This window comes from Streptomyces sp. NPDC015661, from assembly GCF_043077765.1.
In the GTDB taxonomy this organism is placed as follows: domain Bacteria; phylum Actinomycetota; class Actinomycetes; order Streptomycetales; family Streptomycetaceae; genus Streptomyces.
In genome coordinates this window covers 616,097-712,974 of the sequence record NZ_JBIBST010000001.1, presented here as the reverse complement: position 1 = coordinate 712,974, position 96,878 = coordinate 616,097, and the positions used below count along the sequence as shown (strand labels likewise).

Genomic DNA, 96,878 nt, shown 5'->3' with positions numbered 1-96,878 from the left:
ACGGCGCCGGCGACCCACCGGGGGCGGTTCAGCATGTGTGGGGTCCTGCCTTCCGGTGGGTGATGGGGTGGGGTCAGGAGACGTGGTTGTAGGCCGCGCCGCCGTTCAGGAGGACGTCGGTGGCGGTGCGCGTCGCGAACGGTGCGCTCCAGTTGCCCGTGCCGGCGTAGACGTACGAGGTGTTGTTCGGGCCGTAGACGTACAGGTCGTTGCGGCCGTCGCCGGTCGCGTCGCCGACGGCGACGATCTGGCTGTACTGGTTCCAGCCGGAGCCGACCTTCACGCGGGACGCGAAGGTGCCGTCGCCCTTGCCGAGGTAGAGCCAGAGGACGCCGGAGGAGTCGCGGGCGACGAGGTCTCCGGCGGCTCCGCCGGCGATGTTGCCGGTGGCGGTGAGCTGGTTGTAGATGCCCCAGCCGTAGCCGATCTTCTTGCGCGCGGCGAAGGGGGCGGTCAGGTATCCCGTGCCCTTGTAGAAGTACAGGTCGCCCGCCTTGTCGGTGGCGACCAGGTCCGCGCGGCCGTCGCCGTCGAGGTCGGAGCCGCCGGCCAGCTTGTTGTAGACCTGCCAGCCGCCGCCGACCTTGACCCGGGTGCTGAACGGCTTCGTCTCGTCGCCCGTGCCCGGGTGCACCCACAGCACGCCGGCCGAGTCGACGCCGATCACGTCGGGCGCGGTCGCGCCTCCGACGTTCCCGACGGACTCGATCTGCGGGTAGTTCCAGCCGGTGCCGACCTTGACGGGCGTGCCCGAGGCGCGGCCCTTCAGGGTGTCGGCGCGGAACAGCTCGCCCGCCGCGTTCCGCGCGAGCACGTCCGGGGTGCCGTTGTCGCTGTAGTCGTGGAGCTTGGGGGAGCGGGCGATCTTGAAGGTGCCCGTCTGCTCGACGACCGGCCCGATCCCGTTCTGCGGGGTGGCGCGGATCGACCAGGTGTAGTCGCCGTTGGGGGCGGCCTTGCCCGGCTGCGTACCGTCGAAGTCCCCCAGGACGCCGTTCCAGGAGAGCCCGAAGGTGTGGTCGTCGTAGGTGTACGCGCCGGCCGACTCGCGGCTCAGCTTCATCATGCGGGTGAAGCTCTGGCCGGACTTCTGGTTCGTCACCTTCAGGAAGACGTCGGCGTTGACCCGGCTCATCCGCCACTTCAGGTCGACCGACGGCGACTTCGCGAAGTCGATGACGTCCGGCACGTCGTCGCCGAGGTAGGTGAGCGCGGTCGGCTCGCCGGTCGTGGCGACCAGCTCGGCCGTGGGGGTGCCGTCGGCTCCGGGGGCGATCCGGTAGAGGCCCTCGCCGTGCTCGATCGTGCCGCCGCGCGCGAGCAGCGTGCCGTCGGCGGCGGGCTGCACGGACGTGGCGTACGCGAGGAGTTCGACCGGCTCGCCGACGGTCGTGCGGGACACCGCACGCAGCGGGCGCAGGGGCGCGTTCCAGCCGTCGGTGAGCGCGGTCGGCTGCCCGTAGACCAGCCAGTCGCCGGCCAGGCCGGTGAGGGTCTCCTCGGGCTTGCCCAGCGTGAAGGTCTTCCTGGCGCCGGTCGTGCGGTCGACGGTGACGACGACGCGCTCGCCGGCGTTCTCGGACCACTCCTCCCAGCCGACGTGGGTCGCGGAGAGGAAGAGCGGGTAGGTGAGGTAGCCGGACGTGGCGGAGGCGTACGTCTCCTTGACCTCGCCCGACAGCAGGTCGATGACGGCGCGGCCGCCGGTGGCCACGCCGGCCTGGGTCGTGGAGAGGGTCGATCCGTAGCCGACGAGGACCTTGCCGTCGATGACGGGCGCGGAGGTGAAGAAGTCGGCCGAGTAGGCGGGCAGTCCGGTGATCGGGCGCTCCGAGACGCGGCCGGCCTCGGAGACGACGAGGTGCAGCTCCTTGGTGTCCGCGTTCTTGGTGACCTCGACGAGGGCGGAGTTGGGGCTGACGGCCTTCACGTACGTGGCGACCTGCTGCGGGAAGACGGAGCCGAGGTCGAAGTGGACGGACTGGGCCTCCGGGTGGCCCATGTCCCGGAGCGTGAACGTGCGGAACTGGCTCGGGTAGCGCGAGTCCCCGATGGCGAGGATGTCGGTGCCGGTGACGTCGAGGCCGCCGCCCTGGGCGTAGGTCACCTCGGTCGACGTGCCGTCCGCGTAGCGGGTCCAGAACAGCTTCTGCTCGCTGTCCGTGGAGCGGGTCAGGAAGCCGGTGGTGCCGGCGCCCGCGATCTTCGCGTCGTCCGGGTACGGGACCGGCGCCGCCGCCGTGTTCGACGCGACGGCCGCGGTGTGCGCGGTGGCCGGAGCGGTGGCGAAGGCGGCGGGGCCTGCGGCCAGCGTGCCGGCGGTGACCGCGAGGACGGCGGTGACGGCTGCGGCGAGACGACGGGCCGAAGGGTGGTGCTTCACGTTGGGTTCTCCCCCCAGAGACCTGATGCGGCGCCTTCGCGGCGCCGCATCAGGTTCGACTCAAGATCGGCGCCGATGGTTGTACGCGATCTTGGAGCGGTCTCAGGAGAGGAGGTCGTACGTGAGGTCGGGGGAGGAGATGTACCAGGTGACCGCGCTCCGCGGGCCGAACGGCGCCTTCCAGGAGCCCGTGCCCTTGTAGAGCATGGCCTCGGTGCGGTTGTTCACCTTGGCGTACAGGTCGGGGCGGCCGTCCCGGTTCGCGTCGCCGATGCCGAGCAGCTGGTCGTACCCGCCCCAGCCGGCCCCGATCTTCGTGCGGGCGGCGAAGGTGCCGTCGCCGTTGCCGAGGTAGAGCCAGAGGACGCCGGCCTTGTCGCGGGCGACGAGGTCTCCGGCCGGGCCTCCGGCGATGTTGCCGGTGGCGGTGAGCTGGTTGTAGATGCCCCAGCCGTAGCCGATCTTCCTGCGGGCCGCGTACGGCGCGGTGGTCGAGCCCGTGGCCTTGTAGAGCCACAGGTCGCCGGCCTTGTCGGTGGCGACCAGGTCGGGGCGGCCGTCGCCGGTCAGGTCGCTGCCGCCGGTGAGCTGGGTGTACGTGTTCCAGCCGGCGCCGATCCGGACCCGGGTGGCCAGCGGGGTCCTGGCGAGTCCGGTGCCCTGGTAGAGCCAGAGGACGCCGGACTTGTCGCGGGCGACGACGTCGCTCACGGCCGAGCCGGCGATGTTCCCGGCCGCCTCGATCCGGTCGTAGATCCCCCAGCCCGAACCCACGAGCAGCCCGGGGTTCTGGTCCAGCCGGTCCGAGTAGGGCTTCTGCGTCAGCGGGTCGAGGGAGGGGGAGACGAGGGTGTCGTGGATCCACAGTCGGCCCGCGGTGTCCCGCATGAGCACGTCCGGCGAGCCGTCGGCGTCGTAGTCGTGCGCGCCGGGCTTGCGGGTGACCGTGAACGAGCCGGAGCTCTTCAGCTCGGGGCCGATGCCGTTCAGCGGCTTGGCCGTGATCTCCCAGGTGTACGGGCCGCTCTGCGCGCCGGTCCACAGGTCGCCGGTGTTGTTCCAGGTGAGCTGGCCGTTCCAGGTGTACGGCGCCCTGTGCGGGTCGTACTCGTAGACGTTGAGCGGGCGGACCTCGTCCGAAAAGGTCTCGCCCGTCCGGGTGTTGCGGATCCTCAGGGTCATCTCCACCTCGGTCCGGCTGAGCTGCCAGACGAGGGTGAACCTGCCGCCGCTCTTGTCGAGGTCGACGACCGGCGGGATGTCGTGCCCGAGCAGCGTGACCTTGGTCGAGACGCCGGAGGAGGCGACCTGGGTGGCGGCCGGGGCGCCGTCGGCGCCGGGGGCGATCCGGTACAGGCCCTCGCCGCCCGCGACCGTGCCGCCCTGGACGTACAGGGTCCCGTCGGGGGCCACGGCCGAGCCGGCCATGTCGTCCATGAGCTTCTTGGTCGTGCCGTTGCCCAGGTAGCGGGCGGTCACGGAGTACGCCGGGGACGGGTTCCGCTCCTCGTACCCGCCGGACTGCGCGTACGTCAGCCAGCTGCCGACCAGGCCGATGGAGGTGGTCGCGCCGGGCACGGTGATCCGCTGGGTGCCGGTGGCGGGGCCCCGCTCGGTGACGACCACGGTCGACCCGGCCGAGGTGCCGCGCTCCAGCCAGGCGACGTGCTTGCCGGTGAGCGCGACGGCGGGCGACTGCTCCGGGGTGCCCGCGATGGTCGCGGTCTCCGTGACGGCGGCGGTGGCGAGGTCCACGGTGGCCCAGTGCGTGCCCGTGGCGGAGGTGTAGGTGAGCAGGGCGGTGTCGGCCGTGGCGGCCCGGACCCACGGGTCCTTCGCGTCGCCCGGCAGCTTGGTCACGAGCCGGTCGGCGATGCGGCCGTCGTCGCCCTTGGAGAGCAGGTGCACGTCGTGCCCGCCCTGGGCGTTGGACACCTTGGCGACCACGGTCCGGCCGACGGCTCCGACGTACCTTCCTCCGGGTCCCGCGATGTCCGGTGAGAAGGAGAGGACGTCCTGGCTCGTCGTCATGTCCCGGAGCGTGACCCAGCCGGACGGCGAGACGCGCACGAGCACGTCGGAGGCGTGGGACACGCCGATGTAGTCCTGGCTCAGGGACCACGGCTCGGCCGTCGAACCGTCGGCGTACCGGGTCCAGACGGCGTGCTGCTCGTCGTTCGGGCCCGTGCTCCAGGTCAGGAACCCGGTCGTGCCGGCTCCGGCGATGTCCGTGCGGCCGGTGGTCGGGTAGGGCAGGACCGCCGAGGCGGCCGCCTCGGCGGTGACGGCGGCCGGGGCGGTGGCCGCCGTGGCGGGCACGGCGGTCGTCAGACCGCCCGCGGTGACGGCGAGCACGGCCGCCACGGCGGCGCCGAGCCGCAGGCGGGCGGTACGAGTGGGCATCAAGGTGTGTTTCTCCCCCGGGGATGCGGGCGTGGCGGTCTCGCCACGCCCGCAGGACTCCCCAAGGGGCCGAATGGTTGTACGAGCGGTCAGAGGACCGCGTTGAACTTGGTTCCCTCGCCCGCGTACAGGTTCGTCGTCTGGCGGACGAACGGGGCGGTGGAGGAGCCGGTGGAGCTGTAGACGTACGTGCCGCCCGACCCGTACGCGATCAGGTCCGGCCGTCCGTCGCCGGTGACGTCACCTCCGCCGACGAGCTGGGAGAAGGCGCCCCAGCCCGCGCCGATCCTGATCCGGCTCTCGAAGCCGGCGCCGCCCGTGCCCCGGAAGAGCCACAGGACGCCGGCGGTGTCGCGGGCGACCATGTCGCCGGCGCCGAGGTCGGTGACCGGCGAGTTCGCGATGTTGCCGACCATGGTGATCTGGTTGTAGGAGTTCCAGCCCGAGCTGACCCGGAGCCGGGGCGCGAACGGCTTCGCGTAGTTGCCGGTGCCCTTGTAGAAGAACAGGTAGCCGGCGCTGTCCGTGGCGACCAGGTCGGCGCGGCCGTCGCCGTCGAGGTCCGAACCGCCGGTGATTTTGTTGTAGATCTGCCAGCCGGTGCCGACCTTCACGCGGGGGGCGAAGGTGCCGTCGCCCTTGCCGAGGTAGAGCCACTGGTCGCCCGCGGCGTCGACCGCGACGAGGTCGCCGTGGGCGGCGCCGCCGACGCTGCCGACGGCCTCGACCTGCTTGTAGATGCCCCAGCCGTTGCCGATCTTCGTCCGCTTCGCGGTCTTCGGCTGGCCACTCACGGGCCAGTCGAAGAAGTCGTCCCGCCACAGCTCGCCGGCGGCGTTCCGCGCGAGGACGTCGGTGGAGCCGTTGTCGTTGTAGTCGTGCGGGTTGTTCAGGCGCTTGACCTGGAAGGAGCCCGACGCGGTCGCCGGGCTGCCGACGCCGTCGGTGGGGGTGGCGGTGAGCTGCCAGGAGTAGGCGCCGTTCGGGGCGCTGATGCCCTCGATGATGCCGTTCCACGTGTAGCCGAAGACGCTGCCGGTGAGCGGCTGCGAGGGCTTGTACGTGAACTTCTTGCCGGTGGCCGTGTGCGTGAGGGTCAGCTGCACGGAGGCGCTGTCACGGGACAGGGACCACTGCATCGGGACCGTCGAGCCCGGCTTCTCCAGGTCCGCGGTGGCGGGGACCTTCGACTCGACCACCTGGAGGCCGAGGGACCGGCCCGTGTCCGCCTTGAGCTCGGCGGTCGGGCGGGCGCCGCCGACGCCGCCGGAGATCCGGAACAGGCCGTCGGAGGCGGTCGTGGCGCCGCGCACGAGCAGGGAGCCGTCCTGGGCGTGGGCCACGCTGGAGAAGTGCTCCAGGACCTTGTACGGGGCGGCGGCCGGGTCCTTGATGTTCCGCGCGTACAGCGGGCTCAGCGCATCGCTCCCGGCCGTGCCCGGGACGCCGTACAGGACCACGTCACCGACGATGCCGGCGACGATCCCGCCGCTCAGCGCGCCGGTCAGCGGGATGCGCAGGGCGCCGCTGTCCACGGAGATCTCGGGGGTGCCCTCGAACTGCGACTTGATGACCACGGCCCGGTGGGTGGCCGTGAGGGCGCCGGTGGACGTCGGGTACCACTCGCGGGTGCCCGACGAGCCGCCCCAGTCGATGACCTGGTTCGCGGTGGGGGTCGTGGTCGCGGTCCACCAGGAGGGCACCATGCCCGACGTGGACTGCACCATCTCGGTGCCGAGGACGACCATGTTCGTACCGTCGGAGGCGACGACCTTGTAGTCCACGTTGCGCGTGCGGGACGACAGCTTCGCCTTCTGGCTGACGCCGTTGACCTTGGCGAGCTTCCACAGCTCGCGGTAGTTCTCGGTGCCGCTCGGAACGCTCACGAAGAGGTTGTCGCCGACGACGCCGACGAGCTGGGCGCCGGGCTTGAACTCGGAGTAGAGGTCGAAGAACGTCGTGGACCAGTTCGTACCGGCCTTCATGTCCCGGATCTGGACCGAGGCACCGCCGTTGCTCATCACGGCGAAGTCGGAGTAGCTGTCGTGGCCCTGGAGGCCGGAGCCGACCTGCACCACCGAGCCGTCGGCGTACGCGTGCCATTCCAGGACCGGGTCGCCGGCCTCGTTCTTGCGGGACGTGAGGTAGCCGGTGGTGCCGGTGCTGACGACCTCGGCGTCCAGCGGCAGGTTCGCCTCGGCGGCCGCCTGCGCCCCGGCGACGGCGGCGGGGACGGCCGCGACGGCCGGGACCGTGACGAGGGTGCCGGTCACGGCGGTGACCGTGGACAGGGTGAGCAGCGCGGCGGCCAGGCGGCCGCCGGAGATGCGGGTGTGCTTCACGTTCGCTTTCCTTAGAAGGTCGAGTTGTAGTGGGCCGCGTCCGAGTTCACCGAGGTGTAGACACCCGGCTTGAACGGGGCGGTCGTGCTGCCGCTGCCGGGGTAGAGGCGGGAGCCGGAGGCGCTGACGGCGTAGAGGTCGTTCAGGCCGTCGCGGTCGGCGTCGCCGACGCCGACGAGGTGGGTGAAGGAGCCCCAGCCGCCGCCGATCTTGACCCGGGTGGCGAAGGTGCCGTTTCCGGCGCCCTGGTAGAGCCAGAGGACGCCGGAGGTGTCGCGGGCGACGAGGTCGCCGTGGGCCGTGCCGGCGATGTTCCCGACGGCGGTGATCTGGTTGTAGGCGCCCCAGCCGCCGCCGACGCGGACGCGGCCGGCGAACGGCGCCCGGTAGTCGCCCGTGCCCTTGTAGAACCACAGGACGCCGGAGGTGTCGGTGGCGAGGAGGTCGGAGCGGCCGTCGCCGTTGACGTCGCTGCCGCCGGTGATCTTGTTGTACGCGTTCCAGCCGGAGCCGATCTTGACCCGGGTGGCGAAGGTGCCGTCGCCCTTGCCGAGGTATTCCCACAGCACGCCGGAGGAGTCCCGGGCGACGAGGTCGCCGGCCGGGGCGCCCGCGATGTTGCCGACGGCCTCCAGCTGGTTGTAGATCTGCCAGCCGGTGCCGATCTGGACCCGCTCCGGCGAGTAGACCTCGGCGGAGGACGGGACCTTGACGGTGTCGTCGCGGAAGAGGCGGCCGGAGGAGTCGCGGGAGAGCAGGTCGGGGCTGCCGTTGTTCGTGTAGTCGTGCAGGCCCGCCTTGCGGGCGACCTTGAAGGTGCCCGACTTCACCAGGTCGGGCCCGATGCCGTTGAGCGGCTTCGCCGTGAACTCCCAGACGTAGTCGCCGCTCGGCGCAAGGGAGGCGTAGCCGCCGACGGCCGGGGCGACCAGGCCGCCCCAGTTGAAGGTGACGACGCCCGTCTCGCGGACCACGCCGTCGTAGCCGCTGAAGGACACCTGGGCCCGCTTGCCGGTGGCGACGTGCCGAAGGGTCACGGTGCCCTGGGCGTTGGACCGGTTCAGGGACCAGGAGAGGGAGGCGGTGCCGCCGCTCGCGTCGAGGTCCACGGTGGCCGGGACGTTCGGGGCCTGCGCGAAGGTGAGCTCCGTCTTCTTGCCGGTGGTCGAGACGAGGGTGGCGACCGGAGTGCCGTTCTCGCCGTTCGCGATCCGGTACACGCCCTCGCCGCCGCCGGTCAGCGAGCCGCCGCGCACGATCAGCGAGCCGTCGGGGGCCGAGGCCATGGAGTCGACGTGGTCGAGGAGCCTGAAGGCGACGGACGGGTCGCTCAGGGAGCGGGCCGTCAGCGGGAACTGCCCGGAGGCATGGGTGGCGGTGCCGCCGCCCCTCTCGGCGGTCACGGCCCAGCCGTCCAGGATGCCGAGTTCGAGCGGGGAGTTGGCGTAGGTGGCGCCGAGACTCATGGAGGTCCGCTCGCCCTCGCCGCGCGGCTCGGTGACGAGCTGCGCGGCGGTGCCGGTCGGGTTGGCGATCCACGCGAACCGGGTGGCCGTCAGGTAGACGCCGCTCTTCGGCGCGGTGGTGCCGACGGAGACGGTCTTGGTGAGGGTGCCGGTGGCGAGCTCGACGGAGGCGAGGAAGTGCTCGGCCTCGCTGCCGGTGCCCCTCTGGTACTGGAGCAGCGCCGTGTCGGGGGTGGTGGCCGAGACGCGCACGTTCCGCGCGTCGACGGGCAGTGCCAGATCGCGGGTGACCGGAGAGCTCGACCAGCCGTCCGGGCGGCTCATGAGCAACGCGTCGAGTACGTTCGCGCCGTAGTCGTAGTGGGTCATGACCAGGGACTCACCGGCCACCCCGGCGAGGTAGTAGCTCTGGTCGCCGTACGACAGCGCGATCGGCCTGGCCTCCGGGTGGGCCATGTCCATCAGCTGGTAGGTGGACTCGGTCGGCTTGCGCGCCACGACGAAGTCCGAGCGGCCGCCGGTGTACACGTAGGCGGGGTCCAGGGCCCTGGTCGTGCCGTCCGCGAACCTCGTCCAGTAGTACGTGTTCGTGGAGTTGGAGCCGGTCCGGCGGGTGAGGTAGCCGGTGGTGCCCGCGCTGACGACGTGGGCGTCGTCCGCGATGGTGCCCACGGTGTCGGTGGCCTGGACCGGGGCCGCGACGGCCGCGGGGGCCGCCGTGGCCGGGGTGGCGACGGTGAGGGCCGGGCCCGCCGTGACGGCGAGGACGGCGGTCACGGCGGCGGCGAGCCGGGGCCGCGAGGTACGGGTGTGCACGTGGTCGATCCTTCGTGAGGAGGGAGAAGGACGGGGGCGCGCCGGAGGGGCGCGCCCCGGTGGCGGTGCGTCAGAAGACCCGCTGGTACGGGGTGTTGGCGCCGCTCGGGGCCGCTGGGGCTCCGGCTGCTCGCACCTGCCGCCGGCCATGGGGAGGCCGGTCTTCCGGGCAGCGTCGATCGGCCCGCGCGGGCCATCCGAGGCGGCGCGAGGTGCGTGGTGCGTTCAAGTTTTCCCCCGTGAGAACCGAACGTCGTCGCACGCGCGCATGCGTGCGACGCTCGGTCAGACATGCGAAGTGATCATGAGGTTGTACGCCGATAGGCGGAAAATTCGCCTCGGCCGCGGACGGGTGTGCGGCGGCTACCCCCTCCGCTCCACCACACCCCGTACGTACGCCGCCTGCCCCGCGTGCTGGAGGTCGTCCGCGATCACCGACACCAGGCGGACGCCGAGGGTGACCGGCGGGTCCCAGCGGGTGTCGACGATCCGGTTCAGGTCGGCGTTCGTGACCGTACGGATCAGGTCCTCGGTGCGGGCGTGCACGGCGTCGTGGTAGCCGAGCAGCAGCTCCGCGGAGGCGCGGACCGCGCCGACCTGCGCGCTCGTCATCCCGTAGCCCGTGGCGCGCTTCGGGAAGGGCAGCCCGAAGCGGTCCGCCCAGCCGTCCGAGGTCCACAGCTGGTCCGTGTCGAAGGCGTCCGCGAGGTGGTCGTCCTGGACCCGGGTGAGGTGCCAGACGAGCCAGGCGACCGTGTTGGCGTCGGGGTCGACGCGGGCGGCGAGCTCCTCGTCGGTGAGGCCCTCCACGGTTTCGTGGACGACCTCGCGGATCCGGCCGAACGAGTCGACCAGCAGACCGGCGCTGTTCATGGGGGCTCCTCAAGGTCGGGGACCCGGGGGTCTAGGAACGTTCCGCCCTCCACCGCTCCACCGCGGCCTCCACGTCGAAGGGCCTCAGGTTCAGCGGGGGACCGGCCGGCGGGCGGGCGAGGGCTTCGGCGATCCGGGTGTTGATCTCCCCGAGGATGCGGCGGACCTGGCTCTCCGAGACGGCCGCGGCGACCTCGGCCTCCGCGTCCTCGGCCGCCTTGCGCAGGGCGAGCGAGGGCGGCAGGACCGAAGCGCCCTCGCGGTGCATCTTCCCCTTGATCCACCACAGTTCGTCGTACGGGGCCGAGTCGTCGGGGAGGGGCTTGCCGAAGCCGGACAGGCTCCGGAAATCACCGCGCTCCGCGGCCTCGCGGATCTGTTTGTCGACGAACGACTCGAAGCTGACTCCGGGCGGCTTGCGTTCGGTCATGTGTCCAGACTACGTAACCGCCGCGGTACGGGTGTGGTTCTCGCGGGCTACTGCGACCCGTGATCTTCCGGCACCCTGAGGTCCGTTCAACGCGCGTCGACCCATGCCCCAGCCATGTTCCAGCCATGTCCCGGAGGACGTATGCGTGCACGGATCACCCCCCTCGGCACCCTCCTCGCGCTCGTCGCGGGCCTGCTCACCGCGCTCGTCACCGCCGGCCCCGCCCAGGCGGCGCCGCTCTTCAAGGCGCCCTTCCCCTGCGGGCAGACCTGGACCTACAGCCACCACTCGGCCGAGGTCCGCCAGGCGCTCGACTTCATCCGCTCCGACGGCGGCACCACCGCAGGCACCCCGGTCCTCGCCTCGGCGTCCGGCACCGCCTACCGCTACTCCCAGCCGACCGGCGCCGGGAACTACATCGTGATCGACCACGGAGGCGGCTGGAAGACGTACTACTTCCACCTCAACGCCTACTCCGTCGCCGACGGCGCCGCGGTCTCCCAGGGACAGCAGATCGGCACCACCGGCACCACGGGCAACAGCTCCGGCGCCCACATCCATTACGAGCAGCTCTACAACGGCGTCGGCCAGACCATCGTGATCAACGGCGTCTCCCTCGCCCCCTACCCGTCGTCCTACGGCTCCAAGTCCCTGACCAGCGACAACGGCTGCTCGGGCGGGGGAGGCGGCACGTACTGGGTGGACACCTTCGCCAACGCCACCGGCTACGCCCAGGCGAACACGAACGACCCGCAGGGCGTCCTGAACGCGGGCACGAACTACGTGTACTGCAAGGTCTGGGGCGCCGAGGTCCGCGACGGCTCCGGGAACTACAACCACTGGTGGCTGCGGACCGACCTCGACACCGTCTACGCCGGCAAGAACGGCTACGGAGCGTACGTCTCCGCGTACTACCTGTCGCGCTGGGGCAACGACGAGGCCCGCGACAACAACGGGACCGTGATCCCCAGCTGCTGAAAGGGCAGGAGCCCCGCTCGTGCCGTGCGGCACGGAGCGGGGCTCCTTGGGTACTGCTCTAGTCGTGCGCGTTCGCCGACCCGGGCAACTTAGGCCGGGGTGACGTTCTCCGCCTGCGGGCCCTTCGGGCCCTGCGTGACGTCGAAGGTCACGAGCTGGTTCTCCTCGAGCGAGCGGAAGCCGTTCGCGTTGATCGCGGAGTAGTGGACGAAGACATCCGGGCCGCCGCCGTCCTGGGCGATGAAGCCGAAGCCCTTTTCAGCGTTGAACCACTTCACGGTTCCGGTAGCCATGAGCCCTCCTATGGGCCAAAGGGTCGCCCTGCTCCAGAACCTGCAAACAAGTCTGAAAACTACAAAAGCCTGCGGGTCACATGCTCCGCAGGCTCTGTACTGCAAGGGAAACCAAACTGCAACTTGCGTTGAGCGTAGCACGCAGGACGCTCGGGGCGGTAGAGGGAAAGATCACGTCACCCGCATGTTTGATTCCGTTCCGTGCGCTGACGCGCGTGCCCCGCCGATGCCCACACTGCGAGACGGGTCTAGCCTCACGATGTGGACAAAGCAACCGACGACCAGCAGCGCAGCCGGCCCCGCGTCGGGCACATCCAGTTCCTGAACTGCCTTCCCCTCTACTGGGGCCTGGCCAGGACCGGGACGCTCCTCGATCTCGAGCTCACGAAGGACACCCCGGAGAAGCTCAGCGAGCGCCTCGTCCGGGGCGATCTCGACATCGGGCCCATCACCCTCGTCGAATACCTCCGCAACGCCGACGACCTGGTCGCGCTCCCCGACATCGCCGTCGGCTGCGACGGGCCCGTCATGTCCTGCGTGATCGTCTCCCAGCGGCCCCTGGCGGAGCTCGACCGCGCGCGCGTGGCCCTCGGCTCCACCTCCCGCACCTCGGTACGCCTCGCCCAGCTGCTCCTGGCCGAGCAGTACGGGGTCCGGCCCGACTACTACACCTGCCCGCCGGACCTGGGCCTGATGATGCAGGAGGCGGACGCCGCCGTCCTGATCGGCGACGCCGCGCTCCGGGCCTCCCTGCACGACGCGCCCCGGCTCGGCCTCCAGGTCCACGACCTGGGGCTGATGTGGAAGGAGTGGACGGGCCTGCCGTTCGTCTTCGCGGTGTGGGCGGCCCGCAAGGACTTCCTGGCCCGCGAGCCCGAGACGGTCCACGACGTCCACCGGGCGTTCCTCGCCTCGCGCGACCTCTCCCTCGAAGAGGTCGCCAAGGTCGCCGAGCAGGCCGCCCGTTGGGAGACCTTCGACGCCGAACTCCTGGAGCGGTACTTCCGTACGCTCGACTTCCGATTCGGCCCCGAGCAGCTCGCCGGCGTACGGGAGTTCGCCCGCCGCACCGGCCCCACGACCGGCTTCCCGGCGGACGTCGCGGTGGAACTCCTGCCGCCCCCCGTGCGATAGCGGCGAAGCCGCGGGGAATGAGGCGGGAAAGAAATACCGGTGGGCCCTCCCGTGCGCCGGGCGGGCCTTTCCCGGCGCCACCGGGAATGCGGGGTCGCTCTCCCGGCGGATCCGGTAAATCCGGTGGGCCCGCGGCGCCCCCGTAATTCACCGAATATTCGCCGGATTCCCGCGCGTGCCTCACCGGCCGGACCCCCTCCCCGGACTCCGGCCGCCGCCGACCCACACCCTGCGGAAGACGCGAGGACCCCTGGCGTAGGCTGGTTCGGTCGATCAGAACCCCTCCGAAAGGGACGCACCCGGTGACCGAGAAGGCCGAACTCCAGTCTGTTCTCGACCGCGCCGCCGCGGGTGGCCGGATCACCCCCGAGGAGGCGCTCGACCTCTACCGCTCGGCGCCCCTGCACGCGCTGGGCGCCGCCGCCGACGCGGTCCGCCGCCGCCGGTACGCGGGGACCGAGCACATCGCGACGTACATCATCGAGCGGAACATCAACTACACGAACGTCTGCGTGACGGCGTGCAAGTTCTGCGCGTTCTACGCCGCCCCGAAGGACACCAAGAAGGGCTGGACCCGGGACCTCGACGACATCCTGCGCCGCTGCGCGGAGACCGTGGAGCTCGGCGGCACCCAGATCATGTTCCAGGGCGGCCACCACCCGGACTTCGGCGTCGAGTACTACGAGAAGCACTTCGCCGCCATCAAGAAGGACTTCCCGCAGCTGGTCATCCACTCCCTCGGCGCCTCCGAGGTCGAGCACATGGCCCGCATCTCCGGCGTCTCCGTCGAGGAGGCGATCACCCGCATCCACGCCGCGGGGCTCGACTCCTTCGCGGGCGCCGGCGCCGAGCTGCTGCCCGAGCGGCCGCGCAAGGCGATCGCCCCGCTCAAGGAGAGCGGCGAGCGCTGGCTGGAGATCATGGAGATCGCCCACAAGCTGGGCGTCGAGTCCACCTCCACCATGCTGATGGGCACCGGCGAGACCAACGCCGAGCGGATCGAGCACCTGCGGATGATCCGTGACGTGCAGGACCGGACGGGCGGCTTCCGGGCCTTCATCCCGTACACGTACCAGCCCGAGAACAACCACCTCAAGGGCCAGACGCAGGCCACGCTCTTCGAGTACCTGCGCATGATCTCCATCGCCCGGCTCTTCCTCGACAACGTCGCCCACATCCAGGGCTCGTGGCTGACCACCGGCAAGGAGATCGGCCAGCTGACCCTGCACTACGGCGCGGACGACCTCGGCTCGATCATGCTGGAGGAGAACGTCGTCTCCTCCGCCGGAGCCAAGCACCGCTCCAACCTGCGCGAGATGATCGACATGATCCGCACGGCGGACCGCGTCCCGGCCCAGCGCAGCACCACGTACGAGCACCTCGTCGTCCACGACGACCCGGCGAACGACCCGGTCGACGAGCGCGTCGCCTCGCACATCTCGTCCGTGGCGATCGAGGGCGGCACGGCGCACCCCGAGCTGAAGCTCCTCGACGCCAACTGACGCCGGTGCTGACCCTCCACGTCGCCGAGGCGACACCCGAGAGCGCCGTCCTGGTCGACGGCGCCCTCGTCGCCGCCGTCGGCCCGTACGAGGACCTGGCCGAGCAGCTCCCCCAGGCTCTCGGCTCCGCTCGAGCAGGGGGGACCCCCCTGAACGCCCGGCTGCGGCGGTGGCCCGGCATCCTCACGCCCGGACTCCTCAACCCGTACGGGCCGGAGCTCCTGGAGGAGACGTACCACCCGGACCCCCGGGAGGCCGCCGAGTTCGGCACCGAGCCGATCACGGGGGAGCGGGCGCGGGAGATCTTCCGGGCCGACCCCGCCCGCCGTGGCGCCTCCGCGCGCCGCGGTGTGCAGCGGCTCCTCGCGCACGGCACGGTCGCCGTCGCCGGTGAACTCCGCGGCCGGGCCGCCGTGGACGCCGTGCGCCGGGCCGGTCTGGCCGTCGGCCGCCGCCCGGAGCGGCTCCCCGGCCCGCCGGCCTTCTCCCCGGCGCCGCTGGTGCTGCTGCCCGGCCTGGTGCCGGGCGGCCCCGCCCGCTTCGCCGTCTTCGACGTCCCGGACCGGGCGGCGCTCGTCCGCCTCGGCGCGTCGACCTGTGTCGCGACCGTCGTCGAAGGCCGGCTGGTCTTCCGGCGGCGCTAGGGCCCCCGGTTCAGCCGCCGCGGACCGGGGTGCTCTTCTTCTGCACCGGGTACTCGTCCGCGTACTTCAGCAGATCCGTGAAGCGCGCGTCGCGTACGACGGTCAGCAGCTGGTCCGGTGTCACGGGCGCCGAGGCGGCGTCCGAGGGGCTGACGGACAGCAGCACGCTGCTCCTGCCGTACCGCGTGACGACCATGGACGCCAGGGTCTCGGGCTTGTTCACGGCCATCGCGTACACCTGCGCGGTCCGGCCCCCGCCCAGATCGGCCTTCTCGCACGTCGTCCTCTTCGACGGGATGTCCCGGCAGTCCTGGAGGCGCGCGCCCTCCGCGGGCCGGATGGACAGCGTCACGTGGAAGGCCTGGCCGCCCGATGTGATCCGGTAGGCGGAGACCTCGTCCGCGACCGGCCGGATGTCCGTGACGGACGTCGGAAGGAGTTCGTCGAGGAGGGCCGACACCTGCTGCTGGAACTGGGCGTGCCGGGCGCTCTCGGCGTCGGAGAGCTTCTCGGGCGGAGTCTGTCCCGGAGTCGGCTGCGCCGCCACGGGCGTGTGGTACGCCGAGGGGAAGGCGGCCGGCGGCGCGGCGGGCACGGCCACGCCGGTGTCGGCGCCCGAGAACAGGGAGAGTCCAAGGGCGGCCGCGGTCACGGTCCCGAAGACGCCGCCGGCGACGGTCAGCCGGGCGCGTGCGCGGCGCCTGCGGCCCAGGCGCATCGCGGAGGGAGCGAGGTCGGGAAGGGGGGGAAGGTCCTGTGCCGTCCGGTCCATGGCACGTCGGAGCATCGTTTCGTCGTCCACTCGGGGCCTCAGCTTCCGATGGTGTGGTGAAGGTGGTGGGGATCGGCGGTGTAGAGGTGTGCCTCGCCGAGGTGGTCCCTGAGCCTGGCCAGTGAGCGTGAGCACTGGCTTTTGACCGTCGCCTCGCTGCAGCGCATCAGCGAGGCGACGGTCTCCACACTCAGGTCCTCCCAGTAGCGAAGGACGACCATGGCGCGGGCCCTGGGTGGCAGCTCGGCGAGCGCGGCGAGCAGCGTGACCCGGAGGTCCGGCTGTTCGGTGGCCCGCGCCGGGCCGAGCCCGCCGGTCTTGGTGAAGGCGAGCAGATCACGCAGTCGGCGTCGCCGTTCGGAGAGGAACGTGCGGGTGAGCACCGTCTTGGCGTAGGCATGGGGATGCTCCGCCGATCCGGCCCTCCGCCAGTGCTGGAAGAGCTTGGCGAGGGTGGTCTGTGTGAGGTCGCGGGCGGTCTCCGCGTCCCCGCACAGGAGGTACGCGGTGCGGTACAGCCGCGTCTGCGCGGATCGGGCGAACTCCTCGAACCCGGCGTCCGAGCCAAGCGGTGACGGCATCTCGCTCCCTTCGTCAGCACTGTCACCCTTCCTTGAGCGCGCTCGCCGGAAAAAGGTTGAAGGCGGATCCCGGGTTTTTTCCGGGGGGGCCGGGGCCGGTCCCCGCCCGCCCGGGGGGTGGCTGCCACAATGGCCGGGTGAGCCGAGCATCCCTGGACAAGCAGCCGCACGAAGTCGCCTCGATGTTCGACGACGTGGCGGCGAACTACGACCTGACCAACGACGTGCTCTCCCTCGGGCAGGACCGCCGCTGGCGCAAGGAGGTCGCGAAGGCGGTCGACGCCCGTCCCGCGCAGAAGGTCCTGGACCTGGCCGCCGGCACCGCCACCTCCTCGCAGCCGTTCGTGCGGGCGGGGGCGTACGTCGTGCCGTGCGACTTCTCCCTCGGAATGCTCCAGGTGGGCAAGAAGAAGCACCCGTGGATGCCGTTCACGGCGGGCGACGGCACGAAGCTGCCCTTCCGCGACGACGTGTTCGACGCGGTCACGATCTCCTTCGGGCTGCGGAACATCCAGGACACCGACCAGGCGCTGCGCGAGCTGTACCGGGTGACGAAGCCCGGCGGCCGGGTCGTCATCTGCGAGTTCTCGCACGCCACCTGGGCGCCGTTCCGCACGGTGTACGAGGAGTACCTGATGCGCGCGCTGCCGCCGGTGGCCCGTGCCGTGTCCTCCAACCCCGACGCGTACGTGTACCTGGCGGAGTCCATCCAGTCCTGGCCGGACCAGCCGACGCTGGCGGGCATGCTGCAGAAGGCCGGATGGTCGAAGGTGGCGTACCGCAACCTGACGGGCGGCATCGTCGCCCTGCACCGCGGCTTCAAGGCCTGACGCCCGGCCCCGCCGCCATAAAATTTCCCCATCCTTCCCTCGACCCCTTCGGGAGATCCGCCGTGACCGAGCAGCCCCTCTCCGAGCACACCGCAGATGTGATCGTCGTCGGGGCAGGCCCGGCCGGCTCCACCACCGCGTACTACCTGGCCAAGGCCGGTCTCGACGTCCTGCTCCTGGAGAAGACGGCGTTCCCGCGCGAGAAGGTCTGCGGCGACGGCCTCACCCCGCGCGCCACGAAGCAGCTCGTCTCCATGGGCATCGACATCTCCGAAGAGGCCGGCTGGCTGCGGAACAAGGGCCTGCGGATCATCGGGGGTGGCGTCCGGCTCGAACTGGACTGGCCGGAGCTCGCCTCGTACCCGGACTACGGGCTCGTCCGCAAGCGCGACGACTTCGACGAGCAGCTCGCCCGCCAGGCGCAGAAGTCCGGCGCCCGGCTGTACGAGCGCTGCAACGTCGGCGCGCCGATCATCGACGACCGTACGGGCCGGATCACCGGTGTCCACGCGAAGCTGGGCGAGGAGAAGCGCGAGGTCACCTTCCACGCGCCGCTCGTCGTCGCCGCCGACGGCAACTCCACCCGGCTCTCCCTCGCCATGGGCCTGCACCGGCGCGAGGACCGGCCGATGGGCGTCGCCGTCCGGACGTACTTCAAGACCCCCCGGCACGAGGACGACTACCTGGAGTCCTGGCTGGAGCTGTGGGACCGGCGCGGTCCGCAGGACCGGCTGCTCCCCGGCTACGGCTGGATCTTCGGCATGGGCGACGGCACGTCCAACGTCGGCCTGGGCATCCTCGACTCCTCCTCGGCGTTCCGGGAGCTGGACTGGCGCGAGGTCCTCAAGGCCTGGTGCGCCTCGATGCCGGAGGACTGGGGCTTCACCCCGGACAACATGACGACGACGATCCGCGGCGCGGCCCTGCCGATGGCCTTCAACCGCCAGCCGCACTACACCAAGGGCCTGCTGCTCGTCGGTGACGCGGGCGGCCTGGTCAACCCGTTCAACGGCGAGGGCATCGCGTACGCCATGGAGTCGGGCCAGATCGCGGCCGACGTCATCGTCCAGGCGCACGCGCGCGCGACCCCCGCCCAGCGTGAGCTGGCGCTGCGGAACTACCCGCAGATCCTCAAGGACACCTACGGCGGGTACTACACGCTGGGCCGTGCCTTCGTGAAGCTCATCGGAAACCCGAAGATCATGAAGATCGCGACCCAGCGTGGTCTGACGCACCCGCTGCTGATGAAGTTCACGCTGAAGATGCTGGCCAACCTCACCGACCCGACGGGCGGCGACGCGATGGACCGCATCATCAACGGTCTGTCGAAGGTGGCGCCGAAGGCGTGAGCGCCGTCAGGCGCAGTGCCTGACGACTCCGGCGAACTGCCGGGTCTTCAGGGGCCGGGGCACGCGGGCGCGCAGCTCGGTGCTCCGGCCGGGCACGTCGTGGTGACAGTGACGGTGTGGCAGGACCGCCTCGGCGAGCAGGGCGAGCAGATGGAGCTGGGCGCGCGAGAGGCCGCCCAGCTTCTCGCGCATGTTGGTGACGTGGAACTTGACGGTGCGCTCGGTGATGCCGAGGTACTCGGCCAGATCCGTGTTGGACTCCCCGCCGGGCATCGCCCAGAGGACCTCGACCTCGCGGTCGGTCAGGGCGTCCAGGTGGCGTAACGCGGTGGTGACCGGGTTGATCCTGGCGGCTCGGGTGGCGTCGCCCCCGACCTGTTCGGGTCGGCAGTACGGGCACTGACGATGCATGAGTCTCCCCCCAGAGAATGCATTCGTTGGGCACGGTGCGACGGAAGCGCAGCACTCGTTCCCGAGGGGAACGGTAACCGGATCGCGTCAAGAAACCATGCCCGCGCGGCCGGAACGGGACGTCCCTGGGACGTCCCGTCGGCCGGAAAACGACCAAGCGGCCGGCCTGTGCTTCCCGGCCCGCGGCTCAGCCGACCAGCGTGGCCGCCAGCTTCAAACGGTCGTTGAGCTCGCTCTTCGCCTGGTTCAGGGTCTCGGCGTTCTGCTCGATGTTCCGCTTCTGGTAGGCGGTTTCGACGGTGTACCAGATGCCGACGAGGTTGGCCTTTTCCTTGCAGGCGACGTCCTGCCGGGCGGCGGCGATCGCCTTCGGACCCCCGTAGGTGTTCGGGTTGAGCCCCAGGTCGCTCTGCGGGCTGACGGGCTCGTCCGTCTTGTAGCCCTTCTCGGCCATGCAGGCGGACCAGGCCTTCACGGCGGCCATGACCCGGGAGTCCTCGCGGGAGCGGGCGTTGGCGTCCATGCCCAGGTTGGTGACGAACAGGGCGTCCACCGCGCCCTTCTTCGGCGCGTAGACCGTCAGGAAGCTCTCCCGGATGCAGCCGCCGATGGGCACCTTCTGCCCGTTGAGGGTCTTGCCGCTGTCCTTGGCCCTGGCCTCTTCCAGACTGGCCGGCTGGGGGCCCTTGTAGTCGGTGGGGCCGTTGAGCGCGAGCTTGCCGCTCGCGCTGAGGGTCTGGGCGGCGGGCTTCGTCGGCGGCTCGGCGCCCCGGTTCGGGATGTAGCCGTAGCGGGCCGCGACAGCAGGGTCGGTGAGACCGTAGCGACGGGACTCCCCGGAGCGGCTGCTCGGGGCGGGAGACACGGGCAGTTCGTACGTGAAGCCGAAGCGCGTCATGCAGTCGCCGACCACCCGTGACTGGGCCCGCTCCAGCTTGCGGCGCTGGTCCTCGGTGGTCGCGTAACCGTCCAGGGGGAAGGCGAGGCCCGTCGTCGACAGCATCCGGGGAACCGTGCCGATCTCCGGTTCCTTCGCGGAACCTCCGTCACCGCCTCCGGACTCGGAGGAACAGGCGGTGAGGAGCGCGGCGCTCAGGAGGAGAACGGTCGCGCGGGCGGCGAGTGGACGCATGGGGCTGCTCCAGAGACGTGTGCGTGTCTACCATGGGAGCAGCCGTTGCTCTGCCCGCCTCATTCGGGCGGAGCAACGGCTGCCACGGTCGTGCGTGTGCCGGGGTCTGGAAGCTACTCCGGCGGTTCAGCTGGTGGTGCGGACCTCAGGATCAACGGGCCTTGTAGTAGTAGGCCGAGGAGATCTGGTTCTTGAAGGTCGTGGACGCGTTGCCGGAGTAACCGACCGGCAGGCTGCCCTCGACGCCACCGGCGTACGCGTCGGTGTAGACCCACCAGGTGTTCGAGTCCGCGTTGCGGTACGAGGCGGTGTTGTCGTTCACCTTCTGGCCGGCGCCGTTGCCCGGACCCGGGAACCAGTCGTCGTCGAAGTTGTCGTCGGAGACGTAGAGGTCGAAGACCGCGCCGCCCTGGTACGAGTTGTAGTACAGGCCGAACTCGCCGCTCTCCAGGTAGCCGTTCTTGCCGGTGGCCGCGGAGGCCGAGCCGGCCGTGGCGAGCGCGCCGGCGCCGAGGGCGGCGAGCGCGATGGCCGTGGCGGCGACGCGACGGAGTGCAGTGCGCTGCATGTCGTTGCCTTTCACGTAGCTGTGGTTGATGGCCCGGACTGGGCCGGGGTCCATACGAACATCACCAACTCGCCTGAGTCCACTGTCCCTTGAGACAGTTACCGGTCGGGCCGGCCCCGGTTATGCTCGTCGTGTCGAGGTGCCCGCCGGGCGCCGGCGACCTACCGCGCAGGGGCCTTGTACGTGGCGGAGCGCACCGCCGCGTCGGCCCCCTCCTGCGCGTTCCCGTGACGCCCCGTAGACGGGGAGATCCCCGTCGGAAGGACCGTTTCTGATGAGACGCCTCATGGCTCTGCCCGTACTCATCCTCGCCCTCGGGCTCGGGGGGTGTTCGAGTGACGGGGACGGCGCGACCCGGTCGGAACCGAGCACCGGAGCCTCGTCCGCCCCCGCCTCCTCCCCGTCCGCCACCCCCTCCGCGGGAGCCTCGCGGGGCACCGCCGACTGGGCCGCCTACTACGACTGCCTCGGCGCCCAGGGGCTCAAGCTCCAGGACACCGCGGGCGGGGAGAAGCGCGTCGACAAGGACGCCAACAAGCCCGACGCGATCGTCGCGGCGGAGAAGGCGTGTGTCGCGAAGCTGCCCGCGAGGGGCCCGGTCGACCCGGCCCGCCTCGAGGCCGCCAAGAAGCTGTCCGCCTGCATGCGCGAGGAAGGCATCGCCGACTACCCGGACCCCGACCCGGCGACCGGCGAGGTGGCGCTCGACGGCGACCTCGGCGCGCGGATGAAGGGGGACCCCAAGGTGATCGAGGCACTGAAGGCCTGCGGCCCCAAGGCCGCCGGCGGAGACGGCGGGACGGTCGTCGGTGGCTGACGACACCCCGCCCGGCACGACACCCCCGGACGAGATCGCGCAGGACTCCAGGACCCCCGGCGGCGACGCCGGGGGCGCCCGGATGAACCGGCGCCGGTTCTGGGTCGCCGCCCTCGTCGCGGGGGCGGTGGCCCTGACCGGCGCCGGCGTCGCGGCCACCTCCCTGATCCGCTCGCCCGCACAGGTCGCGGCCGACGCCGAGCCGCCGCCGCAGGACGTGCTGATCGCCCGGGTCGAGAACCGGGTCCTCGCGGAGACGGTCGTCCTGCGCGGCACCGTCGCGGCCGGCCAGAGCATCCAGGTCGCGCCCGTCTCGGCGGGCGGCGAGGGCGGCGCCGCCCCGGTGATCACCAAGGTGTCCGTGAAGAGCGGGGACGCGGTGCGCTCGGGGAAGGTGCTCCTGGAGATATCCGGCCGGCCCGTCTTCGTGCTGCGCGGCAGCCTGCCCGTCTACCGGGACCTCAAGCCCGGCGCCACCGGCGACGACGTGAAGCAGCTCCAGGACGCGCTCGCCGCGCTCGGCCACGGCCGCGGCGGCGACGAGAGGGGCACCTTCGGGCCCGGCACGAAGGACGCGGTCGAGGAGTTCTACTCCTCCATCGGCTACGACCCCAAGCCCGCCGTCGACGACGACGGCGCGGCCGTGGACGGCGCCGAGGCCGCCGTCACCGGTGCCGAGCGCGCCCTCGTGGACGCCCGCGACGCGCTCGCGGCCAACAAGGACGACGCCCAGACGAAGACGCTGAAGAAGGCGCGCGACCGGGCCGCCGAGGACCTGGACACCGCGCGCGAGACCCTCGCGAAGGCGGAGGCGGCGGCCGGCCCGATGGTCCCGGCGGCCGAGGTCGTGTTCGTACGGGCCTTCCCCGCCCGGGTCGCCACCGTCACGGCCCGGCCGGGGGCGCAGGTCTCCGGCACCGCGCTGACCCTCTCCTCCGGCAAGCTGATGGCCCAGGGCTATCTCCAGGAGCACCAGAAGGGGATGGTCCGCGCCGGGCAGAAGGTACGGATCCTCGCCGAGACGACGGGGCAGGAGACGGCCGGCAAGGTGGTCTCGGTGGCGGACGCCCCGTCCCAGATCCAGGACCAGCAGTCCGGCTCGCAGGACTCGGGCTCCGGCGGGAACAGCGGCAACGGCGGGGGAGGGGACGGCACCCAGGGCAACGGAGCCGTCGGCTACCTCTTCACCGTCGACCCCGGCCGCGAACTCCCCTCCGGCCTCGCCGGTCAGGAGGTGCGCCTCACCATCGAGGCCGCCTCCACCGACGGCAAGGCCCTCGTCGTCCCGGTCACCGCCGTCTCCGCGGGCGTGGACGGCAAGACCGTCGTCACCACCGTCGACGGCACCGGCCGGCAGGAGCGGATCGAGGTGCGGACCGGCACGACCGGCGACGGCTTCGTGGAGGTCGTCCCGATCACCGCCGGCGCGCTCAAGGAAGGCGACGAGGTGGTCACCGGGGTCAACCCGGGCGCCGCGTCGGGCAGCACCGAGGGGTCGCCGTGAGCGAGGAGGACGTCCCGGTCATCGAGTTCCGCGGGGTGGCCCTGACCTACCCCGGACCGCCGCCCGTCGCTGCCCTGAGGCCCTGCGAACTCACCGTACGCAAAGGTGAGTTCATCACCGTCGTCGGCCCGTCCGGATCCGGCAAGTCGACCTTCCTGAACGTCGCGGGACTGCTCGACGCGCCCACCGGCGGCACGTACCTCCTGGACGGCATCGACACGGCGGCGCTGCGCGACGGAGAGCGCACGGCCCTGCGCGGGCGGCGGATCGGCTTCGTCTTCCAGTCCTTCCACCTCCTGCCGCACCGCAGCGCCACGGAGAACGTCATGCTCTCGATGGTGTACTCGGCGGTGCCCCGTGCCGAGCGCCGCACCCGGGCCCGTACCGCCCTCGAACGGGTGGGACTCGCCCACCGGGCCGAGGCGCTGCCCGGCCGGCTCTCCGGCGGCGAACGCCAGCGGGTGGCCATCGCCCGGGCCCTGGCCGGCCGCCCGTCGCTGCTCCTCTGCGACGAACCGACCGGCAACCTCGACTCGGACAACGCCGCGTCCGTCCTCGACCTCCTGGGCGAACTGCACGCGTCCGGGATGACGATCGTCGTCATCACCCACGACGCGGAGGTGGCGGAGCGCGGCGAACGCACGGTGACGATCCGCGACGGGGTGCTCAGCGAGCCGACGAGGGGAAGGCGGGCGGCGTGAGTCGATCCCCGGAAGACTCCCTGAAGGACTCCCCGAACCACTCCCCGGAGGATTCTCCGGAGGAACCCCGGCACGACTCACCGGAGGATTCGCCGAAGGCCTCCCCGAAAAAACCGCGCAAGAGGCGGGTGGTCGAACCCTCCCGGCTCGCCGCCCGTGACGTCCTCGCCGAGGCCGTCGCCGGAATGCTCCAGCGCCCCGGACGCTCGGTCCTCACCGCGCTCGGCACCGTCCTCGGCGTCGGGACGTTCGTGGCGATCCTCGGGCTGACCGCGACCACGTCCTCGCAGATCGACTCGCGGTTCAACATCCTCACGGCCACCGAGGTGACCGTCGAGGACGTCGCCCGCGACCAGAACGAGTTCGCCGACCCCGCCTTCCCGGCCGACGCGGACGCCCGGATCGAACGCCTCGGCGGGGTCGAGGAAGCCGGTGTCTACTGGTCCGTCCGGCTGGCGCCCGGCACCGCCGTCCGCTCCGCGCCGGTCGGCGACGCCACGGGCAGCGAGCGGATCGACGTCGTCGCCGCGTCCCCCGGGGCGCTCCGGGCGGCGGCGCCGACCCTCCGGCAGGGCCGCCTGTACGACGAGTTCACCTCCAGGTCCGGGCAGTCGGTCGCGGTGCTCGGCAAGTCGGTCGCGGACCGGCTCGGCATCACGACCCTGGAGACCCGGCCGGCGGTGTTCATCGGCGACGAGCCGTTCACCGTCGCCGGGATCATCGACGACGTGAAGCGCAGGGCCGACGTCCTGATGTCGGTCACCGTGCCCCGGACGACCGCCGAGAAGCTCTGGGGGCCGCCGCAGCAGGGCGACGCGAAGATGCTCATCACGACCGCGACGGGCGCGGCCCGGCAGATCGCGCGGGAGGCGCCGGTCGCGCTGCGCCCGGACCACCCGGAGTACCTGAGGGCGATCCCGCCGCCGGACCCCAGGACCCTGCGCGCGGGCGTGACCGACGACCTGGACCAGCTCTTCCTGCTCCTGGCCGGGGTCTCCCTGGTGATCGGCGCGGTCGGGATCGCCAACACCACCCTCGTCGCGGTCCTGGAGCGGACCGGTGAGATCGGCCTGAGACGCGCCCTCGGGGCCCGCGGTCGGCACATCACCGTCCAGTTCCTCACGGAATCGGGCGCTTTAGGCGCGATGGGCGGCCTCGTCGGTACGGCGCTGGGCGTCTCCACGGTGATCGTGGTGGCGCTCGTACGGGACTGGACGCCGGTGATGCACACGGCGACGGTCGTCGCGGCCCCGGCCGTCGGCCTGGTCACGGGCGTCGTCGCCGGTCTCTACCCGGCCTGGCGGGCCTCCCGGATCGAGCCGGCCGAGGCGCTGCGCCGCTGAGCCCGCTGCGCCGAAGGGCCGTCGCTCCCCCGAGGAGTGACGGCCCTTCGGCACAGGTGCGGGTGGATCAGAGGATGCGGACCGCGCCCGAGGGGGTGTCCCAGTCCATGGTGTGCTCGACGACGCCGCTGGACGGGTTCTGCGCGCCGACGTACTTGCCGCCGCCGACGTAGATGGCGACGTGGTACGAGCCGCTGCGGCTGCCCCAGTACAGGATGTCGCCCGGCTGGAGGTTGCTCAGGGAGACGGAGGTGCCCATGCTCGACTGCTCGTACGAGATGCGGGGCAGGTCGATGCCGGCCGCGCGGTAGGCGGCCTGGACGAGGCCGGAGCAGTCCCAGGAGTTGGGGCCGGTGCCGCCGGAGACGTACGCGTCGCCGATCTGGGCGCGGGCGAAGGCCACGATCGCGGCGGCGGAGCCGGTGGGGGCCTGCGTCTGGCTGCCGCTGTCCGAGGCGGTGGAGCCGCTGTCGTTCGACGCGCTCGTGCTGGAGAGCTGGGTGCGCGCGCTGTCGCGGGAGGCACGCGCGGCGGCTTCCTTGCGCTCCTGCTCGGCCTTGAGGCGGGCCTTCTCGGCGCGCTCGGCCGCGGCCTTGCGGTCGGCCTCGGACTTGGCCTTCTTGGCCTCCTTGGCGGCCTTCTGCAGCGCCGCGTCCTCCTGCGTCTGCAGGTTCTGGTCGAGGGCCTCCTGCTGGGAGGCCTCGGCGGAGGCGGCGACGGCACTGGCGAGGCCGGTGCCGGCGTCGAGGGAGCCCAGGGTGGGCATTTCGATGGTCTCGGTCACCGGCTCGGCATTCGCCGGCCCGGCAGCACCGGCCACCGCGATGGTGCCGAGGACGCCACCGGCAACTCCGGCGCGGAGCGCGAGCTTCGAGGCGCTGCGGCGGGGCTTCCGGTGGCTGGGTATGTGAGCGGTGTGGGACATGGGTACAACCGCTATCAGGGCTTCACGGTTCCCTTCAAGAAACGTGGGTTGCGCCACAGTTGCGTTTGGAATCTGTGAATCCGCCACGGTGCCAGCCTTATTGACGCCGTAACGGGCAAATCGGGCAGGGCTCATCCGGCCCTTGATCACGGGTTTTCAATGAAACGTCCGAATTGCCCGACGCTTACCACCTCTTGACGCCGATGGCCAAGCCCCCTTCTTTCCGGGGCTCTTGTGACGTGACGCAGGTCACACCGGGGCCCGGTGTGCGCTCGTGAACGCGTGCACGCGTCCACCTCCGTACGCCCGACCCCCCGACCGGGCGACGGCCGGTTCCTTTATCACCCGGAGGCGTCCATCGCCAATTTGCCTGTAGTGACCACCACTTGATAGTGCGGCACCCCTTCCGAGCAGCGATTTCCGGTACGGATGTCACATCTGGTGATCACCTGGGCGCTTCGCGCAACAAGATCACCGCTCATCCGACTTCATGATCCTTCGTCAGGTGGTGGAGATCACAAAGTCCTTGCTGTACCCCGTGTCGCAGATCACAGAGGGGCGGGCATAAGATGCGGGGCAGCCGGGCTTGTGAACTGCCTCACATGGGGGCGATCTTTCACGGCCGGCGGTGCGGTCCAACGGTCAAGGACGACTGGAAGGAGCGAGGAGCGTGAATGCGTACGCGCCCGTCCTCGTGCTCGGTGCCCTGGGTGCGGGGTTTGCGATCTTCTCCGTGGTCATGGCCACGCTTATCGGGCCAAAGCGATACAACAGGGCCAAACTGGAGGCGTACGAGTGCGGCATCGAGCCGACGCCCACTCCGGCCGGAGGCGGCCGCTTCCCGATCAAGTACTACCTGACGGCGATGCTCTTCATCGTCTTCGACATCGAGATCGTCTTCCTCTACCCCTGGGCCGTCACCTTCGACGCCCTGGGGCTTTTCGGGCTCGTGGAGATGCTGCTCTTCGTGCTCACCGTCTTCGTCGCCTACGCGTACGTGTGGCGGCGCGGCGGCCTGGAATGGGACTGAGGGGCTGAGGGGCACCTATGGGACTCGAAGAGAAACTCCCGAGCGGCTTTCTTCTGACGACGGTCGAACAGGCCGCGGGCTGGGTGCGCAAGGCGTCCGTGTTCCCCGCGACCTTCGGCCTCGCCTGCTGCGCCATCGAGATGATGACCACCGGAGCCGGCCGGTACGACCTGGCCCGCTTCGGCATGGAGGTCTTCCGCGGCTCGCCGCGCCAGGCCGACCTGATGATCGTCGCCGGCCGGGTCAGCCAGAAGATGGCGCCCGTCCTGAGGCAGGTCTACGACCAGATGCCCAACCCCAAGTGGGTCATCTCCATGGGCGTCTGCGCCTCCTCGGGCGGCATGTTCAACAACTACGCGATCGTGCAGGGCGTCGACCACATCGTGCCGGTCGACATCTACCTGCCCGGTTGCCCGCCGCGTCCGGAGATGCTCCTGGACGCGATCCTCAAGCTCCACCAGAAGATCCAGACCTCCAAGCTCGGCGTGAACGCCGAGGAGGCGGCCCGCGAGGCGGAGGAGGCGGCGCTCAAGGCGCTGCCGACGATCGAGTTGAAGGGTCTGCTCCGGTGAGCGACGAAACCCCTAACCCCGAGAAGGACCTCAGCGCGCAGAACCTGCCGGGCCAGCGCGGGGACCACGGCGAGGAGGTCCGCGTCCAGCGCGGCATGTTCGGCGCCAACAACGGCGGCGACACCTCCGGCTACGGCGGCCTCGTCCGCTCCGTCCGGCTCCCCGGCCCGGCCGTCCGCCCGTACGGCGGCTGGTTCGACGAGGTCGCCGACGAACTCGAGGGCGCCCTGGAGGAGCAAGGGCTGCTCCCCGGGAACGCCATCGAGAAGACGGTCGTCGACCGCGGTGAGCTCACCTTCCACATCGAGCGCGAGCACCTCGTCCGCGTGGCCCGCACCCTGCGCGACGACCCGGCGCTCCGCTTCGAGCTCTGCACCGGCGTCTCCGGCGTCCACTACCCGGGCGACAAGGGCCGCGAGCTGCACGCCGTCTACCACCTGCGCTCGATCACCCACGGCCGGCTGATCCGCCTGGAGGTCTCGGCCCCGGACAGCGAGCCGCGGATCCCGTCCCTCGTCGCGGTCTACCCGACGAACGACTGGCACGAGCGCGAGACGTACGACTTCTTCGGCATCGTCTTCGAAGGCCACCCCGCCCTCACCCGGATCATGATGCCGGACGACTGGCAGGGCCACCCGCAGCGCAAGGACTACCCCCTCGGCGGCATCGCCATCGAATACAAGGGCGCCCAGATCCCGGCTCCGGACCAGCGGAGGTCGTACAGCTGATGTCCACCGAACACGCGTCTCCCCGCGAGACCACGGAAGGCGCCGTCTACACGGTGACCGGCGGCGACTGGGAAGAGGTCGTCCAGTCCGCCGCGAAGGCCGACGACGAGCGCATCATCGTCAACATGGGGCCCCAGCACCCGTCCACCCATGGCGTGCTCCGCCTCATCCTGGAGATCGACGGCGAGACCGTCACCGAGGCCCGCTGCGGCATCGGCTACCTCCACACCGGCATCGAGAAGAACCTCGAGTACCGGACCTGGACGCAGGGCACCACCTTCGTCACGCGCATGGACTACCTCACCTCGTTCTACAACGAGACGGCGTACTGCCTCGGCGTGGAGAAGCTCCTCGGCATCACCGAGCAGATCCCGGACCGCGCCAGCGTCATCCGCGTCCTGCTGATGGAGCTCAACCGGCTCTCCTCGCACCTGGTGTGCATCGCCACCGGCGGCATGGAGCTCGGCGCCACCACGATCATGATCTACGGCTTCCGGGACCGCGAGATGATCCTGGACCTGTACGAGCTGATCACCGGCCTGCGCATGAACCACGCGTTCATCCGTCCCGGCGGCCTCGCCCAGGACCTTCCGCCCGGCGCCGTCGACGCCGTCCGCGAGTTCGTGAAGACCATGAAGAAGAACCTGCCGGAGTACGACAAGCTCGCCACCGGCAACCCCATCTTCAAGGCCCGCATGCAGGACGTCGGCTACCTCGACCTCACCGGCTGCATGGCCCTCGGCGCCACCGGACCGATCCTCCGGTCGGCGGGCCTCCCGCACGACCTGCGGAAGACCGACCCGTACTGCGGCTACGAGGACTACGACTTCGACATCCCGACCGCCGACACCTGCGACTCCTACGGACGCTTCCTCGTCCGCCTGGAGGAGATGCGGCAGTCCCTGCGGATCGTCGAGCAGTGCCTCGACCGCCTGGAGCCCGGCCCGGTCATGGTCGGCGACAAGAAGATCGCCTGGCCGGCGCAGCTCGCGCTCGGCGTGGACGGCCTCGGCAACTCCACCGACCACATCGCGAAGATCATGGGTACCTCCATGGAGGCCCTGATCCACCACTTCAAGCTGGTCACCGAGGGCTTCCGGGTCCCCGCCGGGCAGGCCTACGCGGCCGTCGAGTCGCCCAAGGGCGAGCTCGGCGTCCACGTGGTCTCCGACGGCGGCACGCGTCCCTACCGGGTCCACTTCCGCGACCCGTCCTTCACCAACCTGCAGGCGATGGCCGCGATGTGCGAGGGCGGCCAGGTCGCCGACGTCATCGTCGCCGTCGCCTCCATCGACCCCGTGATGGGAGGCGTCGACCGATGACGGAGAACATCAGCCTGGGGATGCCCCAGCTCCCCGCGCCCTCCTACCCGGCGGACGTCCACGCCCGCCTGGAGGAGGACGCCCGGGCGATCATCGACCGCTACCCGGACTCCCGCTCCGCGCTCCTGCCGATGCTGCACCTCGTGCAATCGGAGGAGGGCCATGTGACCCGGACCGGCATGCGGTTCTGCGCCGAGCTCCTCGGCCTGACCACCGCCGAGGTCACCGCCGTCGCCACCTTCTACACGATGTACCGGCGCAAGCCCTCCGGCGACTACCAGGTCGGCGTCTGTACGAACACGCTCTGCGCGGTCATGGGCGGCGACGCCATCTTCGAGGAGCTCAAGGCCCACCTCGGCGTCGGGAACGACGAGACGACCGAGGACGGCAAGATCACCCTTGAGCACATCGAGTGCAACGCGGCCTGCGACTTCGCGCCCGTCGTGATGGTCAACTGGGAGTTCTTCGACAACCAGACGCCCGAGTCCGCCAAGAAGATGGTCGACGACCTGCGGGCCGGACGCACCGTCGAACCCACCCGCGGCGCCCCGCTCTGCACCTTCAAGGAGACCGCGCGCATCCTCGCCGGCTTCCCCGACGAGCGCCCGGGCGCCGTCGAGGCCACCGGCGGCGCCGGACCCGCCTCCCTCGTCGGCCTGCGTCTGGCCAAGGGCGAGACCCCGCACCACCGAATCGTCCACCCGCGCGGTGAGGCAGCCAGTCAGGAGGGGGAGTGATGACCTTGGCCGCCGAGATCAACAACAGCAGCCCCGAGAAGCTGCTCGCACCCGTCCTGTCGGCCTTCTGGGACCAGCCCGACTCCTGGACCCTGGAGACCTACGAGCGCCACGAGGGCTACCAGGGCCTCAGGCGGGCCCTCGCGATGAGCCCCGACGACCTCATCGCCTACGTCAAGGAATCCGGCCTCCGCGGACGCGGCGGCGCCGGCTTCCCCACCGGCATGAAGTGGCAGTTCATCCCGCAGGGCGACGGCAAGCCGCACTACCTCGTCGTCAACGCCGACGAGTCCGAGCCCGGCACCTGCAAGGACATCCCCCTCCTCTTCGCCAACCCGCACTCCCTCATCGAGGGCATCGTGATCGCCTGCTACGCGATCCGCTCGAACCACGCCTTCATCTATCTGCGCGGCGAGGTCGTCCCCGTCCTGCGCCGACTCCACGAGGCCGTCCGCGAGGCCTACGCCGCCGGCTACCTCGGCACGAACATCCTCGGCAGCGGACTCGACCTCGAACTCACCGTGCACGCCGGCGCCGGCGCGTACATCTGCGGTGAGGAGACCGCGCTGCTCGACTCGCTCGAAGGGCGCCGCGGCCAGCCCCGGCTGCGACCCCCCTTCCCCGCGGTCGCCGGTCTGTACGCCTGCCCCACTGTGGTGAACAACGTCGAGTCCATCGCCTCGGTTCCCGCGATCCTGCACAAGGGCAAGGACTGGTTCACATCCATGGGGACGGAGAAGTCCCCCGGCTTCACCCTCTACTCGCTCAGCGGGCACGTCGCCTCGCCCGGACAGTACGAGGCCCCCCTCGGCATCACCCTGCGCCAGCTCCTCGACATGAGCGGCGGCATGCGGCCCGGGCACCGGCTCAAGTTCTGGACGCCCGGCGGCTCCTCCACCCCCATGTTCACCGACGAGCACCTCGACGTGCCCCTCGACTACGAGGGCGTCGGCGCCGCCGGCTCCATGCTCGGCACCAAGGCGCTCCAGTGCTTCGACGAGACCACCTGCGTCGTCCGGGCCGTCACCCGCTGGACCGAGTTCTACGCCCACGAGTCCTGCGGCAAGTGCACGCCCTGCCGCGAGGGCACGTACTGGCTCGTCCAGCTGCTCCGCGACATCGAGGCCGGCAAGGGGAAGACGTCCGACCTCGACAAGCTCAACGACATCGCCGACAACATCAACGGCAAGTCGTTCTGCGCCCTCGGCGACGGCGCCGCCTCGCCGATCTTCTCCTCCCTGAAGTACTTCCGCGAGGAGTACGAGCAGCACATCACGGGCAAGGGCTGCCCCTTCGACCCGGCCAAGTCGACCGCCTGGGCGGACAACCACAAGGAGGTGACCGCATGACCGTCACCACGTCAGGCCCGGCGGGCGGCACCAGCCCGGCCGTACCGCCGGAGGACCTCGTCACGCTGACCATCGACGGCGCCGAGATCTCCGTCCCCAAGGGGACCCTGGTCATCCGCGCCGCCGAACAGCTCGGCATCGAGATCCCGCGCTTCTGCGACCACCCGCTCCTCGACCCCGCCGGCGCCTGCCGCCAGTGCATCGTCGAGGTCGAGGGCCAGCGCAAGCCCATGGCCTCCTGCACCATCACCTGCACCGACGGCATGGTGGTGAAGTCCCAGCTGACCTCGCCGGTCGCCGAGAAGGCCCAGCACGGCGTGATGGAGCTGCTGCTCATCAACCACCCGCTGGACTGCCCGGTCTGCGACAAGGGCGGCGAGTGCCCGCTGCAGAACCAGGCCATGTCCCACGGGCAGGCGGAGTCCCGCTTCGAGGGCCACAAGCGCACCTACGAGAAGCCGATCCCGCTCTCCACGCAGGTGCTGCTCGACCGCGAGCGGTGCGTGCTCTGCGCGCGCTGCACCCGCTTCTCCAACCAGGTCGCCGGCGACCCGATGATCGAACTGATCGAGCGCGGCGCGCTCCAGCAGGTCGGCCTCGGCAACAGCGACCCCTTCGAGTCGTACTTCTCCGGCAACACCATCCAGATCTGCCCGGTCGGCGCCCTCACCTCGGCCGCCTACCGCTTCCGCTCCCGCCCCTTCGACCTGGTCTCCTCGCCGTCCGTCTGCGAGCACTGCGCCGGCGGCTGCGCCACCCGCACCGACCACCGGCGCGGCAAGGTCATGCGGCGGCTCGCCGCCGAGGACCCGGAGGTCAACGAGGAGTGGATCTGCGACAAGGGCCGCTTCGGCTTCCGGTACGCCCAGCAGCGCGACCGGCTCACCACGCCGCTCGTCCGGAACGCCGACACCGGTGAGCTGGAGCCGGCCTCCTGGCCCGAGGCCCTGGAGGCCGCCGCCCGCGGGCTCGTCCGCGGCCGGACCGGCGTCCTGACCGGCGGCCGGCTGACCGTCGAGGACTCCTACGCGTACGCCAAGTTCGCCCGGGTCGCCCTCGACACCAACGACATCGACTTCCGGGCCCGGATCCACTCCGGCGAGGAGGCCGACTTCCTGGCCTCCGCCGTGGCCGGACGGGGCCGTGACCTGGACGGGTCGGGCGTCACGTACACCTCGCTGGAAGCCGCACCGGCGGTGCTCCTCGTCGGTCTGGAGTCCGAGGAGGAGGCCCCCGGCGTCTTCCTGCGGCTGCGCAAGGCCTGGCGCAAGCACGGCCAGAAGACCTTCGCCGTCGCCCCGTTCGCGACCCGGGGCCTGGAGAAGACGGGCGGCACCCTGCTGCCCGCCGCCCCCGGCACCGAGACCGAGTGGCTCGACGCCCTCACCTCCCGGGTCGGGCTCTCCGAGGACGGCGCCGTCGCCGCCGAGGCCCTCCGCCAGGAGGGCGCCGTCCTCGCCGTCGGCGAGCGGCTCGCGGGCGTGCCCGGCGCGCTCACCGCCGCCCTGCGCGCCTCGGCCGCCACCGGCGCCCGCCTCGTGTGGATCCCGCGCCGCGCCGGCGAGCGCGGCGCCGTCGAGGCCGGCGCGCTCCCGGCGCTGCTGCCCGGCGGCCGGCCCGCGACCGATCCCCGCGCGCGTGAGGAGGTCGCCGCCGCCTGGGGCGTCCGGGAACTCCCGCACCGCTACGGCCGCGACACCGGCCAGATCGTGGAGGCCGCCGCCGGCGGGGAACTCGTCGCGCTGCTCGTCGCCGGCGTCGAGGTCGCCGACCTGCCGGACCCGGCACGCGCGCGCGAGGCCCTCGACACGGCCTTCGTGGTCTCCCTGGAGCTGCGGCCCAGCGAGGTCACCGAGCGCGCCGACGTGATCCTGCCGGTCGCGGCCGTCGCCGAGAAGCCCGGCACCTTCCTCAACTGGGAGGGCAGGGCCCGGCTCTTCGAGGCCGCGCTCAAGCCCGAGCAGATGACGAGGCCGCTCGCGCCGACCGACGCCCGCGTCCTCCACATGCTCGCCGACGCCCTCGACGCCCACCTGGGCCTGCCCGACCTGCGGTCGGCCCGCCGGGAGCTGGACCGGCTCGGCGGCTGGACCGAGGAGCGGGCCACCGAGCCCAGCTCGCCCGGACAGCCGGCGGCCCGGCCCGGCGACGGCGAGGCCGTCCTCGCCGGACACCGGCTCCTCCTCGACCTCGGCAGGCTCCAGGAGGGCGACACCGCCCTGGCCGGCACCCGTCACGCCGCGGTCGCCCGGCTCTCCGCCGCCACCGCCGCCGACACCGGCGTCAAGGACGGCGACGTCCTGGAGGTGACCGGCCCCGCGGGCTCCGTCACCTTCCCGCTCCAGGTCACCGAGATGCCCGACCGGGTCGTCTGGCTCCCGCTGAACTCGGCCGGCCGCGGCGTCCTCTCCGACACCGGCGCCCACCCCGGCGACCTGGTCCGCATCGGCCCGGCGACCCCGCAGGAGGTGCAGGCATGACCCCGAACGTCCTGGCTGCCGAAGACCTGTCCATGTTCGGCACGGACCCCTGGTGGCTCGTGCTGATCAAGGCCGTCTTCTGCTTCGCCTTCCTGATGATCACCGTGCTCTTCTCCATCGTGTGGGAGCGCAAGGTCGTCGCCTGGATGCAGCTGCGCATCGGCCCCAACCGGCACGGCCCCTGGGGTCTCCTCCAGTCCCTCGCGGACGGCATCAAGCTGATGCTCAAGGAGGACGTGGTCGTCAGGAAGGCCGACAAGGTCGTCTACATCCTGGCTCCGATCATCGCCGCGATCCCCGCGTTCATGGCGATCGCCGTGATCCCCTTCGGCCCGGCCGACGACGAGGTCTCGATCTTCGGCCAGCGGACCGCGATGCAGCTCACCGACCTGCCGATCGCGATGCTGTACGTCCTCGCGGTCGCCTCCGTCGGCATCTACGGCATCGTCCTCGCCGGCTGGTCCTCCGGCTCCACGTACCCGCTCCTCGGCGGCCTGCGGTCCTGCGCGCAGATGATCTCGTACGAGATCGCCATGGGCGCGGCCTTCGCCTCGGTCTTCCTCTACTCCGGGTCGATGTCGACCTCGAAGATCGTCGAGGCGCAGGCGGACCGCTGGTTCGTGATCCTGCTGCCGGTGTCGTTCATCATCTACATCGTCACGATGGTCGGTGAGACGAACCGCGCCCCCTTCGACATGCCGGAGTCCGAGGGCGACCTCGTCGGAGGCTTCAACACCGAGTACTCGTCCATCAAGTTCGCGATGTTCATGCTCGCCGAGTACGTGAACATGGTGACGGTCTCGGCCGTGGCGGTGACCCTCTTCCTGGGCGGCTGGCGGGCCCCGTACCCGATCTCCACCTTCTGGGAGGGCGCGAACCACGGCTGGTGGCCGATGCTCTGGTTCGTCATCAAGGTGCAGCTGCTGCTGTTCTTCTTCATCTGGCTCCGCGGCACCCTGCCCCGCGTCCGCTACGACCAGCTGATGAAGCTCGGCTGGAAGGTCCTCATCCCGGTCGCCGTGGTCTGGCTGATGCTCGTCGCCACCGTCCGCGCGCTGCGGAACGAGAACATCGCCTTCTCCAACATCGTGCTGTATGTGGCCGGCGCCGTCCTCGCCCTGCTCCTCCTCTCCTTCCTCTTCGACGCGTTCCGCGACCGGAAGGCGAAGGAGGCCGCGGCCGGGCCCGCCGAGGAGCCGTCCTTCGACCCGATGGCCGGCGGCTTCCCCGTACCGCCCAAGCCCGGACAGTCCCTGCCGCCCGTGCCGCGGCGCAGGCCCCGGCACGACCGGGACCTCGTTGTCAGTGGTGGCCCCGATACTGCTACTGCGAGTGATGGAAAGGAGACGGACGGTGTCTGATTTCCAGAATCCGGTGGCCGGCTTCGGCGTGACCTTCAAGGCCATGTTCAAGAAGCGGCTGACCGAGCAGTACCCGGAGCAGCAGAAGACGACGGCGCCCCGCTTCCACGGCCGGCACCAGCTCAACCGTCACCCCGACGGTCTGGAGAAGTGCGTCGGCTGCGAGCTGTGCGCCTGGGCCTGCCCCGCCGACGCCATCTACGTCGAGGGCGCGGACAACACCGACGAGGAGCGCTACTCGCCGGGCGAGCGGTACGGCCGCGTCTACCAGATCAACTACGCCCGTTGCATCCTCTGCGGACTGTGCATCGAGGCGTGCCCCACGCGCGCGCTGACGATGACCAACGAGTTCGAACTGGCCGACTCCTCCCGCGAGGCCCTGATCTACACCAAGGAGCAGCTCCTCGCGGGCCTGGAGGAGGAGATGGTCGACACCCCGCACGCGATCTTCCCGGGGATGACCGAGCAGGACTACTACCAGGGCCTGGTCACCCGGGCCGCGCCCGGCACCGTCCGTCAGGTCGCCGTGTCCAAGGGGGAGAAGGGCGAGCCGGAGGGGGCGGACGCATGAGCGCGAACCTCGCGGCCTACACGACCTCCTCCGGTGAGGCCTTCCAGTTCTGGGTCCTCGGCACCGTCGCCGTCGTCGGCGCGCTGTCCACGATCCTGATGAAGAAGGCCGTGCACTCGGCGCTCTCCCTCGCCGGGACCATGATCGTCCTGGCGGTCTTCTACCTCGCCAACGGCGCGTACTTCCTCGGCATCGTCCAGATCGTCGTCTACACCGGCGCGATCATGATGCTCTTCCTCTTCGTCGTCATGCTGGTCGGTGTCACGGCCGCGGACTCGCTGAAGGAGACCATCAAGGGCCAGCGCCTGCTGGCCGTCGCCTGCGGCCTCGGCTTCGGCATCCTCCTCGCCGCCGGCATCGGGAACGCCTCGCTGAAGGACTTCGCCGGACTCGGCACGGCCAACAGCGCGCACGGCGGGAACGTCGAGGGCCTCGCCGCCCTCATCTTCACCAAGTACGTCTTCGCCTTCGAGATCACCGGCGCGCTGCTGATCACGGCGGCCGTCGGCGCGATGGTGCTCACCCACCGCGAGCGCACCGAGCGGGCCCGCACCCAGCGCGAGCTCTCCGAGCAGCGCGTCCGCGAGGGCAAGCACGTGCCGCCGCTGCCCGCGCCCGGTGTGTACGCCCGGCACAACGCCGTCGACATCGCCGGTCTGCTGCCCGACGGCACCCCGGCGGAGCTCACCGTCATGCAGACCCTGCGCAAGCGGGGCCAGATCCGGGACGTGTCGAACGAGGCGCTCTCGGACCTCAAGGCCCTGGAGCAGCGGTCGGCGGAGCGCCTGGGCCGCGAAGAGGAGGCTTCCCGGTGAATCCCGTCAACTACCTGTATCTCGCCGCGCTGCTGTTCACCATCGGTGCGGTCGGGGTGCTGATCCGGCGCAACGCGATCGTCGTGTTCATGTGCGTCGAGCTCATGCTCAACGCCTGCAACCTCGCGTTCGTCACGTTCTCCCGCATGCACGGCAACCTCGACGGCCAGATCATCGCCTTCTTCACGATGGTCGTCGCCGCCGCGGAGGTCGTCGTCGGGCTCGCGATCATCGTGTCCGTCTTCCGTGCCCGCCACTCGGCCTCGGTCGACGACGCCAGCCTGATGAAGCTGTGAGGGGCTGACCGTGGAAAATCTCATTGCGCTGCTCATCGGGGCGCCCCTGCTCGGTGCGGCCGTGCTGCTCCTCGGTGGGCGGCGGCTCGACAAGTCCGGGCACTGGATCGGCACGCTCCTCGCGGCCGTGTCCTTCGTGATCGGCCTGGCGCTCTTCGCCGACATGCTCGGCAAGAGCGCGGACGACCGGGCGCTGCACCAGACGCTCTACACCTGGATCCCCGTCGAGGGCTTCCAGGCGGACATGGCCTTCCAGCTCGACCAGCTGTCGATGACCTTCGTCCTGCTGATCACCGGGGTCGGCACGCTCATCCACGTGTACTCCATCGGCTACATGGAGCACGACGAGCGCCGCCGCCGGTTCTTCGGCTACCTCAACCTGTTCGTCGCGGCGATGCTCCTGCTCGTCCTCGCCGACAACTACCTGCTCCTGTACTTCGGCTGGGAGGGCGTCGGCCTCGCCTCGTACCTCCTGATCGGCTTCTGGCAGCACAAGCCCACGGCGGCGACGGCCGCGAAGAAGGCGTTCATCGTCAACCGGGTCGGCGACATGGGCCTGTCGATCGCCATCATGATCATGTTCACCACCTTCGGGACCTTCACCTTCGGTCCGGTGCTCGCGAGCACCGGCGAGGCCTCCGAGGGCAAGCTGACCGCGATCGGCCTGATGCTGCTCCTCGCCGCCTGCGGCAAGTCGGCCCAGGTGCCGCTGCAGTCCTGGCTCGGGGACGCGATGGAGGGCCCGACCCCGGTCTCGGCCCTCATCCACGCGGCCACGATGGTGACCGCCGGTGTCTATCTGATCGTCCGCTCGGCGAACATCTTCAACGGCGCGCCGGACGCCCAGCTCGTCGTCACCGTGGTCGGCGCCGTCACGCTCCTCTTCGGTGCGATCGTCGGTTGCGCGAAGGACGACATCAAGAAGGCGCTCGCCGGTTCGACGATGTCGCAGATCGGCTACATGATCCTGGCGGCCGGCCTCGGCCCCATCGGCTACGTCTTCGCGATCATGCACCTGGTGACGCACGGCTTCTTCAAGGCCGGTCTGTTCCTCGGCGCCGGTTCCGTCATGCACGGCATGAACGACGAGGTAGACATGCGGAGGTACGGCGGCCTGCGGAAGTACATGCCGGTCACCTTCATCACCTTCGGTCTCGGCTACCTCGCGATCATCGGCTTCCCCGGCCTGTCCGGCTTCTTCTCCAAGGACAAGATCATCGAGGCGGCCTTCGCCAAGGGCGGCACCGAGGGCTGGATCCTCGGCGCGGTCACCCTGCTCGGCGCGGCCATCACCGCCTACTACATGACCCGCGTGATGCTGATGACCTTCTTCGGCGAGAAGCGCTGGCAGAACGACGAGAACGGCGAGCCGCCGCACCCGCACGAGTCGCCGAAGTCCATGGTGGTCCCGATGGTGCTCCTCGCCGTCGGCTCGGTCGCCGCGGGCGCCCTCTTCGAGTTCTCCGGCTTCGTCGAGTGGCTGGAGCCGGTCACCGGCTTCGCCCACGGCCATTCGCCGATCAGCGCCGGAGCGGTCACCGCCGCCACCGTCGCCGTCATGGTGATCGGCGTCGGCCTCGCGTACGTCCAGTACGGCCGCAGGCCCGTCCCGGTGGTCGCCCCGCGCGGCTCGCTGCTCACCCGGGCCGCCCGCCGCGACCTGCTCCAGGACGACTTCAACCACGCGGTCTTCGTCACCGGCGGCACGCACCTGACGCGCTCGCTCGTGTACGTCGACCACAGCCTGGTGGACGGCGTCGTCAACGGCACCGCGGCCGCGGTCGGCGGACTCTCCGGCCGGCTGCGCAAGCTCCAGAACGGCTACGCCCGCTCGTACGCGGTCTCCATGTTCGGAGGTACGGCGGTGCTGATCGCCGCGACCCTGCTGATGAGGGCGGTGTGACTCCCATGTCCCAAGTGGTCAACGCGGGCTTCCCGCTCCTCACGGCGACGGCAGCGGTCCCGGCGGTCGGTGCGATCCTCACCGCCGCCGTCCCCGCCGCCCGCCGCACCGCCGCCAAGTGGCTGGCGCTGGCCGTCTCGCTCGCCACGCTCGTGCTGGCCGGGGTGATCTTCGCCGGCTTCGAACCGGGCGGCGACCGTTACCAGTTCGTCGAGTCGTACTCCTGGATCAAGGACTTCGGCGTCCGGTACGAGCTCGGCGTCGACGGCATCGGGGTGGCGCTCATCGGCCTCACCGCCCTGCTGATCCCGTTCATCGTCCTGGCCGGCTGGCACGACGCCGACCCGCTGGAGACCTCCTCGAAGAGGTGGCGGCCGACGCAGGGCTTCTTCGCCCTGATCCTGATGGTCGAGGCGATGGTGATCCTCTCCTTCGAGGCCACCGACGTCTTCCTCTTCTACATCCTGTTCGAAGCCATGCTCATCCCGATGTACTTCCTCATCGGCGGCTTCGGCGACCGCGCCCACAGCGGCTCGGACGAGAACGCGGCGGCCCAGCGCTCGTACGCGGCCGTCAAGTTCCTGCTCTACAACCTCGTCGGCGGCCTGATCATGCTGGCCGCGGTCATCGGGCTCTACGTGGTCGCGGGGAACTTCTCGCTCACCGAGATCGCCGCGGCCCGGGCCAACGGCTCCCTGGAGATGGCGACCAGCACCGAGCGGTGGCTGTTCCTCGGCTTCTTCTTCGCCTTCGCGGTGAAGGCGCCGCTGTGGCCGCTGCACACCTGGCTGCCGAACGCGATGGGGGAGGCCACCGCCCCGGTCGCCGTCCTCATCACCGCCGTCGTCGACAAGGTCGGCACCTTCGCGATGCTCCGCTACTGCCTCGGCCTCTTCCCCGAGGCGAGCAAGTGGGCCACTCCGGCGATCGTCGTCCTGGCGCTGATCAGCATCGTGTACGGCGCGCTGGTCGCCGTCGGCCAGCGGGACATCAAGCGCCTGGTCGCCTACGCGTCGATCTCGCACTTCGGCTTCATCATCCTGGGCATCTTCGCGATGACCAGCCAGGGCCAGTCCGGCGCCACGCTCTACATGGTCAACCACGGCGTCTCGACGGCCGCCCTGATGCTCGTCGCCGGCTTCCTGATCTCCCGGCGCGGCTCGCGGCTCATCGCCGACTACGGCGGTGTGCAGAAGGTCGCCCCGGTGCTCGCCGGCACCTTCCTGATCGGCGGCCTCGCGACCCTGTCGCTGCCCGGACTCGCCCCGTTCGTCAGCGAGTTCCTGGTCCTGGTCGGCGCGTACGAGCGCTACCCGGTGGCCGGCGTCATCGCCACCACCGGCATCGTCCTCGCCGCGCTCTACACCCTCGTCCTGTACCAGCGGACGATGACCGGGCCGGTGAAGGAGGAGGTGCGGGCGCTGCCCGACCTGCGGGCGCGCGAGCTGGCCGTGGTCGCCCCGCTGATCGCCGTCCTGATCTTCCTCGGCGTCTTCCCGCAGCCGCTGACGGACGTCGTCAACCCGGCCGTGCAGTACACCATGTCGGACGTCCAGCAGACGGACCCCCAGCCCCAGATTCAGAACGTGGAGGCGGCCAAGTGAGTGCCATGGCTGTCCACAGCTTGTGGACGACAGCTGCCGCGCCGCTGGACAAGATCCCGGCGCCCCACATCGAGTACACGCAGCTCTCGCCCGTGCTCATCGTGCTCGGCGCCGCGGTCGTCAGCGTCCTCGTCGAGGCCTTCGTGCCCCGAAAGGCCCGCTACCACAGCCAGGTGTTCCTCTCCGTCGCGGCGCTCGCCGCCGCCTTCGCCGCCATCGTCGGCCTGGCGGCGGGCGGTTACGGCTCCACCAAGGCCCACATCGCGGCCATGGGCGCCATCGCCGTGGACGGGCCCGCCCTCTTCCTCCAGGGCACCATTCTCCTCGCCTCGATCGTCGCGGTGTTCACCTTCGCCGAGCGCCGGCTCGACCCGGCCGACCACGGCCACAAGGTCGACTCCTTCGCCGCCGAGGCCGCCGCCGTCCCCGGCAGCGAGCAGGAGAGGGCCGCCGTCAAGGCCGGGTTCACCACCACCGAGGTCTTCCCGCTCGCGCTCTTCGCGATCTCCGGCATGCTGGTCTTCCCGGCGGCCAACGACCTCCTGACGCTCTTCGTCGCCCTGGAGGTCTTCTCCCTCCCGCTGTACCTGCTCTGCGCCGTCGCCCGCCGCAAGCGGCTGATGTCGCAGGAGGCGGCCGTCAAGTACTTCCTGCTCGGCGCCTTCTCCTCGGCCTTCCTGCTCTTCGGGATCGCCCTGCTCTACGGCTACGCGGGCTCCGTCTCGTACGCCACCATCGCCCGCGTCGTCGACGGCTCGATCGGCTCCGTCGACCCGGCGCTCGCCGACACCATGGGCAACGACGCGCTGCTGCTCATCGGCTTCGCGATGGTCCTCATGGGGCTGCTCTTCAAGGTCGGCGCCGTGCCGTTCCACATGTGGACCCCGGACGTCTACCAGGGCGCCCCGACCCCGGTCACCGGCTTCATGGCCGCCGCCACCAAGGTCGCCGCCTTCGGCGCGCTGCTCCGCCTGCTGTACGTGGTGCTCCCGGGCCTCACCTGGGACTGGCGGCCGGTCATGTGGGGCGTCGCCATCGTCACCATGCTGGGCGGTGCGATCGTCGCCATCACCCAGACCGACATCAAGCGGCTCCTGGCGTACTCGTCGATCGCGCACGCGGGCTTCCTGCTCGCGGGCGTCATCGCGGCGACGCCGAGCGGGATCTCGTCCGTCCTCTTCTACCTGGGGGCGTACTCCTTCGTGACGATCGGCGCCTTCGCCGTCGTCACCCTGGTCCGGGACGCGGGCGGCGAGGCCACCCACCTGTCCAAGTGGGCCGGGCTCGGCCGCCGTTCGCCGCTCGTCGCGGCGGTCTTCGCCGTCTTCCTGCTCGCCTTCGCCGGCATTCCGCTGACCTCCGGCTTCTCCGGGAAGTTCGCGGTCTTCAAGGCGGCGGCGGACGGCGGCGCGGGTGCCCTCGTCGTGGTCGGTGTGATCTCCTCGGCGATCGCCGCGTTCTTCTACATCCGGGTCATCGTGCTCATGTTCTTCAGCGAGCCGAAGGCGGACGGCCCCACGGTCGCCGTGCCCTCGGCCCTGACGAGCATCACGATCACGGCGGGCGTCGCGGTCACCCTGGTCCTCGGCCTCGCCCCGCAGTACTTCCTGGACCTGGCGAACCAGGCGAGCGTGTTCGTCCGGTAGTACGGGCGGTACGGCGAAGGGCCCGGCTCGGGGGCGAGCCGGGCCCTTCGCCGTGCCGGTCAGGCCATCCAGAAGAAGACGGCGGTCATCCGCTTGTCCTCCAGGGTGGTGCCCCAGTAACCCGTCGCGCTGTGCATCAGGTTCGCGGAGTAGAGCAGCAGCCGGTTGTACCGGTGGGGGACGCGGATGTCCTCGGTGAAGGAGTCCGGCGGGACGAAGCGGGTGCCCAGGGCGTCGACCAGGTTGTCGTGGGGGGCCAGGACCTGGTTGCCGCCGAGCCGGCCGCCCGGGAGGCTCTGGCGGTAGAAGCTCGTGCCGCAGTCCTTGGGGGCGTCCGGGCTGAGGTAGAGCACGGCGGCGTAGCGGCACAGGCTGCGGGAGTCGGTGTGCGGGCGGGGCTCGCACTCGTCCTTGCCGACGACCTGGACGCAGTTGTGGTTGAAGGTGCCGGCCCGGTCCGGGTCCACGGACCAGAGCCGCGGGGCGCCGGTGGCCTTGCGCACCAGCCGTTCCACATGGGCGAGTTCGTCCGGTTCCAGGCCCGGCATGGCCCGCAGGCCGGGCCAGGGCTCGGGGTTGACCGGGGCGCCCTGGACCCAGTCGTCCTTCGCGAGGCACCGGGCGCGGACCGCGTCGATGTCGGGCAGGACGTCGTCCAGGACCCAGTAGTCGCGGCCCCGGGTCGGCTTCCGGTACGGGAGGACCGGCAGTCCGGCGGGTCTGGCGGGGGGACGGATGGGGGAATGTGGGGGGTTGAAGGACATGCCGGGAACGCTAGTTCGGCACCGGAATGCGGGCGCCAAAGCTCAGGCCAAGGCTCCGACAAGAGATGGTGTGCGCGAACCCATGGAAAGGAAAGGGCGCCCCATGGGGCGCCCCTCACTTCATCGGCAAGGATCAGGCGGAGGGAACGATCCGGCCCCGGACCTCGCCGAGGGCCACCCGGGTGCCGTCCGCGCCCGGCGCCCAGGCCGTGAGGACGACCTCGTCGCCGTCCTCCAGGAACGTCCGCTTGCCGCCCGGCAGTTCGATGGCGTCTCGGCCGTTCCAGGTGAGCTCCAGGAGCGAGCCGCGCTGGTTCACCTCGGGCCCGGACACCGTGCCGGAGCCGTACAGGTCACCCGTACGGAGCGAGGCGCCGTTCACCGTCATGTGCGCGAGCTGCTGGGCCGCCGTCCAGTACATGGAGGAGAACGGCGGCTCGGCCACCACCTCGCCGTTGATCGCCACCGAGATCCGCAGGTCGAAGCCGCCCGGCTCCTCCTCCGCCGCGTCGTCCAGGTACGGCAGCAGCGGGAAGTCCCGCGCGGGCGGCGCGGTCCGGGCCGCGTCCAGGGCCTCCAGGGGCGTCACCCACGCCGAGACGGAGGTCTGGAACGACTTGCCGAGGAACGGGCCGAGCGGCACGTACTCCCAGGCCTGCACATCCCGCGCCGACCAGTCGTTGAGCAGCGTCAGACCGAAGACGTGCTCCCGGAAGTCGGCCAGCGGGACCGGCTTCCCGAGCGCGGACGGGGTGCCGACGAGGAAGCCGACCTCCGCCTCGATGTCCAGCTTCACCGAGGGGCCGAAGACCGGCGCCGGGTCGGACGGGGCCTTGCGCTGCCCGGAGGGACGGACGACATCGGTGCCGGAGACCACGACCGTGCCCGCGCGACCGTGGTAACCGATCGGCAGGTGCTTCCAGTTGGGGGTGAGCGCGTCGCCGTCCGGGCGGAAGATCTTCCCCACGTTCGTCGCGTGGTGCTCGCTCGCGTAGAAGTCGACGTAGTCCGCGACCTCGTACGGCAGGTGCAGCGTCACCGCGTCCAGCGGGTGCAGCAGCGGCTCGATGTCCGCCCGGTGCGCGGGCACCGTCACCCAGGCCGTCAGCGCCCGGCGGACGTCGCGCCAGGCGGTCCGCCCGGCCGCGAGCAGCGGGTTGAGGCCGGGCTGCGCGAGCAGCGCCGCGTACGGGGAGCCGAGCGCGTGCGCCGCGGCACCCGCGTCCAGGACGTACCCGCCGATGCGGACGCCGAGCCGGCGCCGCCCGGGCTCGTCGGCGGTGGAGAAGACGCCGTACGGGAGGTTGTGCGGGCCGAAGGGATCGCCCTCGGCCAGATCGAGCGGGCTGTGCTCGGACATCGGTGCGTGCCTCGCTTTCCACGTGTGTGGGGGACACGTTACGGGGCGGGCCGCCGGGCGCGGATGACATGGATCACAGAGAAACTGCGGCCTCCGTGGGCAACTGTCCCCCTTCATGCGGTTTGTGTCGCCAGTGGGCCCGGAACACCCCTGCGAGCTGCGGAAAGAGGGCTCCCGAAGGACCCCTTTCAGCCCTACGATCAAGCTGGCGTCGTGCCGCGTGACGTAGCCGCAGGCGCGCGCCCACCACCATTCTTCGCTGTCTTTCTCTCTGACCAGGAAAAGGTCCGCAACGTGAAGATCCGCCGCATTCTGGCGACCGCCGTGGCCGCCGCCGTGACCACCCCGGCCGTCTTCCTCTCGGCCGCGCCGGCGTTCGCCGACACCAAGCCGTCGGCCCCGTCGACGCAGAAGCCCGCGACGCACGGGGACGACTCCGACGAGGACATGCCGTCGCTCGAGGAGCTGAAGGCCGCCGTCGCGCTGGCGCAGAAGGCGTATGACGACGCCGTCGCCGAGGTCGCCAAGGCCAAGGCGGACATCGAGGCCCTCGACAAGGCCGACCACCCGCTGAAGGCCGCCGCCGACGCGGCGAAGAAGACCGCCGACGAGGCCGCCGCCAAGAAGTCCGCCGCCGACGAGGAGCTCGCCAAGGCCGAGGAGGCCAAGCGGGTCGTCGACGCCGACACCTCGGCCACCGAGGAGCAGAAGACGGCCGCCGCCGCTGCCGTCACCGCCGCGAAGACGGCCGCCGACGAGGCCGCCACCGCCAAGACCGCCGCCGACACGAAGGCCAAGGAGGCCTCCAAGGCCCTGGCCGACGCCAGCGTCGAGGCGTTCCGGGTGCTCGGCCTTGCCCAGAAGGTCGAGAAGGCCGCCAAGAAGGACCTCGACGAGGCCAAGGAGGAGCTGGCCTTCTACGAGGAGATCGGGGAGGAGTGCAAGGAGGGCCCCGACGTGAAGGTCGCGGTCAGCGGTCCGAAGACGGTCACCGCCGGTGTGCCCACGGTCTTCTCGCTGCGCGTCACCAACACCTCCGGCCACACCCTGGACACCGTCAACGCCTTCATCGACGCCGTGCGGCTCCCCGCGCCCGGCACGGAGATCGACGAGGAGACGGACTTCTCCCAGTACGTCATCCCCGTCGAGTGGTCCTCCGCCGACGTCCTGGAGTGGACGAAGGTCACCGACGAGTTCGAGTCCATCGAGGTCGGCAAGCTCGCCAAGGGCGCCTCGTACGACGTGAAGCTGCGCCTCACGGTCGACGCCAAGGCCCCCGCCGGCAAGGGCATGCTCTTCGGCTACGGCGAGTACGAGAACAACGACGGCTCCTGCGGCATCGGCGAGGACTACGCCAGCCTGAACTTCGGCATCCTCGCCGCCAAGGGCGACAAGCCGACGCCGAAGCCGTCGGAGACGACGCCGACCCCGGCCCCGTCCGCCACGACCGGCGGCAACACGAACACCACCCAGCAGGGCGGCTCGTCCAACACGCCCGTGAACGGCAGCCTCGCCGCCACTGGTGCGAACAACACCCTGCCGCTCGGCCTCGCCGCCGCCGGGGCCGTGGCCCTCGGCGCCGGCGCGCTGGTCGTCGCCCGTCGCCGCAAGGCCGGCGCGAACGCGTAACCAGGCCTGCGATCCCCCGTACGCGCGCGTTCAGCCCGCCGTGCGGGGGATCCGCCGTTCCCAGGTGCGGTGGAAGACGACCTCGCCGCCCTCCTTGCACACCACCTCGTTCTCGGTGCGGAAGGTGTCCGCGTCGCAGGAGATCTCCGAGCGGGTGTCGACGGTGACGTCCCAGGCCAGTTCGGGCCGGTGCAGCCGGATCGTCCACTCCGAGCGGGTCCGGGCGGACAGCGGGCCGCTCTCCTCGATCGTGTAGGTCTCCACGGCGTCCTCGGTGTACTCCAGGCCGTCCGGGTACACGCGCGTGCCGCCGTACTTGGGGTCGACCTCCAGCCTCCACTCGCCCTTCGCCACGTCCCGGACCACCACCCGCTCCGGGCGCGGCTCCTCCAGGGTGGCCGGGTACGCGACCCCGAGGGGCGCGGACTGCTCCGGCTCCTCCCACTCGACGGCGTCCTGGGTGTGCGCGCGGACCGGGAGGGTGAGCGAGGAGCCGGCCGGGTCGAGGGTGAAGCCGGCGGCGTCGGGCTGGGGCCAGATCCACGGCCAGTAGGTGGAGGAGACGGCGAGCCGGACCCGGTGGCCGGGCGGGAAGGTGTGCCCGATGCCGTTCAGCTCGAAGACGAAGCTCTCCGTCTCGCCGATCTGCGCCTCCACGGCCCGGTCCCGGCCGTAGCGGGCGGAGAAGTTCAGGGCGCCCCGGGTGACGAGCGTGGAGGAGCCGTCCGGTGCGATGTCGCAGAGCCGGGCGATGACCTGCCCGGTGGGGGCGGCGGAGCGCAGGGCGAGGCTCACGGAGGGCCGGCCCAGGATCTCGATGGGGACTCCGCCCTCGGAGGACTCGGGGACGGGGAAGTCGAAGCAGGCCGAGTGGGCGTCCTCGTCGCGCTGGTCGGGCGGCAGGTCGGCGTCGTTGCCGAAGGGGAAGAAGCGGCCGGCGTCGATGCCGGTCTGCTGGGGCGAGTCGACGACGACCGGGGCGCCCTGGAAGCCGTACGTGACGGGGGTGACGTGCGGGGAGGGCCAGGCGGGGTCGGCGACCCAGCGGCCGGGCAGCTCCTCGTAGACGGTGGCCGGCGGGTGGGAGTCGCTGATCCAGGAGCGCAGCAGCGGCTCGGCCATCACGTCGTTCTCGGCGCCCTTGAGGTGGTGGTCCCACCAGCGCAGGGTCTCCTGGAGGAAGCCGATCGCCGGGCCGGGCGGCAGGCCGCGGTCGGGGTACTGGTGGGACCAGGGGCCGATGATGCCGCGCACCCGGTCCTGGGGGAGGTGCTGGGCGAGCCGCAGGACGGTGTCGCGGTACGGGTCGTGCCAGCCGCCGACGGCGAGGACGGCGGCCCGGACGGCCCCGTAGTCCTCGCAGACGCTGCCGTGCCTCCAGTACGCGTCCCGGGTCTGGTGGGCGAGCCAGGTGTGGATGAGCGGCTCGACGGCCTCCAGGCGCTTCAGCCACAGCTCGCGCCACTCCTCGCCCACGTGCCGGGGGTCCGGGGGGCGGGAGGCGAAGGCGAGCATGGTGGCGGCCCAGGCGTGCATGTCGACGCCGAGGACCGAGCCGCCCATGTAGTGGACGTCGTTGTCGTAGCGGTCGTCGGTGGAGCAGACGGTGACGATCGCTTTGAGCGGTTCGGGGGCGAGGGCGGCGACCTGGAGCGCGTTGAAGCCGCCCCAGGAGATGCCGAACATGCCGACCTTCCCGGTGCACCAGGGCTGCTCGGCGAGCCAGTTCACGACGGCGACGCCGTCGGCGAGCTCGACGGCGTCGTACTCGTCGCCGGGCAGGCCCTCGCTGTTGCCGTGGCCGCGGACGTCCACCCGTACGGAGGCGTAGCCGTGGCCCGCGTACCAGGGGTGGCGCTGCCAGTCGCGGGGGGCCGTCCAGTCGGTGAGGCGGTACGGCAGGTACTCCAGGAGGGCCGGTACGGGTTCGTCGGTGAGGGGGCGCCACACGCGCGCGTACAGCCGGGTGCCGTCGGGCAGCGGGATGCGGATGTCCTCGTGGCGGGTCTCGTACGGGAAGTCGGTACGGATCTTCATCGCGGCTCCCTAGTGGACGGGGTGCATCGTGCGGCGCAGCCGGGGCGCCGTCAGCAGGCCGCCGAACCGGTCCGTGGTGAGCCGGCCGGCGAGGGCGGGGGCCGTGGCGACGAGGGCCGTGGCGGCCGCGCCGACCACCATCCGGCGTATCGCCCGGCGCATCGCCTCGGGCGCGAGGGCGAACTCGGCGGAGTGCGTGCGTCCGGCCAGGTGACGGCGGCCGGCGACGTACCGGACCGGTCCGAGGGTCGGGCCGGAGAGGCTCAGCAGACCCCGTGGATGTCCGAGGAAGGCGCGGTCGTCCCCCGGGGGAGGCAACTCGCCGTTCGTATCGGTGTCGATCGCTGTTCGGGACAAAGCGCCTACTCCTGGTCGTATGAGCTGATCCCGAACATACCGGGGGTGACGGGAAGGCGCCCACGGTGATCGAAAGGTGACCGGATACGCTGGCTTGAGTGAATCGAGCGACACATCGACAATCCGTGTGATCGTCAACAGTCCATGTGAACAATCCGTGTGATCGTCAGTAGGCGTCAGCAGACAGGAGACCCCCTCGTGACCGTCGTCGGGCCGTTCGGTCTTAGCGTGCGGGACCAGGCTCTTGAGGCCGATGTCCAGACGGGTTTGGCGGCTGTGGAGGCGGGCCTCCTGGACGCCACCAAGAGCGATGTCCCCTTCATCACGGAGGCCGCTCAGCACCTCGTCCTGGCCGGCGGTAAGCGGTTCCGTCCCCTGCTCGTGATGCTCGCCGCCCAGTTCGGCGACCCCTACGCGCCGGGCGTCGTGCCCTCCGCCGTGGTCGTCGAGCTCACCCACCTGGCCACGCTCTACCACGACGACGTCATGGACGAGGCCGACGTCCGGCGCGGCGTCGACAGCGCCAACACCCGCTGGGGCAACTCGATCGCCGTCCTCACGGGTGACTTCCTCTTCGCCCGCGCCTCGCACACGCTCGCGGACCTCGGTCCCGAGGCCGTACGCATCCAGTCCGAGGCGTTCGAACGGCTCGTCACCGGTCAGATCCTGGAGACGGCCGGCCCGATGGACGGCCGTGACCCCGTCGACCACTACCTCGACGTCCTCGGTGGCAAGACCGGCTCCCTCGTCGCCGTCTCCTGCCGCTTCGGCGCCATGATGTCCGGCGCCGACGAGAGCGTCGTCGACATCCTCACCCAGTACGGCGAGCGCCTCGGCGTCGCCTTCCAGCTCGCCGACGACGTCCTCGACATCGCCTCCGACTCCCACGAGTCCGGCAAGACCCCCGGCACCGACCTCCGCGAGGGCATCCCCACCCTCCCCGTCCTCCACCTGCGGGCCGCCGCGGCCGCCCACGGGCGCCCGGAGGACCTGGAGCTCGTCGCCCTGATCGACGGCGACCTCGGCGACGACGAGCGGCACGCCGAGGCCCTGCGCCTGCTGCGCGCCCACCCCGCCCTCGAGCAGGCCCGCCGGGACACCGTGCGGTACGCCGAGGAGGCCCGCGCGATGCTGGCGCCGCTGCCCGACGGCTACGCGAAGGCGGCGCTCGCGGAGATGTGCGACGCGGTCGTCCATCGGGCGGGCTGAGGCCCGTCCGGCGCCTCACGGCCCGAAGACGACGAAGGGGCTCCCCGCCACGGGCGGGGAGCCCCTTCGGGCGTTCAGCGGCGCTTCGGGCGCCGCGGCACGGGGATCACGGGTCGATGACCACGGTGCAGGTGTACGTACCCGGCGTCAGGTCGTTGAACGACGCCGAGGTCGGGGTGGTGGAGGAAGGCGTCAGCTGCGAGCTGTTGGTGCAGGTGAACGTGGACTGGGTGGCCCCCGGGTCCTGCGGAGTGGCGGTGAGCGTCAGGTTGGTCAGCGGCGTGTTCCGGAACGTGACGGTGCTGCCGTGGAAGGACGGGTCCTGGCAGGTCGCCCCCTCGGTCACGGGGACGCTCTTGTCCGCCTCGCCGCGGTAGCCGACGGGGACGACCTCGTGCACGGTGTAGCTGCTGCCGACGGGCAGGCCGTCGAAGCAGACCGTGGCGTTGCCCATGTCGTCGATCGCGGTCTCGCCGGACTTGGTGGTGCCCAGGATCGTGAACGTGACCCCGGCGTGCGGGCGGGTGGAGTTGTTCCCCTGGCCCGCGATCTTGCGGACCTTGGTGACCTTGATCGCGCCCGTCTTCCGGGTGTCGGTCAGCGGGCCGACCTCCACCGTGCCGCTGGCCTCGACGTGGACGGGCTCGTCGGGCGCCGGGTCGAAGCCGTTGGGGGTCTTGGTCTCGTGGGCGACGTAGTCCCCGGCCGGCACGTTGTTGATGGTGCAGCTGCCGTCGGCCAGGGTCGTGCACTTGAAGGTGGTCGGCTGGCCGTTCTGGTAGAGCGTGAACTCGGCTCCCCCGAGCGGGGCGCCGTCGTCGTCCTCCTTGAGGATCTTCACGCTGCCGCAGTTGCTCACCCGGATCGACTGCGGCGCGATGAAGTCCTTCAGCGTCGCGTTGAACGACTGCGACGCCCGGCTCTTCAGGTACGCCGACCCGAAGGTCGTACAGGTCGACCCGGAGCCGAGGATCTCGTCCAGGTCGAGCTGGGCCTCACCGAAGGTGCGCACGCTGAGCGAGCCCAGGCCGTCGGCGTTGGCGGCGGCGATCGCGGAGGTGTTGATCCCGCCGGTGGCGTCGCCCTGCGTCGACAGGACCTGCGCCGGACCCCACCCGCTCCCCGTCCACCTGCGCAGGGACAGGTCCAGGGTCGGGTCGGGGTTGTTCACGGTCGCCTGGGGCAGGTCGTACTGGATCAGCAGGTCGCCCGCCGTACGGACCTTGGTGACGCCGTTCGAGGAGGTGGTCGAGCTCTGGTTGAACTCGAAGTCCATGTTCGTGGAGCCCGAGGGGTCCTGCACACGGGTCCAGTACAGGTTCAGGAAATTCCGGCCCGCGGCGGTCTTCTCGGTGTAGATGCCGAACGTCTTGAGATCGCTCTTGTTGTTCGGGATCGAGCCGGTTCCGACCGTCGGCGGCGACGTGTCGTTCTCCTTGGTGCCCTCGACGAACGAGTTGTCGCTCTGACCCGACGGCAGGTCGTCCTTGCGGTGCTCCTGGTTGTCGCCGGTGCCCTGCGGAATGCTGGCCCAGTCGTCGCCGCCGTGGTCCACGATCAGGTTGGCGTTCTTCTCGATCTCGAAATTGCTGCCGTCCAGGCTGATCGTGCCGGGCAGCGGCGCGCCCGATGCCTGCAGCGCCGGGGCCAGCGTGGCCGCCAGGACGGCCGCCGTCGCCATCGCGCGGACGACGGTCTTGCGCGTGCGGCGCCCTGGGGGATTCCAGGACCGTACTGATCCGATCACTTCGGATTCTCCTCGATTAACGGTGGTGTGCACCCGGCTCACGACAAGGGAATGCCACCGGATCTCTCGCCGGTGGCCGAGGTGGGCCTCGATCAAGGTAGATCTGAGAGCGATCGGAGATGTTCAGCGACGCCTGCGACGATTAGGTGAATCCGGCGGATTCGGCGGCCGCGCTTTTCAGCTGGAAATTTCCTCGGAATAATTGGCCGACAGTCTCGGCGGGATGGATGAAAGGGAGGGTGAAAGAGCCCGGCCGGTCGGGCGGCGGTCCGCCGTGCGGGCCACGGAACCCAGGGGTGGGTCATCCCGTAGGAGTACGCCAGGTTGATCCCGCGGGCTGACGATTCCGGGCCTCCGAGTTGGTGAGATGGAGTCATCATCCACAGGGGCAGCACGGTACGGAGGTAGCGGAGACCATGGCAGAGACCCGTAAGGCGAGCCGGTTCATCGTCCCGGTCGCGGTGGCCGGAGTGGCCGCGGCGACCATCGGGCTCGTCCCGGCGCTGGCGGCGTCGGGCGACCCGGACCTGCCGGAGATCACGGCCCAGCAGCTCATCGAGAAGATCGCCGCCTCGGACACCCAGACCCTGTCCGGCACCTTCAAGATCTCCACCGACCTGGGTCTGCCGGCCCTCGACGGCCTGGCGTCCGGCCTCGGGGGCCTGGGCGGCGGCGACGGCGGCCCCTCCTCGGCGGACCCGTCCGAGAAGCTCACGGAGCTCGTCTCGGGCAGCCACACGCTGCGCGTGGCGGCGGACGGCCCCGAGCGCCAGAAGCTCACCCTGCTCGACGGCTCCGACGAGTACAGCCTCATCCACAACGGCGACGACGTCTGGGCCTACGACAGCAAGTCGAACGAGGTCTTCCACGAGAAGGGCGCGGCGGGCGAGGGCGAGAAGGCCGACGCCGGGAAGAAGCTCCCGGGCTCGCCCAAGGAGCTCGCCGACGAGGTCCTGAAGGCCGCGGGCGACACGACGTCGATCACGGTCGACGGGACGGCGAAGGTGGCCGGCCGGGACGCGTACCAGCTGGTGATCAAGCCGAAGCAGTCCGGTTCCACGGTCGAGTCGGTGAAGATCGCGGTGGACGCGGCCAACGGCACCCCGCTGAAGTTCACCCTCTCCTCGGTCGAGGGCGGCAAGCCGGTCGTCGACGCGGGCTTCACGAAGGTCGACTTCGGGAAGCCGGCCGCCTCGGAGTTCGCCTTCACCGCGCCGAAGGGCGCGAAGGTGACGGAGGGTGCGGCGGAGAAGGCGACGGACTCCGCGGAGGACCTGCCGAAGGGCTTCGAGGAGGGCCTCGGCCTCCCCGGCCTCGGAGCGGGCTTCGGGAAGGACGGCGGCATGAACGTCATCGGCGAGGGCTGGACGGCGATCGCGAAGCTCGACACGGGCGCTCCGGCACCGAAGACCGACGAGGCGCCGAAGGAGGTCCAGGGCTTCCTGGACTCGTTCGGCGACAAGGTCAGCGGCGGGTTCGGCTCCGGCACCGTCTTCAAGACGAAGCTGGTGAACGCGCTCCTCACCGACGACGGCAGGGTCTACGTCGGCGCGGTGACGAAGGACGCGCTGGTGGACGCGGCCAACGCCGGTAAGTAGCAGGGAAGTTGGGACCCCGGGCGGGTCGGGGGCGATGTCACCGGCCCGCCCGGGAGTTCTGTGTGCCTACGGGAAGGTCAGCTTGAAGCCGCTGATGTAACCCGTGTCGATCGAGGCCTTGTCCTGGACGCGGAGCTTCCAGGCGCCGTTGGCGACCTCGGAGGAGGCGTTCACGGTGTACGTGGTGTTGATGTTGTCCGCGCTGCCGCCGGCCCGGTTGGACAGGTTGTAGACCGAGCCGTCGGGGGCGATCAGGTCGACGACGAGGTCACCGATGTAGGTGTGGACGATGTCCACTCCGACCTTGAGGGTGCTCGGCGCGTTCCCGGTGATGCCCGTGACGTTCACGGTGGAGGTCACCGCGGCGCCGTTGTCCGGGATGGAGACGTCGGCGGTGTTCTCGAAGACCGTGCCCGTCGGCGGGGTCGTCGTCCCGGTGGACAGGTTCCAGATCGCGTACGCGATGGCGTCCGCGTTCCGGTCCAGGGCGGTGTCGTTGATGTTCGCCGTGGTGTCGCAGGACGAGTGGTAGCAGCGGTCGAAGGCCTGCCCGGCCGTGCCGCCCCACTTCTGCGCCTGCGCCGAGGTCTTCGTGTAGTCGGCGCCGGAGAAGAGGCCGCCGACCGGGATGCCCACGTTCTTGAAGGGCGCGTGGTCCGAGCGGCCGTCGCCCTCGGTCTCGATCTCGGTGGGGATGCCGAGCCCGGCGTAGTAGTCCTTGAAGGTCTGCTCGATCGTCGGGTCGTCGTCGTAGACGAAGTAGCCCGGGTTCGGCGAGCCGATCATGTCGAAGTTCAGATAGCCGCTGATCTTCGAACGCTCGGTGCTGGGAAGGTTGTTGACGTAGTACTTGGAGCCGACCAGCCCCAGCTCCTCGGCGCCCCACCAGCCGAAGCGCAGGTGCTTCGTCGGCTGGAGCTGGGCGCGGGAGACGGCGAGCGCGGTCTCCAGGATCGCGGCGGACCCGGAGCCGTTGTCGTTGATGCCGGGCCCCGCGGTGACCGAGTCCAGGTGCGAGCCGGACATGATCACCTGGTTCGGGTCGCCGCCCGGCCAGTCGGCTATCAGGTTGTAGCCGGTGGCGCCGTTGTAGCTGAACTGCTGGAGCGTGGTGGTGTATCCGGCGGCGTCCAGCTTCGCCTTCACGAAGTCGATCGAGGCCTTGTAGCCGGTACGGCCGTGGGCGCGGTTGCCGCCGTTGGCGGTGGCGATCGACTGGAGGTCCGTCAAGTGCTGCTTGACGTTGGCGAGCGGGATGTCGGGCGCGGCGGCTGCCGCGGCCGGGTCGGCGGAGGCGCTGGTGCCGCTGAGTCCGGCGAGGGCGAGCGCCGCGAGGGCGGCGACCGCGGTGACGCGTCTGGGCACGGAGAGGTTCATGTGGGGGCTCCGGATTCCGAACGGGGATGGGACGGAACGTGCGAGACGCCTCGGGCGTGGGTGCCACGAGGCGGCTGGAGCTGTGCGGGTGCGCGCTTGTTCGGTTGTGCGATTGTTCGGTCGTGCGTGCTGAATGTTCAGCGAGAGTTTGACTCCGCGTCAAGAGCGGAAACCGGTCAGGTGCGTTCGCTCACCGGACAGTGGTTTCCCCGCCGTCGCGGCGGGTCATGGCCGGACGGTCGAGGATCTCGACGTACACGATCCGGCCGTGGACGATGTCGAGGTTGAGCATCCCCGTGTCGGCGAGCAGCGGCAGACAGCGATGGCCCTCGCCGTACGGGGTGCCGGGCCGGTGCTCCGAGGTGCGGATGCTCTGGCAGAAGTCGTCGGAGCAGCCGCATTCTCCGTGCAGCCGTATGTCCCGCACGACGATGGACAGTTCCCGTTCGCCCTCCTCTTCGAGGAGCCGGACGAGCTCGGTGACGAGTTCGGGGTACACCTCGCGGACCAGGGGCGGTTCCGGAGGCTGGGGTGCGGTGTTCACCCGGGGGAGTCTGGCGGTCCGCAGGTGCCGGGGCATCCCGTTTTCCGGACGGTCGGGACGCGGGGGCGCGTGGGACGGAATGGGACGGTCGGCGACGGGGTTCAGGCGCTAGGGTCGGGGGTTTCCGCGACTCGCAGCCGCCTCGAAGGAGCCCGCACATGAAGATCGCCGTACTGGGAACGGGTGAGGTCGGGCGTCGGCTCGCCACGAAGCTGGTCTCGCTCGGACACGAGGTGGCCCTGGGGTCCCGTACCGCCGACAACGCCGACGCCGCCAAGTGGGCCGCGGAGCACGGCGGTACGCACGGGACCTTCGCCGACGCCGCCGGCCCCGCCGAACTGGTCGTCAACGCGACCGGCGGGTTCGTCTCCCTCGCCGCCCTGGAGGCCGCGGGCGCCGAGAACCTGCGCGGCAAGGTCCTGGTCGACGTGTCCAACGCGCTGGACTTCTCGGAGGGCTTCCCGCCCAAGGTCGGCCTCCCCGACGGCCGGAGCGTCGCCGAGCACCTCCAGAGCGCCTTCCCGGAGACGCGCGTCGTCAAGACGCTCAACACCATGACCAACACCGTCATGGTCGAGCCCGGCCGGGTCCCGGGGCACCACAACGTCTTCCTCAGCGGTGACGACACGGACGCGAAGGCCGTGGTCGCGGAGCTGCTCGCCTCCTTCGGCTGGGCCGCCGACCGGATCATCGACCTCGGCGACCTGTCGAGCGCCCGCGCCGCCGAGCAGCTCCTCCCCCTGTGGCTGCGGCTCTACGGGCTGCTCGGCACGGGCGACTTCAACTTCGGCGTCGCGGGAGCCTGAACCCGCAGGTGGTCCAGGAGGCCCTCCGGCTCCGGGTAGGGCGTTTCCCGGGGCAGGAGCCCGGCGGCCGCCTCCAGGTCGCCGGACCTGACCAGGCCGTGGACCTCGTGGGCGAGCGCGGTCACGTCGGTGATCGAGACCGTCCACTCGTCCGCGTACCGGCGGGACGCCTCGCCCGACAGGCCGAGCTGGAGCGAGCGGTACGGGAGGGGCCGGAGGTGTGGATCGCGCTCCGGGTCCCACTGGACCCGGGCCGGCGCCTGCCTCAACTCCCGCTTCCAGGAAGCCTGGTCGGTGTGGAAACCGCGCTCGTAGTGGGAGAGGCAGGCGTTCCGCAGGGCCCACTCGAAGCCCTCGCGGCTGATCTCCACGGCGAGGACCGTCTCCTGGCCCTCCTTCGTCCCCCAGCCGCAGCGGTACATCATCCACAGGAACGACGGCTTGATCCACGTCATCCGGTCCCGCTTCCAGACGTCCGGGAAACGGCCGTCGCGGGCCGCGGGCAGCCCGATCTCGGGCCGGTACGCCTGGTAGACGGTGACCGTGCGCCCGGTGTGGAGCGCGCGGATCCGGTACTTCGGTTCTTCCATGCGCCCCAGGGTGCGGGGAGGCGGCGGGGCGCGGCCACCGGATTTCTCGCTGCGAGCAAGCTCACGGTCTTTACGCCCCGGTACGACCCTAATGTGGAGGGATGAATGATTCGCCCGGCTGCCCGCTGACCGACGTCGCCGCCACGTACATGCCCCGGCTCTCGGAGTTCTGCTTCGAACCCGGGCTCGTGGCCGCCGTCGACCAGCACGCGGCGGCCGTGTGCGACGCGCTGCTCCCGGCCCGCCGGGGCCCGGAGGGCCGGACCGTCCGCCGGGAGGAGCTCGCCGACTACGTCCTCGGGTTCACCGACCGGCTCTCCGAGGCCGAGTGGACCGAGCCCGTCGGCCACGACTTCGCGACCCTTCGCCTGACGGCGGTCTGCTGGCTGATCCGGGAGCACGACCTCCTGGACGCGTGACCCTCGTCAGGACGCGGAGGTCACGGCGGCCGCGGGAGCGGTCTCCGTACGGGACGCGGCGGCCGCCGCCTCCATCTCCGCGCGGCTCTTCCGGGCCGTCCGCAGCGCGTCCCAGGTGAGGAGCGTCAGGGCCAGCCAGACGAGGGAGAAGCCCGCCCAGCGCTCGGCCGGCATCTCCTCGTGGAAGTAGACGACCCCGAGCAGGAACTGGAAGGTCGGCGCGAGGTACTGGAGGAGGCCCAGCGTCGACAGCGGCACGCGGATCGCCGCCGCCCCGAAGCAGACCAGCGGCGCGGCCGTGACGATGCCGGTGGCGGCGAGCAGCGCCGTGTGGCCGGCGCCGTGCTGCCCGAAGGCCAGGCTCCCCTGCGTCCCGAGCCAGACGAGGTAGGCGAGGGCGGGCAGGAACTGGACGGCGGTCTCGGCGGCGAGCGACTCCAGGCCGCCGATGTTGACCTTCTTCTTCACCAGGCCGTAGAGGGCGAAGGAGAAGGCGAGGGTGAGCGAGATCCACGGCGGCCGCCCGTACCCGATCGCCAGGACGAGCACGGCCGAGAGGCCGACGCCGACCGCCGCCCACTGCGCGGGGCGCAGCCGCTCCTTCAGCACGAGCACGCCGAGGGCGATGGTGACGAGCGGGTTGATGAAGTAGCCGAGGGAGGCCTCGACGACGTGGCCGGTGTTCACGGACCAGATGTAGAGGCCCCAGTTCACGGTGATCACGGCGGCGGCGAGGGTGATCAGACCGAGCTTGCGCGGGCTGCGCACGAGCTCGGGTATCCAGCTCCAGCGGCGCAGCGCGAGCAGCGCGATGCCGACGAAGGCCAGGGACCACACCATCCGGTGGGCGAGGATCTCGATCGCGCCGGCGGGCTTGAGGAGGGGCCAGAAGAGCGGGACCAGTCCCCACATGCCGTAGGCGCCGATCCCGTAGAGCAGTCCTGCTCGTCCCTCGTTCTTCTCCGTCTTCACCGGACCTCCCGCCCTGTGCGCCGCGCCTGTCCTGTCGAAGGTAGCGCCGCACGGGGCGGGTTGTCATGCCCGTATCGCCATACGGTCATGACAGTGTCACGAGGCCGCCAGCGCCTCCTTGATCGACTCGGCGATCGGGGTGGTCGGGCGGCCGATCAGCCGGGCCAGGTCGCCCGTCCGCAGGGCGAGCGCGCCGAGCGCGACGGCCCGGTCGACGTCGACGAGGATCTCGGCGAAGGGTGCCGGGACCCCGGCGCCGGTGAGGATCTCCAGGTGGGTGGCGGCGGGGACGTCGCTGTACGCGATCTCCCGGCCGGTCCGGGCCGCGACCTCGGCCGCGTACTCGGCGAGGGACCAGGCGGTGTCGCCGCTCAGCTCGTACGCCTTGTTCAGGTGCTCCTCGGCCGGGCCGGTGAGGACGGCGGCCGCGGCGGCCGCGTAGTCGGCACGGGCGGCGGAGGCGATCCGGCCCTCGCCGGCGTTGGCGACGACGGCGCCGTGGGCCAGGACCGGGGCGAGGTTCGCGGTGTAGTTCTCGGAGTACCAGCCGTTGCGGAGGAAGGTGTACGGCAGGCCGGACGCGAGGATCAGCTCCTCGGTCGCCTTGTGCTCGTCGGCGAGCGTGAAGTCGGCCTCCGGGCCGCCGAGGATGCCGGTGTACGCGAGCTGGGCCACGCCCGCCGCCTTGGCGGCGTCGATCACGGCGCGGTGCTGGGCGACGCGCTGCCCGACCTCGCTGCCCGAGATCAGGAGCACCCGGTCGCCGGCCTCGAAGGCCTCCGCCAGGGTCTCCGGGCGGCTGTAGTCGGCGATCCGCAGCTCGACCCCGCGCTCGGCGAGGTCGGCGGCCTTCGCCTTGTCGCGGACGACGGCGACGACGGACTCGGCGGGGACGGCGGACGCGCCGGAGAGGAGGGCGTCGACGACGAGACGGCCGAGCTGTCCGGTGGCTCCGGTGACGACGATGCTCATGATGCTTCCTTCTTCCCGTGGGGTGCGGTGGGGCGATGCGCTCACCCGATGCACTCACCGTACGGTGGGCGCTAACCTTTCGTAAGTACCCACTTTGAAGTAAGGTACTGGTATGGGAGTAAGTAAGCCGCCGAACGTGAACGAGCCGATGTGCCCCTCGCGCCTCGTCCTGGAGCACGTCACCAGCCGCTGGGGCGTCCTCGTCCTCGCGGCCCTCCTGGAGCGGTCGTACCGCTTCAGTGAACTGCGCCGCGAGATCGGCGGCGTCAGCGAGAAGATGCTGGCCCAGACCCTCCAGACCCTGGAACGCGACGGCTTCGTCCACCGCGACGCCAAGCCCGTCATCCCGCCCCGCGTCGACTACAGCCTCACCCCCCTCGGCGAAGGGGCCGCCCGCCAGGTCTGGGAGCTCGCCCGCTGGACCGAACAGCAGGTCGGCGCGGTCGAGGCGGCGCGTGAGCGCTACGACGGGGCGCGTCGCGAGAGTGCCACCGCTTCGTCCCAATGATGTTGTGGTCCAGGTGAGTTGGGTCGCCAGGCCGTACGATCTGCTCACCGATCGGGGGAATCCGTGAAGACCGTGGGGGAGCTGTGGCGTACGGGGACCGAAGACTGCTGCGTGCCTGCTGTGCCGTGATGGTGGGCGGGCTGATCGCGACCGGATGCAGTAGCGGCGGCGAGGGGAGGAAACCCGACGGCAAGAGCGGTACGAGCGCGACGGCGGCCCCGACCGAGGCCCCCGCCCCGACCCCGACCCCCACGCCGACCGCCCTCGACTTCACTCCGGACCCGAAGCGCGCGCCGAAGACCGAGGCCGAGGCCAGGCGTCTCGCCCTCGCCGTCGTCGCAGGTCCCGACGCCTGGGGCCCCGAGTACGTCAAGCGCAGCCCGTACCTCAGCGACCCGGAGTACTGGCCCGTGCTCGACGAGACCTGCTCCTGGGAGACCGGCAGCCGTCCCTCGACGGTGCTCTACAGCGTCACCGCCTACAGCGAGATCCCGGCCGCCGGCGGCAAGGGCAACCTGCGGGTCGCCTCCACCGTCACCGTGCACCGCACCGAAACCGACGCCGACTGGGAGATGGCCTCCACGCTCGAAGAGGCGCTGCGCTGCCCCGACCAGAGGCTGCGCGCCGGCGAGCGCATCTCCGGGCTCATCTCGGTCGGCAACGCGTTCGGCCGCGACGGCATGTACACCGCCGACGACTCCCTCGGCGAACGCGGCTTCTACGAGCGCGACGACGTGAAGGGGAAGCAGCAGTACGGCTGGACCCAGTCCCGCATCGGCCAGGTCACCGTCGCCACCGTCGTCAAGGCCGCCCCCGGCTATGCCGAGCAGGCCACGCCCACGACCACGGGCACGGTCCAGCCCCAGGCCAATGCCCTCATCACCATGCTGCAGCGCGTCAAGGAGCAGTTGGAGGTCCAGTCGTGAGCACTGCCGCCCCCCAGCCGGGACCCCAGCCCGGCGACCTCCAGCCCCTGCTGCCCTCCGACCCGTCCACGATCGCCGGATACCGGCTCCTCGGCCGCCTCGGCGCCGGCGGCATGGGCGTCGTCTACCTCGGCCGCACCGCCGCCGGCGAGCTCGCCGCCGTCAAGGTCACCCACGCCGACCAGGCCGACCAGCCCGACTTCCGCGCCCGCTTCCGCCGCGAGGTCGAAGCCGCACGGCGGGTCTCCAGCCCCTGGGCCGTGCCCGTCACCGGCGCCGACCCGGACGCCCCCGAACCCTGGATGGCCACCGCCTTCGTCGCGGGACCCTCCCTCGGCGAGGCCGTCACCGCGCACGGCCCGCTGCCCGAGCGGTCCGCCCGCCTCCTCGGCTGGTCCGTCGCCCGCGCCCTCGCCGCCGTGCACGCGGCCGGGCTCGTCCACCGGGACGTCAAGCCCGGCAACGTCCTCCTCGCCGTCGACGGCCCCCGCCTCATCGACTTCGGCATCGCCCGCAGCACCGGAGAGACCGCGCTCACCGCCACCGACATGGTCGTCGGCACGCCCGGCTTCCTCGCCCCCGAGCAGGCCGAGGCCCGCACCGACGCCATCGGCCCGCCCGCCGACGTCTTCGCCCTCGGCTGCCTCCTCGCCTACGCGGCGACCGGCCGCCCGCCCTTCGGCACCGGCGCCGTGGACGCCCTCATGTACCGCACCGTCCACGACGAGCCCGACCTCACCGGCGTACCCGAAGGGCTGCTCGACCTCGTCCGGGCCTGCCTCGCCAAGGACCCGGCCGCCCGGCCCACGGCGGCCGAGGCCTGCGTACGGCTCGTCGAGGACACCCCGCGCGACGGCGCCGAGTGGCTGCCCGCGCCCGTCGTCCGGACCATCGCCGAACGCTCCGCCCGGATGCTCGCCCTCCCCGAGATCGACACCACCGAGCCCGGCACGCCACCCGCCCCGCCCGCGAAGAGCCGGCGCGGCTTCCTGCTCGCCGCCGGCGGCGCCGTGCTCGCGGTGGGCGGCGGCAGCATCTGGGCGGGTCTCGGGGACGGCCGGGAGAGCGCGGGCGACGGCAAGAAGACCCCGCCGCCCCGCACGAGCTGGACCATCGGTGTCCTCGCCGACCTCTCCGGACCCGCCAAGGCGATCGGCCAGGCCCAGGAGCGCGGCGCGCGCCTGGCCGTCGAGCAGTTCAACGCCCGCAAGGACAAGCCCTTCACGCTCGAACTCAAGGTGGTCGACGACCGGAGCGACGCGGCCCGGGCCATGGAACGCGCCAGGGTACTGACCACCGACCCGGGGGTCATCGCCGTCCTCGGTGCCACCACCGACGCCGTCGGCCTGGCCGTCCTCCCCGCCTTCGAGGAGGCCGGAATCCCGCTGATCACGGTCTCGGCCGGATACAACCTGCTCACCCTGCGGCCCGACGGGAACCTGCCGAACGAGACGGTCCTGCGGGCCATCCCGAGCCACATCTTCGCCGGCGCCCACCTCGCCTTCGCCGCCACCCTGCTGCCGAAGATCAGCCGTCCCGGCGTCCTGGAGGACCGGATCGAGGACTCGTACAGCTGGCAGCTCACCGGCGGCGTGCGCTTCGGCTTCGGACAGGCCGGGATCACCCCGCACTACCGGGTCGTCCCGGCCCAGGCCCGGGCGCGCGACTACCGCCGGGTCCTCGGCGAGATGATCGACGCCGGCATCGACGCGTACATCCACTGCGGAATCACCGAGACCGCCGTCCTCGCGGCCCGCGCGCTCACCGAACTCGGCTTCACCGGGCCGAGGTTCACCGGCCAGCACGTCTTCGACCAGGACTTCGTCGAGCAGGGCGGGGCGGACGCCGAGGGCTGGTTCGTGTGCGCCCCCGTCGCCGACCCCGCCACGCTGAAGACGGCCGCCGCCTTCACCGCCGCCCACCGCAAGCGGTACGGCACGGCCCCCGCGTACTACGCGGGCGAGTCGTACGACGTGGTCACGATGACGCTCCAGCAGCTCGCGGCCGACACGAAGGCCGGCCGCAAGCCCGCCCGGAAGGGGCTGTGGGCCGCGCTGCGCAAGCAGAAGTACACCGGCGCGATGGGGTCCTACACCTTCAACGAGACGGGCGAGCTGAGCCCCGGCGGCACCTACGTCTACGCCGTGCAGAACGGCGCGTACAAGCCGGTCGGCGCCGCACCCCTGATGCCGAACAAGCCCGCGCGGAACAAGAAGAAGGCCTGAGCCCGTGCAGCCACTGCGCAAGGCCGATCCTTCGGCGATCGCCGGGTACCGCCTCCTCGGCCGCCTCGGCGCCGGCGGCATGGGCGTCGTCTACCTCGCCCGCTCGACCGGCGGTGCGCTCGCCGCGCTCAAGCTCATCCGCGCCGAGCACGCCGCCGACCCCGGCTTCCGGGAACGGTTCCGCCGCGAGGCGCGGGCCGCCGAACGCATCACCGGCCGCTGGGTCGTCCGCGTCCTCGGCGCCGACCCGGAGGCCCGCGAGCCCTGGCTGGCGACCGAGTACGTGCCCGGGCCCTCGCTCGCCGAGGCCGTCGCCCTGCACGGCGCCCTGCCCGAGCCGACCGTACGGGCCCTCGGCGCCCGTCTCGCGGCCGCGCTCGCCGACATGCACGAGGCAGGGCTCGTCCACCGGGACGTCAAGCCGGGAAACGTCCTCCTCGCCCTCGACGGGCCCCGGCTGATCGACTTCGGCATCGCCAGGACCGCCGGGGCGACCGCCCTGACCGCCACTGACGCGATGATCGGCACCCCCGGCTTCCTCGCCCCCGAACAGGCCCGCGTCGCCGGCTCGGGGGAGGTCGGACCGGCCGCCGACGTCTTCTCGCTCGGCTGCGTCCTCGCCTACGCGCTCACCGGCGAACGCCCCTTCGGTACGGGCGCGGTGGCGGCCGTCGTCTACCGCACGGTCCACGAGGAGCCCGCACTCGACGACGTACCGGACACGATCCTTCCCCTGGTCACGGCCTGTCTCGCGAAGGACCCGGAGGACCGGCCCACGGCGGCCGAGGTGCGGGCCGCCCTGGGGGAGGCCGGGGGCCCGGCGGGGGACTGGCTGCCGGACGGCCTGCCCGCCCTGATCGGCCGGCGCTCCTCCCGGGTCCTCGACCTGCCGGTGCCGGAGCCCACGATGCTCGTGGCAGACGAGCCCCCGCAGGGCCCTTCGCGCCGCCGGTTCCTGATCGGCGCCTCGGCGGCGGCCGTCGTCGGCGCCGGCGGCCTGACCGCCTACCTGCTGAGCCGTACGCCCTCCGGAAGCGGCGGCGGTACGGGCACGGGCGCGCAGCTCGCCACGTACACGATCGGCGTCGTCACCGACCTGAGCGGAGCGACGAAGGCCGACGGACGGGCGCAGGAACGCGGGGCGCGGCTCGCCGTGGAGACCCACAACGCCCGCGCCGACCGCACCTTCGACATGGCCCTGAAGGTCATCGACGACGGGGGAGACCCGAAGCGCGCCAAGGCGGCCGCCCGGGCCCTGGTCGGCATCGGGAACCTGGCCGTCGTGACCGGCCCGACGGTCACCGGGACGGACACCGCCGTCTACGACGAACTCCTCCTCCACAAGGTCCCGTTGGTGAGTGCGGTCGCCTCGGCCCAGGAATCGGACCTCGCCGGAACGGGCAACGCCCAGTACTACCTCGAGGCCCGGGCCTCGCCCGATGTGATGGTCGTGGCCTTCAGCCGGTGGCTGAACGAGCACGACCGCCGCAGAACCGCCGTCATAGAGGACCGGGCGGCCGGACGGTCCGCCTGGTTCGCCGCCAGGATCCTGAAGGAGAACGCCCCTTCGTCCGAAAAAGGGGGCATCACCACCTCCCACCCGGTGGAGGCGGGCAGCGAGGACTTCGAGTCCGTCGTCCGGCGGGCCCTCGCGGCGCGTCCCGACGGCGTGTACTACGCGGGGACGTCGCCCCGTCGGGCCGCGCTGTGCGCCAAGGCCCTGGCCCGTCAGGGGTACAAGGGGCCGTGCGGCAGCACGGAGCAGGTGCTCCAGCCCGAGTTCCTGAGCCTGGCGGGCCCGGCGGCGGAGGGCTGGTACTTCGGCACCGGCTACGTCGACCCCGGCCGCATGCCGGCCGGAAAACGGTTTGCCGCCGCCTATCGCGAGCGCTGGAAGCTGCCTGCGACAGCACCGTTCGAGCGGTACGCGACGGAGGCGTACGACATCGTTCACTGGATCGCGCAGGCGCTGCGCACGGCGCTCGCGAACAAGGTGGAGAACGTGGATTCCGCCGTCATGAACGGTCTGCGCCAGGGCCCGTACGAGGGGATCGCGAAGACGTACCGGCCCGACCTGAAGAACAGCAAGGACGCGGAGCTGAACGCGGTCTTCCTCTGGCAGGTGCGCGGCGGGGTCCCCACCTACCGGGGCCACTTCGCGACCGCCGCGAAGGAGGACTGACGAGGGGCCCGGCCCGCGCCGCGGACCGGGCCCCTCGGACGGGCGTCAGCCGACGACCGTCCAGGTGTCGTTGCCGGTCAGCAGCTGGGCGAGGTCGCCCTTGCCCCGCTGTTCGACGGCCTTGTCGAGCTGGTCCGCCATCAGCGTGTCGTACACCGGGCGGTCCACCGAGCGGAAGACGCCGATGGGGGTCTGGTGCAGGGTGTCCGGGTCCGCGAGGCGGGAGAGCGCGAAGGCCGTGGTGGGGGTGGCCGCGTGGGCGTCGTGGACGAGGATCCGCGCCTCGTTCTCCGGGGTGACCGTCACGACCTGGAGGTCGCCGGTGGACGGGTCGCGGACGACGCCCTTCTCGTTCTCGGCGCCGAAGCGGATCGGCTGCCCGTGTTCGAGGCGGATGACCGCCTCCTTGGCCTGGTCCTTGTCCTTGAGGACCTCGAAGGCGCCGTCGTTGAAGATGTTGCAGTTCTGGTAGATCTCGACGAGCGCCGTGCCGTTGTGCTCGGAGGCCTGGCGGAGCACCTCCGTGAGGTGCTTGCGGTCGGAGTCGACCGTACGGGCCACGAAGGAGGCCTCCGCGCCGAGCGCCAGCGACACCGGGTTGAAGGGCGCGTCGAGCGAGCCCATCGGGGTCGACTTGGTGATCTTGCCGAGCTCCGAGGTGGGGGAGTACTGGCCCTTGGTGAGGCCGTAGATCCGGTTGTTGAAGAGCAGGATCTTCAGGTTCACGTTGCGGCGCAGGGCGTGGATCAGGTGGTTTCCGCCGATGGACAGCGCGTCGCCGTCGCCCGTGACGACCCAGACGGAGAGGTCGCGGCGCGAGGTGGCGAGGCCCGTCGCGATGGCGGGCGCGCGGCCGTGGATGGAGTGCATCCCGTAGGTGTTCATGTAGTACGGGAAGCGGGAGGAGCAGCCGATGCCGGAGACGAAGACGATGTTCTCCTTCGCCAGCCCGAGCTCGGGCATGAAGCCCTGCACGGCGGCGAGGACCGCGTAGTCACCGCAGCCGGGACACCAGCGGACCTCCTGGTCCGACTTGAAGTCCTTCATGGACTGGGCGGCCTCGGCCTTCGGCACCAGATGCAGCAGGGGCTCAGGCATCGATGACCTCCTTGAGAGCGGCGGCGAGCTGCTCGGCCTTGAACGGCATGCCGTTGACCTGGGTGTGGCTGCGGGCGTCGACGAGGTACTTCGCCCGGACGAGGGTGGCGAGCTGGCCGAGGTTCATCTCGGGGACCACGACTTTCCCGTACCGCTTCAGGACCTCGCCGAGGTTCTTCGGGAAGGGGTTGAGGTGGCGCAGATGGGCCTGGGCGATGTGGCCGCCCTCGCGGCGGATGCGGCGGACGGCCGCCGTGATCGGGCCGTAGGTGGAGCCCCAGCCGAGGACCAGGGTGCGCGCGCCGTCCGGGTCGTCGACCTCGATGTCCGGGACCTCGATGCCGTCGATCTTGGCCTGGCGGGTGCGGACCATGAGCTCGTGGTTGGCGGGGTCGTACGAGATGTTGCCCGTGCCGTCCTGCTTCTCGATGCCGCCGATGCGGTGTTCGAGACCGGGGGTGCCGGGCACGGCCCAGGGGCGGGCGAGGGTCTCGGGGTCGCGCTTGTACGGCCAGAAGACCTCGGTGCCGTCGGCGAGGGTGTGGTTCGGCCCCATGGCGAACGGGGTCGTGAGGTCGGGCAGGTCCTCGACCTCCGGGATCCGCCACGGCTCCGACCCGTTGGCCAGATAGCCGTCCGACAGCAGGAAGACGGGCGTGCGGTAGGTCAGCGCGATCCGCGCCGCCTCCAGGGCCGCGTCGAAGCAGTCGGCGGGCGTCCTCGGGGCCACGACCGGGACCGGCGCCTCGCCGTTGCGGCCGTACATGGCCTGGAGGAGGTCGGCCTGCTCGGTCTTGGTGGGCAGACCCGTGGAGGGTCCGCCGCGCTGGATGTCGACGACGAGGAGCGGCAGCTCCAGGGAGACGGCGAGTCCGATGGTCTCGGACTTCAGCGCCACACCGGGGCCGCTCGTGGTGGTCACGGCGAGGGAGCCGCCGAAGGCCGCGCCGAGCGCGGCGCCGATCCCGGCGATCTCGTCCTCGGCCTGGAACGTCCGCACGCCGAAGTTCTTGTGCTTGCTGAGCTCGTGCAGGATGTCCGAGGCCGGGGTGATCGGGTACGAGCCGAGGTAGAGCGGCAGGTCGGCCTGGCGGGCGGCGGCGATCAGACCGTACGAGAGGGCCAGGTTCCCGGAGATGTTCCGGTACGTGCCGGTCGGGAAGGCCCGGGTCGCGGGGGCGACCTCGTAGGAGACGGCGAAGTCCTCGGTGGTCTCGCCGAAGTTCCAGCCGGCCCGGAAGGCGGCCACGTTGGCCTCGGCGATCTCCGGCTTCTTCGCGAACTTCTGGCGCAGGAAGGTCTCGGTGCCCTCGGTCGGCCGGTGGTACATCCAGGACAGCAGCCCGAGCGCGAACATGTTCTTGCTCCGCTCGGCCTCCTTCCGGGACAGGCCGAACTCCTTGAGGGCCTCCAGGGTGAGCGTCGTCAGGGGTACGGGGTGGACCCGGTACCCGTCGAGCGACCCGTCTTCGAGGGGCGAGGTCGCGTACCCGACCTTGGCCATGGCGCGCTTGGCGAACTCGTCGGTGTTGACGATGATCTCGCCGCCGCGCGGCACGTCCCCGATGTTCGCCTTGAGGGCGGCGGGGTTCATCGCGACCAGCACGTTCGGGGCGTCGCCCGGGGTCAGGATGTCGTGGTCGGCGAAGTGGAGCTGGAAGGACGAGACACCCGGCAGGGTTCCGGCAGGCGCCCGGATCTCGGCCGGGAAGTTCGGCAGCGTGGAGAGGTCGTTCCCGAAGGACGCCGTCTCCGAGGTGAAGCGGTCACCCGTCAGCTGCATGCCGTCACCGGAGTCACCCGCGAAGCGGATGATCACCCGGTCGAGCCGGCGCACTTCCTTCTCGGTGCCGTTGTGGGGCGTCGCCGGGGCACTGCGCTGCTCCCCGACCAGGGCCTCACCGGCCTCGCTACTGACCTGGCTGGTCACTGAACTGGACCTCCCTCGCGGCAAGGGGACTCTCCGCCGGAGGCGGGGAGAAGGCTCGGGGCGCGGCAGGCGGCCCCTGTGCGGAGATCACCTTCCGTCCCGAGGCCCACCCTACGACGGTAAGGGGGGCCTTCCCGGGACTTCTCACATCATGGACCTCTTTTTGAGACGCCCTCTTGCCCTGAATCGTCACGTTCTGTCGCCACCCGGAGTGTTCCGGAAAGTCGGATTCCGCCTCATCCTTTGGAACTAGGACCAGGATATCTGACAGGGTGTCAGATGATCAGGACTTCAGGTACGTCAATACCGCGAGCACCCGGCGGTGATCACCGTCGCTCGGGGAGAGACCCAGCTTCAGGAAGATGTTGCTGATGTGCTTCTCCACCGCGCCGTCGCTCACCACCAGGGCTTTCGCGATGGCGGAGTTCGTCCGGCCCTCGGCCATCAGACCCAGGACCTCCCGCTCGCGAGGAGTCAGATTCGCCAGCACGTCCTGCTGCCGGCTCCGGCCCAGCAGCTGCTGCACCACCTCGGGGTCCAGGGCCGTACCGCCCCCGGCCACCCGGACGACCGCGTCCACGAACTCACGGACCTCCGCGACCCGGTCCTTCAGGAGATAGCCCACGCCACGGGTGGAACCGGCCAGGAGTTCGGTGGCGTACTGCTCCTCCACGTACTGCGACAGGACCAGCACGCCGAGCCCCGGGTGCTCCTTCCGCAGCCGCACCGCCGCCCGCACGCCCTCGTCGGTGTGCGTCGGCGGCATGCGCACGTCGGCCACGACCACGTCCGGCAGCGCGCCCTCGCCCGCGAGGCCCGCGACGGTCTCCACCAGGGCCTCCCCGTCGCCGACACCGGCGACGACCTCGTGCCCCAGATCCGTCAGGAGCCGGGTGAGCCCCTCCCTGAGCAGTACGGAATCCTCGGCGATGACCACCCGTACGCGCCCCGCCACACCTTGCCCACTCACGCCCTGCAGCCCCCTGCCTCGGTCCTTCACCAGAACCCTCAGCATGTCAGCTCAACCCCACCCGCGGGCGCCTCCGCCCCCGCCCCGTGTGGCCAATTGCCCCGCTGCGCGGCGCCCACCCGCCGTGTGGGCATGCGTTCCGCTGGGGCGGCACCCCCACCCGGGGCTCCGCCCCGCCCCGCGCGGGCGGCGCCCGTACGGTGCGGTGCCCCGGCCCACCCGCCGTGTGGGCAATCGCCCCTTGCGGAACGCCTGCCCACAACGGGGGCGGGGGGCGGCGCCCATGCGGGCGTGGGCCCGCGGGGCTCGGCACGTGGGCGCGGGACCCTGGGGATCGGGTGTGCTCGGGGCGCGGCGTCGGCAGGGGGCTACGCGCGCCAGGGGAGTTCTACCGTCACCGTCGTCGGGCCGCCCGCCGGCGAGTCCACCGCCAGGACCCCGTCCACCGCACCCACCCGCTCCGCGAGCCCCGCCAGCCCCGTACCGCCGCCGCCCGAGGCCACCGCGCCCCCCACCCCGTCGTCCCGTACCTGGAGCATCAGCCGGTTCTCCGTGCGCCACACGTCCACCCAGGCCCGCCGCGCCCCCGAGTGCCGGGTGACGTTCTGGAGGAGCTCCGAGACCGTGAAGTAGGCGATGCCCTCGATCGCCGGCACCGGCCGCGCCGGCAGGTCCACGTCCACGGAGACCGGGACCGAGCACCGGGAGGCCACGGCGGAGAGCGCCGCGTCCAGGCCCCGGTCCGTGAGGACGGCCGGGTGGATGCCCCGGGCGAGGTCCCGCAGCTCCTGGAGGGCGAGCTTCACCTCGCCGTGCGCCTCGTCGACGAGTACCGCCGCCGCATGCGGGTCCCGCGCCAGCTTCTCCTTCGCGAGCCCCAGGTCCATGGCGAGCGCGGCGAGCCGCGCCTGCGCGCCGTCGTGCAGGTCGCGCTCGATGCGCCGCAGATCGGCCGCCGCGGTGTCGACGACCACGCCCCGGTCGGACTCCAGCTCCGTGACGCGCGAGGCCAGCCGGGACGGGCCGAGGAGCCCGGAGACGAGGAGCCGGTCGACGGAGAGGAGCCCCCGCAGCACCCACGGCCCGATGAGCACGAACACGAGCCCGATCGCGCTGGTCACGGCGATCTCGAAGGGCGCGTCGAGGTAGAGGGCGTGGGTGGCGTCGCCGTACAGCTGGATCCCGTCCTGCCCCACCCACGCGGGGAAGACCCACTGCCACAGCGGATACGTGAAGAGGCTCCAGCCCCAGGCCCACAGCGCCACGGTCACCGAGAACGAGAACACCGCCCACGGCATGTGCAGGACCGCGTACAGCAGGTGCCGCCACGACGCACCGCTCTTCAGCATGGCCCCCATCCACGAGAACGCCCCGCCGGTCCGCCCGCGCACCGGCTCCGGCGCGGCGACGTCGAGGCCGAGCAGCCCGCGCGCCCGGGCCCGCTCCACCGCTCCGAAGCCCCGGCACATCCCGAGCGCCCCGGCCAGGATCGGCACGCCGAGGAAGGTGATGAGCAGCCCGGCGCCGGCCGACACGAGGGCGACGGAGAGCGCGAACCAGCAGATGCTCAGCGGGAGCCCGATCAGCACGTACAGGACGGCCCGCCAGGTACGCGCCTCGAACGGCGCGCGGATCGCGGCGGGCAGGGGGAGGGAGGCCATCGCGGTGTTCCTTCTCTGCTGGAAGCGGTCGGGGCGGGCGGTACGTGTTCCAGGGTTCCGTCCCGAGCCCCGCCGGACCATGAGGCGAGTGGGCGTCCGGAGGCGGGGGTTTTCCCTACCTGCGGGAGGTGGCCGCCGGCCGCGACCGCCACGGCAGCTCCGCCGTGACCGTCGTCGGACCGCCCTCGGGGGAGTCCAGGACCAGCAGCCCGTCGACCGCGCCGAGCCGCTCCGCGAGCCCCGCAAGACCCGTACCGCCGTCGAAGCGCGCCCCGCCGGCCCCGTCGTCCCGCACCTGGAGCATCAGCCGCTCGCCGGCCCGCCAGACCTCCACGGACGCGGACCGGGCGCGCGCGTGCTTGGAGACGTTCTGGAGGAGTTCCGAGACCGTGAAGTAGGCGATGCCCTCGATCGCCTCCGCCGGCCGCTCCGCCAGGTCCACGTTCACCGCCACCGTCACCGTGCAGCGCGCGGACACGGCGGAGAGCGCCGCGCTCAGGCCCCGGTCGGTGAGGACGGCCGGGTGGATGCCCCGGGCGAGGTCCCGCAGCTCCTGGAGGGCGAGCTTCACCTCGCCGTGCGCCTCGTCGACCATCGCCGCGGCGGCCTCCGGGTCCTCGAGCAGCTTCTCCTTGGCGAGGCCGAGCCCCATCGCGAGGGCCACGAGCCGGGCCTGGGCGCCGTCGTGCAGGTCGCGTTCGATGCGCCGCAGGTCGGCGGCGGCGGTGTCGACGACCACGCCCCGGTCCGACTCCAGCTCGGCGATCCGCCGCTCCAGCTCGTCGGAGGGCGAGAGCAGCCCCCGGACCATGCCCCGGTCGCCGTTGGTGAGGCCGCGGGCCAGGAACGGCAGGACGGGCCAGAGGACGAGGAGCGAGACCAGGCCGACGGTGAACGTCACGATGCCCCAGGGCAGCCGGATCAGCCCGTACAGCTGGGTCCGCCAGGCCACCGGGTCCTTCAGCGAGCCCCACAGCCAGCCGAAGAAACCGCGGTGCCGGGGCAGCGGGGAGGGCTCCACGATCTTCACCCCCAGCAGCCCGCGGGCCCGCGCCCGCTCCGACCGGCCGATCAGACGGGCGCCGCCGAGGCCGAGGGCGAGCAGCGGCAGCCCGATCACCGTGACCGAGAGGCCCACGCCGAGGGCGACGCTGACGATCGCGTAGACGAAACCGGCCAGCGAGGTGAAGAGGTTGGAGAGGAGGAAGGCGACCTCCTTCCAGGTCTCCTTCCCATAGGCGAACCGCAGCGGCGGGCGCGGCCTTTCGGCGGAGTCGGCGGAGCCGGACGGCTCGGTGGACTCGACGGGATCAAGATCGGCGGTCATGCTCCCCAGACTGCCGGTCGGGGAGGGCGCGGCGCCATGGGGGAGGTCGGTGAGCGGGAGGGGGGCTATCCCCACTTGCCGGAGCGCTCACGAAGGCACCCGCGACTGCTTACGGTCCCTTTAGCAGGGCCTAGACTCGCGTGCGTACAGAAGTGACTCATGAGACACCGAGACCGAGGGGCGGACGTGCGGGAACCGACCGTTGTCGCGGCCGACGCGGCGGACTACTTCCAGACGTACTCCGTCGTCGGCCTGCTCGCCGTCGTCGGCGTGCTGTTCGTCGCCGTGGCGTTCGGCGCCGGGCGGCTGCTCAGGCCCGTCGTGCCGACGCCCGAGAAGCTCCTCACCTACGAGTGCGGTGTCGACCCCGTCGGGGAGGGCTGGGCCCACACCCAGGTCCGCTACTACGTGTACGCCTTCCTCTACGTCATCTTCGCCGTCGACTCGATCTTCCTCTTCCCCTGGGCGACGGTCTTCGCCGCGCCCGGCTACGGCGCCACGACCCTGGTCGAGATGTTCGTCTTCCTCGGCTTCCTGGCCGTGGGGCTGCTCTACGCGTACAAGAAGGGCGTCCTGGCATGGACGTAACACCCCTGCCCGCTCCGAAGCTGGGGCCGCTCGCCCGCCTGGCCCCCGAGCCGATGAAGGTGGTCCTGAACTGGGGCCGCCGCTACAGCCTGTGGGTCTTCAACTTCGGCCTCGCCTGCTGCGCGATCGAGTTCATCGCCGCGTCGATGGCCCGGCACGACTTCATCCGGCTCGGCGTGATCCCCTTCGCGCCGGGACCGCGCCAGGCCGACCTGATGATCGTCTCGGGCACGGTGACGGACAAGATGGCGCCGGCCGTGAAGCGTCTGTACGAGCAGATGCCCGAGCCGAAGTACGTCATCTCCTTCGGCGCCTGCTCGAACTGCGGCGGCCCGTACTGGGACTCGTACTCGGTCACCAAGGGCGTCGACCAGATCATCCCGGTCGACGTCTACGTCCCCGGCTGCCCGCCGCGCCCGGAGGCGCTGCTCCAGGGCATCCTCAAGCTCCAGGAGAAGATCGCCCGGGAGAGCCTGGCGGAGCGGTACGCGACCGCCGCCACGGTCTCCCAGCTGACGAGCCCCCTGGTCGAGCGGCCCGGAGGCACCGCATGACCGGCTACGACTCCCTCCCCGAGTCCGTGACGGAGATCTTCGGCGAGGAGGCGACGGCGGAACAGGCGTACGACCTCCTGACCGTCGACGTGCCGCCGGCGGCCTGGATCACGGCGCTCGAGACCGCCCGCGACGTCCTCGGCTGCACCTACTTCGACTGGCTGAGCGCGGTGGACGAGCCCGGTGCGGGCTTCCGCGTCTGCGCGCACGTGGTGGCGCTGGGGGAGGGCGCCCCGAAGCGCCTCCTGCTGCGCACGACGGTCCCGCACGAGGCCCCCGCCCTCCCGACGGCGATCGGGGTCTACGCGGGCGCGGGCTGGCACGAGCGCGAGACCCACGAGATGTTCGGCGTCGCCTTCGAGGGCCACCCGCACCTCGTCCCCCTCCTGCTCCCCGAGAACTTCGAGGGCCATCCGCTGCGCAAGGACTTCGTCCTCGCGGCCCGGGTCGCCAAGGCGTGGCCGGGCGCGAAGGAACCGGGCGAGTCGCACGACGGCGGCGGCCCGAAGCGTCGCCAGATGCTCCCGCCCGGCGTCCCCGACCCCAACGAATGGGGCCCCCTGAAGGGCCAGCTCCCCCCGGCACCCACCCGCCCCGCCCGCGCGGCAGCGGGCGACCGCCCGGCCCGCGCCGCGGCCGGCGAGCGCCCGGTCCGCCGCGCCCGCACGGCCACGGAGGGCTCCGCGAGCCAGGCGGCCCCGGAGGCGGGCGCCCCGGTGCGCCGCTCCCGCTCGGCGTCCGAGGGCTCGGCGAGCCAGGTGACTCCGGAGCCGGGAGCGACCACGGAGGACCCCAGCGCCACGGCCCGCCCGCCCCGCCGTACCCGCACGACCGCGGACGGCTCGGCGAGCCAGGCGGCCCCGGAGCCGGGTGCCCCGGTGCGCCGCTCCCGCTCGGCGGCCGACGGTTCCGCGAGCCAGACGGCCCCGGAGCCGGGCACGTCCGCGGAGACCCCGGCCGCCACGGCCCGCCCCCCGCGCCGTACCCGCTCGGCCGCCGACGGCTCGGCTAGCCAGGCGGCGCCGGAGGCACCGGCCGCGGCGGACGAGGCCCCGGACACGGCCGGCCCCGCCCCCCGTGCGGCGGGCGCCACTCCGCGTACCCGCAGCTCGGACGCCCCCTGGCACCACGCGCGCCCGGCCTTCGACGAGGAGCCGGCGACGCCGAAGCCCCCGACCGAGCCGTCCCCACCGGAGGCACCCGCCCCCGAGACCCCGGGCCCGGACGCCAAGACACCCGCCCCTGACGCAGCGGGTCCGGACGCCGGGGCACCCGCCCCCGAGACCCCGGGCCCGGACGCCAAGACACCCGCCCCTGACGCAGCGGGTCCGGACGCCGGGGCACCCGCCCCCGACGCCCCGGGCCCGGACGCATCGCCGGAGGCACCGGCCCCCGAGGCCCCCACCGCCCCCGCCCCGCCGGAGGCACCCGCCCCCGAGACCCCGGGCCCGGACGCATCGCCGGAGGCACCGGCCCCCGAGGCCCCCACCGCCCCCGCCCCGCCGGAGGCACCCGCCACCGAGACCGACGTGGTCCGCCCCGATCAGCAGGGCGAGTCCACCCCCGAGCCCACCGACAAGCCCACCGACCCCGCCGGAGGCGATCCCGCGTGAACGACGCACTCGACGTCGCCCTCAGGCTGCTCATCGTCTTCGGGGTCTTCCTCGTGCTGCCGCTCGTCGTCGGGCAGACCGAGCACAAGGTCATGGCCCACATGCAGGGCCGCCTCGGCCCCATGTACGCCGGTGGCTTCCACGGCTGGGCCCAGCTCGTCGCCGACGGCGTGAAGTTCGCGCAGAAGGAGGACGTGGTCCCGAAGGAGGCGGACCGGAGGATCTTCCAGCTCGCGCCGGCCGTCGCCCTCCTCCCGTACCTCCTCGTGCTCGTCGCCATCCCGATCGGCCCGAGCGAAGGGGCCGTCGGGCAGCTCGTCGACGCCGGCATCTTCTTCGTGCTCGCCGTGATGGGCGTCGGCGTCCTCGGCAGCCTCATGGCCGGCTGGGCCTCGGCGAACAAGTTCTCGCTGCTCGGCGCGCTGCGTACGGCCGCCCAGCTCCTCGCGTACGAGCTCCCGATGCTGCTCGCCGCCGCCTCCGTCGCGATGGCCGCCGGCACCGTCTCCCTCCCCGGCATCCTGAACGCCTTCGAGTGGTGGTGGCTGCCCTGGCAGATCATCGGCGCGCTCGTGTTCTTCGTCGCCGGCCTCGCCGAGCTCCAGCGGCCCCCGTTCGACATGCCGGTCGCCGACTCGGAGATCATCTTCGGCGCGTACACCGAGTACACCGGTCTCCGCTTCGCGCTCTTCCTGCTCGCCGAGTACGCGGGCATCGTCGTCCTCTGCGGTCTCACCACCGTCCTCTTCCTCGGCGGCTGGCACGGCCCCTTCGGCGCCGACGGCCTCGGCTGGGTCTGGACGCTCCTCAAGACGGCCGTCCTCGCGTTCGTCGTCATCTGGCTGCGGGTGAGCTACCCGCGCCTGCGTGAGGACCAGCTCCAGAAGCTCGCCTGGACGACGCTCGTCCCGCTCGCGCTCGCGCAGATCGCGCTCACCGGCATCGTGAAGGTGGCGATCCAGTAATGCCCACCGCGTCTCCCGACCGTCCCCAAGCTCTCGGCTCCGCTCCAGCAGGGGAGACCCCATCCCCCTCCTCGACGTCCTCCGGGCGGCCCCGTTCCTTCCCCGGCTCCGGCCTCGCCAACGGCCTCGCCGTCACCCTCCGCACGATGACCCGCAAGACGGTCACCGCGCAGTACCCCGACGTGCAGCCCGAGCTGCCGCCCCGCACCCGCGGGGTCATCGGCCTGTTCGAGGAGAACTGCACGGTCTGCATGCTCTGCGCCCGTGAGTGCCCCGACTGGTGCATCTACATCGACTCCCACAAGGAGACGGTGCCGCCCGCCGCCCCCGGCGGCCGCGAGCGCAGCCGGAACGTCCTCGACCGCTTCGCCATCGACTTCTCGCTCTGCATGTACTGCGGTATCTGCATCGAGGTCTGCCCCTTCGACGCGCTGTTCTGGTCGCCCGAGTTCGAGTACGCGGAGACCGACATCCACGAGCTCACCCACGAGCGCGACAAGCTCCGCGAGTGGATGTGGACGGTCCCCGAGCCGCCCGCGCTCGACCCGCACGCGGAGGAGCCGAAGGAGATCGCCGCGGCCCGCAAGGCGGCGGAGAAGGCCGCGGCCCAGGCCGCCGCCGAGGCCGAGGCCGCCGCCCAGGCCGAGGCCCAGGAGGACCAGCAGTGAATCTCGCAGCGCAGGCCGCGCACGGCTTCCTCTCGCCCACCGGCGTCGAGATCGCCTTCGTCCTCGTCGGCCTCGTCACCCTCGGCGCCGCCCTCGTCACCGTCACCACCCGCCAGCTGGTGCACGCCGCCCTCTGGCTGGTCGTGGCGCTCGGCGGGCTCGCCGTCGAGTACCTCCTCCTGACCGCCGAGTTCATCGCCTGGGTCCAGGTCCTGATCTACGTCGGTTCCGTCGTCGTCCTCCTCCTCTTCGGTCTCATGCTCACCAAAGCCCCCATCGGCCGCTCCCCGGACGCCGACTCCGGCAACCGGCCGGTCGCCCTCGCCGTCGCCCTGGCCGCCGCGGCCGCCCTCGTCTGGGTCGTCGTCGACGCGTTCCGCACGACCTGGATCGACCTGGACGGCCCCGCCCAGGGCTCCACGGGCGTGACCGGCGAGATCCTCTTCCAGCACTGGGTGCTGCCCTTCGAGGCGCTGTCCGTGCTGCTCCTCGCCGCCCTGGTCGGCGCGATCGTCCTCTCCCGGAAGAAGAAGGAGGACGAGAGCTGATGCACCTCGCCTACCCGGCCGTCCTCGCCGCCCTCCTCTTCGCCGTCGGTCTCTACGGTGTCCTCGCCCGCCGCAACGCGATCCTGGTCCTGATGTCCGTCGAGCTCATGCTCAACGCCGTCAACCTCAACCTGGTCGCCTTCGACGTCTGGCTCCGCGACACCCTCCACGCCGGCCAGGCCCTCACCCTCTTCACCATCGCCATCGCCGCCGCGGAGATCGGCATCGGTCTCGCCATCGTCCTGATGGTCCACCGCAACCGCGGCACCTCGGACGTCGACCGTCTGCGCGACACCAAGGAACAGCCGTCCGCCGAGGAGAAGGCCGAGGCCGCCGCGTGACCACGACCACCCTCGCCGTCCTCGTCCCCCTCCTCCCCTTCCTCGGCTCCGCCGCCGGACTCCTGCTCGGCCGCACCGCGCCCGGCTTCGTCCGCCCGCTGGCCGTGCTGCCGACGCTCGCCGCCGCGGTCCTCGCCGCCGTCGTCGCCGCCCGCCAGGGCGGGGGGAAGGCGATCAACGCCGCCACCGAGCTCACGCCGACGGGCTCCGTCCCCATCGACCTGAGCCTCCACATCGACGGCTTCGCGGCCCTCGTCGCCGTCCTCGTCGGCGTCGTCGCCACCTGTGTGCAGATCTACTCGACCGGCTACCTCCGCGAGGACCCCCGCTACCCCTCGTACGCCGCGCTCGTCTCCCTCTTCACCTCCGCGATGCTGGTCGTCGTCTACTCCGGCGACCTGATGGTGCTCCTGGTCGGCTGGGAGGTCATGGGCATCTGCTCGTACTTCCTGGTCGGCCACTACTGGGAGACCCCCGAGGCGCGGTCCGCCTCCCTCAAGGCCTTCCTCGTCACCAAGCTCGGTGACGTCCCCTTCCTCATCGGTCTCTTCGCGCTCGCCACCGACGCGGGCACGTTCCAGATCACCGGCGTCCTCGGCGCCGTCGCGAGCGGCGGCCTCGACCACCCCACCCTGATCGCGCTGCTGCTGCTCGCCGGCGTCGCCGGCAAGTCCGCGCAGTTCCCGCTCCACACCTGGCTCCCCGACGCCATGGCCGGCCCCACCCCCGTCTCCGCGCTCATCCACGCGGCGACGATGGTCGCCGCCGGCATCTACTTCGTCGCCCGGCTCCTCCCGGTCTTCGCCGCCTCCGCCGCCGCGATGACCGTGCTCGCCGTGATGGCCGCGATCACGATGGTCGGCTCGGCGCTCGCCGCGCTCGCCCAGGACGACATCAAGCGGGTCCTCGCCTACTCGACGATCGGACAGCTCGGCTACATGGCCGGCGCCCTCGCCGTCGGCGACCGCGGGGCCGCCATCTTCCACCTCCTCTCGCACGCCGCGTTCAAGGCGCTCCTCTTCCTCGCCGCCGGCGCCGTCATCCACGCCGCCGGTACGAACTCGCTCACCGCCATGTCCCGCATGAGCGGCCTCGCGAAGCGCATCCCCGACGCGTACTGGACGATGACCGTCGCCCTCCTCGCGCTCGCCGCGGTCCCGCCCTTCGCCGGCTTCTTCTCCAAGGAAGCCGTCCTGGTGGCCGCCGAGCACACCGCCCTCGGCGAGCGGCACGTCGCCCCCGCCGGGGCCGGCTGGATCGTCCTCGTCGCCGGACTGATCACGGCCCTGCTGACCGCCGCGTACGCGCTCCGCCTCTGGCTGCGGACCTTCCGCGGCCGCGGCCCCGAGGCGCCCGACCACGGCCGTCAGCCGATCGCCATGACGAGCGTCCTGTGGGTCCTCGCGATCCCCACCCTCGGCTTCGGTCTGACCGCCGGCTACCTCGACGACTGGTTCGACGGGAACCCCCTCACCCCGACCCTCACCACGGCCGTCCTCGGCACGGGCCTCGCCGCCGCCGGAGCCGTCATCACCTACGCGGTCTGGCGCACCCTCGCAGCCCGCACCCCGGCCGCGGCCCCCGTCCCGCACGTCGCCCACCCGGACGCCGAGGCGGGTCAGGTGGAGGCCGAGGCGCTGCACCTGCCGCACCCCGCCGAGGACCCGGCCGACCCCGGCCGCGCCCTCCTGGGGCCGCTGCACGGACCGGCCGCCGACGGCTTCCACCTGGACGCCGTCTACCGGACCGCCTTCGTCCGCCCCGTACTCGCCGCCGCCTCCCTCGTCCGCTTCCTGGACCGCGAGGTCGTCGACACCTACGTACAGGCGGCGGGGAACAGTGCCAAGGGCCTCGGCTGGCTCGTCCGCCGCGCCCAGACCGGCAACGTCCAGACCTATCTGAGCGCCCTGCTCGCCGGCTCCGTCGTCCTGGCGATCGTCGCCGTCGCCCTCGCCAACGTCGTCGCCGGAGCGTGAGCCGTGATCGATATCAGCGAATCCGTGATGCAGTTCCTTCTGGCGTTGATCGTCGCCGGCCCGCTCGTCGGCGCCGCCGCCGCTCTCCTCCCGGCCCCGCCCGGACTGAAGGGGAAGTCACCCGACCAGGCCGTGCTCCGCCACGGCGTCACCGTCACCGGCGTCATCCTGCTCGCCGCGATCGTCCTCGCCCTCGGCTTCGACCACGACCAGCCGTCGACGATGCAGGCCACGACGGACATCAGCTGGATCAGCGCACTCGACGTGCGCATCCACCTCGGTGTCGACGGCATCTCCCTCCCCCTCCTCGTCCTGACCGCGCTGCTGACCTTCCTCTGCGCGCTGTACAGCTACTTCAAGATGCCCGCGGGCCCGTCCCCGAAGGCCTTCGTCGCGCTCCTCCTCGTCCTGGAGTCCGGCACCCTCGCCACCTTCGCCGTCCTCGACCTCGTCCTGTTCTTCCTGGCCTTCGAGATGGTCCTCATCCCGATGTACTTCCTCATCGCCCGCTGGGGCGGCGAGGGCAGGCAGGCCGCCGCCTGGAAGTTCATCCTCTACACGCTGCTCGGCTCGGTCGTCATGCTGCTCGGCCTGCTCCTCATCGGCGTGAAGGCGGGCACGTTCGACATGGTGGCACTCGCCGCTGACAACGGCCGCGGACTGACCACGTCCGTGCAGGTCATCGCCGTTCTCGCGATCGGTCTCGGGCTCGCCGTGAAGACCCCGATGTGGCCGCTGCACAGCTGGCTCCCGGACGCCCACACCGCCGCCCCGACCGTCGGCTCCGTCCTCCTCGCCGGCGTCCTGCTGAAGATGGGCACGTACGGCTTCGTCCGGATCGTCCTGCCGATCACCCCCGACGGCATGCGGACCTTCGCCCCGTACCTCGCGGCCTTCGCCGTCGCCGGGATCATCTACGGATCGCTCGCCTGCCTCGCCCTCGCGAAGCCCGGCAACAAGGGCGACCTCAAGCGCCTCATCGCGTACTCCTCCGTCGGCCACATGGGCTTCGTCCTCCTCGGCATCGCCACCATGACCCCCACCGGAGTCAACGGCGCCCTCTTCGCCAACATCGCCCACGGCCTCATCACCGGCCTCCTCTTCTTCCTGGTCGGCGCGCTCAAGAACCGGTACGGCACCGCCGACCTCGACACCCTCGCCGGCGCCACCGGCGCCGCCCTCTACGGCCGCGCCCCCCGCCTCGGCGCCCTCCTCGCCTTCTCCGCCGTCGCCTCCCTCGGACTGCCCGGTCTCGCCGGCTTCTGGGGCGAGATGCTCGCCCTCTTCGGCGCCTTCGAGCCCGCCGAGGGCCTCAGCCGGCCCGCCTTCCTCACCTTCATGGCGATCGGCGCCTTCGGCACCCTCCTCACCGCCGCCTACCTCCTCGTCGTCGTCCGCCGCGTCTGCATGGGCGGCCCGCGACCAGCGGGGGAGACGGCGATCGCCGACGTCCAGGGGTACGAGTTCGCCGCCTGGACCCCGCTCGTCGCCCTCACCGTCCTCGCCGGACTCTGGCCCGCCGTCCTCCTCGGCCTCACCGACCCGGCCGTCCAGCAGCTCCTCGCCGGAGGCACCCGATGACCCCAGTGACGACGCTCGCCGGCGAGTCGCTCGTCCAGTCCGTCGACTGGCTCACGATCGCGCCCCCCACCCTCACGGCCGTGGTCGCCCTCGCCGTCCTCGTCGCCGACCTCTTCGTGCCGCAGGAGCGCAAGCAGCTCCTCGGCTGGACCGCGATCGGCGGCCTCCTCGCCTCCCTCGCGCTCCTCCTGCCGCTGCGGTCCGGCGACCGCGCCACCTTCTGCCTGACCGCCAAGGCCCAGGCCGAGGGCCACGCGCCCGCGTGCAGCTACACCGCGGACCACTTCACCCTGGTCATCCAGCTGCTGGTGCTCGCCGGCGCGCTGGTCACCGCGTTCCTCTCCCTGGACGAGACCCGCGAGAGGCTCCCGGCCGGCGAGTACTGGTTCCTGCTGCTGTCCTCGGCCGCCGGCGCCGCCCTGCTGCCCGCCTCCCGCGACCTCGCCACCCTCGTCGTCGCCCTCGAAGTGGCCTCGCTGCCCGCGTTCGCGCTCGTCGGCCTCAGGCACGGCGACCGCATGTCCGGCGAGGCCGCGCTCAAGTTCTTCCTCTCCTCCGTCACCGCGACCGCCGTCACCCTGCTCGGCGTCAGCTTCGTGTACGCGGCGACCGGCACCCTCCACCTCGCGGAGATCGCCCAGCGCCTCGACGACGTCCCCGGGCAGCTCCAGACGCTCGCCGAGGCCGGTGTCGCCCTCACCCTCGTCGGCTTCGCCTTCAAGACGGCCGCCGTGCCCTTCCACTTCTGGGTGCCCGACACCTACGTCGGCGCCCCGCTGCCCGTCGCCGCCTACCTCTCCGTCGTCGGCAAGGCCGTCGGCTTCACCGGCCTGATCCTGGTGACGGTCGTCGGCTTCCCGTCGTACGCGGACGTGTGGGGCCCGGCGCTCGCCGCCCTCGCCGCCCTCACCATGACCGTCGGCAACGTCGCGGCCCTCCGCCAGGTCTCCACGCGCGCGTGGAGCGCGGTCCGCCTCCTCGCCTGGTCCTCCGTCGCCCAGGCCGGCTACCTCCTGGTGCCGATCGCCGCCGCCGCGTACTCCAGCGACGACCAGATCGGCGCCACCGTCGCGTACGCCCTCATGTACGCCGTCGTGAACCTCGGCGCCTTCGCGATCGTCGCGCTCGTCGCACGGACGCACCCCGAGGCACGGATCTCCGACTTCCGCGGTCTGTACGCCACGAGCCCCGCGGCGGCCCTCGCGCTCGGGTTCTTCCTCCTGAATCTGGCCGGTTTGCCCCCGGGTATCATCGGCCTCTTCGCCAAGGTGACCGTCTTCTCGTCGGCCGTCGACGCGGGCCTCGGGTGGCTGGCCGTGATCATGGGTGTCAACGTCGTGATCGCGCTGTACTACTACCTGCGCTGGACGGCCCTGCTCTTCCGCGCGCCGGAGGGCGCGCCGGAGGGCGCGCCGGAGGGTGCTCCCGTCCCGCACAGGGCGCCCGCGCCGGTCACCCTGGCGATCGTGCTGACCGCCGTCGTCGGAGTCGTCCTGTCGGGCTACCCGCAGTTCGCCCTCCGCTTCGCGACGGGCAGCCTCTTCTGATCCCCCCACAGAGAGAACCGAGGAGCAACACCCCGTGCTGAACGGATTCAAGGACTTCATACTTCGCGGGAACGTCGTCTCGATGGCCATCGGTCTGGCCGTCGGCTCCGCGTTCACGGCCGTCGTCACCGGCTTCAGCAAGGCGTTCATCACCCCGCTCATCGGTCTGGCCACCGGCTCGGTCGGCGACTTCAGCGAGGCCAAGTTCACGATCGGCAAGACCGACTTCCCCTACGGTCTCGCGATCGCCGCCGCCATAGCGTTCGTCATCACCGCCGCCGTCCTCTACTTCCTCATCGTCGTCCCCATGACGAAGATCCAGGAGAAGTTCGCCAAGGAGGAGGCGAAGGACCCGAAGTCGGAGAAGCGCGACTGCCCCCGCTGCTTCACCGAGATCCCGGCCATCGCCTCCCGCTGCGCCCACTGCACCAGCGAGGTCGAGCCCACGGCCGCCTCCGCCGCCGGCCTGGAGAAGATCCCCGCGGCCCGCTAGAGACCGGCCGCTCACCCGTACGGCCCACACGGCACCCCGTGCGAGCTGGGGAACCCGAACCTCCCGCCTGGCGTTGACCAGTACGGGAGGGTCCACTGGAACGAGGAAATAGGGTTCCCCTGCCGCACCACTTGGAGGGCGTACCGTGCACCGCCGGCACAACGGGCTGAGGACCGCCGTCCTCCTCGGAGGGCTCTCGGCCCTCATCATCGTCATCGGCAGCTTCTTCGGGCGTACGGGGCTGATCGTCGCGTTCCTCGTGGCGCTCGGCACCAACGCGTACGCGTACTGGAACAGCGACAAGCTGGCGCTGCGGGCCATGCGGGCCCGCCCGGTGAGCGAGTTCGAGGCCCCCGCGCTCTACCGGATGGTGCGCGAGCTCTCCACGCAGGCGCGGCAGCCCATGCCCCGGCTCTACATCTCGCCGACGCAGGCGCCCAACGCCTTCGCGACCGGCCGCAACCCGCGCAACGCCGCCGTCTGCTGCACCGAGGGCATCCTCGCGATCCTCGACGAGCGCGAGCTGCGCGGGGTCATCGGCCATGAGCTGAGCCACGTCTACAACCGGGACATCCTCATCTCCTCGGTCGCCGGAGCGCTCGCCTCCGTGATCATGTTCCTGGTCAACTTCGCCTGGCTGATCCCGGTCGGCCGCTCCAACGACGACGACGGCCCCGGGATCCTCGGCTACCTGCTGATCCTCATCCTCGGCCCGATCGCCGCCTCGGTGATCCAGCTCGCCATCTCCCGCTCCCGGGAGTACGAGGCCGACGCCTCGGGCGCCCAGCTCACCGGGGACCCGCTCGCCCTCGCCAGCGCCCTGCGGAAGCTGGAGGCCGGCACCAAGCAGCTGCCGCTGCCGCCCGAGCCGAGGATCGAGACCGCGAGCCACATGATGATCGCGAACCCCTTCCGGCCCGGGCAGGGCCTCTCCAAGATGTTCTCCACCCATCCGCCGATGGCCGAGCGGATCGCCCGGCTCGAACAGATGGCAGGTCGACGCCCGTGAAGACGATCCTCAACGTCATTTGGCTGATCCTGTGCGGATTCTGGATGTTCCTGGGCTACATGCTCGCGGGCATCCTGCTCTGCATCACGATCATCGGCATCCCCTTCGGACTCGCCGCGTTCCGCATCGGCGTCTACGCGCTCTGGCCCTTCGGCCACACGGTCGTCGACCGGCGTGACGCGGGAGCGGCGTCCTGCATCGGCAACGTGCTGTGGCTGATCCTCGCGGGCTGGTGGCTCGCGCTCGGCCACATCGCGACCGGGATCGCCCTCTGCATCACGATCATCGGGATCCCGCTGGGCATCGCGAACTTCAAGATGATCCCGGTGTCGCTGCTGCCCCTGGGCAAGGAGATCGTGCCGACGAACCAGGCGTACGGGTACGGGGTGCGCTGACGCGCCCCTGGCCGCCTCAGGTCCGGGGCGGTACCGCCCGGCCCCGGCTTATCGCCCAGGCGACCACGCCGGCCGCCATCACTCCCGAGCCCGCCAGGACCGAGCCGAGCGGGAGGGCGAAGGCCAGGGCCGCGCAGCCGGCGAGGCCGAGGGCGGCGAGCGGGCGGTTCCGGCCGCCGAGGGTCCAGGCGGAGGCGTTCGCGATGCCGTAGTAGACGAGCACGCCGAAGGACGAGAAGCCGATCGCGCCCCGCACGTCCACGGTCGCCGCCACCACGGCCACGACCGCGCCCACGGCGAGCTCCGCCCGGTGCGGCACCTGGAAGCGCGGGTGGACGGCCGCGAGGGCCGTCGGCAGGTACGCGTCCCGGGCCATCGCCAGGGTCGTACGGGACACGCCGAGGATCAGCGAGAGGAGCGAGCCGAGCGCCGCGACGGCCGCGCCCACCGCGACCAGCGGCACGAGCCAGTCGGCGTCCGCCGCGCGGGCCGCGTCGGCGAGCGGCGCGGGGGAGTCGGCGAGGGCCGCCGGGCCGAGGACGGTGAGCACGCTCACCGCGACGAGCGTGTAGACGGCGAGGGTGAGGCCGAGCGCGAGCGGTACCGCCCGGGGGATGGTGCGGGCCGGATCGCGGACCTCCTCGCCGAGCGTGGCGATCCGCGCGTACCCCGCGAATGCGAAGAAGAGCAAACCCGCGGCCTGGAGCACACCGCCCGTGGTGAGCTCCGTGCCGACCGTCGGGACACCGCCGCCCCCCGCCCCGAAGGAGACCGCGACGACGCACGCCAGCACCGCGAGGACCACCGCCACGATCACCCGTGTGAGCAGCGCCGACTTCTGAACTCCCCCGTAGTTGACGGCCGTCAGGGCCACCACGGCGGCGACCGCCACCGCGTGTGCCTGCTCCGGCCACACGTACGTTCCGACGGTCAGCGCCATGGCCGCGCAGGAGGCCGTCTTGCCGGCGACGAACGCCCAGCCGGCCAGGTAGCCCCAGAAGGAGCCGAGGCGTTCGCGACCGTACACGTAGGTGCCGCCGGAGGCCGGATAGAGGGCGGCGAGCCGCGCCGAGGCCATGGCGTTGCAGTACGCGACGACGGCGGCGAGCCCGAGCGCCCAGAGCAGCCCCGCCCCGGAACCGGCCGCGTCCGTGGCGGGCCCGAGCGCGACGAAGATCCCCGCCCCGATCATCGAGGCGAGGCCGATCACGACCGCGTCGAAGAGGCCCAGGGAGCGGCGGAGTTCCGGTGTCATGCTCCGCACATTAGACGCTGAGGCCGGTCTCCCTGAGCGTGATGTTCAGGCGCCCGGCCAGGCCGAGCGCGGGTTCGGCCGTCCCCGGGAAAACCTTGGGAACCCCGTGGTGAACCCACCGCGAAGCCCCGCCGAAGACGAAGAGGTCGCCGGAGACGAGGTCGACGTCCTGGTACGGCCGGCCGCGGTTCTCCTCGTTCCCGAAGCGGAACACGCACCGGTCCCCGAGGCTCAGCGACACCACCGGCGCACCGGAACGTTCCTCCCGGTCCTGGTGCATCCCCATCCGCGCCCCGGGCGCGTAGAAGTTCACCAGCGCGGTGTCGGGCGTGAAGCCCCCGTCGTCGCCGTACGCCTCGACGAGCGCCTCCCGGCCGAGCGCGACCAGCCAGTCCGGCAGTGCGATCCCGACCGTGTCGAGGTAGCGGTACGGCACCCACTGCCGGCCCAGGGCCAGCGAGCGCACCGACATCACGCCGCCGCCCGGCAGCACGGTCTGCCGGTACGGGAAGGGGCCGCGCCCCCACTCCCGGCAGGCGTCCACCAGCTCCCGCTGGCGCGCGAACGGGAGCCACGCGGGCACGTGCACCGCCCCGGGTGCCACCGTGAGCCGCTCGCGGGGAAAGAGCCCCTCGCTCACACGCGGGCCCCTTCGAGGGCCCCTTCGAGGGCCCCTTCGAGCCCGAGGAGCCGCTCTTTACGCTCAAGGCCGGCGGCGTACCCGCGCAGGTTCCCGTCGGCCCCGATCACCCGGTGGCAGGGCCGCACCACGAGCAGCGGATTGCGCCCGATCGCGGTGCCCACGGCCCGTACCCCGGCACCGGCCGAACCGACGCGCCGGGCGATCTCCCCGTACGAGACGGTCGTCCCGTACGGGATCTCCTCCAGGGCCCGCCAGACCCGCCGCTGGAACTCCGTCCCGGCGTCGCCCGCGAGCGGCAGCTCGAACCGGTCGCGGCGCCCGGCGAAGTACTCGCCCAGCTGCCGGGCGGCCTCGGCGAACGCCGCGGGCGCGCACGTCCAGCCGTCCTCGACCTCGACGGCGCCCTTCTGCCCCGGCAGGGACAGCGAGCGCAGCACGGCCCGGCCCCCTTCGGCGAGCTCTCCGACGAGGAGCATCTCGCCCAGGGGGCCGTCGACGTACGCGTACACGGTCATGGCTGGTTCCTCTCCCCGCACGGGTCTTTCCGAGACCCAGTGTGCGGGGACCGCCGAGCCCGGGGCCGGCGGTATTCGGACACGACCCTCACGACCTCACGACAGGGTCAGCGGTAGTTCACGAACTGGATCGCGAAGTCGAAGTCCTTGCCCTTGAGCAGCGCCTGCACGGCCTGCAGGTCGTCCCGGCTCTTCGAGCTGACCCGCAGCTCGTCGCCCTGGACCTGGGCCTTGACGCCCTTGGGGCCCTCGTCGCGGATGGCCTTCGCGACCTTCTTGGCGTTCTCCTGGGAGATGCCCTCCTGGACGGAGGCGAAGAGCTTGTACTCCTTGCCGGAGAGCTGCGGCTCGCCCTCGACGTCCAGCGACTTGAGCGAGATCCCGCGCTTGATCAGCTTGGACTGGAAGATGTCGAGGATCGCCATGACGCGCTCCTCGCCGTTCGCCTGCATCAGGATCTTCTCGCCCGACCAGGAGATCGAGGCGTTGGTTCCCTTGAAGTCGTAGCGCTGGGAGATCTCCTTCACGGCCTGGTTGAGGGCGTTGTCGACCTCCTGCCGCTCGACCTTGGACACGATGTCGAAACTGGAGTCGGCCATGACTCGTGGCTCCTTGCTCGGATGCTGTGGGGTACCCCCAAAGCCTAGGGGGTGAGCCGTGGCCCGAACCGCTGATCGGCCGTCGATCAATCCGGTGGCGAAGCACCCCCCGGGATCAGGTATTGTTTACGTCGTTGCCGGGGAACACCGCAGAAAAGCGGTGAACCAAGGCAGCGAACCCATGGCGATGTGCCCGAGTGGCCAATGGGAGCGGACTGTAAATCCGTCGGCTTAGCCTACCCAGGTTCGAATCCTGGCGTCGCCACGTGAAGAAGGTCCCCGGTGCTTGCACCGGGGACCTTCACTCGTTTCCGGGGGCGGTCGGTGGGATCAATTGCCGGCCACGTCCTTCACCGCGACCGAGAGCGGGACCGAGCCGGCGATCAGTTCCAGGGTGAGTCCCGCGGTCGCCGGGGTGTCGAGGAGTTCGGCGAGCACCGCGGCCACGTCGTCCCGGGGGACCGGACCACGGCCCGTACGGGCCTCCAGGCGGACCATGCCCGTGCCCGCGTCGTCCGTCAGGGAGCCGGGGCGCAGGATCGTCCACTCCAGGGCCGTACGGGCGCGGATGTCGTCGTCGGCCGCCCCCTTCGCGCGGAGGTAGGCGTCGAAGATCCCGTCACCCGGATGGGAGGCGTCCGCGCCCATCGACGAGACGACGACGTAGCGGCGCACGCCCGCGCGTTCCGCCGCGTCGGCGAAGAGCACCGCCGCCGCGCGGTCCACCGTGTCCTTGCGGGCCGAGCCGCTGCCGGGGCCCGCGCCCGCCGCGAAGACGGCCGCGTCGGCGCCCTGCAGCACCGCGGCGACCATCTCGACCGACGCCGACTCAAGGTCCAGGACGACGGGCTCGGCGCCCGCCTCCCGCAGGTCGTCGTCCTGTTCCGGGTTGCGGATGACCCCCGCGACCTCGTGCCCCGCCGCCGAGAGCAGCCTCTCCAGCCGCAGGGCGATCTGTCCGTGTCCTCCAGCGATGACGATGCGCATACTCACGACCGTACGTCGGGTCCGGCCGGAGGGCTTCCCGGCTCGGGCGGCCGCTCCGGGCGCGCCTGACGCGGCAGGTCCAGGGCCGCCGCCGAGTCGCAGTACTCCCGCACCGCGCTCGTCCGCGCCACCACCCGCCCCCGGTGCACCACGATCCGGCTGTACGCGAGGGACAGCACGCCCGCCAGGCGCTCGCCGCGCACCGCGAGCAGCTCCGCCGGGAAACCGGCCTCCACCCGCACCTTCGGGAGGCCCATGACCGCCCGCGCCTCCGTGCTCACCGCCCCGTACGCCTTCTGGGGCGCCATGCCCCCGAGCGAGGCCAGCAGGTACGCCGCCTCCAGCGGGTCCCCGCGCCCCACCGGGTTGGCCACGTCCCGCAGCGCCCCGCCGCCCGCCGCGACCCGCACCCCGGCCGCCCGCAGCAGCCGCACCGGCGCCGCCCCGCGCAGCTCCGTGCCCCCGCAGCCGCCCTGCGGCAGGCACACCACCGTCACCCCGGCCGCCGCCAGCCGGTCCGCCGCCCGGTGCGCCGCCTCGGAGGGGAGCCGGGAGAGGCCCGCGCACGGCCCGATCGTCACCCCCGGCCGCAGCCCGCCCGCCATCGCCGCGAGCCGGGCCAGGCGCGCCGGATCGTCCCCGTCGGTGTGCAGGTCGACCGGGACGCCGTTCTCGGCCGCGACCTCCAGGACCGCCTCCACGTAGCCCGCGGGGTCCGGGTCGAGGTCCGGGCAGCCGCCGACCACGCCGGCGCCCATCTTCACCGCGTCCCGCAGCATCGATAGCCCGTCCGCGCCCGCGACGCCGGTGAGCAGCCGGGGCACGGCGACGGCCGTCAGGTCGGCGAGGCCGCGCAGCGAGCGCCGGGCCTGCAGGACGGCCTGCAGCGGGCCGAGCCCCTGGACGTCGCCGATGCGCACGTGCGCGCGGAGCGCCGTGGCGCCGTGGCCGAGCTGGAGCAGGGCGGCCTCGGTGGCCCGCCGCTGCACTTCCTCGGGGGCGTACGAGACGGGCCCCGGGGTGTCGGCGGAGAGCGCGGTGTCGGCGTGGGCGTGCGGCTCGGCGGCGGCGGGCAGCAGCAGATAGCCGGTGAGGTCGACCCGGGCGCCCGCGGCGGTGAGGCTGCCCGCGGTGCCGACGGCCTCGATGCGGCCGCCGACGAGCCGTACGTCCACGGTCCGTCCGTCGGTGAGCCGTGCGTGGGTGAGCAGGAGCGAGGTCGAGTCGGCGGTGGTGGCGGCCCCGTCCTCGGGCGGCTGGGGCTGCTTGCTGTCGGCTGACATCGGGCTCCTCAAGGCTCCTCAAGGTCAAGATCACGAAGCGTGGGGCCGAGCCTAGGGGCGCTCGGAGCGACCTTCGAGGAGGAGCGCAATAGTCGTACCGATGAGGCCACGTGTGGCGTACGGGACGCCTGATGAGGGCCGCCGAGAGGCCGCGGGGAAACGGATTTGGGTGATGGGCCGCAGACCGTGTAATGTCTTCCTCGCTCGCCCCAATAGCTCAGTCGGTAGAGCGTCTCCATGGTAAGGAGAAGGTCTACGGTTCGATTCCGTATTGGGGCTCTGGTGAGAGGGATCCCGCCTTCGGGCGGGGTCCGGATCATCAAAGCGGTGTAGCTCAGTCGGTAGAGCAAGCGGCTCATAATCGCTGTGTCACCGGTTCAAGTCCGGTCACCGCTACAGACAGTAGCCGATTGTGGGGTCGGTCCTTCGATCGGCTACTCTTCTATGCGTTCATCCGTCCATCCGTCCGTCAAGGAGCACTCACGTGGCTGCCACCGACGTCCGCCCGAAGATCACGCTGGCCTGCGTGGAGTGCAAGGAGCGGAACTACATCACCAAGAAGAACCGGCGTAACAACCCGGACCGTCTTGAGATGAAGAAGCACTGCCCTCGCTGCAACTCGCACACTGCGCACCGCGAGACGCGCTAATCAGGCTCGTACACGAGGCCGTCCCCACTCGGGGGCGGCCTCGTGTCGTTTGTCGGCACCATCGGCAAGTCGGCAACATCGGCAACAAATTCAGCAGGAGGTATCGAGTCCATGGCGCTCGACCAGTCCTTCGTGGGCCGGACCTATCCGCCCACCGCGCCCTACGAGGTCGGCCGCGAGAAGATCCGCGAGTTCGCCGAGGCGATCGGTGACGCCAATCCCGCGTACACCGACACCGAGGCGGCCAAGGCGCTCGGACATTCCGATGTGATCGCTCCGCCCACTTTCGTGTTCGCCATCACATTCAAGGCGGCCGGCGCCGTCATCGAGGACCCGCAGCTGGGCCTCGACTACAGCCGCGTCGTCCACGGCGACCAGAAGTTCGCCTACACCCGGCCCGTCCGCGCCGGGGACCGGCTCTCGGTCACCTCCACCATCGAGGCGATCAAGTCCCTCGCCGGCAACGACATCCTCGACATCCGCGGCGAGGTCCACGACGCCTCCGGCGAGCACGTCGTCACCGCCTGGACCAAGCTCGTCTCCCGCGCGCCCGAGGGGGCCTGACCATGACCGCGAAGATCGCCTACGACGAGGTCGAGGCCGGCACCGAGCTGCCCGCGCAGACCTTCCCCGTGACCCGCGCCACGCTCGTGCAGTACGCCGGCGCCTCCGGGGACTTCAACCCGATCCACTGGAACGAGAAGTTCGCGGTCGAGGTCGGCCTCCCGGACGTCATCGCCCACGGCATGTTCACCATGGCCGAGGCGATCCGCGTCGTCACCGACTGGGCCGGCGACCCCGCCGCCGTCGTCGAGTACGGCGTCCGCTTCACCAAGCCGGTCGTCGTCCCCAACGACGGGACCGGCGCCCTGATCGAGGTCTCCGCCAAGGTCGCCGCGAAGCTGGACGACAAGCAGGTGCGGGTCGACATCACGGCCATGAGCGCCGGGCAGAAGGTCCTGGGCATGTCCCGGGCCGTCGTCCGCCTCGCCTGAAGCCCCCGACGGGCCCCGCTCTCCGCCGCCGCGGAAGGTGGGGCCCGTACCCTTGAGCCCGTGCAGCAGATCGCAGACGCCCCCCTCGCGCCCCTGACCACCTTCCGGCTCGGCGGACCCGCCACCCGGCTCGTCACCGCCACCACCGACGACGAGGTGGTCGCGGCCGTCCGCGAGGCCGACGCCGCCGGAACCCCGCTGCTGATCATCGGCGGCGGATCCAACCTGGTCATCGGGGACAAGGGCTTCGACGGCACGGCGCTGCGCATCGCCACCACCGGCTTCCACCTGGACGGCACGCGCCTGGAGCTCGCCGCCGGCGAGGTCTGGACGGACGCCGTGGCACGGACCGTCGAGGCCGGGCTCGCCGGGATCGAGTGCCTCGCCGGCATCCCCGGCTCGGCCGGCGCGACCCCCATCCAGAACGTCGGCGCCTACGGGCAGGACGTCTCCGCCACCGTCACCGAGGTCGTCGCCTACGACCGGCGCGCCGAGGAGACCGTCACCCTCACGAACGCCGCGTGCGCCTTCTCGTACCGGCACAGCCTCTTCAAGGACCAGCCCGACCGGTACGTCGTGCTGCGGGTCCGCTTCGAGCTCGAGGACGCCGACGGGCTGTCCGCGCCGATCAAGTACCCGGAGACCGCCCGCGCCCTCGGCGTCGAGGCCGGGGACCGGGTGCCCCTCGCCACCGCCCGCGAGACCGTGCTGCGGCTGCGCGCCGGCAAGGGCATGGTCCTGGACCCGGAGGACCACGACACCTGGTCCGCGGGCTCCTTCTTCACCAACCCGATCCTCACGGCGGGGGAGTACGAGACCTTCCTCGCGCGCGCGGCGGAGCGGCTCGGGCCCGACGTGGCCCCGCCGGCCTTCCCGGCGGGCGAGGACGGCGCCGTGAAGACCTCGGCGGCCTGGCTGATCGACAAGGCCGGCTTCACCAAGGGGTACGGCTCCGGGCCCGCCCGGATCTCCACCAAGCACACGCTGGCCCTGACCAACCGCGGCGAGGCGACCACCGAGGACCTGCTGGCCCTCGCCCGTGAGGTCGTCGCCGGGGTACGGGACGCCTTCGGGATCACCCTCGTCAACGAGCCGGTGACCGTGGGAGTCCAGCTCTAGTAAGCGACGCCTCTGGTACGCGACGCCGACTAGTACGCGACGCCGACGCCCTGCTTGACCGTCGTGGGGTCGTCGATCATCGACAGCATCGCGTGCGCCACGTCCGCGCGGGCCAGGGAACGGCCCCGGGGCGGGGTGCCGCCGACGACCCGGCGGTACTGCCCGGTGCCCGGCTGGTTCGTCAGCTTGGGCGGCCGGACGGAGGTCCAGTCAGCGCCGCTCGCGGCGAGGTCGGACTCCATGACCCGCAGGTCGGCGTAGACGTCCTTCAGGACGTTGTTGATGATCGCCAGGACCGCCTTGTCGACGAAGGCCTGGCCGTCCGGGACCGGGCCCAGCGGGGCCGCGCTGACCACCAGGAGCCGGCGCGTCTTCTCCGCCTCCATCGCCGTGAGCACCGAGCGGGTCAGCCGGGCCGCCACGCCCGCGTCCGCCCGGGTGCGGGCGCCGAGGCCCGAGAGCACCGCGTCCCGGCCCGCGACGGCCCCGCGCAGGGCCTCGGGGTCGGCCAGGTCGGCCCGCCGGACGGTCAGGCGCGTGCCGGTCACGGTGAGCCGCGCCGGGTCCCTTACCACCGCCGTCACCTCGTGGCCCGAGGCCAGTGCCTGCCGGACGATCTCCTGGCCGATGCCGCCGGTCGCACCGAAGACTGTGAGCTTCATGTCGCACCCTCCCGGGGTGGGTAAGTGTTCACTCACCCCCAGGGTGAGTGGATACTCACTCGTACGTCAAGCGTGGCTGGAGGATGCATGGAACAGAGGCCGACCCGGACCCGGATCGTCGACGCCGCCCGTGACCTCATGCGGACGGCGGGGCTCGCCCGCACCACCACCAAGGAGATCGCCAAGGCGGCCGGCTGCTCGGAAGCCGCGCTCTACAAGTACTTCAGCAGCAAGGAAGAGCTCTTCCTGACCGTCCTGAACGAGCGCCTGCCCCAGCTCGGCGGGCTCCTCGGCACACTCGCCGCCGACCCCGGCGGCCGCACCGTCGAGGAGAACCTCACCGAGGTCGCCCGGCAGGCCGCGCTCTTCTACGAGCAGACCTTCCCCGTCGTCGCCTCCCTCTACGCCGAACCGCAGCTCAAGCGGCGCCACGAAGAGGCCATGCGCACCTACGGCAGCGGCCCCCACAAGCCCATCGAGGGCCTCGCCGCCTATCTCCGCGCCGAGCAGCGGCACGGCCGCATCAGCCCCGACGCCGACCCGGTGGCCGCCGCCTCCCTGCTCCTCGGGGCCTGTGTGCAGCGCTCCTTCGCCTGGGAGATGAGCCCGGACCGCAGGCCCCCGGACTCCCTCGACGACTTCGCCCGCGCGCTCGCCCGCACCCTGCTCCGGGGGATCGGCTAGGCGATCCAGTCGTCGATCCCCGCCAGGAGCTTCGCCTTCACGTCCTCCGGCGCCGCCGAGCCCCGCACCGACTGGCGGGCCAGCTCGGCCAGCTCCGTGTCCGTGAACCCGTGGTGCCGGCGGGCGATCTCGTACTGGGCCGCGAGCCGCGAGCCGAAGAGCAGCGGATCGTCCGCGCCGAGCGCCATCGGCACCCCGGCCTCGAAGAGGGTCCGCAGCGGGACGTCCTCGTGCTTCTCGTACACCCCGAGCGCCACGTTCGACGCCGGGCAGACCTCGCAGGTCACGCCCCTCTCGGCGAGCTTCCGCAGCAGCCGCGGGTCCTCCGCCGAACGCACCCCGTGGCCGACCCGCGCCGCCCGCAGATCGTCCAGGCAGTCCCGTACGGAGGAGGGCCCCGTCAGCTCGCCGCCGTGCGGGGCGGCCAGGAGGCCGCCCTCCCGCGCGATCGCGAAGGCCCGGTCGAAGTCCCGGGCCATGCCCCGCCGCTCGTCGTTGGAGAGCCCGAAGCCGACCACGCCCCGGTCCGCGAACCGCACCGCGAGCCGGGCCAGGGTCCGCGCCTCCAGCGGGTGCTTCATCCGGTTCGCCGCGACCAGCACCCGCATCCCGAGCCCGGTCTCCCGCGAGGCCGCGTCGACCGCGTCCAGGATGATCTCCAGGGCCGGGATCAGACCGCCGAGATGCGGGGCGTACGAGGTGGGGTCGACCTGGATCTCCAGCCACCCCGAGCCGTCCCTGACGTCCTCCTGGGCCGCCTCCCGGACGAGCCGCTGGATGTCCTCCGGCGCGCGCAGGCAGGAACGCGCGATGTCGTACAGACGCTGGAAACGGAACCAGCCGCGCTCGTCGGTCGCCCGCAGCCTGGGCGGCGTACCGCTGCTCAGCGCCTCCGGGAGATGCACGCCGTACTTGTCGGCCAGCTCGATGAGCGTCGTGGGCCGCATCGAACCGGTGAAGTGCAGGTGCAGATGGGCCTTGGGCAGCAGGGTGATGTCGCGGTGAACGTGCTCCATTGGCCGATCCTGCCGCACTCGAATGGACGAATGAAGTCCATTTCCCCGATCGGGACCTCGCTAGAACGCAAAAACGGGCCCCCGGTTCCGGAGAACCGGGGGCCCGCACCGCAAGAGGATCAGTCGCGCGCCTCGGCGAGCAGCTTCTGGATCCGGGACACGCCCTCCACCAGGTCCTCGTCACCGAGCGCGTACGACAGACGCAGGTAGCCCGGGGTGCCGAAGGCCTCGCCCGGGACGACCGCGACCTCGGCCTCGTCCAGGATCAGGGCCGCGAGCTCGACCGAGGTCTCCGGGCGCTTGCCGCGGATCTCCTTGCCGAGCAGCCCCTTCACCGACGGGTACACGTAGAACGCGCCCTCCGGCGTCGGGCAGACGACACCCTCGATCTCGTTGAGCATCCGCACGATCGTCTGGCGGCGGCGGTCGAAGGCACGCCCCATCTCCTCGACCGCGTCCAGGTTGCCGGAGACGGCGGCGAGCGCGGCGACCTGCGCCACGTTGCTCACGTTGGACGTGGCGTGCGACTGCAGGTTGGTCGCGGCCTTCACGACGTCCTTCGGGCCGATGATCCAGCCCACGCGCCAGCCCGTCATCGCGTACGTCTTCGCCACGCCGTTGACGACGATGCACTTGTCGCGCAGCTCCGGCAGGACGGCCGGGAGCGAGACGGCGGAGGCGTCGCCGTAGACCAGGTGCTCGTAGATCTCGTCCGTGAGGACCCACAGGCCGTGCTCGACGGCCCAGCGGCCGATCGCCTCGGTCTCGGCCTCGCTGTAGACGGCGCCGGTCGGGTTCGAGGGGGACACGAAGAGGACGACCTTGGTCTTCTCCGTGCGCGCCGCCTCCAGCTGCTCCACCGAGACCCGGTAGCCGGTGGTCTCGTCGGCGACGACGTCCACCGGGACACCGCCCGCGAGGCGGATCGACTCGGGGTACGTCGTCCAGTACGGCGCCGGGACGATGACCTCGTCGCCCGGGTCGAGGATCGCGGCGAAGGCCTCGTAGATCGCCTGCTTGCCGCCGTTGGTCACCAGGACCTGGGAGGCGTCGACCTCGTAACCGGAGTCGCGCAGCGTCTTGGCGGCGATCGCGGCCTTCAGCTCGGGCAGACCGCCGGCCGGCGTGTAGCGGTGGTACTTCGGGTTCTTGCAGGCCTCGACGGCCGCGTCGACGATGTAGTCCGGGGTCGGGAAGTCGGGCTCACCCGCGCCGAAACCGATCACCGGGCGCCCGGCGGCCTTGAGGGCCTTGGCCTTGGCGTCGACGGCGAGGGTGGCGGACTCGGAGATCGCACCGATCCGGGCGGAGACCCGACGCTCGGTGGGAGGGGTAGCAGCGCTCATACGGGCCATGGTCCCAGACCGCGTCGAGGCCCGGCACACAGGTTTCACGGACCGGACAGGACCGGTCATTACCGGTCGTACGAGCGTCCGACGGCAGGTCGGCGCGCTTTCTGTTCGACGTAGGGGCCCATGACCACGTATGCTCACTCCTCGTTGGCCCGCACCGACCACATCTCACGATGCGGTACGTTTGGGGGGCACCGACAAAGGGTCGTAGCTCAATTGGTAGAGCACCGGTCTCCAAAACCGGCGGTTGGGGGTTCAAGTCCCTCCGGCCCTGCTACACACACCGCCAGGTGTTGTGCGCATGTACGTACTTCATTGCACCGCCGTGCGGCTCCACCCGGGCGCGGCACGGCCGACCCGGAATCAGGTGAGAGATCGTGACGGACGCCGTAGGCTCCATCGACATGCCTGATGCCGACGACGAGACCACAGAGTCGAAGAAGAAGTCCCGCAAGGGCGGGAAGCGCGGAAAGAAGGGCCCCCTGGGCCGTCTCGCGCTCTTCTACCGCCAGATCATCGCCGAGCTCCGCAAGGTCGTCTGGCCCACGCGCAGCCAGCTGTCGACGTACACCACCGTGGTGATTGTCTTCGTCGTCATCATGATCGGCCTTGTCACCGTGATTGACTATGGCTTCCAGGAAGCAGTCAAGTACGTCTTCGGCTGACTTTTTGTTCCACCCCATCTGTATCGCAGGAAGAAGCAGCCACCGTGTCTGACGCGAACCTGAACGACGCCTTCGAGTCCGAGTCCGTCGAGGACGAGCTGGACATCGTCGAGGCCGCCGACGAGGACGTCGAGGACGTCGAGGTCGACGCTGCAGAGGACGCTGCGGACGAGGACGTCGAGATCGACGAGGCCGACGAGGTCGAGGAGTCCGACGAGGACGAGACCGCCGAGGCCGAAGAGGTCGAGGACGCCGAGGAAGAGACCGAGGAGGAGGCCGAGCCGGCCGCCCCGGTCGACCCGGTCGCCGCGCTCCGCGAGGAGCTCCGCACCCTCCCCGGCGAGTGGTACGTCATCC

At 71.4% G+C, this 96,878-nt stretch carries 89 protein-coding genes, 4 tRNA genes and 1 pseudogene (1 of these 94 cut by a window edge); 57 read left to right on the top strand and 37 right to left on the bottom strand.

What is annotated here, in order from left to right:
- Positions 1-73 precede the first annotated feature (73 nt).
- The 6 genes from ACF07V_RS03420 to ACF07V_RS03395 all read right to left on the bottom strand — a co-directional run bounded on the left by ACF07V_RS03420 (position 74) and on the right by ACF07V_RS03395 (position 10,713).
- A complete protein-coding gene (locus ACF07V_RS03420; protein ID WP_392151163.1) occupies positions 74-2,383 on the bottom strand; it encodes an FG-GAP repeat domain-containing protein in 2,310 nt (769 codons plus the stop codon).
- A gap of 102 nt (positions 2,384-2,485) precedes the next feature.
- Complete coding sequence (locus ACF07V_RS03415) at positions 2,486-4,786, bottom strand: FG-GAP repeat domain-containing protein (protein ID WP_392151162.1); 2,301 nt, start codon at positions 4,784-4,786, stop codon at positions 2,486-2,488.
- Between the two features lie 89 nt (positions 4,787-4,875).
- Positions 4,876-7,128, bottom strand: coding sequence for an FG-GAP repeat domain-containing protein (locus ACF07V_RS03410; RefSeq protein WP_392151161.1), 2,253 nt, complete (start codon positions 7,126-7,128; stop codon positions 4,876-4,878).
- 11 nt (positions 7,129-7,139) lie between these two features.
- Complete coding sequence (locus ACF07V_RS03405; RefSeq protein ID WP_392151160.1) at positions 7,140-9,410, bottom strand: FG-GAP repeat domain-containing protein; 2,271 nt, start codon at positions 9,408-9,410, stop codon at positions 7,140-7,142.
- Positions 9,411-9,773: 363 nt separating this feature from the next.
- The gene (locus ACF07V_RS03400; protein WP_392151159.1) at positions 9,774-10,283 is read right to left on the bottom strand and encodes a DUF664 domain-containing protein; all 510 of its coding nucleotides are present in this window, start codon (positions 10,281-10,283) and stop codon (positions 9,774-9,776) included.
- A 31-nt stretch (positions 10,284-10,314) separates the two neighbouring features.
- The gene (locus tag ACF07V_RS03395; RefSeq protein ID WP_392151158.1) at positions 10,315-10,713 is read right to left on the bottom strand and encodes a DUF1992 domain-containing protein; all 399 of its coding nucleotides are present in this window, start codon (positions 10,711-10,713) and stop codon (positions 10,315-10,317) included.
- Positions 10,714-10,854: 141 nt separating this feature from the next.
- On the opposite strand from ACF07V_RS03395, the gene ACF07V_RS03390 reads away from it, so the two are divergent.
- Positions 10,855-11,691: a M23 family metallopeptidase gene (locus ACF07V_RS03390; RefSeq protein ID WP_392151157.1), complete on the top strand. Its 837-nt coding sequence runs from the start codon at positions 10,855-10,857 to the stop codon at positions 11,689-11,691.
- 89 nt (positions 11,692-11,780) lie between these two features.
- On the opposite strand, the gene ACF07V_RS03385 is transcribed toward ACF07V_RS03390, so the two are convergent.
- The gene (locus tag ACF07V_RS03385; protein WP_030208785.1) at positions 11,781-11,984 is read right to left on the bottom strand and encodes a cold-shock protein; all 204 of its coding nucleotides are present in this window, start codon (positions 11,982-11,984) and stop codon (positions 11,781-11,783) included.
- Positions 11,985-12,245: 261 nt separating this feature from the next.
- On the opposite strand from ACF07V_RS03385, the gene ACF07V_RS03380 reads away from it, so the two are divergent.
- The 3 genes from ACF07V_RS03380 (at position 12,246) to ACF07V_RS03370 (ending at position 15,264) form a co-directional block, all read left to right on the top strand.
- Positions 12,246-13,118 carry a menaquinone biosynthetic enzyme MqnA/MqnD family protein gene (locus tag ACF07V_RS03380; RefSeq protein ID WP_392151156.1) on the top strand — a complete coding sequence of 291 codons (873 nt, stop codon included), beginning with the start codon at positions 12,246-12,248 and terminating at the stop codon, positions 13,116-13,118.
- 302 nt (positions 13,119-13,420) lie between these two features.
- Entirely contained in the window at positions 13,421-14,620 is a 1,200-nt protein-coding gene (gene mqnC / locus ACF07V_RS03375) for a cyclic dehypoxanthinyl futalosine synthase (RefSeq protein ID WP_392151155.1), read from the top strand.
- Between the two features lie 5 nt (positions 14,621-14,625).
- Positions 14,626-15,264, top strand: coding sequence for a hypothetical protein (locus ACF07V_RS03370; protein ID WP_392151154.1), 639 nt, complete (start codon positions 14,626-14,628; stop codon positions 15,262-15,264).
- Between the two features lie 10 nt (positions 15,265-15,274).
- Here ACF07V_RS03370 and ACF07V_RS03365 read toward each other — a convergent pair whose 3' ends face one another.
- Positions 15,275-16,036 carry a hypothetical protein gene (locus ACF07V_RS03365; protein ID WP_392151153.1) on the bottom strand — a complete coding sequence of 254 codons (762 nt, stop codon included), beginning with the start codon at positions 16,034-16,036 and terminating at the stop codon, positions 15,275-15,277.
- 38 nt (positions 16,037-16,074) lie between these two features.
- Positions 16,075-16,617, bottom strand: a complete 543-nt coding sequence (locus ACF07V_RS03360; RefSeq protein WP_392151152.1) for a SigE family RNA polymerase sigma factor — start codon at positions 16,615-16,617, stop codon at positions 16,075-16,077.
- A 137-nt stretch (positions 16,618-16,754) separates the two neighbouring features.
- Here ACF07V_RS03360 and ACF07V_RS03355 point away from each other — a divergent pair, with 137 nt between their 5' ends.
- The gene (locus ACF07V_RS03355) at positions 16,755-17,447 is read left to right on the top strand and encodes a demethylmenaquinone methyltransferase (protein WP_392151151.1); all 693 of its coding nucleotides are present in this window, start codon (positions 16,755-16,757) and stop codon (positions 17,445-17,447) included.
- Positions 17,448-17,509: 62 nt separating this feature from the next.
- Entirely contained in the window at positions 17,510-18,796 is a 1,287-nt protein-coding gene (locus ACF07V_RS03350) for a geranylgeranyl reductase family protein (protein ID WP_392151150.1), read from the top strand.
- Between the two features lie 6 nt (positions 18,797-18,802).
- Here the strand turns inward: ACF07V_RS03350 and ACF07V_RS03345 are convergent, their stop codons facing one another.
- The 3 genes from ACF07V_RS03345 to ACF07V_RS03335 form a co-directional block, all read right to left on the bottom strand.
- The gene (locus tag ACF07V_RS03345; protein ID WP_392151149.1) at positions 18,803-19,207 is read right to left on the bottom strand and encodes a helix-turn-helix transcriptional regulator; all 405 of its coding nucleotides are present in this window, start codon (positions 19,205-19,207) and stop codon (positions 18,803-18,805) included.
- A 187-nt stretch (positions 19,208-19,394) separates the two neighbouring features.
- Positions 19,395-20,339, bottom strand: coding sequence for a hypothetical protein (locus tag ACF07V_RS03340; protein WP_392151148.1), 945 nt, complete (start codon positions 20,337-20,339; stop codon positions 19,395-19,397).
- 151 nt (positions 20,340-20,490) lie between these two features.
- Entirely contained in the window at positions 20,491-20,907 is a 417-nt protein-coding gene (locus ACF07V_RS03335; RefSeq protein WP_392151147.1) for a hypothetical protein, read from the bottom strand.
- Between the two features lie 286 nt (positions 20,908-21,193).
- Here ACF07V_RS03335 and ACF07V_RS03330 point away from each other — a divergent pair, with 286 nt between their 5' ends.
- From ACF07V_RS03330 to ACF07V_RS03315, 4 genes are all read left to right on the top strand, one after another.
- Complete coding sequence (locus tag ACF07V_RS03330) at positions 21,194-21,724, top strand: hypothetical protein (protein ID WP_392151146.1); 531 nt, start codon at positions 21,194-21,196, stop codon at positions 21,722-21,724.
- Positions 21,717-23,228: a peptidoglycan-binding protein gene (locus tag ACF07V_RS03325; RefSeq protein WP_392151145.1), complete on the top strand. Its 1,512-nt coding sequence runs from the start codon at positions 21,717-21,719 to the stop codon at positions 23,226-23,228. Before ACF07V_RS03330 ends, ACF07V_RS03325 begins: the two co-directional genes overlap by 8 nt.
- Positions 23,225-23,929: an ABC transporter ATP-binding protein gene (locus ACF07V_RS03320; RefSeq protein WP_392151144.1), complete on the top strand. Its 705-nt coding sequence runs from the start codon at positions 23,225-23,227 to the stop codon at positions 23,927-23,929. The genes ACF07V_RS03325 and ACF07V_RS03320 overlap by 4 nt, the downstream gene beginning before the upstream one ends.
- A gap of 185 nt (positions 23,930-24,114) precedes the next feature.
- On the top strand, positions 24,115-25,272 hold the full coding sequence (locus ACF07V_RS03315; protein WP_392151370.1) for an ABC transporter permease: 1,158 nt from the start codon (positions 24,115-24,117) through the stop codon (positions 25,270-25,272).
- 67 nt (positions 25,273-25,339) lie between these two features.
- Here the strand turns inward: ACF07V_RS03315 and ACF07V_RS03310 are convergent, their stop codons facing one another.
- The gene (locus ACF07V_RS03310) at positions 25,340-26,197 is read right to left on the bottom strand and encodes a C40 family peptidase (protein WP_392151143.1); all 858 of its coding nucleotides are present in this window, start codon (positions 26,195-26,197) and stop codon (positions 25,340-25,342) included.
- 670 nt (positions 26,198-26,867) lie between these two features.
- On the opposite strand from ACF07V_RS03310, the gene ACF07V_RS03305 reads away from it, so the two are divergent.
- The 14 genes from ACF07V_RS03305 to nuoN are packed head-to-tail and all read left to right on the top strand — an operon-like array spanning position 26,868 to position 42,611.
- Positions 26,868-27,227, top strand: coding sequence for an NADH-quinone oxidoreductase subunit A (locus ACF07V_RS03305; RefSeq protein WP_019888619.1), 360 nt, complete (start codon positions 26,868-26,870; stop codon positions 27,225-27,227).
- Positions 27,228-27,244: 17 nt separating this feature from the next.
- A complete protein-coding gene (locus ACF07V_RS03300) occupies positions 27,245-27,799 on the top strand; it encodes an NADH-quinone oxidoreductase subunit B family protein (RefSeq protein ID WP_024756031.1) in 555 nt (184 codons plus the stop codon).
- On the top strand, positions 27,796-28,527 hold the full coding sequence (locus tag ACF07V_RS03295) for an NADH-quinone oxidoreductase subunit C (RefSeq protein ID WP_392151142.1): 732 nt from the start codon (positions 27,796-27,798) through the stop codon (positions 28,525-28,527). Before ACF07V_RS03300 ends, ACF07V_RS03295 begins: the two co-directional genes overlap by 4 nt.
- Positions 28,527-29,849 carry an NADH-quinone oxidoreductase subunit D gene (locus ACF07V_RS03290; protein ID WP_392151141.1) on the top strand — a complete coding sequence of 441 codons (1,323 nt, stop codon included), beginning with the start codon at positions 28,527-28,529 and terminating at the stop codon, positions 29,847-29,849. The genes ACF07V_RS03295 and ACF07V_RS03290 overlap by 1 nt, the downstream gene beginning before the upstream one ends.
- A complete protein-coding gene (gene nuoE / locus ACF07V_RS03285; protein WP_392151140.1) occupies positions 29,846-30,586 on the top strand; it encodes an NADH-quinone oxidoreductase subunit NuoE in 741 nt (246 codons plus the stop codon). Before ACF07V_RS03290 ends, nuoE begins: the two co-directional genes overlap by 4 nt.
- Positions 30,586-31,935, top strand: coding sequence for an NADH-quinone oxidoreductase subunit NuoF (gene nuoF, locus ACF07V_RS03280; protein WP_392151139.1), 1,350 nt, complete (start codon positions 30,586-30,588; stop codon positions 31,933-31,935). Before nuoE ends, nuoF begins: the two co-directional genes overlap by 1 nt.
- A complete protein-coding gene (locus tag ACF07V_RS03275; RefSeq protein WP_392151138.1) occupies positions 31,932-34,415 on the top strand; it encodes an NADH-quinone oxidoreductase subunit G in 2,484 nt (827 codons plus the stop codon). Before nuoF ends, ACF07V_RS03275 begins: the two co-directional genes overlap by 4 nt.
- Entirely contained in the window at positions 34,412-35,776 is a 1,365-nt protein-coding gene (nuoH, locus tag ACF07V_RS03270) for an NADH-quinone oxidoreductase subunit NuoH (RefSeq protein ID WP_392151137.1), read from the top strand. The genes ACF07V_RS03275 and nuoH overlap by 4 nt, the downstream gene beginning before the upstream one ends.
- Positions 35,751-36,347 (top strand): NADH-quinone oxidoreductase subunit NuoI, encoded by a 597-nt coding sequence (nuoI, locus tag ACF07V_RS03265; protein ID WP_392151136.1) that lies wholly within the window; start codon positions 35,751-35,753, stop codon positions 36,345-36,347. The genes nuoH and nuoI overlap by 26 nt, the downstream gene beginning before the upstream one ends.
- Positions 36,344-37,162 carry an NADH-quinone oxidoreductase subunit J gene (locus ACF07V_RS03260; protein WP_392151135.1) on the top strand — a complete coding sequence of 273 codons (819 nt, stop codon included), beginning with the start codon at positions 36,344-36,346 and terminating at the stop codon, positions 37,160-37,162. Before nuoI ends, ACF07V_RS03260 begins: the two co-directional genes overlap by 4 nt.
- Positions 37,159-37,458, top strand: coding sequence for an NADH-quinone oxidoreductase subunit NuoK (gene nuoK / locus ACF07V_RS03255; protein WP_189800457.1), 300 nt, complete (start codon positions 37,159-37,161; stop codon positions 37,456-37,458). Before ACF07V_RS03260 ends, nuoK (ACF07V_RS03255) begins: the two co-directional genes overlap by 4 nt.
- Before the next feature lie 10 nt (positions 37,459-37,468).
- The gene (gene nuoL / locus ACF07V_RS03250; RefSeq protein WP_392151134.1) at positions 37,469-39,361 is read left to right on the top strand and encodes an NADH-quinone oxidoreductase subunit L; all 1,893 of its coding nucleotides are present in this window, start codon (positions 37,469-37,471) and stop codon (positions 39,359-39,361) included.
- A gap of 5 nt (positions 39,362-39,366) precedes the next feature.
- Positions 39,367-40,965 carry an NADH-quinone oxidoreductase subunit M gene (locus ACF07V_RS03245; protein ID WP_392151133.1) on the top strand — a complete coding sequence of 533 codons (1,599 nt, stop codon included), beginning with the start codon at positions 39,367-39,369 and terminating at the stop codon, positions 40,963-40,965.
- Positions 40,962-42,611, top strand: coding sequence for an NADH-quinone oxidoreductase subunit NuoN (gene nuoN / locus ACF07V_RS03240; RefSeq protein ID WP_392151132.1), 1,650 nt, complete (start codon positions 40,962-40,964; stop codon positions 42,609-42,611). Before ACF07V_RS03245 ends, nuoN begins: the two co-directional genes overlap by 4 nt.
- A 59-nt stretch (positions 42,612-42,670) precedes the next feature.
- Here the strand turns inward: nuoN and ACF07V_RS03235 are convergent, their stop codons facing one another.
- Positions 42,671-43,375: a DUF6445 family protein gene (locus tag ACF07V_RS03235; protein ID WP_392151131.1), complete on the bottom strand. Its 705-nt coding sequence runs from the start codon at positions 43,373-43,375 to the stop codon at positions 42,671-42,673.
- Between the two features lie 133 nt (positions 43,376-43,508).
- Positions 43,509-44,735, bottom strand: coding sequence for a fumarylacetoacetase (gene fahA / locus ACF07V_RS03230; RefSeq protein WP_392151130.1), 1,227 nt, complete (start codon positions 44,733-44,735; stop codon positions 43,509-43,511).
- 294 nt (positions 44,736-45,029) lie between these two features.
- Here fahA and ACF07V_RS03225 point away from each other — a divergent pair, with 294 nt between their 5' ends.
- Entirely contained in the window at positions 45,030-46,364 is a 1,335-nt protein-coding gene (locus tag ACF07V_RS03225; RefSeq protein ID WP_392151129.1) for an LPXTG cell wall anchor domain-containing protein, read from the top strand.
- A 30-nt stretch (positions 46,365-46,394) separates the two neighbouring features.
- Here the strand turns inward: ACF07V_RS03225 and ACF07V_RS03220 are convergent, their stop codons facing one another.
- Together ACF07V_RS03220 and ACF07V_RS03215 are read right to left on the bottom strand one after the other, a co-directional pair.
- A complete protein-coding gene (locus ACF07V_RS03220) occupies positions 46,395-48,401 on the bottom strand; it encodes a CocE/NonD family hydrolase (protein WP_392151128.1) in 2,007 nt (668 codons plus the stop codon).
- Positions 48,402-48,449: 48 nt separating this feature from the next.
- A pseudogene (locus ACF07V_RS03215) lies at positions 48,450-48,872 on the bottom strand (hypothetical protein); the annotation flags it as partial.
- Positions 48,873-48,956: 84 nt separating this feature from the next.
- Between ACF07V_RS03215 and ACF07V_RS03210 the strand changes: the two are divergent.
- Positions 48,957-49,967: a polyprenyl synthetase family protein gene (locus ACF07V_RS03210; RefSeq protein ID WP_392151127.1), complete on the top strand. Its 1,011-nt coding sequence runs from the start codon at positions 48,957-48,959 to the stop codon at positions 49,965-49,967.
- 106 nt (positions 49,968-50,073) lie between these two features.
- Here the strand turns inward: ACF07V_RS03210 and ACF07V_RS03205 are convergent, their stop codons facing one another.
- Positions 50,074-51,714 carry a collagen binding domain-containing protein gene (locus tag ACF07V_RS03205; RefSeq protein WP_392151126.1) on the bottom strand — a complete coding sequence of 547 codons (1,641 nt, stop codon included), beginning with the start codon at positions 51,712-51,714 and terminating at the stop codon, positions 50,074-50,076.
- A 416-nt stretch (positions 51,715-52,130) separates the two neighbouring features.
- On the opposite strand from ACF07V_RS03205, the gene ACF07V_RS03200 reads away from it, so the two are divergent.
- Entirely contained in the window at positions 52,131-53,312 is a 1,182-nt protein-coding gene (locus tag ACF07V_RS03200) for an outer membrane lipoprotein carrier protein LolA (protein ID WP_392151125.1), read from the top strand.
- A gap of 66 nt (positions 53,313-53,378) precedes the next feature.
- On the opposite strand, the gene ACF07V_RS03195 is transcribed toward ACF07V_RS03200, so the two are convergent.
- Both ACF07V_RS03195 and ACF07V_RS03190 read right to left on the bottom strand, forming a co-directional pair.
- Complete coding sequence (locus tag ACF07V_RS03195; protein WP_392151124.1) at positions 53,379-54,689, bottom strand: M28 family peptidase; 1,311 nt, start codon at positions 54,687-54,689, stop codon at positions 53,379-53,381.
- A 190-nt stretch (positions 54,690-54,879) separates the two neighbouring features.
- Positions 54,880-55,233, bottom strand: a complete 354-nt coding sequence (locus ACF07V_RS03190; RefSeq protein WP_392151123.1) for a hypothetical protein — start codon at positions 55,231-55,233, stop codon at positions 54,880-54,882.
- A gap of 158 nt (positions 55,234-55,391) precedes the next feature.
- On the opposite strand from ACF07V_RS03190, the gene ACF07V_RS03185 reads away from it, so the two are divergent.
- Positions 55,392-56,039 carry an NADPH-dependent F420 reductase gene (locus ACF07V_RS03185; RefSeq protein ID WP_392151122.1) on the top strand — a complete coding sequence of 216 codons (648 nt, stop codon included), beginning with the start codon at positions 55,392-55,394 and terminating at the stop codon, positions 56,037-56,039.
- Here ACF07V_RS03185 and ACF07V_RS03180 read toward each other — a convergent pair.
- Positions 55,988-56,629 carry a DUF4291 domain-containing protein gene (locus ACF07V_RS03180; protein WP_392151121.1) on the bottom strand — a complete coding sequence of 214 codons (642 nt, stop codon included), beginning with the start codon at positions 56,627-56,629 and terminating at the stop codon, positions 55,988-55,990. The two genes, ACF07V_RS03185 and ACF07V_RS03180, sit on opposite strands and share 52 nt — an antisense overlap.
- A gap of 101 nt (positions 56,630-56,730) precedes the next feature.
- Here ACF07V_RS03180 and ACF07V_RS03175 point away from each other — a divergent pair, with 101 nt between their 5' ends.
- Positions 56,731-57,048: a DUF6401 family natural product biosynthesis protein gene (locus ACF07V_RS03175; protein ID WP_392151120.1), complete on the top strand. Its 318-nt coding sequence runs from the start codon at positions 56,731-56,733 to the stop codon at positions 57,046-57,048.
- 6 nt (positions 57,049-57,054) lie between these two features.
- On the opposite strand, the gene rarD is transcribed toward ACF07V_RS03175, so the two are convergent.
- Both rarD and ACF07V_RS03165 read right to left on the bottom strand, forming a co-directional pair.
- Positions 57,055-57,960 (bottom strand): EamA family transporter RarD, encoded by a 906-nt coding sequence (gene rarD / locus ACF07V_RS03170; RefSeq protein WP_392151369.1) that lies wholly within the window; start codon positions 57,958-57,960, stop codon positions 57,055-57,057.
- 156 nt (positions 57,961-58,116) lie between these two features.
- Positions 58,117-58,992, bottom strand: a complete 876-nt coding sequence (locus ACF07V_RS03165) for an SDR family oxidoreductase (protein WP_392151119.1) — start codon at positions 58,990-58,992, stop codon at positions 58,117-58,119.
- Positions 58,993-59,104: 112 nt separating this feature from the next.
- On the opposite strand from ACF07V_RS03165, the gene ACF07V_RS03160 reads away from it, so the two are divergent.
- From ACF07V_RS03160 to ACF07V_RS03145, 4 genes are all read left to right on the top strand, one after another.
- A complete protein-coding gene (locus ACF07V_RS03160) occupies positions 59,105-59,500 on the top strand; it encodes a winged helix-turn-helix transcriptional regulator (RefSeq protein ID WP_392151118.1) in 396 nt (131 codons plus the stop codon).
- Between the two features lie 83 nt (positions 59,501-59,583).
- Positions 59,584-60,426: a hypothetical protein gene (locus ACF07V_RS03155; protein ID WP_392151117.1), complete on the top strand. Its 843-nt coding sequence runs from the start codon at positions 59,584-59,586 to the stop codon at positions 60,424-60,426.
- Complete coding sequence (locus ACF07V_RS03150; protein ID WP_392151116.1) at positions 60,423-62,651, top strand: bifunctional serine/threonine-protein kinase/ABC transporter substrate-binding protein; 2,229 nt, start codon at positions 60,423-60,425, stop codon at positions 62,649-62,651. Before ACF07V_RS03155 ends, ACF07V_RS03150 begins: the two co-directional genes overlap by 4 nt.
- 4 nt (positions 62,652-62,655) lie before the next feature.
- Positions 62,656-64,833: a bifunctional serine/threonine-protein kinase/ABC transporter substrate-binding protein gene (locus ACF07V_RS03145; protein WP_392151115.1), complete on the top strand. Its 2,178-nt coding sequence runs from the start codon at positions 62,656-62,658 to the stop codon at positions 64,831-64,833.
- A gap of 45 nt (positions 64,834-64,878) precedes the next feature.
- Here the strand turns inward: ACF07V_RS03145 and ACF07V_RS03140 are convergent, their stop codons facing one another.
- The 5 genes from ACF07V_RS03140 to ACF07V_RS03120 form a co-directional block, all read right to left on the bottom strand.
- Entirely contained in the window at positions 64,879-65,931 is a 1,053-nt protein-coding gene (locus tag ACF07V_RS03140) for a 2-oxoacid:ferredoxin oxidoreductase subunit beta (protein ID WP_392151114.1), read from the bottom strand.
- Positions 65,924-67,861 (bottom strand): 2-oxoacid:acceptor oxidoreductase subunit alpha, encoded by a 1,938-nt coding sequence (locus tag ACF07V_RS03135; protein WP_392151113.1) that lies wholly within the window; start codon positions 67,859-67,861, stop codon positions 65,924-65,926. Before ACF07V_RS03135 ends, ACF07V_RS03140 begins: the two co-directional genes overlap by 8 nt.
- A gap of 283 nt (positions 67,862-68,144) precedes the next feature.
- Positions 68,145-68,876, bottom strand: coding sequence for a LuxR C-terminal-related transcriptional regulator (locus ACF07V_RS03130; RefSeq protein ID WP_392151112.1), 732 nt, complete (start codon positions 68,874-68,876; stop codon positions 68,145-68,147).
- 323 nt (positions 68,877-69,199) lie between these two features.
- Positions 69,200-70,492: a sensor histidine kinase gene (locus ACF07V_RS03125; RefSeq protein ID WP_392151111.1), complete on the bottom strand. Its 1,293-nt coding sequence runs from the start codon at positions 70,490-70,492 to the stop codon at positions 69,200-69,202.
- A gap of 115 nt (positions 70,493-70,607) precedes the next feature.
- Positions 70,608-71,819 (bottom strand): sensor histidine kinase, encoded by a 1,212-nt coding sequence (locus ACF07V_RS03120; RefSeq protein ID WP_392151110.1) that lies wholly within the window; start codon positions 71,817-71,819, stop codon positions 70,608-70,610.
- A gap of 159 nt (positions 71,820-71,978) precedes the next feature.
- On the opposite strand from ACF07V_RS03120, the gene ACF07V_RS03115 reads away from it, so the two are divergent.
- From ACF07V_RS03115 to ACF07V_RS03055, 13 genes are all read left to right on the top strand, one after another.
- Positions 71,979-72,407, top strand: coding sequence for an NADH-quinone oxidoreductase subunit A (locus ACF07V_RS03115; protein WP_327163673.1), 429 nt, complete (start codon positions 71,979-71,981; stop codon positions 72,405-72,407).
- A complete protein-coding gene (locus ACF07V_RS03110; RefSeq protein ID WP_190157505.1) occupies positions 72,398-72,961 on the top strand; it encodes an NADH-quinone oxidoreductase subunit B in 564 nt (187 codons plus the stop codon). The genes ACF07V_RS03115 and ACF07V_RS03110 overlap by 10 nt, the downstream gene beginning before the upstream one ends.
- A complete protein-coding gene (locus ACF07V_RS03105) occupies positions 72,958-74,574 on the top strand; it encodes an NADH-quinone oxidoreductase subunit C (RefSeq protein WP_392151109.1) in 1,617 nt (538 codons plus the stop codon). The genes ACF07V_RS03110 and ACF07V_RS03105 overlap by 4 nt, the downstream gene beginning before the upstream one ends.
- Positions 74,571-75,539 (top strand): NADH-quinone oxidoreductase subunit H, encoded by a 969-nt coding sequence (locus ACF07V_RS03100; RefSeq protein ID WP_392151108.1) that lies wholly within the window; start codon positions 74,571-74,573, stop codon positions 75,537-75,539. Before ACF07V_RS03105 ends, ACF07V_RS03100 begins: the two co-directional genes overlap by 4 nt.
- Before the next feature lie 146 nt (positions 75,540-75,685).
- Positions 75,686-76,207, top strand: coding sequence for a 4Fe-4S binding protein (locus tag ACF07V_RS03095; RefSeq protein ID WP_392151107.1), 522 nt, complete (start codon positions 75,686-75,688; stop codon positions 76,205-76,207).
- Positions 76,204-76,755: an NADH-quinone oxidoreductase subunit J gene (locus tag ACF07V_RS03090; protein WP_392151106.1), complete on the top strand. Its 552-nt coding sequence runs from the start codon at positions 76,204-76,206 to the stop codon at positions 76,753-76,755. Before ACF07V_RS03095 ends, ACF07V_RS03090 begins: the two co-directional genes overlap by 4 nt.
- Entirely contained in the window at positions 76,755-77,096 is a 342-nt protein-coding gene (nuoK, locus tag ACF07V_RS03085) for an NADH-quinone oxidoreductase subunit NuoK (RefSeq protein ID WP_392151105.1), read from the top strand. Before ACF07V_RS03090 ends, nuoK (ACF07V_RS03085) begins: the two co-directional genes overlap by 1 nt.
- Entirely contained in the window at positions 77,093-79,072 is a 1,980-nt protein-coding gene (locus tag ACF07V_RS03080) for an NADH-quinone oxidoreductase subunit L (protein ID WP_392151104.1), read from the top strand. Before nuoK (ACF07V_RS03085) ends, ACF07V_RS03080 begins: the two co-directional genes overlap by 4 nt.
- Positions 79,073-79,099: 27 nt before the next feature.
- Positions 79,100-80,653, top strand: coding sequence for a NuoM family protein (locus tag ACF07V_RS03075; RefSeq protein WP_392151368.1), 1,554 nt, complete (start codon positions 79,100-79,102; stop codon positions 80,651-80,653).
- Positions 80,650-82,200: an NADH-quinone oxidoreductase subunit N gene (locus tag ACF07V_RS03070; protein WP_392151103.1), complete on the top strand. Its 1,551-nt coding sequence runs from the start codon at positions 80,650-80,652 to the stop codon at positions 82,198-82,200. The genes ACF07V_RS03075 and ACF07V_RS03070 overlap by 4 nt, the downstream gene beginning before the upstream one ends.
- Before the next feature lie 34 nt (positions 82,201-82,234).
- Positions 82,235-82,693, top strand: a complete 459-nt coding sequence (gene mscL, locus ACF07V_RS03065) for a large conductance mechanosensitive channel protein MscL (RefSeq protein ID WP_392151102.1) — start codon at positions 82,235-82,237, stop codon at positions 82,691-82,693.
- A gap of 145 nt (positions 82,694-82,838) precedes the next feature.
- The gene (htpX, locus tag ACF07V_RS03060; protein WP_392151101.1) at positions 82,839-83,702 is read left to right on the top strand and encodes a zinc metalloprotease HtpX; all 864 of its coding nucleotides are present in this window, start codon (positions 82,839-82,841) and stop codon (positions 83,700-83,702) included.
- The gene (locus ACF07V_RS03055; RefSeq protein ID WP_392151100.1) at positions 83,699-84,097 is read left to right on the top strand and encodes a YccF domain-containing protein; all 399 of its coding nucleotides are present in this window, start codon (positions 83,699-83,701) and stop codon (positions 84,095-84,097) included. The genes htpX and ACF07V_RS03055 overlap by 4 nt, the downstream gene beginning before the upstream one ends.
- Before the next feature lie 16 nt (positions 84,098-84,113).
- On the opposite strand, the gene ACF07V_RS03050 is transcribed toward ACF07V_RS03055, so the two are convergent.
- The 4 genes from ACF07V_RS03050 to ACF07V_RS03035 all read right to left on the bottom strand — a co-directional run bounded on the left by ACF07V_RS03050 (position 84,114) and on the right by ACF07V_RS03035 (position 87,109).
- On the bottom strand, positions 84,114-85,352 hold the full coding sequence (locus ACF07V_RS03050; protein WP_392151099.1) for an APC family permease: 1,239 nt from the start codon (positions 85,350-85,352) through the stop codon (positions 84,114-84,116).
- A 10-nt stretch (positions 85,353-85,362) separates the two neighbouring features.
- Entirely contained in the window at positions 85,363-85,992 is a 630-nt protein-coding gene (locus tag ACF07V_RS03045) for an alpha-ketoglutarate-dependent dioxygenase AlkB family protein (protein ID WP_392151098.1), read from the bottom strand.
- Positions 85,989-86,510, bottom strand: a complete 522-nt coding sequence (locus ACF07V_RS03040) for a methylated-DNA--[protein]-cysteine S-methyltransferase (RefSeq protein ID WP_392151097.1) — start codon at positions 86,508-86,510, stop codon at positions 85,989-85,991. Before ACF07V_RS03040 ends, ACF07V_RS03045 begins: the two co-directional genes overlap by 4 nt.
- 107 nt (positions 86,511-86,617) lie before the next feature.
- Positions 86,618-87,109: a YajQ family cyclic di-GMP-binding protein gene (locus ACF07V_RS03035; protein ID WP_030687924.1), complete on the bottom strand. Its 492-nt coding sequence runs from the start codon at positions 87,107-87,109 to the stop codon at positions 86,618-86,620.
- A gap of 183 nt (positions 87,110-87,292) precedes the next feature.
- On the opposite strand from ACF07V_RS03035, the gene ACF07V_RS03030 reads away from it, so the two are divergent.
- A tRNA-Tyr gene (locus ACF07V_RS03030) sits at positions 87,293-87,374 on the top strand.
- A gap of 65 nt (positions 87,375-87,439) precedes the next feature.
- Here ACF07V_RS03030 and ACF07V_RS03025 read toward each other — a convergent pair.
- Positions 87,440-88,096, bottom strand: a complete 657-nt coding sequence (locus ACF07V_RS03025) for an NAD(P)H-binding protein (protein ID WP_392151096.1) — start codon at positions 88,094-88,096, stop codon at positions 87,440-87,442.
- A gap of 2 nt (positions 88,097-88,098) precedes the next feature.
- Positions 88,099-89,379 carry an amidohydrolase family protein gene (locus ACF07V_RS03020; protein ID WP_392151095.1) on the bottom strand — a complete coding sequence of 427 codons (1,281 nt, stop codon included), beginning with the start codon at positions 89,377-89,379 and terminating at the stop codon, positions 88,099-88,101.
- Positions 89,380-89,585: 206 nt separating this feature from the next.
- Here ACF07V_RS03020 and ACF07V_RS03015 point away from each other — a divergent pair.
- From ACF07V_RS03015 to ACF07V_RS02990, 6 genes are all read left to right on the top strand, one after another.
- Positions 89,586-89,658, top strand: a tRNA-Thr gene (locus tag ACF07V_RS03015).
- A 44-nt stretch (positions 89,659-89,702) separates the two neighbouring features.
- Positions 89,703-89,775, top strand: a tRNA-Met gene (locus ACF07V_RS03010).
- Positions 89,776-89,863: 88 nt separating this feature from the next.
- Positions 89,864-90,028, top strand: a complete 165-nt coding sequence (gene rpmG, locus ACF07V_RS03005) for a 50S ribosomal protein L33 (RefSeq protein ID WP_003956487.1) — start codon at positions 89,864-89,866, stop codon at positions 90,026-90,028.
- A gap of 111 nt (positions 90,029-90,139) precedes the next feature.
- Positions 90,140-90,592: a MaoC family dehydratase N-terminal domain-containing protein gene (locus ACF07V_RS03000; RefSeq protein WP_030687915.1), complete on the top strand. Its 453-nt coding sequence runs from the start codon at positions 90,140-90,142 to the stop codon at positions 90,590-90,592.
- Positions 90,593-90,594: 2 nt separating this feature from the next.
- The gene (locus ACF07V_RS02995) at positions 90,595-91,023 is read left to right on the top strand and encodes a MaoC family dehydratase (protein ID WP_392151094.1); all 429 of its coding nucleotides are present in this window, start codon (positions 90,595-90,597) and stop codon (positions 91,021-91,023) included.
- Between the two features lie 60 nt (positions 91,024-91,083).
- Positions 91,084-92,142, top strand: a complete 1,059-nt coding sequence (locus tag ACF07V_RS02990; protein WP_392151093.1) for a UDP-N-acetylmuramate dehydrogenase — start codon at positions 91,084-91,086, stop codon at positions 92,140-92,142.
- A 29-nt stretch (positions 92,143-92,171) separates the two neighbouring features.
- Here ACF07V_RS02990 and ACF07V_RS02985 read toward each other — a convergent pair whose 3' ends face one another.
- Positions 92,172-92,804 carry an NAD(P)-dependent oxidoreductase gene (locus ACF07V_RS02985; RefSeq protein WP_392151092.1) on the bottom strand — a complete coding sequence of 211 codons (633 nt, stop codon included), beginning with the start codon at positions 92,802-92,804 and terminating at the stop codon, positions 92,172-92,174.
- An 87-nt stretch (positions 92,805-92,891) separates the two neighbouring features.
- Here ACF07V_RS02985 and ACF07V_RS02980 point away from each other — a divergent pair, with 87 nt between their 5' ends.
- Complete coding sequence (locus ACF07V_RS02980; RefSeq protein ID WP_392151091.1) at positions 92,892-93,488, top strand: TetR/AcrR family transcriptional regulator; 597 nt, start codon at positions 92,892-92,894, stop codon at positions 93,486-93,488.
- Here ACF07V_RS02980 and ACF07V_RS02975 read toward each other — a convergent pair.
- Together ACF07V_RS02975 and ACF07V_RS02970 are read right to left on the bottom strand one after the other, a co-directional pair.
- Complete coding sequence (locus ACF07V_RS02975) at positions 93,485-94,504, bottom strand: adenosine deaminase (RefSeq protein ID WP_392151090.1); 1,020 nt, start codon at positions 94,502-94,504, stop codon at positions 93,485-93,487. The two genes, ACF07V_RS02980 and ACF07V_RS02975, sit on opposite strands and share 4 nt — an antisense overlap.
- Positions 94,505-94,623: 119 nt before the next feature.
- A complete protein-coding gene (locus tag ACF07V_RS02970) occupies positions 94,624-95,850 on the bottom strand; it encodes a pyridoxal phosphate-dependent aminotransferase (RefSeq protein WP_392151089.1) in 1,227 nt (408 codons plus the stop codon).
- A 207-nt stretch (positions 95,851-96,057) separates the two neighbouring features.
- Here ACF07V_RS02970 and ACF07V_RS02965 point away from each other — a divergent pair.
- From ACF07V_RS02965 to nusG, 3 genes are all read left to right on the top strand, one after another.
- A tRNA-Trp gene (locus ACF07V_RS02965) sits at positions 96,058-96,130 on the top strand.
- A 103-nt stretch (positions 96,131-96,233) separates the two neighbouring features.
- A complete protein-coding gene (secE, locus tag ACF07V_RS02960) occupies positions 96,234-96,521 on the top strand; it encodes a preprotein translocase subunit SecE (protein ID WP_392151088.1) in 288 nt (95 codons plus the stop codon).
- A 44-nt stretch (positions 96,522-96,565) separates the two neighbouring features.
- Positions 96,566-96,878, top strand: partial view of a transcription termination/antitermination protein NusG gene (gene nusG, locus ACF07V_RS02955; RefSeq protein ID WP_392151087.1) — the start only. The gene runs 554 nt beyond the window's last position; 313 of the gene's 867 nt are visible here — the first part of the coding sequence; it begins with the start codon at positions 96,566-96,568; the stop codon falls past the right edge of the window.

Excerpts from the sequence above, each read along its gene's own strand:
- ACF07V_RS02970 (WP_392151089.1), bottom strand. The coding sequence starts at position 95,850 with ATGAGCGCTGCTACCCCTCCCACCGAGCGTCGGGTCTCCGCCCGGATC.
- ACF07V_RS03025 (WP_392151096.1), bottom strand. The coding sequence starts at position 88,096 with ATGCGCATCGTCATCGCTGGAGGACACGGACAGATCGCCCTGCGGCTG.
- ACF07V_RS03105 (WP_392151109.1), top strand. The coding sequence starts at position 72,958 with ATGACCGGCTACGACTCCCTCCCCGAGTCCGTGACGGAGATCTTCGGC.
- ACF07V_RS03020 (WP_392151095.1), bottom strand. The coding sequence starts at position 89,379 with ATGTCAGCCGACAGCAAGCAGCCCCAGCCGCCCGAGGACGGGGCCGCC.
- ACF07V_RS03345 (WP_392151149.1), bottom strand. The coding sequence starts at position 19,207 with ATGCATCGTCAGTGCCCGTACTGCCGACCCGAACAGGTCGGGGGCGAC.
- ACF07V_RS03300 (WP_024756031.1), top strand. The coding sequence starts at position 27,245 with ATGGGACTCGAAGAGAAACTCCCGAGCGGCTTTCTTCTGACGACGGTC.
- ACF07V_RS03120 (WP_392151110.1), bottom strand. The coding sequence starts at position 71,819 with ATGACCGCCGATCTTGATCCCGTCGAGTCCACCGAGCCGTCCGGCTCC.
- ACF07V_RS03235 (WP_392151131.1), bottom strand. The coding sequence starts at position 43,375 with ATGTCCTTCAACCCCCCACATTCCCCCATCCGTCCCCCCGCCAGACCC.
- ACF07V_RS03400 (WP_392151159.1), bottom strand. The coding sequence starts at position 10,283 with ATGAACAGCGCCGGTCTGCTGGTCGACTCGTTCGGCCGGATCCGCGAG.
- ACF07V_RS03415 (WP_392151162.1), bottom strand. The coding sequence starts at position 4,786 with ATGCCCACTCGTACCGCCCGCCTGCGGCTCGGCGCCGCCGTGGCGGCC.
- ACF07V_RS03315 (WP_392151370.1), top strand. The coding sequence starts at position 24,115 with ATGCTCCAGCGCCCCGGACGCTCGGTCCTCACCGCGCTCGGCACCGTC.
- ACF07V_RS03200 (WP_392151125.1), top strand. The coding sequence starts at position 52,131 with ATGGCAGAGACCCGTAAGGCGAGCCGGTTCATCGTCCCGGTCGCGGTG.
- ACF07V_RS03180 (WP_392151121.1), bottom strand. The coding sequence starts at position 56,629 with ATGGAAGAACCGAAGTACCGGATCCGCGCGCTCCACACCGGGCGCACG.
- ACF07V_RS03040 (WP_392151097.1), bottom strand. The coding sequence starts at position 86,510 with ATGACCGTGTACGCGTACGTCGACGGCCCCCTGGGCGAGATGCTCCTC.
- nuoI (WP_392151136.1), top strand. The coding sequence starts at position 35,751 with ATGGAAAGGAGACGGACGGTGTCTGATTTCCAGAATCCGGTGGCCGGC.
- ACF07V_RS02985 (WP_392151092.1), bottom strand. The coding sequence starts at position 92,804 with ATGAAGCTCACAGTCTTCGGTGCGACCGGCGGCATCGGCCAGGAGATC.
- ACF07V_RS03185 (WP_392151122.1), top strand. The coding sequence starts at position 55,392 with ATGAAGATCGCCGTACTGGGAACGGGTGAGGTCGGGCGTCGGCTCGCC.
- ACF07V_RS03110 (WP_190157505.1), top strand. The coding sequence starts at position 72,398 with ATGGACGTAACACCCCTGCCCGCTCCGAAGCTGGGGCCGCTCGCCCGC.
- ACF07V_RS03330 (WP_392151146.1), top strand. The coding sequence starts at position 21,194 with ATGGCTCTGCCCGTACTCATCCTCGCCCTCGGGCTCGGGGGGTGTTCG.
- rarD (WP_392151369.1), bottom strand. The coding sequence starts at position 57,960 with ATGTGGGGACTGGTCCCGCTCTTCTGGCCCCTCCTCAAGCCCGCCGGC.
- nuoF (WP_392151139.1), top strand. The coding sequence starts at position 30,586 with ATGACCTTGGCCGCCGAGATCAACAACAGCAGCCCCGAGAAGCTGCTC.
- nuoE (WP_392151140.1), top strand. The coding sequence starts at position 29,846 with ATGACGGAGAACATCAGCCTGGGGATGCCCCAGCTCCCCGCGCCCTCC.
- ACF07V_RS02980 (WP_392151091.1), top strand. The coding sequence starts at position 92,892 with ATGGAACAGAGGCCGACCCGGACCCGGATCGTCGACGCCGCCCGTGAC.
- ACF07V_RS02995 (WP_392151094.1), top strand. The coding sequence starts at position 90,595 with ATGACCGCGAAGATCGCCTACGACGAGGTCGAGGCCGGCACCGAGCTG.
- ACF07V_RS03340 (WP_392151148.1), bottom strand. The coding sequence starts at position 20,339 with ATGCGTCCACTCGCCGCCCGCGCGACCGTTCTCCTCCTGAGCGCCGCG.
- fahA (WP_392151130.1), bottom strand. The coding sequence starts at position 44,735 with ATGTCCGAGCACAGCCCGCTCGATCTGGCCGAGGGCGATCCCTTCGGC.
- ACF07V_RS02975 (WP_392151090.1), bottom strand. The coding sequence starts at position 94,504 with ATGGAGCACGTTCACCGCGACATCACCCTGCTGCCCAAGGCCCATCTG.
- ACF07V_RS03365 (WP_392151153.1), bottom strand. The coding sequence starts at position 16,036 with ATGGACCGGACGGCACAGGACCTTCCCCCCCTTCCCGACCTCGCTCCC.
- ACF07V_RS03075 (WP_392151368.1), top strand. The coding sequence starts at position 79,100 with ATGCAGTTCCTTCTGGCGTTGATCGTCGCCGGCCCGCTCGTCGGCGCC.
- ACF07V_RS03095 (WP_392151107.1), top strand. The coding sequence starts at position 75,686 with ATGACCCGCAAGACGGTCACCGCGCAGTACCCCGACGTGCAGCCCGAG.
- ACF07V_RS03050 (WP_392151099.1), bottom strand. The coding sequence starts at position 85,352 with ATGACACCGGAACTCCGCCGCTCCCTGGGCCTCTTCGACGCGGTCGTG.
- ACF07V_RS03245 (WP_392151133.1), top strand. The coding sequence starts at position 39,367 with ATGTCCCAAGTGGTCAACGCGGGCTTCCCGCTCCTCACGGCGACGGCA.
- ACF07V_RS03165 (WP_392151119.1), bottom strand. The coding sequence starts at position 58,992 with ATGAGCATCGTCGTCACCGGAGCCACCGGACAGCTCGGCCGTCTCGTC.
- ACF07V_RS03395 (WP_392151158.1), bottom strand. The coding sequence starts at position 10,713 with ATGACCGAACGCAAGCCGCCCGGAGTCAGCTTCGAGTCGTTCGTCGAC.
- ACF07V_RS03175 (WP_392151120.1), top strand. The coding sequence starts at position 56,731 with ATGAATGATTCGCCCGGCTGCCCGCTGACCGACGTCGCCGCCACGTAC.
- ACF07V_RS03220 (WP_392151128.1), bottom strand. The coding sequence starts at position 48,401 with ATGAAGATCCGTACCGACTTCCCGTACGAGACCCGCCACGAGGACATC.
- ACF07V_RS03275 (WP_392151138.1), top strand. The coding sequence starts at position 31,932 with ATGACCGTCACCACGTCAGGCCCGGCGGGCGGCACCAGCCCGGCCGTA.
- ACF07V_RS03390 (WP_392151157.1), top strand. The coding sequence starts at position 10,855 with ATGCGTGCACGGATCACCCCCCTCGGCACCCTCCTCGCGCTCGTCGCG.
- ACF07V_RS03260 (WP_392151135.1), top strand. The coding sequence starts at position 36,344 with ATGAGCGCGAACCTCGCGGCCTACACGACCTCCTCCGGTGAGGCCTTC.
- ACF07V_RS03290 (WP_392151141.1), top strand. The coding sequence starts at position 28,527 with ATGTCCACCGAACACGCGTCTCCCCGCGAGACCACGGAAGGCGCCGTC.
- ACF07V_RS03035 (WP_030687924.1), bottom strand. The coding sequence starts at position 87,109 with ATGGCCGACTCCAGTTTCGACATCGTGTCCAAGGTCGAGCGGCAGGAG.
- nuoK (WP_392151105.1), top strand. The coding sequence starts at position 76,755 with ATGCACCTCGCCTACCCGGCCGTCCTCGCCGCCCTCCTCTTCGCCGTC.
- ACF07V_RS03360 (WP_392151152.1), bottom strand. The coding sequence starts at position 16,617 with ATGCCGTCACCGCTTGGCTCGGACGCCGGGTTCGAGGAGTTCGCCCGA.
- ACF07V_RS03070 (WP_392151103.1), top strand. The coding sequence starts at position 80,650 with ATGACCCCAGTGACGACGCTCGCCGGCGAGTCGCTCGTCCAGTCCGTC.
- nuoH (WP_392151137.1), top strand. The coding sequence starts at position 34,412 with ATGACCCCGAACGTCCTGGCTGCCGAAGACCTGTCCATGTTCGGCACG.
- ACF07V_RS03335 (WP_392151147.1), bottom strand. The coding sequence starts at position 20,907 with ATGCAGCGCACTGCACTCCGTCGCGTCGCCGCCACGGCCATCGCGCTC.
- ACF07V_RS03385 (WP_030208785.1), bottom strand. The coding sequence starts at position 11,984 with ATGGCTACCGGAACCGTGAAGTGGTTCAACGCTGAAAAGGGCTTCGGC.
- ACF07V_RS03160 (WP_392151118.1), top strand. The coding sequence starts at position 59,105 with ATGGGAGTAAGTAAGCCGCCGAACGTGAACGAGCCGATGTGCCCCTCG.
- ACF07V_RS03130 (WP_392151112.1), bottom strand. The coding sequence starts at position 68,876 with ATGCTGAGGGTTCTGGTGAAGGACCGAGGCAGGGGGCTGCAGGGCGTG.
- ACF07V_RS03115 (WP_327163673.1), top strand. The coding sequence starts at position 71,979 with ATGAGACACCGAGACCGAGGGGCGGACGTGCGGGAACCGACCGTTGTC.
- ACF07V_RS03140 (WP_392151114.1), bottom strand. The coding sequence starts at position 65,931 with ATGCCTGAGCCCCTGCTGCATCTGGTGCCGAAGGCCGAGGCCGCCCAG.
- ACF07V_RS03195 (WP_392151124.1), bottom strand. The coding sequence starts at position 54,689 with ATGAACCTCTCCGTGCCCAGACGCGTCACCGCGGTCGCCGCCCTCGCG.
- ACF07V_RS03125 (WP_392151111.1), bottom strand. The coding sequence starts at position 70,492 with ATGGCCTCCCTCCCCCTGCCCGCCGCGATCCGCGCGCCGTTCGAGGCG.
- ACF07V_RS03000 (WP_030687915.1), top strand. The coding sequence starts at position 90,140 with ATGGCGCTCGACCAGTCCTTCGTGGGCCGGACCTATCCGCCCACCGCG.
- ACF07V_RS03310 (WP_392151143.1), bottom strand. The coding sequence starts at position 26,197 with ATGTCCCACACCGCTCACATACCCAGCCACCGGAAGCCCCGCCGCAGC.